At 73.7% G+C, this 112,206-nt stretch carries 106 protein-coding genes, 3 pseudogenes and 1 riboswitch (1 of these 110 only partly in view); of the genes and pseudogenes, 58 read left to right on the forward strand and 51 right to left on the reverse strand.

All coding sequences use genetic code 11. The annotated features are described in order from the left end of the window. Nucleotides 1–774 (reverse strand): annotated as a pseudogene (locus tag HCN51_RS34540) (DNA-directed RNA polymerase subunit beta); the annotation flags it as partial. A 231-nt stretch (nt 775–1,005) separates the two neighbouring features. On the opposite strand from HCN51_RS34540, the gene HCN51_RS34545 reads away from it, so the two are divergent. Genes HCN51_RS34545 through HCN51_RS34565 form a run of 5 tightly spaced genes read left to right on the forward strand, consistent with a single transcriptional unit; the run spans nt 1,006 to nt 5,581 of the window. Next, nucleotides 1,006–2,016, forward strand: a complete 1,011-nt coding sequence (locus tag HCN51_RS34545; protein WP_168015414.1) for an ABC transporter substrate-binding protein — start codon at nt 1,006–1,008, stop codon at nt 2,014–2,016. Continuing rightward, entirely contained in the window at nt 2,013–3,113 is a 1,101-nt protein-coding gene (locus tag HCN51_RS34550) for a FecCD family ABC transporter permease (protein WP_168015417.1), read from the forward strand. Before HCN51_RS34545 ends, HCN51_RS34550 begins: the two co-directional genes overlap by 4 nt. Next, nucleotides 3,110–3,847, forward strand: coding sequence for an ABC transporter ATP-binding protein (locus tag HCN51_RS34555; RefSeq protein ID WP_168015419.1), 738 nt, complete (start codon nt 3,110–3,112; stop codon nt 3,845–3,847). Before HCN51_RS34550 ends, HCN51_RS34555 begins: the two co-directional genes overlap by 4 nt. Before the next feature lie 40 nt (nt 3,848–3,887). After that, a complete protein-coding gene (locus tag HCN51_RS34560; protein WP_168015421.1) occupies nt 3,888–4,595 on the forward strand; it encodes a hypothetical protein in 708 nt (235 codons plus the stop codon). Next, nucleotides 4,592–5,581, forward strand: a complete 990-nt coding sequence (locus tag HCN51_RS34565; RefSeq protein ID WP_168015423.1) for a P1 family peptidase — start codon at nt 4,592–4,594, stop codon at nt 5,579–5,581. Before HCN51_RS34560 ends, HCN51_RS34565 begins: the two co-directional genes overlap by 4 nt. Nucleotides 5,582–5,586: 5 nt before the next feature. Here the strand turns inward: HCN51_RS34565 and HCN51_RS34570 are convergent, their stop codons facing one another. Then, nucleotides 5,587–6,408: a TIGR02452 family protein gene (locus HCN51_RS34570; RefSeq protein WP_346433892.1), complete on the reverse strand. Its 822-nt coding sequence runs from the start codon at nt 6,406–6,408 to the stop codon at nt 5,587–5,589. A gap of 200 nt (nt 6,409–6,608) precedes the next feature. On the opposite strand from HCN51_RS34570, the gene HCN51_RS34575 reads away from it, so the two are divergent. From HCN51_RS34575 to HCN51_RS34590, 4 genes are all read left to right on the forward strand, one after another. Further along, on the forward strand, nt 6,609–7,619 hold the full coding sequence (locus tag HCN51_RS34575; protein ID WP_168015427.1) for a polysaccharide deacetylase family protein: 1,011 nt from the start codon (nt 6,609–6,611) through the stop codon (nt 7,617–7,619). Between the two features lie 62 nt (nt 7,620–7,681). Next, the gene (mqo, locus tag HCN51_RS34580) at nt 7,682–9,154 is read left to right on the forward strand and encodes a malate dehydrogenase (quinone) (protein ID WP_168015429.1); all 1,473 of its coding nucleotides are present in this window, start codon (nt 7,682–7,684) and stop codon (nt 9,152–9,154) included. Next, nucleotides 9,147–9,848, forward strand: a complete 702-nt coding sequence (locus HCN51_RS62525; RefSeq protein ID WP_168015431.1) for an FCD domain-containing protein — start codon at nt 9,147–9,149, stop codon at nt 9,846–9,848. The genes mqo and HCN51_RS62525 overlap by 8 nt, the downstream gene beginning before the upstream one ends. A gap of 22 nt (nt 9,849–9,870) precedes the next feature. Next, entirely contained in the window at nt 9,871–10,392 is a 522-nt protein-coding gene (locus HCN51_RS34590) for a GNAT family N-acetyltransferase (protein ID WP_168015433.1), read from the forward strand. A gap of 121 nt (nt 10,393–10,513) precedes the next feature. Here the strand turns inward: HCN51_RS34590 and HCN51_RS34595 are convergent, their stop codons facing one another. Next, complete coding sequence (locus HCN51_RS34595) at nt 10,514–11,965, reverse strand: Gfo/Idh/MocA family protein (RefSeq protein WP_346433893.1); 1,452 nt, start codon at nt 11,963–11,965, stop codon at nt 10,514–10,516. Nucleotides 11,966–12,183: 218 nt separating this feature from the next. Between HCN51_RS34595 and HCN51_RS34600 the strand changes: the two genes are divergently transcribed. Next, entirely contained in the window at nt 12,184–13,314 is a 1,131-nt protein-coding gene (locus HCN51_RS34600; RefSeq protein ID WP_240973553.1) for a LacI family DNA-binding transcriptional regulator, read from the forward strand. 183 nt (nt 13,315–13,497) lie between these two features. Here HCN51_RS34600 and HCN51_RS34605 read toward each other — a convergent pair whose 3' ends face one another. Then, nucleotides 13,498–13,947, reverse strand: a complete 450-nt coding sequence (locus tag HCN51_RS34605) for a carboxymuconolactone decarboxylase family protein (protein WP_168015435.1) — start codon at nt 13,945–13,947, stop codon at nt 13,498–13,500. Between the two features lie 83 nt (nt 13,948–14,030). Here HCN51_RS34605 and HCN51_RS34610 point away from each other — a divergent pair, with 83 nt between their 5' ends. Beyond that, entirely contained in the window at nt 14,031–14,909 is an 879-nt protein-coding gene (locus tag HCN51_RS34610; RefSeq protein ID WP_168015437.1) for a sigma-70 family RNA polymerase sigma factor, read from the forward strand. Nucleotides 14,910–14,911: 2 nt separating this feature from the next. On the opposite strand, the gene HCN51_RS34615 is transcribed toward HCN51_RS34610, so the two are convergent. The 12 genes from HCN51_RS34615 to HCN51_RS34670 all read right to left on the reverse strand — a co-directional run bounded on the left by HCN51_RS34615 (nt 14,912) and on the right by HCN51_RS34670 (nt 25,531). Continuing rightward, a complete protein-coding gene (locus tag HCN51_RS34615) occupies nt 14,912–15,388 on the reverse strand; it encodes a DoxX family protein (RefSeq protein ID WP_240973554.1) in 477 nt (158 codons plus the stop codon). Between the two features lie 176 nt (nt 15,389–15,564). After that, nucleotides 15,565–16,113, reverse strand: a complete 549-nt coding sequence (locus HCN51_RS34620) for an OsmC family protein (RefSeq protein ID WP_168015440.1) — start codon at nt 16,111–16,113, stop codon at nt 15,565–15,567. Between the two features lie 23 nt (nt 16,114–16,136). Continuing rightward, nucleotides 16,137–16,757, reverse strand: coding sequence for a VOC family protein (locus HCN51_RS34625; RefSeq protein WP_168015442.1), 621 nt, complete (start codon nt 16,755–16,757; stop codon nt 16,137–16,139). Continuing rightward, a complete protein-coding gene (locus HCN51_RS60090; RefSeq protein WP_168015444.1) occupies nt 16,754–17,332 on the reverse strand; it encodes an alkylhydroperoxidase domain protein in 579 nt (192 codons plus the stop codon). Before HCN51_RS60090 ends, HCN51_RS34625 begins: the two co-directional genes overlap by 4 nt. Next, entirely contained in the window at nt 17,329–17,916 is a 588-nt protein-coding gene (locus tag HCN51_RS60095) for a CMD domain protein (RefSeq protein WP_168015446.1), read from the reverse strand. Before HCN51_RS60095 ends, HCN51_RS60090 begins: the two co-directional genes overlap by 4 nt. Continuing rightward, nucleotides 17,913–18,905: a putative FMN-dependent luciferase-like monooxygenase gene (locus HCN51_RS34640; RefSeq protein ID WP_168015448.1), complete on the reverse strand. Its 993-nt coding sequence runs from the start codon at nt 18,903–18,905 to the stop codon at nt 17,913–17,915. The genes HCN51_RS60095 and HCN51_RS34640 overlap by 4 nt, the downstream gene beginning before the upstream one ends. Then, nucleotides 18,902–20,449, reverse strand: coding sequence for a dipeptide ABC transporter ATP-binding protein (locus HCN51_RS34645; protein ID WP_168015450.1), 1,548 nt, complete (start codon nt 20,447–20,449; stop codon nt 18,902–18,904). The genes HCN51_RS34640 and HCN51_RS34645 overlap by 4 nt, the downstream gene beginning before the upstream one ends. Beyond that, nucleotides 20,446–21,324, reverse strand: a complete 879-nt coding sequence (locus HCN51_RS34650) for an ABC transporter permease (RefSeq protein ID WP_168015453.1) — start codon at nt 21,322–21,324, stop codon at nt 20,446–20,448. The genes HCN51_RS34645 and HCN51_RS34650 overlap by 4 nt, the downstream gene beginning before the upstream one ends. After that, a complete protein-coding gene (locus HCN51_RS34655; protein ID WP_168015455.1) occupies nt 21,321–22,253 on the reverse strand; it encodes an ABC transporter permease subunit in 933 nt (310 codons plus the stop codon). The genes HCN51_RS34650 and HCN51_RS34655 overlap by 4 nt, the downstream gene beginning before the upstream one ends. Further along, entirely contained in the window at nt 22,250–23,875 is a 1,626-nt protein-coding gene (locus HCN51_RS34660; RefSeq protein WP_168015457.1) for a TIGR04028 family ABC transporter substrate-binding protein, read from the reverse strand. Before HCN51_RS34660 ends, HCN51_RS34655 begins: the two co-directional genes overlap by 4 nt. Nucleotides 23,876–23,981: 106 nt before the next feature. After that, nucleotides 23,982–24,938 (reverse strand): alpha/beta fold hydrolase, encoded by a 957-nt coding sequence (locus tag HCN51_RS34665; RefSeq protein ID WP_168015459.1) that lies wholly within the window; start codon nt 24,936–24,938, stop codon nt 23,982–23,984. After that, nucleotides 24,935–25,531, reverse strand: a complete 597-nt coding sequence (locus HCN51_RS34670; protein WP_168015461.1) for a TetR/AcrR family transcriptional regulator — start codon at nt 25,529–25,531, stop codon at nt 24,935–24,937. The genes HCN51_RS34665 and HCN51_RS34670 overlap by 4 nt, the downstream gene beginning before the upstream one ends. 294 nt (nt 25,532–25,825) lie before the next feature. Here HCN51_RS34670 and HCN51_RS34675 point away from each other — a divergent pair, with 294 nt between their 5' ends. Then, on the forward strand, nt 25,826–26,824 hold the full coding sequence (locus HCN51_RS34675; RefSeq protein WP_168015463.1) for a glycoside hydrolase family 11 protein: 999 nt from the start codon (nt 25,826–25,828) through the stop codon (nt 26,822–26,824). Nucleotides 26,825–26,942: 118 nt separating this feature from the next. Here HCN51_RS34675 and HCN51_RS34680 read toward each other — a convergent pair whose 3' ends face one another. Next, nucleotides 26,943–28,406, reverse strand: coding sequence for an aldehyde dehydrogenase family protein (locus HCN51_RS34680; protein ID WP_168015465.1), 1,464 nt, complete (start codon nt 28,404–28,406; stop codon nt 26,943–26,945). A 123-nt stretch (nt 28,407–28,529) separates the two neighbouring features. Between HCN51_RS34680 and HCN51_RS34685 the strand changes: the two genes are divergently transcribed. After that, the gene (locus HCN51_RS34685) at nt 28,530–29,357 is read left to right on the forward strand and encodes an IclR family transcriptional regulator (RefSeq protein WP_346433894.1); all 828 of its coding nucleotides are present in this window, start codon (nt 28,530–28,532) and stop codon (nt 29,355–29,357) included. A gap of 131 nt (nt 29,358–29,488) precedes the next feature. Then, entirely contained in the window at nt 29,489–30,952 is a 1,464-nt protein-coding gene (locus tag HCN51_RS34690) for an aldehyde dehydrogenase family protein (protein WP_168015467.1), read from the forward strand. 15 nt (nt 30,953–30,967) lie between these two features. On the opposite strand, the gene HCN51_RS34695 is transcribed toward HCN51_RS34690, so the two are convergent. Beyond that, complete coding sequence (locus HCN51_RS34695; RefSeq protein ID WP_168015469.1) at nt 30,968–31,726, reverse strand: class I SAM-dependent DNA methyltransferase; 759 nt, start codon at nt 31,724–31,726, stop codon at nt 30,968–30,970. Nucleotides 31,727–31,820: 94 nt separating this feature from the next. Here HCN51_RS34695 and HCN51_RS34700 point away from each other — a divergent pair, with 94 nt between their 5' ends. The 3 genes from HCN51_RS34700 (at nt 31,821) to HCN51_RS34710 (ending at nt 33,192) form a co-directional block, all read left to right on the forward strand. After that, nucleotides 31,821–32,249, forward strand: a complete 429-nt coding sequence (locus HCN51_RS34700; protein WP_168015471.1) for a cytochrome P450 family protein — start codon at nt 31,821–31,823, stop codon at nt 32,247–32,249. Nucleotides 32,250–32,311: 62 nt separating this feature from the next. Continuing rightward, complete coding sequence (locus HCN51_RS34705) at nt 32,312–32,689, forward strand: hypothetical protein (protein ID WP_168015473.1); 378 nt, start codon at nt 32,312–32,314, stop codon at nt 32,687–32,689. Between the two features lie 161 nt (nt 32,690–32,850). Beyond that, nucleotides 32,851–33,192 carry a TraR/DksA family transcriptional regulator gene (locus HCN51_RS34710; RefSeq protein ID WP_168015475.1) on the forward strand — a complete coding sequence of 114 codons (342 nt, stop codon included), beginning with the start codon at nt 32,851–32,853 and terminating at the stop codon, nt 33,190–33,192. Nucleotides 33,193–33,218: 26 nt separating this feature from the next. On the opposite strand, the gene HCN51_RS34715 is transcribed toward HCN51_RS34710, so the two are convergent. Next, nucleotides 33,219–34,013: a class I SAM-dependent methyltransferase gene (locus HCN51_RS34715; RefSeq protein WP_346433895.1), complete on the reverse strand. Its 795-nt coding sequence runs from the start codon at nt 34,011–34,013 to the stop codon at nt 33,219–33,221. Nucleotides 34,014–34,200: 187 nt separating this feature from the next. On the opposite strand from HCN51_RS34715, the gene HCN51_RS34720 reads away from it, so the two are divergent. From HCN51_RS34720 to HCN51_RS34730, 3 genes are read left to right on the forward strand one after another with little or no spacing between them, the layout of a single operon-like run. Next, nucleotides 34,201–35,277: a threonine aldolase family protein gene (locus HCN51_RS34720; RefSeq protein WP_168015477.1), complete on the forward strand. Its 1,077-nt coding sequence runs from the start codon at nt 34,201–34,203 to the stop codon at nt 35,275–35,277. 45 nt (nt 35,278–35,322) lie between these two features. Beyond that, nucleotides 35,323–36,201, forward strand: coding sequence for an RNA polymerase sigma factor SigJ (gene sigJ, locus HCN51_RS34725; RefSeq protein ID WP_168015479.1), 879 nt, complete (start codon nt 35,323–35,325; stop codon nt 36,199–36,201). A 57-nt stretch (nt 36,202–36,258) separates the two neighbouring features. After that, nucleotides 36,259–37,422 (forward strand): NAD(P)/FAD-dependent oxidoreductase, encoded by a 1,164-nt coding sequence (locus HCN51_RS34730; protein ID WP_168015482.1) that lies wholly within the window; start codon nt 36,259–36,261, stop codon nt 37,420–37,422. Between the two features lie 3 nt (nt 37,423–37,425). On the opposite strand, the gene HCN51_RS34735 is transcribed toward HCN51_RS34730, so the two are convergent. Continuing rightward, nucleotides 37,426–37,914, reverse strand: coding sequence for an Lrp/AsnC family transcriptional regulator (locus tag HCN51_RS34735; RefSeq protein WP_428981562.1), 489 nt, complete (start codon nt 37,912–37,914; stop codon nt 37,426–37,428). A gap of 197 nt (nt 37,915–38,111) precedes the next feature. On the opposite strand from HCN51_RS34735, the gene pdhA reads away from it, so the two are divergent. Genes pdhA through HCN51_RS34750 form a run of 3 tightly spaced genes read left to right on the forward strand, consistent with a single transcriptional unit; the run spans nt 38,112 to nt 41,630 of the window. After that, a complete protein-coding gene (gene pdhA, locus HCN51_RS34740) occupies nt 38,112–39,218 on the forward strand; it encodes a pyruvate dehydrogenase (acetyl-transferring) E1 component subunit alpha (protein WP_168015487.1) in 1,107 nt (368 codons plus the stop codon). A gap of 1 nt (nt 39,219) precedes the next feature. Next, nucleotides 39,220–40,236, forward strand: a complete 1,017-nt coding sequence (locus HCN51_RS34745) for an alpha-ketoacid dehydrogenase subunit beta (protein ID WP_168015489.1) — start codon at nt 39,220–39,222, stop codon at nt 40,234–40,236. Continuing rightward, on the forward strand, nt 40,233–41,630 hold the full coding sequence (locus HCN51_RS34750; RefSeq protein ID WP_168015491.1) for a 2-oxo acid dehydrogenase subunit E2: 1,398 nt from the start codon (nt 40,233–40,235) through the stop codon (nt 41,628–41,630). Before HCN51_RS34745 ends, HCN51_RS34750 begins: the two co-directional genes overlap by 4 nt. A gap of 29 nt (nt 41,631–41,659) precedes the next feature. Here HCN51_RS34750 and HCN51_RS34755 read toward each other — a convergent pair whose 3' ends face one another. Both HCN51_RS34755 and HCN51_RS34760 read right to left on the reverse strand, forming a co-directional pair. Further along, nucleotides 41,660–42,025, reverse strand: coding sequence for a bleomycin resistance protein (locus HCN51_RS34755; protein WP_222107973.1), 366 nt, complete (start codon nt 42,023–42,025; stop codon nt 41,660–41,662). Nucleotides 42,026–42,098: 73 nt separating this feature from the next. Next, a complete protein-coding gene (locus HCN51_RS34760; protein ID WP_168015493.1) occupies nt 42,099–42,803 on the reverse strand; it encodes an ArsR/SmtB family transcription factor in 705 nt (234 codons plus the stop codon). 65 nt (nt 42,804–42,868) lie between these two features. Here HCN51_RS34760 and HCN51_RS58335 point away from each other — a divergent pair, with 65 nt between their 5' ends. Further along, the gene (locus HCN51_RS58335; RefSeq protein ID WP_206068229.1) at nt 42,869–45,352 is read left to right on the forward strand and encodes a DHA2 family efflux MFS transporter permease subunit; all 2,484 of its coding nucleotides are present in this window, start codon (nt 42,869–42,871) and stop codon (nt 45,350–45,352) included. Nucleotides 45,353–45,379: 27 nt separating this feature from the next. Here the strand turns inward: HCN51_RS58335 and HCN51_RS34775 are convergent, their stop codons facing one another. From HCN51_RS34775 to HCN51_RS34785, 3 genes are all read right to left on the reverse strand, one after another. Next, the gene (locus HCN51_RS34775; RefSeq protein ID WP_168015495.1) at nt 45,380–46,501 is read right to left on the reverse strand and encodes a sensor histidine kinase; all 1,122 of its coding nucleotides are present in this window, start codon (nt 46,499–46,501) and stop codon (nt 45,380–45,382) included. 108 nt (nt 46,502–46,609) lie between these two features. Further along, on the reverse strand, nt 46,610–47,839 hold the full coding sequence (locus HCN51_RS34780) for a chromosomal replication initiator protein DnaA (protein ID WP_168015497.1): 1,230 nt from the start codon (nt 47,837–47,839) through the stop codon (nt 46,610–46,612). 114 nt (nt 47,840–47,953) lie between these two features. Next, a complete protein-coding gene (locus HCN51_RS34785; RefSeq protein ID WP_168015499.1) occupies nt 47,954–48,334 on the reverse strand; it encodes a peroxidase family protein in 381 nt (126 codons plus the stop codon). Nucleotides 48,335–48,623: 289 nt separating this feature from the next. Between HCN51_RS34785 and HCN51_RS34790 the strand changes: the two genes are divergently transcribed. The 3 genes from HCN51_RS34790 to HCN51_RS34800 all read left to right on the forward strand — a co-directional run bounded on the left by HCN51_RS34790 (nt 48,624) and on the right by HCN51_RS34800 (nt 49,789). Continuing rightward, nucleotides 48,624–49,028 (forward strand): S8/S53 family peptidase, encoded by a 405-nt coding sequence (locus HCN51_RS34790; RefSeq protein WP_168015501.1) that lies wholly within the window; start codon nt 48,624–48,626, stop codon nt 49,026–49,028. Nucleotides 49,029–49,089: 61 nt separating this feature from the next. Beyond that, entirely contained in the window at nt 49,090–49,314 is a 225-nt protein-coding gene (locus tag HCN51_RS34795) for a sigma-70 family RNA polymerase sigma factor (protein WP_168015503.1), read from the forward strand. Beyond that, nucleotides 49,307–49,789, forward strand: a complete 483-nt coding sequence (locus HCN51_RS34800) for a PDZ domain-containing protein (RefSeq protein ID WP_168015505.1) — start codon at nt 49,307–49,309, stop codon at nt 49,787–49,789. The genes HCN51_RS34795 and HCN51_RS34800 overlap by 8 nt, the downstream gene beginning before the upstream one ends. Here the strand turns inward: HCN51_RS34800 and HCN51_RS34805 are convergent. Next, nucleotides 49,786–50,481 carry a TetR/AcrR family transcriptional regulator gene (locus HCN51_RS34805; protein ID WP_346433896.1) on the reverse strand — a complete coding sequence of 232 codons (696 nt, stop codon included), beginning with the start codon at nt 50,479–50,481 and terminating at the stop codon, nt 49,786–49,788. The two genes, HCN51_RS34800 and HCN51_RS34805, sit on opposite strands and share 4 nt — an antisense overlap. An 89-nt stretch (nt 50,482–50,570) precedes the next feature. Between HCN51_RS34805 and HCN51_RS34810 the strand changes: the two genes are divergently transcribed. The 7 genes from HCN51_RS34810 (at nt 50,571) to HCN51_RS34840 (ending at nt 58,337) form a co-directional block, all read left to right on the forward strand. Continuing rightward, nucleotides 50,571–51,776 carry a cytochrome P450 gene (locus tag HCN51_RS34810; RefSeq protein WP_230466041.1) on the forward strand — a complete coding sequence of 402 codons (1,206 nt, stop codon included), beginning with the start codon at nt 50,571–50,573 and terminating at the stop codon, nt 51,774–51,776. Between the two features lie 234 nt (nt 51,777–52,010). Continuing rightward, the gene (locus HCN51_RS34815; protein WP_168015507.1) at nt 52,011–52,214 is read left to right on the forward strand and encodes a CbtB domain-containing protein; all 204 of its coding nucleotides are present in this window, start codon (nt 52,011–52,013) and stop codon (nt 52,212–52,214) included. Nucleotides 52,215–52,226: 12 nt separating this feature from the next. Continuing rightward, nucleotides 52,227–53,147 carry a CbtA family protein gene (locus HCN51_RS34820; RefSeq protein WP_168015509.1) on the forward strand — a complete coding sequence of 307 codons (921 nt, stop codon included), beginning with the start codon at nt 52,227–52,229 and terminating at the stop codon, nt 53,145–53,147. 5 nt (nt 53,148–53,152) lie between these two features. Further along, a complete protein-coding gene (locus tag HCN51_RS34825; protein ID WP_168015511.1) occupies nt 53,153–53,845 on the forward strand; it encodes a histidine phosphatase family protein in 693 nt (230 codons plus the stop codon). Between the two features lie 3 nt (nt 53,846–53,848). Continuing rightward, complete coding sequence (locus tag HCN51_RS34830; RefSeq protein ID WP_168015513.1) at nt 53,849–56,212, forward strand: VWA domain-containing protein; 2,364 nt, start codon at nt 53,849–53,851, stop codon at nt 56,210–56,212. A gap of 2 nt (nt 56,213–56,214) precedes the next feature. Beyond that, nucleotides 56,215–56,817 (forward strand): cob(I)yrinic acid a,c-diamide adenosyltransferase, encoded by a 603-nt coding sequence (gene cobO / locus HCN51_RS34835; RefSeq protein WP_080046560.1) that lies wholly within the window; start codon nt 56,215–56,217, stop codon nt 56,815–56,817. After that, nucleotides 56,811–58,337: a cobyrinic acid a,c-diamide synthase CobB gene (locus HCN51_RS34840; protein WP_346433897.1), complete on the forward strand. Its 1,527-nt coding sequence runs from the start codon at nt 56,811–56,813 to the stop codon at nt 58,335–58,337. The genes cobO and HCN51_RS34840 overlap by 7 nt, the downstream gene beginning before the upstream one ends. Here the strand turns inward: HCN51_RS34840 and cobN are convergent. Then, nucleotides 58,292–62,104 (reverse strand): cobaltochelatase subunit CobN, encoded by a 3,813-nt coding sequence (cobN, locus tag HCN51_RS34845; RefSeq protein ID WP_168015515.1) that lies wholly within the window; start codon nt 62,102–62,104, stop codon nt 58,292–58,294. The genes HCN51_RS34840 and cobN overlap by 46 nt on opposite strands. Nucleotides 62,105–62,142: 38 nt before the next feature. Beyond that, nucleotides 62,143–62,333, reverse strand: a riboswitch (cobalamin riboswitch). A 20-nt stretch (nt 62,334–62,353) separates the two neighbouring features. On the opposite strand from cobN, the gene HCN51_RS58340 reads away from it, so the two are divergent. From HCN51_RS58340 to cobJ, 3 genes are all read left to right on the forward strand, one after another. Next, nucleotides 62,354–63,814 (forward strand): hypothetical protein, encoded by a 1,461-nt coding sequence (locus tag HCN51_RS58340; protein WP_206068231.1) that lies wholly within the window; start codon nt 62,354–62,356, stop codon nt 63,812–63,814. A 304-nt stretch (nt 63,815–64,118) separates the two neighbouring features. After that, nucleotides 64,119–64,739 carry a precorrin-8X methylmutase gene (locus HCN51_RS34860; protein ID WP_168015517.1) on the forward strand — a complete coding sequence of 207 codons (621 nt, stop codon included), beginning with the start codon at nt 64,119–64,121 and terminating at the stop codon, nt 64,737–64,739. Nucleotides 64,740–64,744: 5 nt separating this feature from the next. Next, on the forward strand, nt 64,745–66,262 hold the full coding sequence (cobJ, locus tag HCN51_RS34865) for a precorrin-3B C(17)-methyltransferase (RefSeq protein ID WP_168015519.1): 1,518 nt from the start codon (nt 64,745–64,747) through the stop codon (nt 66,260–66,262). Nucleotide 66,263: 1 nt separating this feature from the next. On the opposite strand, the gene HCN51_RS34870 is transcribed toward cobJ, so the two are convergent. The 5 genes from HCN51_RS34870 to HCN51_RS34890 form a co-directional block, all read right to left on the reverse strand. Further along, the gene (locus tag HCN51_RS34870; RefSeq protein ID WP_168015521.1) at nt 66,264–67,001 is read right to left on the reverse strand and encodes a cobalt-precorrin-6A reductase; all 738 of its coding nucleotides are present in this window, start codon (nt 66,999–67,001) and stop codon (nt 66,264–66,266) included. A 112-nt stretch (nt 67,002–67,113) separates the two neighbouring features. Next, the gene (gene cobM / locus HCN51_RS34875) at nt 67,114–67,869 is read right to left on the reverse strand and encodes a precorrin-4 C(11)-methyltransferase (RefSeq protein WP_168015523.1); all 756 of its coding nucleotides are present in this window, start codon (nt 67,867–67,869) and stop codon (nt 67,114–67,116) included. Continuing rightward, complete coding sequence (gene cbiE / locus HCN51_RS34880) at nt 67,866–69,077, reverse strand: precorrin-6y C5,15-methyltransferase (decarboxylating) subunit CbiE (RefSeq protein WP_168015525.1); 1,212 nt, start codon at nt 69,075–69,077, stop codon at nt 67,866–67,868. The genes cobM and cbiE overlap by 4 nt, the downstream gene beginning before the upstream one ends. After that, entirely contained in the window at nt 69,074–69,457 is a 384-nt protein-coding gene (locus HCN51_RS60100) for a TIGR03618 family F420-dependent PPOX class oxidoreductase (RefSeq protein ID WP_168015527.1), read from the reverse strand. Before HCN51_RS60100 ends, cbiE begins: the two co-directional genes overlap by 4 nt. Nucleotides 69,458–69,614: 157 nt before the next feature. Next, nucleotides 69,615–70,556 (reverse strand): ThuA domain-containing protein, encoded by a 942-nt coding sequence (locus HCN51_RS34890; protein ID WP_168015529.1) that lies wholly within the window; start codon nt 70,554–70,556, stop codon nt 69,615–69,617. 174 nt (nt 70,557–70,730) lie between these two features. On the opposite strand from HCN51_RS34890, the gene HCN51_RS34895 reads away from it, so the two are divergent. Further along, a complete protein-coding gene (locus HCN51_RS34895; protein ID WP_168015531.1) occupies nt 70,731–72,869 on the forward strand; it encodes an outer membrane protein assembly factor BamB family protein in 2,139 nt (712 codons plus the stop codon). A 5-nt stretch (nt 72,870–72,874) separates the two neighbouring features. Further along, a complete protein-coding gene (locus HCN51_RS34900) occupies nt 72,875–73,042 on the forward strand; it encodes a hypothetical protein (protein ID WP_240973556.1) in 168 nt (55 codons plus the stop codon). Between the two features lie 23 nt (nt 73,043–73,065). Here the strand turns inward: HCN51_RS34900 and HCN51_RS34905 are convergent, their stop codons facing one another. The 3 genes from HCN51_RS34905 to HCN51_RS34915 are packed head-to-tail and all read right to left on the reverse strand — an operon-like array spanning nt 73,066 to nt 75,396. Further along, nucleotides 73,066–73,812 (reverse strand): citryl-CoA lyase, encoded by a 747-nt coding sequence (locus HCN51_RS34905; RefSeq protein WP_168015533.1) that lies wholly within the window; start codon nt 73,810–73,812, stop codon nt 73,066–73,068. Beyond that, nucleotides 73,809–74,966 carry a CaiB/BaiF CoA transferase family protein gene (locus HCN51_RS34910; RefSeq protein WP_168015535.1) on the reverse strand — a complete coding sequence of 386 codons (1,158 nt, stop codon included), beginning with the start codon at nt 74,964–74,966 and terminating at the stop codon, nt 73,809–73,811. Before HCN51_RS34910 ends, HCN51_RS34905 begins: the two co-directional genes overlap by 4 nt. A gap of 16 nt (nt 74,967–74,982) precedes the next feature. Beyond that, on the reverse strand, nt 74,983–75,396 hold the full coding sequence (locus HCN51_RS34915; RefSeq protein WP_240973557.1) for an IclR family transcriptional regulator domain-containing protein: 414 nt from the start codon (nt 75,394–75,396) through the stop codon (nt 74,983–74,985). A 117-nt stretch (nt 75,397–75,513) separates the two neighbouring features. On the opposite strand from HCN51_RS34915, the gene HCN51_RS34920 reads away from it, so the two are divergent. The 6 genes from HCN51_RS34920 (at nt 75,514) to HCN51_RS34945 (ending at nt 83,298) form a co-directional block, all read left to right on the forward strand. Continuing rightward, on the forward strand, nt 75,514–76,962 hold the full coding sequence (locus tag HCN51_RS34920; protein WP_168015537.1) for an aldehyde dehydrogenase family protein: 1,449 nt from the start codon (nt 75,514–75,516) through the stop codon (nt 76,960–76,962). Further along, the gene (locus HCN51_RS34925; RefSeq protein WP_168015539.1) at nt 76,959–78,674 is read left to right on the forward strand and encodes a thiamine pyrophosphate-binding protein; all 1,716 of its coding nucleotides are present in this window, start codon (nt 76,959–76,961) and stop codon (nt 78,672–78,674) included. The genes HCN51_RS34920 and HCN51_RS34925 overlap by 4 nt, the downstream gene beginning before the upstream one ends. A gap of 110 nt (nt 78,675–78,784) precedes the next feature. Next, complete coding sequence (locus HCN51_RS34930) at nt 78,785–79,927, forward strand: ABC transporter substrate-binding protein (protein ID WP_168015541.1); 1,143 nt, start codon at nt 78,785–78,787, stop codon at nt 79,925–79,927. Between the two features lies 1 nt (nt 79,928). Continuing rightward, nucleotides 79,929–80,798, forward strand: coding sequence for an ABC transporter permease subunit (locus HCN51_RS34935; RefSeq protein WP_168015543.1), 870 nt, complete (start codon nt 79,929–79,931; stop codon nt 80,796–80,798). After that, nucleotides 80,795–82,600: an ABC transporter permease subunit gene (locus HCN51_RS34940; protein WP_168015545.1), complete on the forward strand. Its 1,806-nt coding sequence runs from the start codon at nt 80,795–80,797 to the stop codon at nt 82,598–82,600. Before HCN51_RS34935 ends, HCN51_RS34940 begins: the two co-directional genes overlap by 4 nt. Then, nucleotides 82,597–83,298 carry an ABC transporter ATP-binding protein gene (locus tag HCN51_RS34945; protein ID WP_168015547.1) on the forward strand — a complete coding sequence of 234 codons (702 nt, stop codon included), beginning with the start codon at nt 82,597–82,599 and terminating at the stop codon, nt 83,296–83,298. Before HCN51_RS34940 ends, HCN51_RS34945 begins: the two co-directional genes overlap by 4 nt. 5 nt (nt 83,299–83,303) lie before the next feature. On the opposite strand, the gene HCN51_RS34950 is transcribed toward HCN51_RS34945, so the two are convergent. The 4 genes from HCN51_RS34950 to HCN51_RS34965 form a co-directional block, all read right to left on the reverse strand. Beyond that, entirely contained in the window at nt 83,304–84,083 is a 780-nt protein-coding gene (locus HCN51_RS34950) for an MBL fold metallo-hydrolase (protein WP_168015549.1), read from the reverse strand. Further along, nucleotides 84,080–85,390, reverse strand: a complete 1,311-nt coding sequence (locus tag HCN51_RS34955) for an MFS transporter (protein ID WP_168015551.1) — start codon at nt 85,388–85,390, stop codon at nt 84,080–84,082. The genes HCN51_RS34950 and HCN51_RS34955 overlap by 4 nt, the downstream gene beginning before the upstream one ends. A gap of 89 nt (nt 85,391–85,479) precedes the next feature. Continuing rightward, nucleotides 85,480–87,267, reverse strand: coding sequence for a TIM barrel protein (locus HCN51_RS34960; protein ID WP_168015553.1), 1,788 nt, complete (start codon nt 87,265–87,267; stop codon nt 85,480–85,482). 22 nt (nt 87,268–87,289) lie between these two features. After that, a complete protein-coding gene (locus tag HCN51_RS34965; protein WP_168015555.1) occupies nt 87,290–88,135 on the reverse strand; it encodes a shikimate dehydrogenase in 846 nt (281 codons plus the stop codon). A 492-nt stretch (nt 88,136–88,627) separates the two neighbouring features. Here HCN51_RS34965 and HCN51_RS34970 point away from each other — a divergent pair, with 492 nt between their 5' ends. Further along, the gene (locus tag HCN51_RS34970) at nt 88,628–90,079 is read left to right on the forward strand and encodes an alpha/beta hydrolase domain-containing protein (RefSeq protein ID WP_240973558.1); all 1,452 of its coding nucleotides are present in this window, start codon (nt 88,628–88,630) and stop codon (nt 90,077–90,079) included. A gap of 216 nt (nt 90,080–90,295) precedes the next feature. Here the strand turns inward: HCN51_RS34970 and HCN51_RS34975 are convergent, their stop codons facing one another. The 3 genes from HCN51_RS34975 to HCN51_RS34985 all read right to left on the reverse strand — a co-directional run bounded on the left by HCN51_RS34975 (nt 90,296) and on the right by HCN51_RS34985 (nt 91,827). Next, nucleotides 90,296–90,697 carry a hypothetical protein gene (locus tag HCN51_RS34975; RefSeq protein ID WP_206068233.1) on the reverse strand — a complete coding sequence of 134 codons (402 nt, stop codon included), beginning with the start codon at nt 90,695–90,697 and terminating at the stop codon, nt 90,296–90,298. Then, a complete protein-coding gene (locus tag HCN51_RS34980) occupies nt 90,694–91,077 on the reverse strand; it encodes an SgcJ/EcaC family oxidoreductase (protein WP_168015563.1) in 384 nt (127 codons plus the stop codon). The genes HCN51_RS34975 and HCN51_RS34980 overlap by 4 nt, the downstream gene beginning before the upstream one ends. Before the next feature lie 114 nt (nt 91,078–91,191). Beyond that, on the reverse strand, nt 91,192–91,827 hold the full coding sequence (locus tag HCN51_RS34985) for a PadR family transcriptional regulator (RefSeq protein WP_080037406.1): 636 nt from the start codon (nt 91,825–91,827) through the stop codon (nt 91,192–91,194). Between the two features lie 141 nt (nt 91,828–91,968). Here HCN51_RS34985 and HCN51_RS34990 point away from each other — a divergent pair, with 141 nt between their 5' ends. The 8 genes from HCN51_RS34990 (at nt 91,969) to HCN51_RS35025 (ending at nt 101,278) form a co-directional block, all read left to right on the forward strand. Beyond that, the gene (locus HCN51_RS34990) at nt 91,969–92,847 is read left to right on the forward strand and encodes an ABC transporter ATP-binding protein (RefSeq protein ID WP_168015565.1); all 879 of its coding nucleotides are present in this window, start codon (nt 91,969–91,971) and stop codon (nt 92,845–92,847) included. A 45-nt stretch (nt 92,848–92,892) separates the two neighbouring features. Next, nucleotides 92,893–93,594: an ABC transporter permease gene (locus HCN51_RS34995; protein WP_168015567.1), complete on the forward strand. Its 702-nt coding sequence runs from the start codon at nt 92,893–92,895 to the stop codon at nt 93,592–93,594. A gap of 10 nt (nt 93,595–93,604) precedes the next feature. Beyond that, nucleotides 93,605–94,696 carry a histidine kinase gene (locus HCN51_RS35000; RefSeq protein ID WP_168015569.1) on the forward strand — a complete coding sequence of 364 codons (1,092 nt, stop codon included), beginning with the start codon at nt 93,605–93,607 and terminating at the stop codon, nt 94,694–94,696. Nucleotides 94,697–94,711: 15 nt separating this feature from the next. Next, nucleotides 94,712–95,323, forward strand: coding sequence for a response regulator transcription factor (locus HCN51_RS35005; protein WP_168015571.1), 612 nt, complete (start codon nt 94,712–94,714; stop codon nt 95,321–95,323). An 86-nt stretch (nt 95,324–95,409) separates the two neighbouring features. Next, the gene (locus HCN51_RS35010) at nt 95,410–98,370 is read left to right on the forward strand and encodes an AAA family ATPase (protein WP_206068234.1); all 2,961 of its coding nucleotides are present in this window, start codon (nt 95,410–95,412) and stop codon (nt 98,368–98,370) included. A 93-nt stretch (nt 98,371–98,463) separates the two neighbouring features. Beyond that, complete coding sequence (locus tag HCN51_RS35015; protein WP_168015573.1) at nt 98,464–99,480, forward strand: alpha/beta hydrolase; 1,017 nt, start codon at nt 98,464–98,466, stop codon at nt 99,478–99,480. A gap of 88 nt (nt 99,481–99,568) precedes the next feature. Continuing rightward, the gene (locus HCN51_RS35020; protein WP_080046556.1) at nt 99,569–100,525 is read left to right on the forward strand and encodes an alpha/beta hydrolase; all 957 of its coding nucleotides are present in this window, start codon (nt 99,569–99,571) and stop codon (nt 100,523–100,525) included. 39 nt (nt 100,526–100,564) lie between these two features. Beyond that, entirely contained in the window at nt 100,565–101,278 is a 714-nt protein-coding gene (locus tag HCN51_RS35025) for an alpha/beta fold hydrolase (RefSeq protein ID WP_168015575.1), read from the forward strand. A gap of 183 nt (nt 101,279–101,461) precedes the next feature. On the opposite strand, the gene HCN51_RS58345 is transcribed toward HCN51_RS35025, so the two are convergent. Beyond that, a complete protein-coding gene (locus HCN51_RS58345) occupies nt 101,462–101,713 on the reverse strand; it encodes a hypothetical protein (RefSeq protein WP_206068235.1) in 252 nt (83 codons plus the stop codon). Continuing rightward, nucleotides 101,698–101,973, reverse strand: a complete 276-nt coding sequence (locus HCN51_RS58350; RefSeq protein ID WP_206068236.1) for an SDR family oxidoreductase — start codon at nt 101,971–101,973, stop codon at nt 101,698–101,700. The genes HCN51_RS58345 and HCN51_RS58350 overlap by 16 nt, the downstream gene beginning before the upstream one ends. A 260-nt stretch (nt 101,974–102,233) precedes the next feature. Between HCN51_RS58350 and HCN51_RS35035 the strand changes: the two genes are divergently transcribed. Both HCN51_RS35035 and cobF read left to right on the forward strand, forming a co-directional pair. After that, entirely contained in the window at nt 102,234–103,007 is a 774-nt protein-coding gene (locus tag HCN51_RS35035) for an RNA polymerase sigma factor SigF (protein ID WP_080037397.1), read from the forward strand. A 131-nt stretch (nt 103,008–103,138) separates the two neighbouring features. After that, nucleotides 103,139–103,903 (forward strand): precorrin-6A synthase (deacetylating), encoded by a 765-nt coding sequence (gene cobF / locus HCN51_RS35040; protein WP_168015577.1) that lies wholly within the window; start codon nt 103,139–103,141, stop codon nt 103,901–103,903. Here cobF and HCN51_RS35045 read toward each other — a convergent pair. Continuing rightward, complete coding sequence (locus tag HCN51_RS35045) at nt 103,851–104,798, reverse strand: serine hydrolase domain-containing protein (RefSeq protein ID WP_168015580.1); 948 nt, start codon at nt 104,796–104,798, stop codon at nt 103,851–103,853. The genes cobF and HCN51_RS35045 overlap by 53 nt on opposite strands. Before the next feature lie 101 nt (nt 104,799–104,899). Here HCN51_RS35045 and HCN51_RS35050 point away from each other — a divergent pair, with 101 nt between their 5' ends. Further along, nucleotides 104,900–105,742: a class I SAM-dependent methyltransferase gene (locus tag HCN51_RS35050; protein ID WP_206068238.1), complete on the forward strand. Its 843-nt coding sequence runs from the start codon at nt 104,900–104,902 to the stop codon at nt 105,740–105,742. Between the two features lie 336 nt (nt 105,743–106,078). On the opposite strand, the pseudogene HCN51_RS63095 reads toward HCN51_RS35050, so the two are convergent. The 3 genes and pseudogenes from HCN51_RS63095 to HCN51_RS35060 form a co-directional block, all read right to left on the reverse strand. Continuing rightward, nucleotides 106,079–106,180: pseudogene (locus HCN51_RS63095) on the reverse strand (class I SAM-dependent methyltransferase); the annotation flags it as partial. After that, nucleotides 106,150–106,644: pseudogene (locus tag HCN51_RS58355) on the reverse strand (LLM class flavin-dependent oxidoreductase); the annotation flags it as partial. The pseudogenes HCN51_RS63095 and HCN51_RS58355, both read right to left, overlap by 31 nt. Further along, the gene (locus HCN51_RS35060) at nt 106,641–106,829 is read right to left on the reverse strand and encodes a hypothetical protein (protein WP_206068240.1); all 189 of its coding nucleotides are present in this window, start codon (nt 106,827–106,829) and stop codon (nt 106,641–106,643) included. The pseudogene HCN51_RS58355 and the gene HCN51_RS35060, both read right to left, overlap by 4 nt. A gap of 134 nt (nt 106,830–106,963) precedes the next feature. On the opposite strand from HCN51_RS35060, the gene HCN51_RS35065 reads away from it, so the two are divergent. Further along, nucleotides 106,964–107,764, forward strand: coding sequence for a hypothetical protein (locus HCN51_RS35065; RefSeq protein ID WP_168015582.1), 801 nt, complete (start codon nt 106,964–106,966; stop codon nt 107,762–107,764). Nucleotides 107,765–107,768: 4 nt separating this feature from the next. Here the strand turns inward: HCN51_RS35065 and HCN51_RS35070 are convergent, their stop codons facing one another. The 3 genes from HCN51_RS35070 to HCN51_RS35080 form a co-directional block, all read right to left on the reverse strand. Continuing rightward, on the reverse strand, nt 107,769–109,502 hold the full coding sequence (locus tag HCN51_RS35070) for an N-acyl-D-amino-acid deacylase family protein (RefSeq protein WP_168015584.1): 1,734 nt from the start codon (nt 109,500–109,502) through the stop codon (nt 107,769–107,771). Between the two features lie 98 nt (nt 109,503–109,600). Beyond that, entirely contained in the window at nt 109,601–111,556 is a 1,956-nt protein-coding gene (locus HCN51_RS35075) for an ABC transporter ATP-binding protein (protein WP_080037390.1), read from the reverse strand. Continuing rightward, nucleotides 111,553–112,206: the 3' portion of an ABC transporter ATP-binding protein gene (locus HCN51_RS35080; RefSeq protein WP_168015586.1), read on the reverse strand. Its footprint extends 1,083 nt past the window's final position; only the last 654 of its 1,737 coding nucleotides appear in the window; the start codon falls outside the window, past its right edge; the stop codon is at nt 111,553–111,555. The genes HCN51_RS35075 and HCN51_RS35080 overlap by 4 nt, the downstream gene beginning before the upstream one ends.

Genomic DNA, 112,206 nt, shown 5'->3' on the forward strand with positions numbered 1-112,206 from the left:
GTCCTGGCCGGCGGTGTGGTCCTTCTCCAGGGTGGCCCGCATCGACTCGAAACGGCCGAAGCGCTCAAGGATCCGCTCGGCCGTCCAGCCGAACGCCTTGAGCAGCACGGTGACGGGCTGCTTGCGCTTGCGGTCGATGCGCACACCGACGCTGTCGCGCTTGTCGATCTCGAACTCCAGCCAGGCGCCCCTGGACGGGATGACCTTGCAGCCGTACAGGTCCTTGTCGGAGGTCTTGTCGGTGGTGCGCTCGTAGTAGACGCCGGGCGAGCGGATGAGCTGCGAGGTGACGACCCGCTCGGTGCCGTTGACGATGAAACTGCCCTTCGGCGTCATGAGCGGGAAGTCGCCCATGAACACCGTCTGGCTCTTGATCTCGCCGGTGGTGTTGTTCATGAACTCCGCCGTCACGAACATCGGGGCGGAGTAGGTCATGTCCTTCTCTTTGCACTCATCTACGGAGTACTTCGGCGGCTCGAACCGGTGGTCGCGGAACGACAGCGACATGGTCCCCGAGAAGTCCTCGATCGGACTGATCTCTTCGAAGATCTCCTGGAGACCCGACTGGGTCGGGACGTTCCTGCGCCCGGCCTGGCGAGCCGCCTCGACCCGGGCCTTCCACCTGTCGTTTCCGAGCAGCCAGTCGAAAGACTCGGTCTGCAGAGCGAGAAGGTCGGGAACTTCGAGCGGCTCCTGGATGCGCGCGAAGGAGACACGGCGTGGACCGGCGGGTACGGCGGAGGCGTGCGGAGAAGCGTTGGGAGAGGCTGCCAACAGATGTCCTTCCGGAGGATACGAAGGCGAAGGACGGCAGCATAACGCAATAGGCAAACGGAAATCCACACCTAATTAGTGTGTCAACTCCATCTGCCGCCATCAATATCCCACACCCCCCATGCCTGAGTCAAACCGGCGACCGGCGAGCCGCCTAGTTGCAACTTGCTGGCAATTGCGGATTATGTGCACAATGGGCCCCGATCGTCCCACCTTCACCACCGGAGAACCATGAGAAGGCTGCTCGCCCTGATGGCGGCCCTGACGCTGACCGCCTGCGGTCAGGCCCCCGCCACGCGGCAGGAGAGCGCGACCGGCGCGGCACCGCGGGCCGGCTTCCCCGTCACGATCACCAACTGCGGGCGCACCCTCACCTTCGACGAGCCGCCCTCCAAGGTCGTGACCGGCTACCACCCCGCCCTGGAGACCCTGCTCGCCCTCGGCCTCGGCGACCGGGTCGCCGGGCGCACGAACTTCTCCGAGAGCGCGTTCCTGCCCGGCCAGAAGGAGCAGTACGACAAGATCCCCGAGATCTCGCCGACGATCATGCTGCCGCAGAAGGAGGTCATGCTCGCCCAGGGCGCCGACTTCGTCCTGGACAACGCGATGGCCGGCTTCGACGCCGGCGGCGGCTACGCCACCGTGGAGGAGCTGGACGCGGCCGGCTCCCCCGTCTACATCCTGGGCGGCTGGTGCAGCCCCGAGGAGACGCTCCAGTACACCCTGGACAAGACCTTCACCGACATCCAGAACCTCGGCCGGATCTTCGGCGTCCCCGACCGCGCCGAGAAGCTGGTCGCCGACCTGCGCGGCAAGCTCGACGACGTCCGCGCCCGCGTCAGCGGCCGGCCGCCCGTCAAGGTGCTGGCCACCGACGGCGGCAAGGGCCCCGTCAACGCCTACGGCGGCTCCGGCATCACCCACCAGATGATCACCGCCGCCGGCGGGCAGAACGTGCTGGCCGCCGTCAAGGGCGACTACACCGAGGTCAGCGTGGAGCAGGTCAGCGCCGCGCAGCCGGAGGCCATCCTGGTCAGCGAGTACGCCACCCTGCGCGGCGAGACGATGCCCAGCGTGGCGGCCAAGACCGCCGACGCCCTGTCCATCGCCAGGAACAGCCCCGCCGCCAGGGACAGGCGGGTGCTGCCGCTGCCGGTCTCGGCCCAGCACCCCGGCTACCGCAACCTCCTGGCCGTCGCCGACATCGCCCGCTTCCTGCACCCGGACGCGTTCACCGGATGACCGGCGACACCCTCGCACCGGCCGCCCGCTTCGCGCGCACCACGCCTTCCGGTCGGCGCCGCCGCCGCTACATCCTGCTCGTCGCCGCGCTGGCGGTGGCCGCGGTCGCCTCGACGTGGCTGGCGGTGAGCATCGGCGCGGTCCACGTGGCGCTGCCGCAGGCGTGGGCCATCGTCGCCGACCACCTCGCCCCCGGCGTGGTCGCGCGCACCTGGACGCCGGTGCAGGAGCAGATCGTCTGGGAGTACCGGCTGCCGCGCGCGTTGCTGGCGCTGCTCGTCGGGGCCGGGCTGTCGGTGGTCGGCGCGGTGCTGCAGGCGCTCGTCCGCAACCCGCTCGCCGACCCGTTCCTGCTCGGCATCTCCTCCGGCGCGTCCTGCGGCGCGGTGCTCGTGCTGGTGCTCGGCTACTCGACGCTGGGCGGCCTGTCCCTGTCGGGCGCCGCCTTCGCCGGCTCCCTCCTGGCGCTCGGCCTGGTGTACGTGCTGGCGCAGCGGGCCGGCCGGATCACGCCGTCCCGGCTGGTGCTGGCCGGCGTGGCGCTGGCGTACCTGTTCCAGTCGCTCTACAGCTTCGTGCTGCAGCAGGCGCAGAGCGGGCGGGCGGCCCAGCAGGTGCTGTTCTGGCTGATGGGCAGCCTGGGCGGGGCCCGATGGGAGATGCTGCCGCTGCCGTCCGCCGTCCTCGCCGCGGGGCTGGTGTACCTGCTGCTGCAACACCGGCAGCTCAACGCGCTGACCGCCGGCGAGGAGACCGCCGTCTCCCTCGGCGTCAACGTGCACCGCCTGCGCCTGACGCTGTTCGTGCTCACCTCCCTCCTGGTCGGCGTGCTGGTGGCCACCAGCGGCGCGATCGCGTTCGTCGGGCTGATCGTGCCGCACGCGGCCCGCCTGCTCGTCGGCGCCGACCACCGCCGGGTGCTGCCCGTCACGGCGCTGCTCGGCGCGGCGTTCCTGCAGCTCGTGGACGTCGCCGCGCGCACCGTCAACGCGCCGCAGGAGCTGGCGCTGAGCATCGTCACCGCGTTGTTCGGCGTGCCGTTCTTCCTGTGGCTGCTGCGCCGCCGCTCGGTGGACCGGGCGGTGACGGTCGGATGAGGCTCGACCTGAGCGGCGTCTCCGTGCGGCTCGACGGGCGGCCCATCGTGCACGAGGCCGACCTCGTGGTGGACGACGGCGAGTTCGTCGCCCTCGTCGGGCCGAACGGCTGCGGCAAGTCCACCCTGATGCGCACCATCTACCGGGCGCTGCGGCCCTCCGCCGGGCTCATCACCGTGGACGGCGACGACGTGCACCGCCTGTCCTGGCGGGAGTCGGCCCGGCGCACCGCCGTCGTCGCCCAGGAGACGCCCGCCGAGCTCGACTTCACGGTGGGCGAGGTCGTGCTGATGGGGCGAACGCCGTACGAGCGGGCCGCCGCCGACGACGAGGAACGCTGCGCCAGGGCCCTCGACCGCGTCGGCCTGGGCGGCGGGGAGGAGCGCGGCTACGCCACGCTGTCCGGCGGCGAGAAGCAGCGCGCGCTCATCGCCCGCGCCCTGGTGCAGGAGACGCGCCTGCTCCTGCTCGACGAGCCCACCTCCCACCTCGACATCCGGCACCAGCTGGAGATCCTGCACCTGGTGCGCGAGCTGGGCGTCGCGACGCTGGCCGTCCTGCACGACCTCAACCAGGCCGCCGCGTTCTGCGACCGCCTGTACGTCATGAGCGCCGGCCGCGTGCTCGCCGGCGGCCCGCCCGAACAGGTGCTCACGCCCGAGCTGATCTCCCAGGTGTACGGCGTGCGCGCGGTGCGGCGCACCCAGCTCGTCTTCGAATGGCTCGCCCCCTAGGATCTCGCCTACGGCAGGAAGATCATCGAGGAGGACGGCCGTGACGTGGGACCCCGATGAGACGCCGCGCCGCGCCCTGTGGATCGGCGGCGGGCAGTGGGCCGGCAAGTCGACCGTGGCCCGGCTGCTCGCCCACCGGTACGGGCTGACCGCCTACCACTACGACTACCACGACGCCCGCGGCCACGACGACCGCCGCATCGCCCGCCGCGTCCTGCTCGGCGAGCCGCCCGGCGGCCCGGACCCCGACACGATGTGGGTGCGCTCCACGCCGGCCGACATGGCGGCGCAGACGCTGGCCGGCTTCCCCGTCCGGTTCGGGTGGGCGCTCGACGACCTGCGCGGCCTGGTGTCCGGGCGGCCGATCCTCGCCGAGGGCTGGGGGCTGCGGCCCGAGCTGGTCGCGCCGATCATCGGCTCTGCCCGGCAGATGGTCGTCATGGTGCCCACCGCGGAGTTCCGCGCGCGGCAGGTACGCGAGCTGCCCCGCGCCGCCGCCGCGCCCGCCGGGGTCAGCGACCCGGACCGGGCGCAGCGCAACCGGCTCGAACGTGACCGGCTCGTCGCCGAGGACGCCGTGCGCTCGGCCCGGCGGCTCGGCATCCGCGTGATCGAGGTCGACGGCACCCTCGGCGCCGGCGCCGTCGCGGACCTCGTGGCCGAGCACTTCCGCCCATACCTGCCACCGCCTGAGCCGTCGCCTCCGCGCGAGCAGTCGCCTCCGCCGTCGCCCGAGCGGGCGTCATGAGCGGGCGATCGCGGGCGCGCCCGCTCGGCGTCGTCGTCGGCGCGCTGCCGCCCGGGCCGCTGAACGCGATCACCGACGTCGAGGGCGTCCTGGTGGGGCACACCACGATCGACGACGGCGCCGATCTGCACACTGGGGTCACCGCCGTCGTCCCCCGGCCGCCGCGCCCCCTGCCGGCCGCCGTCCACACCGGCAACGGGTACGGCAAGCTGGTCGGCTCGACCCAGGTGGACGAGCTGGGCGTGCTGGAGTCGCCCATCGTGCTGACCGGCACGCTGTCGGTGTTCCGGGCCGCCGACGCGGTGCTCACGTACCTGATGCGGGCACATCCCCGCGGGCTGTCCTTCAACCCGCTCGTCGGCGAGACGAACGACGGCTTCCTGTCCGACATCCGGCGCCGCCCGATCACCGAGCGGCACGTCCTCGACGCGCTGGAGGGGGCGTCCGGCGGACTGCCCGCGGAGGGCTGCGTGGGGGCGGGCACGGGGACGACGGCCCTGGGGTTCAAGGCGGGCATCGGCACCTCGTCCCGGCAGGTCGAAGCGGGGATGCCGGTGACCGTCGGGGCGCTCGTGCAGGCCAACTTCGGCGGGGTGCTGACCGTGCGGGGCGTCCCGATGCCGGTCGAGGAGCTCGTCCCCGGCGCGGCCCGGGTGGAGCCGCCGGGCAACTCCTGCGTGATCGTGCTGGCCACGGACGCGCCGCTCGACGCCCGGCAGCTCGGCCGCCTCGCCCGCCGGGCGATCTTCGCGATGGGGCGGGTGGGGGCGTCGTACGCGCACGGCAGCGGCGACTACGCGATCGCCTTCAGCACCGCGCCGCAGCGGCCGGTCCTGCCTGACGCGGCGCTGGACCCGGTGTTCGCGGCGGTCATGGACGCCGTCGAGGAGGCCCTGCTGAACTCGTTGTTCATGGCGACGACCACGACCGGGGTGCACGGGCACACGAGCCACGCGGTGCCGTACGACCGGCTGCGGGCGGGCTGACGGCCCTACCCTGCCGGGAACCGCTCGGCGAAGGCGGCCCGGTTCGCCGACTCCGGGTTCCTGTCCCACACGGCGAACACCACCCGCTCGAACACCCCCGCGAAACCCTCCGTCAGGTGGGTGTGGAAGGCTCCGGCGACCTGGCGGGGGTCGTTGCGGAACACGCCGCACCCCCACGCCCCGAGCACCAGCGCGCGGGCGCCGTGATGCGCGGCCACCTCCAGGACGCGCCCCGCCCGCTCGTCCAGCGCCCGCCGGACCCGCTCCCCCGCGCCGGGGTCGCGGCGCAGCACCTGCCCCGCGTTGGGCGCGGGCGAGGTGAGGAACGAGACGAGGTACGGCTCGGCCAGCAGCCGCCCGTCCTCGCCCCGGTGCACCGGCACGCCGGGCGACCAGATGACGCGGTGGCTGTAGAGCAGGTCGGCCGAGGCGCGGTGAAAGGCGTAGTAGTCGGGCGCCCGCAGCAGGCACGGGTACAGCAGGGCGTGCCGGCACAGGTCCTCCTCCTGCGCCTTCGCGCCGTTGAGGTATCCGCCTCCGGGGTTGCGGGCGGAGGCGAAGTTGAGCACCGCGATGCCGGTCGCGCCGTCGAGGTGCAGCCGCCGCGCCGCTCCCAGGCTGCCCTCGCCGGTGACCTCGGACACCGTCCGGTACGTGCCCGCGCCCGCCCTTTCCAGGGGGCCGTCGGGCGGATGGCTGACGGTGCCGGCCATCGCGGCGCGCAGCGCGGGGCCCACCTCGACGATGGTGCCGTCGGCGGCCTGGTAGCGGCCCTCGGCGGCGATCCGCTCGTTGTCGGCCGCGACCTGGCGCAATCTTCCACTCACGCGTCCCCATCGTAGGTGGTGATCGCTTCGTGAAAGAAGCGCTTTTCTTTCACCACCTTCCCGAAACGTTTCGGCTTCTGTAGCTGCGAATATCCGCGCCATGAGCGTCTGATTGCCGAAACATTTCCAATGTCCGTTGACACCTTTCGGAGGCGTCCCCACAATGTCCGCAAGCCACCCCCACGATCAAGGGATCAGCGATGATCGATCGGAAACGCGGTTCAGCCTTGGCCGCCGGGCTCCTGGGCGCCCTCCTCGCCCTCTGCCTGGCCGTCACCGCCACCTCGGCCCTGGCCGCCGACCGCCTGCGCGCCGCCGCCGACTGCAGCGCCGGGTACGTCGGGCTGACGTTCGACGACGGCCCGAACGCCGGCAACACCGCCAACCTCCTCAACGCCCTGACCTCGAACGGCCTGCGCGCCACGATGTTCAACATCGGACAGAACGCCCAGAACAACCAGGGCCTGGTCAGGGCGCAGCGCGACGCGGGCATGTGGATCGGCAACCACAGCTGGTCGCACCCGCACCTGACGCAGCTCGGCAGCTCGCAGATGCTGTCGGAGCTGCAGCGCACCCAGCAGGTCATCCAGCAGGCCACGGGCACCGCGCCGAAGCTGTTCCGCCCGCCGTACGGGGAGACGAACGGCACCCTGCGGTCGGTGGAGCAGCAGCTCGGCCTGACCGAGGTGATCTGGGACGTCGACTCGCAGGACTGGAACGGCGCGAGCACCGCGCAGATCGTCCAGGCGGCGGGCCGGCTGCAGAACGGCCAGGTCATCCTCATGCACGACCAGTACGCCACGACGCTGGCCGCCATCCCGCAGATCGCCGCGAACCTGCGCAGCCGCAACCTGTGCGCCGGCATGATCTCCCCCGCCACCGGCCGGGCCGTCGCCCCCGACGGCGGCTCGAACCCGCCGACCTCCCCGCCGCCCGGCGGCGGCACCTGCACCGCGACCATCTCGCAGGGCCAGCAGTGGAGCGACCGCTTCAACCTGTCGGTGACGGTCTCGGGCACGAGCTCCTGGGTCGTCACGGTCACCCTGAACCGGCCGCAGAAGGTCATCGCGACCTGGAACGGCACCCCGTCGTGGGACTCCAGTGGCTACGTCATGACGATGCGGCCGAACGGCAGCGGCAACACCTTCGGCTTCACCATCCAGCACAACGGCGTCTGGACCTGGCCCTCGGTCTCCTGCAGCACCGCCTGAACCCTCCGCGACCTGTTATACAGGAGTGTCTCTTGTATGACAGGTCGCGAGGAGGAGATCAGGTGAGCGGCTACGACGTGGTGCTGGTGGGTGGCGGCATCATGAGCGCCACCCTCGGCGTGCTGCTGCGCCAGGTGCGGCCCGACTGGTCGATCCTCGTGCTCGACCGGCTGGACGGCCTCGGCCTGGAGAGCTCGTCCCCCTGGAACAACGCGGGCACCGGCCACGCCGGGCTCTGCGAGTTCAACTACACCCCCCTGACCGGGGCCGGCTCGATCGACGTGAGCGGCGCCGTCGCGGTCAGCGAGCAGTTCCAGCTGTCCCGGCAGCTCTGGGCGCGGCTGGTCGAGGAGGGCACGCTCGGCGACCCCGCCGGCTTCATCCGGCCGGTCCCCCACTACTCCTTCGCCCACGGCGCCGCCGGCGTCGCGCACCTGCGGCTGCGGTACGCGGCGTTGCGCGATCACCCGCTGTTCGAGGGCATGGAGCTGACCACCGATCGGGACGTCATGGCGCGGTGGCTCCCGCTCATGTTCGCCGGCCGCTCCTCCTCAGAGCGCGCGCCGATGGCCGTCTGCCGCACCCGCGGCGGCACCGACGTCGACTACGGGGTGCTCACGCGGCGGCTGTTCGCCGCCCTGGACGTGGAGGTGCGCACCGGGCACGAGGTGCGGGCACTGCGCCGCGACGGGCGGTCCTGGCTGCTGCGGGTACGCGACCTGCACGGCGCCCGCGAGCACGTCGTCCGCGCCCCGTTCGTGTTCCTCGGCGCCGGCGGCGGGACACTGCCGCTGCTCCAGAGCGCGAACCTGCCCGAGATCCGGGGCTACGGCGGCTTCCCCATCAGCGGCCGGTTCCTGCGCACGGACAACCCCGAGCTGCTGGCCCGCCACCACGCCAAGGTCTACAGCCACGCCGAGCGCGGGGCGCCGCCGCTGTCGGTGCCGCACCTCGACACCCGCGTCGTCGACGGCCGCACGTACCTCATGTTCGGGCCGTTCGCCGCCTTCTCCCCGCGCTTCCTCAAGCGCGGCCGGCTGTCCGACCTGCCACGCTCGATCACCCCGCGCAACGCCGGCACCCTCCTCGGCGCCGCCCGCCACCACCACGACCTCCTGCGCTACCTCGTCGGCCAGCTCGCCCAGACCCCCGGCGGCCGGCTGCGGGCGCTGCGCCGGTTCGTCCCGGACGCGCGGGCGCGCGACTGGGAGCTCGTCACCGCCGGGCAGCGGGTGCAGGTCGTCAAGCGGGTGAACGGGCGGGGGTCGATCGCCGGGTTCGGCACCGAGGTCGTCACCTCCGCCCACGGCGGCCTCGCCGCCCTGCTCGGCGCCTCCCCGGGCGCGTCCGCCTCGGTGGCGATCATGCTGGACGTGCTCAAACGCGCCTTCCCCGACCACGTACGGGACTGGCGGCCCGCCCTGCGCGACCTCCTCCCCTCCTACGGCCTCCCCCTGGCGAACCACCCCGACCTGCTCCGCGCCATCACTTCGCGCACCACCGAAGCCCTGGGCCTGGGGGCGGACCGTGACTGACGATCGCGCCCCGAACCTCGTCGGTCATGGGGCGAGTCTCGCGGATCGGGTGGAGGGCGAGCTGCGGCGCGGCATCGGGAGCGGTGAGTGGCGGCCCGGGGAGCTGCTGCCGTCCGAAGCGGAGCTGGCCGTCCGGTTCGACGTCAGCCGCACCGTCGTACGCGAGGCCATCTCGCGGCTGCGCGCGGCGGGGCTGGTCGAGACGCGGCGCGGGCGCGGCTCCTCCGTCCTGGCCAGGCCGCCGGCGCAGGACCTCACGCACTCGCTCGGCACGGTACGCAACCGGCAGGACCGGCTGCACCTCCTGGAGCTGCGGCGCGGCATCGAGGTGGAGGCCGCCGCCCTCGCCGCCACCCGCCGCACGCCCGCCGCGCTCACCGCCATCGACGCCGCACTCCGCCGCACGGCCACCGTCAGGGGCGGCGCCAGCGACGCCGTCGAGGCCGACTTCGCCTTCCACCGCGCCGTCGCCGCCGCCACCGCCAACCGCTTCTACCTCGACCTCCTCGACACGCTCGGCCCCGGCGCCATCACCCGCCCGTACGCCGGCCCCGACCCCGACCCCGCCCACCTCGGCCAGGTGCTCGGCGAGCACCGCCGCATCCGCGACGCCATCGCCTCGGGGGACGCCCTGGGCGCGGCGGCCGCCATGCGCACCCACCTCGACGCGTCCATGGCCCGGCTCCAGGGCTGATCGGGCTGGCATGCTTCAGGCCATGACCACCCAGCGCCCAAATGTCCAGATCCGTCCCGCCCGGCCCGAGGACCGGGACGCCGTCATGCGGCTCGTCTCCCGGCTCGCCGGCGGGGTGGCGGAGTGGCGCGACCCCGAAGCCGTCGTGGAGGCGGCCCGGCAGTGGCTCGCGGGCTACTTCGTCCCGGAGCGGAAGCAGCCGGGCGCCGTGTTCGTGGCCGTCACCGCCGCTCAGGCCCGCGACGGCGAGGTCTCTGGCGGAGAGTTCTCTGATGGAGAGGTCGTCGGCGTCGTCTCCGTCAACACGCACCGCCACTTCACCGGCCCGATGGAGGCCTACGTCGGCGAGCTGGCCGTGGCCCCGCACGCCGTCCGCATGGGGTTGGGGCGGCGGCTCCTGAGCGCGGCGGAGGACTGGGCGCGCGGGCAGGGCGTGCGCCACCTCACGCTGGAAACGGCGGCGGGCAACACGACCGCCCGCCGCTTCTACACCGCGATGGGGTACGGCGAGGAGGCCGTCCGCTTCACCCGCGTCCTCGACTGACGTCCCACCCACCCGCCACCCACCACCCGCCGACCCCGTGCCCGAACCCGGCACGGATTCGCTGCCCACGTCCGTGCCCGAGCGTGGGCGGCGGGTCAGCGGCGGGGGGAAGTGGGTGGGGTCAGAGATCCGTGCCGAGGCCGAGGTCGTCGACGGTCACGGGGTGGCCGGTCAGAAGGGACTCGTTGGCGGCGATGCCGACGGCGACGGCGCGCAGGCCGTCGCGGTAGTCGGCCGCCCGGCCGAGGGGGTCGTCGCCGATGCGGAGGTCGCGGCGGAAGACGTCCATGAGGAGGATGGCGTCGCCGCCGCCGTGGCCGCCGATCCCGGCGGGGATGGGCACCTCCTCGGGACGCTGCCAGTGCCGCTGGACGACGAGCCGCTCGCCCTCCGGACGCAGCGGGTCGTGTGCTCCGAGCGGGGTGGCGGAGGGGTCGAGGACGGCGTTGCCGTCGGCGTCGAGCTCGATGAAGCCGCGTTCGACGACCTCCAGCTCGGCCCGGCCGGCGGTGCCGTTGACGGTGACGCGGTAGCCCTCCCAGGGGCTGTGCGCGTTGAGCGAGTAGCTGAGCCGGGCGCCCCTGCGGTAGTCGACGAGGACGGCCATGTTGTCCTCGATCGTGACGCCGGGCGCGAACGGGTCCTGGTCGCGGCGGTAGCCGTCGTGCTGCTCGGCCTGGAGGTAGAGGGCGTCCAGGCGGGGGTCGGCGCGCAGGTCCAGGGAGAACGGGTCGCCGTGGGTGCCGGTGCCGCGCTCGGGCCGCTCGCCCATGCCGCGCGCGGCGGCGTTCCGGTCGCCGTAGAAGCGCAGCGCGCCGGACGCGTACACCTTGGCGGGGGTGTCGGCGAGCCACCAGTTGACGAGGTCGAAGTGGTGGCTGGCCTTGTGGATGAGCAGGCCGCCCGAGTTGGCCTTGTCGCGGTGCCAGCGGCGGAAGTAGTCGGCGCCGTGGACGGTGTCGAGGGCCCACTCGAAGTGCACGCTGGTGACCTCGCCGATCGCGCCCGACGCGATGACCTGGCGCAGCGTGGAGTTGCGGGGCGCGTACCGGTAGTTGAAGGTCATGACGACGTCGCGGCCGGTGTCGGCGACGGCCTTGGTGATGCGCCGGCAACCGTCGGCGTCGATGGTCAGCGGCTTCTCCACGACGACGTCCGCGCCGGCCCGCAGCGCCTCGTCGACCAGCTCGGCGTGGGTGCGGTCGAGGCTGGTGACGATCACGACGTCCACGCGCTGCTCGGCGACCATCTTCGCCGGCTCGCCCGGGACGTATCGCGGCAGCCCGGCCGGGCCGTCGAGGCCCAGCTCGGCGCCCACCTGGGCGTCGTAGTAGTCGATGCGGGCCGGGTTCGGGTCCAGCCAGGCGACGAGCTCGCCCACGTCGGCGTGGTCGCCGGTCAGCGCGGCGACGTACATGCCGGCCCGGTGCCCGGTGCCGGCCACGGCGTAGCGGCGGCGGGCTCGCGACGGCGGCGGGGCGGCGAACTGCGGCACCACGCCGGCGCCCGGCTCGGTGCTGATGTGGGAGGCGGGGGCGGGGGCGGTGGGGTTCTGATCCACGGGGTGGGTCACGGGGGTCCTTCTCGGTGGTGCCTGAACGGCTTAAAGTGAACGTTCATCCACGCACGCTAGTGACCGGTCATCTGGAGGTCAAGGAGGGTTGGGCTGCTTCATAGTGAACGTTCACCTCCACCGGCGAAGACGTCTCCCGCCACCGATACCCTGAAGCTGCGTACCGGACGGGCGGATCACGGCCGAGCGAGGAGTACCGGGTGAGTGAGGGCGCGGCCATGAAGCGACCGACCATCAAGAAGGGCCCGGCGTCGAAACGGGCGACCATCATGGACGACGTGGCCCCGCAGCGGGCGGACAGCGGGGAAGGCTCGGCGGTGGGGCGGGCGGTCGTCGTGGGGGGTGTGGTGGCGAAGCGGCCGACCATCATGGAGGTGGCGAGGCTTGCCGGGGTGTCGCATCAGACCGTGTCGCGGTACCTCAAGTTCGGCGGCGCGGGGATGAAGGCGGAGACCAGCGAGCGCATCAAGACGGCGATCGAGCAGCTCGACTACCGGCCCAACCTCGTCGCCCGCGCCATGCGCAACCGCCGCACCGGGCGGCTGGCGATGCTCCTGCCCGCCGGCACCGCCGTCAGCGCGCTGGAGCTGCTCGCCGGTGCCACCACGGCGGCCCACGAGGCGGGGTACGTGGTCGAGGTCGTGACGCTCGGCGGCTCCCCGCAGACGTGGGCGCAGCGGGCGCTTGAGCTGTCCGACTCCGGGTTGTTCGAGGGGATCGTGTCGCTGACGCGGATGTCGCTTCCCACGCAGCGGCCGGGCAGCGTGCCGGTCGTCGTGTCACCCGACTACGACGACCGCATGCGCGGGGTCGGGGAGCTCGCCGACGCCTCCCACATGGCCGAGATCGTCGAGGGGCTGGCCGCGTACGGGCACCGGCGGTTCCTGCACCTGGCGGGCGACTACGCGCACGCCTCCGCCCGCGAGCGCCGGCAGGTCTACCTCGACACGCTCGACCGGCTGGGGCTGGAGTCGTACGGGGTGATCGACTGCCGGTGGTCGGCGGCGGCGGCCCGGCAGGCGGTGCTGGACCTGCCGGCCGGCAGCGGCGTCACCGCCGTCATCGCCGCCAACGACCTGGTGGCGGCGGGGGCGATCCGGGGGGCCTGGGAGCGCGGGCTGCGGGTGCCCGCCGACCTGAGCGTCACGGGCTGGGACGACAACCCCGTGGGCGCGTTCCTGCCGCCCTCGCTCACCACCGTCCGCGTCGATCACGAACGGCTGGGGCGGCGGGTGCTGGCCCGGCTGCTGGGCGTGCTGCGTGGCGAGCCGACCACCGAGGACGACGAACCGCTCACCCAGGTCATCTGGCGCGAGTCAACCGGCCCCGCCCCCGCCCAGGCACGCTGACCCCGCCCCGCCGCATCCGAGCGCAGCTCCCAGCGGCCGCCCCATCGAGGGCGTCTTGCCGGACCGCTGGGCCCCAGCGCCCGGCAGGGCCGAGCCGCCCGAGTGTCCCAGCGGTTGGGTGTCGCGGCCTGTCCGGCGGGTGGGTGTCCGGGCGTGCCCGGCGCACCCACCCGGAGGGGCAGGTCACCAGGTTTTGCCGGCCTGTTCGCCGATGGCGCGGTTGATGCGGTTGAAGAAGTTGGTGAGGGCGACCTCCGTCAGGATCGAGGAGAGCTGGTCCTCGGAGAAGTGGGCGGCGGCGGCGTCCCAGATCTCGTCCGTCACGCCCGGTGCGCCGTCCTGGATGCGGGTGGCGGCCTCGGCCAGCGCGAGGGCGGCCCGTTCCGCGTCCGTGAAGAACGGGGTCTCGCGCCAGGCGGCCACGCTGTGGAGGCGTTCGTCGTTCTCCCCGCGTCGCTTCGCCGAGGCCACCGCGGCGTACACGCAGGGGCTGCAGCTGTTGACCTGGCTGACGCGCAGGTGGATGAGGTCGAGCAGGAGGGGGTCGGTGCCGGCCGAGTGGATCGCCTTGTAGAGGCGCTGGATGGCGGTGGTGATGTCGGCGTTCTGGCGGCTCTGCAGGCGTGCTTGCATCGGTGGTGCTCCTTCGTCGGTTACGTGTGCCCGTCCGGGCTCGTCATGGGTGATGACGGAGGAGTTCGGAGAAAGGTAACGACATGTCCGACAGCGGTGCGCTGGGGCCGGTGGCCGAGGCGTTTCAGGGGCAGCGGGAGCGGCTGCACGCGGTGGCGTACCGGATGCTCGGCTCGCACGCCGACGCGGAGGACGTGGTGCAGGAGGCGTGGCTGCGGCTGTCCCGCCAGGACGCGGCGGCCATCGGCAACCTCGCCGGCTGGCTGACCACCGTGGTCGGCCGGATCAGTCTGGACGTCCTGCGCTCGCGCCAGGCCCGGCCGGAGGCGTCGTACGACGACCGGCTGCCCGAGCTGGAGGGGACGGCCGGCGGCGGCGCCGCGCCGGAGGACGACGTGGCGCTCGCGGACTCGGTGGGGCTCGCGCTGCTCGTCGTGCTGGAGTCGCTGGGGCCGAGCGAGCGGCTGGCGTTCGTGCTGCACGACCTGTTCGGGGTGCCGTTCGACGAGATCGGGCAGATCCTGGGCCGTTCCGCGGACGCCGCCAAGATGCTGGCCAGCCGCGCCCGCAGGAAGGTGCGGGCGAGCGAGCGGCCGGCGGCGTCGGGGCGGGAGCACCGGGAGGTGGTGCAGGCGTTCCTGGCCGCTGCTCGTCTCGGCGATTTCGAGGGGTTGTTGCGGGTGCTCGATCCGGACGTCCGGCTGACCGTCGACACTCCCGGCGGGCTGGTCGTCACGCTCGGCGCCACCGAGGTCGCCTCCAGCGCGCGGATGGCGGCCGGCGCGGCCACGCGGGGCGGTTGGGTGCTCGTCGACGGGCTGCCGGCGGTCGCGTCGTGGCGCGAGGACGGCAGCCCGCTGTCGGTCATGTCGTTCACCGTGGTGGCGGGCAGGGTCGCCCGGATCTCCGTCGTGGTGGACCCGGTGAAGCTCGCGGCGATGAACCTGCCGGGATCGGGGTGAGGTCACACCGCGCGGTCGCGGGACGGCACCAGGCGGGCGCCGAGGGCGCGGGCGCCGATCACCATGGCGGCCGCGGCCAGGACGATGTCCTTGAAGATGTACTGCGCCTCAAGGGTGGGGGCGCCGGGGAACAGGTTCGTGAAGAAGAGCACGTACGGGGCGAAGAACCCGACCAGCGCGCCCGTCATCACGACCAGCCCCGTCTTGAGCAGCTTGCCGGTCACGAGCGTGAGCCCGATGAAGACCTCCATGGCGGCGATGACCGCCTGCGCCGCGTAGCCGGACAGCAGGCCCAGGGACAGCTTCTCCAGCGTGGCCACCGACAGCGCCTCGGCCGGGCTCACGCCGGGGAAGAACTTGAGCGTGCCGAAGGCCACGAAGACCAGCCCGAGGCTGACCCGGAGGACGTCGATGCTGTGCCGGGCCAGCCAGCCGGACAGCTTGGCGATCATGGTGTCGGCGGTGGTGATCATGGTCATGGTGTGCTCCCTGCCTGTCGGTGTGGTGTTCCGTCGTGCTTCAGGTTCGCGGAACCGACCGGCGGGGAGCGTCGGGCTGGGGGAGACACCTGGGGTACGCCGTCGCACGTACGCGGGGGGTGCGGCGTACTGCCACAGGTCTCAGGGGTTCGCCCTAGGGGGTGGCGGCGGCCAGGTCAGGCGTACTGCTGAGGTGGTATCGCCACCGCTTGCGGGTCGGTGCGCACCAGCGTGCCGGTCACCGGCTGCGGGTTGCGGATGAGGTTGAGGATCGGGCAGACCCGCTCCACCTCCGCCTGCAGGTGCTTCAGCTCCTCGTCGGACGCGGGCGAGGCGATCCGCACCTCGTACCGGAACCCGTACGGGTGGACGGGGACGTCACCGTCCGGCCCCTGGGCGCGGGGGTCGTACTCGGCGTGCACGTCCACCTCCAGCGAGTCGAGCGGCACGTCGAGCTCGGCCGCCTTGATCAGGAAGATGTGGGTGACGCAACTGCCCAGCACGCCGGTCTGCAGCTCGGGCGAGGTGGGGCCGAGGTCGTAGCCGGCGAAGTCGGGGCCGCTGTCGCTGATGAGCTGGAAGTCCCTGATCCTGATCCGCCGAATGCCGCTGCGGCCCTCGGCGGTGACGTGGGCGCGCAGCGGGACCGGGCCGGTGGCGGGGGCTTCCCGGCGGGCGAGCAGGGCGGCGCGCTTGTGGGACAGGTATTCGCGCAGGGTGGTCATGAAGAACGCTCCTCGGAGAAGTGTCAGCGCAGGGTGACGTGGCCGCGCGGGGTGCCGATGACGGCGCGCAGCGACGGCTCGGGCCCGGCGGCGACGTCGAGCCGGACGCCGAGAGCGGCCAGGTCCCGCTGGAGCGCGTCCGGGTCGGGGTGGGCGGCGGAGAAGGAGATCAGGCCGGCCAGTGGCAGGTCGGAGTCGGCGGGGTGGCGGGTGCCACCCCAGTCGATGAGGAACGGCACCGGCCGCACCTCCGCCGGGTCCTCGCGCCGGGTGAGCCGCCATTCCAGCAGCTCGCCGGCGGGAGTGCGCCGCGACAGGGGCTGCACGTCGCCGGGGTCGTAGCCGCGCTCGCGGGCCAGCCGCACGGCCTTGTCGATGTCGCCGGGCCGCACGGCCCAGGCGGCCAGGCGCGGCTCGGTCAGCGTCTCCAGCCCGAACGCCCGGGGCCGGACGCCGGCCTCCGGGTCCGGGCCGATGATCTCCAGGTAGGAGGAGGGCCCGAAGCGGATGAGGTGGTTGGCCGTGCCTCCGGGATGGCTGCCGCCGCGCACCGGCGTGATCCCGGTGCGCTCGGCGAACTCGGCGACCCCCGCGGCGAGGTCGGGCACCGCGTAGACGAGGTGGTCGAGCTGAGGTTCGGTCACTTCTCCTCCTGGGTGGGCTCGTGAGTGGGCTCGCCGAGGGAGAGCATGAGCCGGTTGGCCCAGCCGAAGAACGCTCCCGCGTGGACGAGGTCGCTGATGGCCAGGTCGTCGAGCCCGGCCGCGCGCAGCGCCGCCAGGTGCTCGGGGCCGAGCGTGGACGGGGTGGAGGCCAGCGCCACGGCGGCGTCGATGATGGCCCGCCAGCGGGCGTCCTGCCGCGCGTCCACCCCCTCGTCGAGCAGCCGCCGCACGTCGCCGGGCCGCTTGGAGTAGTGGCCGGCGAAGCGCGCGTGCACGGAGGCGCAGAAGACGCACCCGTTGTGGCGGGAGGTGGCGGTGGCGGCCAGCTCGCGCTCGGCGCGCGGCAGCCCGCCGTCGGGGTTGTAGAAGATGTCCTGGTCGGTCTTGGTGCGGGCGTGCAGGACGTCGGGGTCGCGGGCGAGCAGCCGGAAGTACGGGGAGGCGGCGCGGGCCCGGTCGACCAGGGCCTCGTGGTGGGCGTCGGTCAGCTCGTCCTCGGTCAGGGGTTCCAGCCAGGGCCGCCAGCCGAGCCGTTCCGTGGTGAACCCGGTCATGCGGTGACCCCTTCCTGGTTGAGCAGGCGCAGGCCGGTGACGACCCGTACCTGGAAGCTGAGGAACGCGACGAGCTGCGACAGCGTGACGATGCCGGTCTCGCTCCAGCCGGCGGCGCGCAGGTCGCGCAGCGCGTCGGCGCGGGCCTCGCGGGGGCGGAAGACGAGCAGGTGGGCGTGCTCGAACGCGGCGGCCAGCCGGACCCCGAGCGCGGCCGGATCGTTGACCCGGTAGCGCGGGCCCTCGCGGCTCTCGGCCGCCAGGGCGCCCTCGTAGACGCCGTAGGGGCCGGTGGCGCGGCCCGCCTCGATCTCGGTCTCGACGGCTTTGAGCAGGCCGGGTGACAGCTCGGCGAGGCGGTCGGCGTAGAAGCGGGCGACGGTGAGGTCCTGGTGCAGGCCGGTGACGAAGGCGGCGACGCCGTCGCGCTCGACGAGCGTCACCTCGCCCTCGTCGTCGGGGGTGAAGAGCGCGTCGTAGCCGCGCTGGGCGTGCTCGCGGGCGTCGGGGCGCCGGTCGCGCAGCCGGTCGAGGGAGGAGCCGGGGGCGATCCCGGCCAGGTGGTCGATGACGTCAGTGATCATTTCTTGCTCAATTCGACGGTGGGCCGCCAGCCGAACGCGGGGGCGACCTCGGTGGCCAGCAGTTCGATGGAGCGCAGGACCAGAGGGTGCGGCGGGTCGACGGAGTGGACCTGGAAGACCAGGTCGGTCGCCTGCCGCAGGGTGGGGTCGGCGCGCAGGCTGTCGATGACGTCCTGCGGGGTGCCGAGGTGCACGTCGAAGGCGGTGATGCGGCTGTCGAGGTCGCTGCCGGGCAGCTCGAACGGCAGCCGCCGCCGGCCGAGCCCGATCTCGGCGTAGCGCAGCGCGTCGGCGCGGCTGTCGGCGACGAACGCGGTGCGCGACGCCATGATCCGCGGGGTGGCGCCGGCCGGCAGGCTCTCGTGGTACGCCTCGACGATGGGGAGCTGCAGGTCGGCCAGCGTGGCCTGGGGCCGCTCGGCGGGCCGTGGCTGGGTGCGGGAGAGCATCAGCCCGTGGCCGGCCCGCCCCGCCCTGGCCCCGCCGGCGACGGAGAACGTGGCCTCCCACACGGCGCCGAGCAGGCGGGGCGCGGGCGGGTAGAGCCGGTTGCCGCCGCCGAGGTCCTCGCCGGCCCAGGCGCGGCGCAGCGCCCACAGGTGCTCGGCGTACAGGGCGGCGCGGTCGGCGGCGTCGTGCCCGAACGGCCCGAACGCCGACGGGGTGCCGCCCCCGCCGACGCCCACCTCCAGCCGCCCGCCGGTGAGCAGGTCGAGCACGGCGGTGTCCTCGGCGACGCGCAGCGGGTGTTCGAGCGGCAGCGTGATGATGCCGGTGCCGAGCCTGATGTGCCGGGTCGTGGCGGCGACGTGGGCCAGGAACACCAGCGGCGCGGGCAGCCCGCCCTCCTCTCCGTCGAAGTGGTGCTGCGCCACCCACGCGGTGTCGAACCCGTGCGCCTCGGCGTGCCGGATCTGCTCGGCGGCCAGCCGGTAGCGCTCGCCGGGCGGCGCGTCGTCGAGGAGCCGCGTGAAGAAGCCCAGCCTCATCGGACGCGCTCCGGGATCGCGGCCAGCAGCTCTCGGGTGTAGTCGTGCCGGGGGTCGCTGAAGACCTGGCGGGTGGTTCCGGTTTCCACGATGCGTCCTTTGCTCATGACGGAGACGGTGTGGGAGATCTGGCGCACCACGGCCAGATCGTGCGAGATGAACAGGTAGGTCAGGCCCAGCTCGCGCTGGAGCCGTTCGAGCAGGGCGAGGATCTGGGCCTGCACGGTGACGTCGAGCGCGGAGACCGCCTCGTCGAGCACCAGCACCTCGGGCTCGGCGGCCAGCGCGCGGGCGATGGCCACCCGCTGCCGCTGCCCGCCGGACAGCTCGCGCGGCCGGCGCGCGGCCAGCTCGCCCGGCAGCGCCACCCGCTCCAGCAGGTCGGCGACGCGGGCGCGCCGGGCGGGGCGGTCGCCGAGCCCGAAGTTGCGCAGCGGCTCCTCGATGATCTCTCCGATGGTCTGGCGAGGGTCGAGCGACCCGTACGGGTTCTGGTAGACGAGCTGCACGTGCCGGCGGAAGCGGCGGCCGTCCGGCGCCCCTGCGATGCTGACCGTTCCCGAGGTGGGCGTGGCGAACCGCGCGACCATCCTGGCCGTGGTCGTCTTGCCGGAGCCGGACTCCCCCACCAGCGCGTGCGTGGTGCCGCGCGTGACCTCGAAGGAGACGCCGTCCACGGCGCGGAACGGGCGCCGCCCGACGCGGAACTCCTTGACCAGGTCGCGCACCACGATCGCGGGCGGCCCGCCGGGATGGTCGGGGAACGGCCGCGCCGACAGGGCCGGGGCGTCGTCCAGCAGCCGCTTGGTGTAGCCCTCCTGCGGGGCGGCCAGCACCGAGGACGTCGGGCCGCGCTCCACGACGCGGCCGTCCTTCATCACGACCAGCCGGTCCGAGCGGCCCGCCGCCACGCCGAGGTCGTGGGTCACCAGCAGGACGGCGGTGCCGTACTCGGCGCGCAGGTCGTCGATGAGGTCGAGGATGCGCCGCTGCACGGTGACGTCGAGGGCGCTGGTCGGCTCGTCGGCGATGATCAGGCTCGGCCGCAGGGCGATCGCGGCGGCGATGAGGACGCGCTGCCGCATGCCGCCGGACAGCTCATGCGGGTACTGCCGGGCGCACGTCTCCGGGTCGGGCAGGCCGACGCGGGCGAGCAGGTCGAGGACGCGGGCGCGGATCTTGCGGCGGTCGCGCTCGCCGTGCACGCGCAGCACCTCGCCGATCTGGGCGCCGACGGTCTTGACGGGGTCGAGGGAGTTCGCGGGGTCCTGCGGGACGAGGCCGATCCTGCTGCCGCGGACGGACCGCAGGCGGCGCTGCGACCAGCCGGCCAGGTCGGCCTCGCCGAACAGGATCCGGCCCGCGTCCAGGGTGGCGTTGGACGGCAGCAGCCCGATGAGGGCGTGGGCCGTGGTGGACTTGCCGGACCCCGACTCGCCGACGACGGCCACGACCTCGCCCGGCTCGACCGACAGGGACACGCCGTGCACCGCCGGTCGGCCGTCGTAGGAGACCTTGAGGTCGTGCACCTCCAGCAGGCTCATCCGCGTTCCCTTCCGATCGAGCGGCTGATGCGCCCGGCGGCCAGCACCACGGCCACCACGACGGCGCCGGGCAAGGTGGTCAGCCACCACGAGGTGGCCAGGTAGTTGCGCCCCTCCGCGATGAGCAGCCCCCACTCGGGGGTGGGCGGCTCGGCGCCGTAGCCGAGGAAGCCGAGCGTCGAGATGGCCAGGATGGCGGCGCCGAACTGCAGGGCGGCCAGCGCGACGACGGGGCCGAGCGAGTTGGGCAGCACGTGCCGCCACAACACCGCGCCGAACCTGCCGCCGCTGCCGAACGCGGCCTCCACGTAGTCGGTGCGCCGCACCCGGACGACCTCGGCGCGGGCCAGCCGGGCGAAGGCCGCCACGGAGCCGATGCCGACGGCGATCGCCACGTTCACCGTGCCCGGGCCGAGCAGGATGATCACGGTCAGGGCCAGGAGCAGGCCGGGCACCGACAGCAGCACGTCCACGACCCGCATGACCGCCGCGTCCGCCACGCCGCCGGCGGCGCCGGCCAGCAGGCCGAGCAGCGTGCCGAGCAGCAGGCCCACCCCGACGGCGACGAGCGCCCCCGACAGGGAGTGCACCGAGCCGTGCACCACCCGGGCGAAGACGTCCCGCCCGACCGCGTCGGTGCCGAACAGGTGGCCGGCGCCCGGCGGGCGCAGCTTCTCCGCCGGTACGCCGGCGATCGGGTCGTACGCGGTGAACAGGCCGGGCACGACCGCCCAGAGCAGCACGAGCCCGACCATCAGCCACGCCACCACCAGCCCGACGGCCACGCGGCCCCGCGGGCGCCTCGCCGCCCGCGCCGGGACCGGCACGCCGCCGCTGCCCACGCCGCCCGCGCCCGGGACAGACGCGCCCGTCATGCCGCCGCTCCCTTCAGCCGGGGGTCGAGGATCGGGAACAGCACGTCCACCAGCAGGTTGACCAGCACGAACACGGCGGCGGCGAGCACCACGACGGCGAGCATCACCGGCGTGTCCTGCGCGTTGACGGCCTGCTCGGTCAGCCGGCCGATCCCGGCCCGGCCGAAGACGGTCTCGGTCACGACCGAGCCCGCGATCAGCTCGCCGAGCGTCAGGCCGGCCACGGTGAGCGTCGGCAGCACGGCGTTGCGGGCCACGTGCCGCCACAGGATCCACCAGCGCGAGGCGCCCTTGGCCGCGATCACCGGCACGAACGGCTGCGCGTACACCTGGTCGATGGCGCGCGCCAGCACCTGCGCGATCGGCGCCGAGATCGGCACGGCCAGCGTCAGCACCGGCAGGACGAGCTGCTGCACCTCGCTGCCGCCGATCACCGGCACCAGCCGCAGCCGGAACGAGAAGATCTGGATCAGCAGGATGCCCAGCCAGAACGCCGGCACCGAGATGAACAGCGACGGCACCGACAGCAGCGCCCCGCGCAGCCAGGAGGCCGGGCTGTAGCTCGCCGCGAACGCGATGACCACGGCGATCACCACGGCCAGCAGGAACGCCGCCGACGCCAGCCGGGCCGTCTCGGGCAGCGCCTCGGCCAGCCGCTCGACCACGGGCGTGCCGGTGTCGATCGAGTAGCCGAAGCTGCCGGTCAGGAAACCGAGCAGGGTGTGGGCGTAGTCGGCCAGCGGCGAGGCGCCGGCGTAGTACGCCCGGATCTCGGCGATCTGCTGCGGCGACAGGCCGAGCTCCGGGTTCTGGAACTTGATCAGGATCGAGTCGCCGGGCAGGAGCTGCAGGAGCACGTAGCTCGCGGTGAAGGCGGCCCACAGCACGAGAGCGGCCTGCCCGGCACGCGACAGCAGGTAGCGGGTCACTGCCGCGCCTTCCACACGGAGTAGAACCACGGCCGGGCGACCGCCTCGAAGGCCACGCCGCGCACGTACGGGGCGGCGCCGTACACCTGGGGCTCCTCGAACAGCGGGATCGCGTAGCCCTGCTCGATCACGTACCGCTGGATCTCGGCGACCTTGGCGTTGCGCCGGCTCACGTCGGGCTCGGCGGACTCCTCCTCCAGCAGCCGGTCCAGCTTCTTGTCGTCGGACAGGATGACGTCGCGGTTCTTGCTGTGGAGGTGACTCTTGATCACGTCCTGGTCGGCGCGGCCGACCATGCCGTGCTGGATGGCGGTCTTCTCAGCGTCCTTGATGTCGACGGCCTGGGTGCCGGCGTCGGCGGGGCGGATCTCCAGCTTGACGCCGAGCTTCGTCCACTGCTGGGCGACCAGCTCCAGGGTCTGCTTGGACAGCGGCTGCGGGCCGGAGACGAACACGCCGAGCTGCAGCCGCTTGCCGTCCTTGACGCGGACGCCGTCGGCGCCCTTGACCCAGCCCGCCTGGTCGAGCAGCGCGTTCGCCTTGGCCGGGTCGTAGACGAGCTCCTTGGACAGGTCCACGTAGCCCTGCGCGAGGTGGCTGAGCACGGACGTGGCGACCGGGTAGCTGGCGGTGAAGAGGGTGTCGACGATCTCCTTGGCGTTCGTGCCGAGCCGCAGCGCCGTGCGGACGTTCACGTCCTTGATGAGGCTGTTGCCGGGCCGCAGGTAGAGGCCGTTGTTCACGCCCCGCGTGGGCTCGGCGTAGATGGTGAAGCCGGCGTCCTTGACGGTCTGCTCGTCGTACGCCTGCACGTACCGCACCATGTCGGCCTGGCCGGAGGTGAGCGCGCCGACGCGCACGTTGTCCTCCGGCGTGACGATGATCTTGATTTCGTCGAGGTACGCGCGGCCCTGGTGCTTCGACGACGGCGGCGCCCAGTTGTAGTCCTTCCTGGCGACCAGGTCGACCTCCTTGTCGACGATCTGGTTCTTCAGGGTGAACGGGCCGGAGCCGACGATGTTCTTGAGCTGGCACTGCTGCTCGTACGGCAGCGAGATCGTCCTCTTCGACACCAGGCCCGCGCCGATCACGGAGGTGCCCTGGAGGAAGCCGGGCGACGGCTTGTCGAAGTGGAAGCGCACGGTGAGCGGGTCGATCACCTCGCTGCGCTCGTAGTTGTTGACGAACTCGGCGACGGGCAGCTTGAGCTTGTCGTCGCCGAGGCCGTACACGTCGAAGTTGGCGGCGACGGCGTCGGCGTCCAGCTTGGTGCCGTCGCTGAACGTCACGCCGTCGCGCAGGTGGAAGGTGTACTCGGTGGCGTCCTCGTTGATCTCCCACTTGGTGGCGATCCACGGCTCGATCTCGAGCGTCTCCGGGTTCTGCCAGGTGAGCTTGTCGGTGATCTGGTTGAGGATGCCGCCGTTGGGATAGAAGCCGGCGGCGGGCAGGTAGAGGCACGTGGGCGGCTGATGCTCCAGGTAGGTGAGCGTGCCGCCCTGGACGGGCGTGCCGTCGCCGCCGGGCGCCGGGCCGGCGGCTCCCCCGGCGCCGCCACAGGCGCCGAGGAGGCCCACGAGGGTGAGCGTGACGACGGTGCGCAGCGGTCTGGATGGAGACATGGGGGTACTGCCCTTCATGAACGTCTGGAAGCTAAACCAGCTTAACCTACCTAAATAGTAGAAAATCAAGTCGGGGGTCTTGGTCGCGGGGTCGCGGATGGCGTGGCTAGGCGCTCAGCACCTTGCGCAGCAGCGCGCCGAACTCGGCGGGATGCGTGGTCAGGCCCACGTGTCCGCCCGGGAAGAGCACGAACTCCGTGCCCAGCCGCTCGGCCAGGCAGGCGGCGGTGCGGTGGGGCAGCTCACCGCGCGAGTCCTCGCCGGCCGCGAGCACCAGCCGGTCCGACAGGGTACGCAGCCGGTCCAGGTCGGGGGCGTAGGCCATGAAGCTGGGAACGATCCGGCCGAGGAAGTACGGCAGGTCGGCCAGCGTCCGCTCGGCCCGCGCCGCCGCCTGAGGCGGCAACTCGACGGGGGCGGCGCTCGGGGGTGCATCGCTCCTGGAGGTGCCGCCTGTCGGAGTGCCGCCTGCCGGGGCGGCGCTTGCCGGGGCGCCGCCTGCCGGAGTGCCGCCCGCCGGGGCGGCGCTCGCGGGAGCGGAGTCCTTGCTCGCCTCTGCGGCGAGGCCGGCCGCGAACATGGCCGCCGCCGGCATCAGGCCCTCGCGGTGGAGGGTGTCGGCGACGCGGGCGAGCATCGCGCGGTGCACGGCGGCGTCCGGCAGCACCTCCACCACCGGCGGCTCGTGCGCCACGACGCGCTCGATCCGCTCCGGGTGGGTGGCGAGCAGGTGCAGGGCGGCGATCGCGCCCGAGCTGCAGCCGGCCACGCGGGCGGGCGCCCCCGGGGCCAGCAGCTCCAGCAGCCGGAACGCGTCATCGGCCTGCTGCGCGACCGTCTGCGGGGCCTCCGGGTCGTCGAGGGGGCTGCGGGACAGGCCGCGCGGGTCGTACGAGACGACCGTGTGCGCGCCGGCCAGGTCGTCCGCGACCCCGTCGAACGCGGCGGCGCCGCCCGTGCCGCCGGGGATCAGCAGCAGGAGCGGGCCGCTGCCGCGCACCTCGTAACGGATGGTCGCGCCGTCCACGCGCAGGTGGCCGACGGTTGGACTGGTGCCGGTCATGTCGAATCTCCTTCAGTCGGATGTGCGGGCCAGTTCTCCAGGAGGGTGTGCAGGGCGTCGAGGCTGCGCGCCCAGGTGGCCTCCGCCGGCCGGACGTGCGCGAACCCGCCCGCCGCCTCCAGGCTGACGAAGCCGTGCAGCGTGCTGCGCAGCAGCCGGACCGCGTCGGTCAGGTCGGGCTCCTCCAGCTCGTACGCCCGCAGCATGCGGTACGTCAGCTCGATCGCCCGCCGGGGCCCGGTGGCCCTGGCCACGAGCTCGGGGTCGATCTCCATGGGCGTCTGCGTCGCGGTGTAGCGGCCGGGGCGCTCGTGGGCATACGCCCGCCACGCGTTCGCGTACGCCACGAGGGCGTCCCTGCCCGCCCGGCCGGCGGTGGCCTCCGCGATGCGGACGGTCTTCTCGTCGGCCGCCAGCAGCGCGATCCGTCCGCGCAGGTCGTCGAGGTTGCGGACGTGCGCGTACAAGCTGGCGTCCTTCACCCCGAGCCGGCGCGCCACCGCCGACATCGTCACGCGCTCGAGCCCGACCTCGTCCGCCAGCTCGGCCCCGACGAGCGTCACCCGCTCGGCCGTCAGCCCCATCCGCGCCAATGCACGTCACCCCTTTCCTAGAGTCCTTAGGTTATACCTAATCATCCTAGGAAACCGCATCTCCTTTTCCAGACATCCCAGCAATTTTCGGCGAGCTGCTGAAAGTTTCACCGCCGCCAGCCACCTCATCTGAGCCCTCTGACCAGGCCGTTCGACCAACTCGCCACTCCCCACCCACCCGACCCCTCACACTCTGACCAGAAACATTGACAACTTCACACAACGCGCCCGATACTTTCGCCACCGTTCCGATAGTTTCGAAGATGCCCACCTTCACGAGAAGGAAGCACTCAGATGAACGACGCCCCCCACCCCCCACCGAGCCGCCGGCGCGGACGCATGAGGCGGCTCGCCGGCCGGGCCCTCGCCGTGGTCGCCGCGCTGGCCGTGGCCATGCTGCCGAGCGTCGCACACGCGGCCATCACCACCAACCAGACCGGCACCAACAACGGGTACTTCTACTCGTTCTGGACCGACAGCCAGGGCACGGTCTCCATGGAGCTGGGCTCCGGCGGCAACTACAGCACCTCGTGGCGCAACACCGGCAACTTCGTGGCCGGCAAGGGCTGGAACCCCGGCGGCCGCAGGACGGTCAGCTACTCCGGCAGCTTCAACCCGTCGGGCAACGCCTACCTGACGCTGTACGGGTGGACGAGGAACCCGCTCGTCGAGTACTACATCGTCGACAACTGGGGCACCTACCGGCCCACCGGCACGTACAAGGGCACGGTCACCAGCGACGGCGGCACGTACGACATCTACCAGACCACCCGCTACAACGCGCCGTCCATCGAGGGCACCCGCACCTTCAACCAGTACTGGAGCGTGCGCCAGCAGAAGAAGACCGGCGGCACCATCACGGCCGGCAACCACTTCGACGCCTGGGCCCGCTACGGCATGAACCTGGGCACCCATGACTACCAGATCCTCGCCACCGAGGGTTACCAGAGCAGCGGCAGCTCCAACATCACGATCGGCGGCTCCTCCGGCGGCGGCGGCGGTGGTGGTGGCGGCGGTGGCGGTGGCGGCGGTTGCACCGCCACGCTCTCCGCGGGCCAGCAGTGGAGCGACCGCTACAACCTCAACGTGTCGGTCAGCGGCTCCAGCAGCTGGACCGTCACGATGAACGTGCCCTCCCCCGCGAAGATCCTGTCCACCTGGAACATCAACGCCAGCTATCCCAGCTCCCAGGTCCTGACCGCCACGCCGAACGGCAGCGGCAACAACTGGGGCGTGACCATCCAGCACAACGGCAACTACACCTGGCCGACGGTCTCCTGCAGCGCGGGCTGACCCGGCCGGGAAACCCGCGGGAAGAACCCGTGGCGCGGCGGTACCTCCTGGCCGCCGCGCCACCCCGCTGCCCGCGTCCCGGCCCCGCGTCCCAGCCCCGCGTCCCAGCAGGAGGGTCTCAGAACGGGAAGGCGCGCCCCTGGTCGCGTACCGTCACCCACTGCGTCTCGCAGAACTCCTCGGCCGCGAACCCCAGCCCGAACCGCCCCCACCCGCTGCCCTTGACCCCGCCGAACGGCATGTGCGGCTCGTCGTTGACCGGCTGGTCGTTGACGTGCACGATGCCGGCGTCCAGGGCGGCGGCCAGGCGCAGGCCGCGGCGGCTGTCGCCGGTGATGACGGAGGCGACGAGGCCGAGGTCGGCACGGTTGGCGCGGGCGACGGCCCGCTCGGCCGACTCGACCGTCTCCAGCACCACCACCGGCCCGAACGTCTCCCCCTGCGCGATCTCCGCCTCGTCCGGGACGTCGGTGAGCACCGTGGCGGGGTAGCACGGCGGCGCGGGGACGCCGCCGGCCAGGACGCGGGCGCCGAGCCCCACCGCCTCCTTCACCCGGCGGTCGAGCAGGGCCAGCGCCCACTCGTTGATCACCGGGCCGACGACGGTGGCGGGATCGGCCGGATCGCCCATGGGCAGGGCCGCCGCCCTGGCCGCGAACCGCTCGGCGAACGCCTCGGCCAGCGGGCGCTCGACGTAGATGCGCCGGGCGCACATGCACACCTGCCCCTGGTGCACGAACGCGCCGAACGTCGCGGCGTCCACCGCGTAGCCGAGGTCGGCGTCGGCCGCCACGATGAGCGGGTTCTGGCCGCTGAGCTGCAGCAGGACCCGCTTGAGGTGGCGGCCGGCCCGCTCGGCCAGCCGCCTGCCGGTGGGCGTCGAGCCGGTGAAGCTGACCCGCTTGACGAGCGGGCTCGCCAGCAGCGCGTCGGCGACCGCGCCGGCCTCGCCGGGCGCGTGGGTGACGACGTTGAGCACCCCTGGGGGCAGGCCCGCCTCCGCCATGATCTGCGCCCAGAGCACGCCCCCGGTGTAGGGGGACTCCTCGGACGGTTTCAGCACCACCGTGTTGCCGAGCGCGAGCGGACCGGCGATGGCCCGGCCCGACAGGGTGAGCGAGGCGTTCCACGGCGCGATGGCCGCCACCACGCCGGCCGGGCGGCGTACGGCCATCGCCTGGGTGCCCGCCACGTCGGACGGCAGCAGCTCGCCGGACGGCCGGTAGGGCAGGTGGGCGGCCTGGCGCAGCAGCTTGACCGTGAGGTCGAGCTGGATCTCGCCGAAGTGGCGGCCGCAGCCGGTCTCGGCGGCCAGCGCGGCCAGCACCTCGCCGCCGCGCCGCTCCAGGATGGCGGCGGCGCGCAGGAAGACCTGCTGGCGCTGCTCCGGCAGCGCCCGTGACCAGCCGTCGAACGCCTCGTGCGCGGCGGTGACGGCCCGCCCGGCGTCCTCGCCGTCGCCGGCGGCGACCTCGCCGAGCGTCTGGCCCGACCATGGTGACCGGTTCGGATAGGAACGCCCGGAAACGGCCGTGCACCACTCCCCGCCGATGAAGTGCCCGACGCGCCACCCCTCGGACATCACGCTCGTCTCTCCTCGCGCGCTCGTCGTCACACCTCCGGCTTGTAAGAGTGCCACCCCGCGGGCGACGCCCCCCAACCGGGGTTCGAACCTGCGGAACGGTCGGCCTCTATTCTGACCCTCGTGACCGCCGACGACAGCCCTCACCCGCGCGGCCGCCCGGCCGCCGGCGCCGCGTTCTCCGTCTCGCTGGAGCGCGGCCTGCGCATCCTGTCCGCCTTCACCGGCAACCGCTCCGTGCTGGGCATCGCCGACCTCGCGCGGACGGTCGGGCTCAACAAGAGCACGACGCACCGCTACGTCGCCACGCTCACCAAGCTCGGCTACATCCAGCAGGACCCCGAGACCAGGAAGTACTTCCTCGGCCCCCGGGCCGCCGACCTGGGTTTCGCCGCGATCGACTCCATGGAGCTGGGCAAGGTGGCGGGCCCGCTGCTGCAGGCGCTGGCCGACGAGACGGGCTGCACCGTGAGCATGGGGCTGTGCGACGGCCCCGACGTCGTCTACGTCGACCGCCGCCGCAGCGCCCGGCGCAACGCCGCGGCCATGGACCTCAACCTGCACGTGGGCTCGCGGCTGCCGGCGTACTGCACGTCGATGGGCAAGGTGCTGCTGGCCTTCAAGGACGCGGCGGCGCTGCGGCAGATCCTCGACCACACCGACATGGCCCGCAGGGGCCCCAAGACGATCACGAACCGCGAGCAGCTCACGGCGGCGCTGGCCAAGGTGCGCCAGAGCGGGGTGGCGGTCAACGACGAGGAGCTGGCGCCGGGGCTGCGCTCGTTCGCGGCGCCGGTGCGCGACCGCTCCGGCGAGGTGGTCGCGGCGGTGAACGTCGCCGTGCACCTCACCGTGGCGCCCACGGCGGTCGAGGCGCTGGCGGCCCGCATCGAGCCGCCGCTGCGCCGCACCACCGCCGAGATCTCCCGCCGCCTCGGCCACCGCCCCTGACTCACTGTTCCGGTGGGGGAAATCGCGTTCCAGCCCTCCGAACGTTCTGTTGCCCTGATGGGGTCCCCTCCGTAGCGTCACCTCAACTTCCGCCGGCCCGGCCGTGACGCCCGTACAAGGAGGAACCGCCCATGGGACTGCTCGACAGCGTCGACTGGCAGGCGAACATCTACAAGAACGGCGCGTGGTCGGCCGCCCGCGGCGGCGACTACGCGGTCGTCGAGCCCGCCACCGGCGGCGAGCTCGGCCGGATGGGGCGGGCGACGCCCGAGGACGTGGCGGAGGCCGCGGCGAGCGCCGCCGCCGCGCAGCGGGAGTGGGCCGCGCTGCCGCACACCGCCCGCGCCGCCGTCCTGCGCAGGGCCGGCGACCTGTGGCAGCGGCACGCCGAGGAGATCAGCGGCTGGAACGTGCGCGAGGTCGGCGCGGTCCCCGGCATGGCGGGGTTCGCGCTGCACGTGGCCGCCGAGGAGTGCTACCAGGCGGCGGCGCTGCCCGCGCGGGCGATCGGCGAGGTGCTGCCGTCGGAGCAGCCGCGCCTGTCGCTGGCGCGGCGGGTCCCGGCCGGGGTGGTGGCGGTGATCTCGCCGTTCAACGTGCCGATCATCCTGGGTGTCCGGTCGGTCGCCCCGGCGCTCGCGCTCGGCAACGCGGTTCTGCTCAAGCCCGACCCCCGGACGGCGGTCACCGGCGGCACGCTGCTGGCCCGCGTCTTCGAGGAGGCGGGCCTGCCGCCGGGCGTGCTGCAGATGCTGCCGGGCGGCCCCGACGTGGGCGAGGCGCTGATCACGGACCCGCACGTGCGGGTCGTCTCCTTCACCGGCTCCACCGCCGTCGGCCGGCGCATCGGCGAGCTGGCCGGCAAGCACCTGAAGCGGGCTCATCTGGAGCTCGGCGGCAACTCGGCGCTGCTCGTGCTGGACGACGCCGACGTGGACGCCGCCGTGAACCTCGCGGCCTGGGGCTCGTTCTTCCACCAGGGCCAGATCTGCATGACGACCGGCCGCCACCTGGTCGCCGACCGGCTGTACGACGCGTTCGTGGAGGGGCTGGCCGCCAAGGCCGACGCGCTGCCCGTCGGTGACCCGGCCGCCGGGGAGGTCGCGCTCGGGCCCGTCATCGACGCCGGCCAGCGCGACAAGATCCACCGCCTGGTGACCGCGAGCGTCGAGCAGGGCGCGCGGGCCGCGTCCGGCGGCACGTACGACGGGCTCTTCTACCGGCCGACGGTGCTGGCGGACGTGCCGCTGACCGCGCCCGCGTTCGCCGAGGAGGTCTTCGGCCCGGTCGCGCCGGTCACCCGCGTCTCCTCCGCCGAGGAGGCCGCCGAGCTGGCCGCCGCCGGCGAGTACGGCCTGTCGCTCGGCATCGTGACCCGGGACGTGATGCGCGGCCTGGCCGTGGCCGAGCGGATCCCGACGGGGATCGTGCACATCAACGACCAGACGGTCAACGACGAGGCCAACGCGCCGTTCGGCGGCGTGCGCGCCTCCGGCACCGGCTCCCGGTTCGGCGGGGCGGCGGCCAACGTCGAGGCGTTCACGGAGACCCGCTGGATCACGCTGCGCGGCGAGCCGCCCCGCTACCCGTTCTGACGCGCGCCCGGCGCATCACCCGCCGGCCTGACGCGCGCCCCGGCTCGCGGGCTTGTGCCAGACGGAGACGTGGCTCCTGCTGTCGCCGGTGAACGGCTCGCGCCGCCAGCCGGCCCAGCGCTCGCGCAGCGTCATGCCGGCCAGGCGGGCCATCAGGTCCAGCTCGGCCGGCCACACGTAGCGGTGGGTCGAGGAGTACGTCTCCACCTGCCCGTCCACGGTCCAGTAGTGGTGGGAGACGGCGAGCTGCGCGGCCACGTCGTACTCCTCGAACCCCAGGTGCTCCGGGGTCACGGCGAACGGGTGGACGGTCTGGCCGGGCGGGAGGCGCCGCAGCTCGGGGACGTACACCTCGATGACGAAGCAGCCGCCCGGCTCCAGGTGCGCCGCCACGTTGCGGAAGCACGCGACCTGCTCGTCCTGCGTGGTCAGGTTCGTGATCGTGTTGCGGGCGAGGTAGGCGAGGGCGAAGGTGCCGGGCACCCGCGTGGCGGCGAAGTCGCCGACGGTCACGCCGACGTCCTGCCCGCCGGGTTTGGACCGGAGCTGGGCGATCATCGCGGCCGACAGGTCGATGCCGTGCACGGGGACGCCGCGCCGGCGCAGGGGCAGGGCGAGGCGTCCGGTGCCGACGCCGAGCTCCAGTGCGGCGCCCGGCCCCGCGAGCGCGGCGAGGAAGTCGACGGCCGGCTCTACCACGGCGGGGTCGAACAGCTCGGGCCATTTCGCCTCGTAGGTCTCGGCCAGGCGGGCGTCGAAAGTGTTCTGCGGCATACGGCCACTGTGAGCGCGACCGCCTTTTCGCGACAGAGGCGCACATCGTGTCTTCCTTGCGTACAGTGTTCCTGGGCACGCCCTGGCCCGCGCCGTGCCGGGCGACCAGCGGTTCAGCTCGCGGCCCGAGCTGATGCACTACCCGCTGCCGGGCGTGGCGTTCGACGAGATGCCGCCCGGGGCGGTCGGCGACCTCACCGCGATCGACGCCCCCGAGCACACCCGCTTCCGCAAGCTGCTGATCGGCACGTTCACCGTCCGCCGCATGAGCCTGCTCGCCGAGCGCGTCGAGCAGATCACCGCCGCGCAGCTCGACGTCCTGGCCGAGCACGGCCCGCCCGCCGACCTGGTGCGCCTGTTCGCCCAGCCGGTGCCCGCGCAGGTGATCTGCGAGCTGCTCGGCGTCCCGCTGATCGGGCGCTTCCCCACGCTGCGCCTGGCCGTGCCCGCCGCGGACGTGCCGCTGCGCGGCGGCCTGGACATCTACGGCGCCGAACGGCTCCTCGCTACCTGGGACGACTGATCACCAGGGCTGCGCCGTTTAACTACATGCCCTTTTGCGACGTCTGGGCTATGGTCGCCCGTATGACGGGACCGTGGGGCACCGCACCACGAAGGTCCATCGCGTTCACCGGCGTGATGGGCCTGGTCCTGCTGTCCCTGCTCGTCGTCGGCGCCTCCTGGACCTCCGGCACCGGCTTCGGCCCGCCGTCCGGCACGGCGTACGAGCAGGTGTGGAGCCTGGGCGATCCGGGCGCCGAGCCGGCCGGGCTGCCGCCCCAGGCCACCAGCGTGCGCGAGCACCACGTGCTGTCGCTGTGGCCGCCGCTGCGCGGCGAGCGGCAGGCCGAGGCCGCCCAGCCGGCGCTGCTGCCGTCGCCCGGCCACGACGAGGCCGCGCTCCGCGACCCGCAGCAGCTCGCCCACCTGCCCACCGGGTCACGCAGCCCGCCGCTGATTTAGCCGCCCCACCCCCTGGAGCCCTGCGGACGTCCGCGGGGCCTTGCCGCGCGTGCCCGTCTCACGGCGGCCCGCGCGAAGCGGCGGCTCCCCACGACGGCCGGCCCGGTGTGTGCCGGCCGCCTCATCAGCGTGCCCACCTCCGACGAAGGACCTTCGCGACCATGGCCGACACCAACGCCAACGCACACCTCAGCACCGTCCAGCTCCAGGCGCTGCGCCAGGACATCGAGGAGCAGCTCGAACGGCGCAGCCGCCACCTGCTCGGCCTGCGGGCCGAGGCGCAGGACAGCACCGGCGCCGACGACACATGGCAGGAGCTGCTCGTCTCCCTGACCACCGCCGACCGCGCGATCGCCGAGCTGACGCAGGCGCTCGACCGGCTGGCCGCCGGCGCCTACGGCCGCTGCGGGGAATGCGGGGCGGGCATCCCGTTCGAGCGGCTCAAGATCCGCCCGCTGGCCCGCTACTGCATCGGCTGCCAGCGCCGGGCCGAGACGGCGTAGCCCTCCGGGCCGCGCGGGGGCGGGGATCACCCCCGCGCGGTCACCGCGTACACGCGGGTCGTGCCGAACACGCCCGCCTCCCCGCGCCGCCGCCACGGCGCGAGCGTGCGGGCCACCGTGCGGAGGTGGCGGAAGCGGCCCGTGCTCAGCAGGTGCGCCTCCTCGACGGGGTTGAAGTAGATGAGGGTGATCGGGCGCGGGTTCCTGTCGGCCGAGTGCAGCAGCCGCTCCATGGCGGCGGCGAACGTGCGGCCGCGGAACGGGTTGTTGAGGAACACCACGCTGACGTCGTCGGGGATGTCGTAGTCGAGCACGTCCGAGCTGACGAACTCGACCTCGCGGGCGCGCAGCCGCAGCCTGGTCCTGGCCAGGTTCGCCCTGGCCACCTCGGTCAGCTCCGGCGACAGCTCGACCCCGATCACCCGCCGGAACGGGTACCTGCCCGCCGCCTCCAGCACCATGCGGCCCTTGCCCGCGCCCAGGTCGAGGAACACGTCCCGGTGGCTGACGTCGCCGGCGGGCAGCGCCCGGCGCAGCGTGCCCCAGTGGGCCGGCGAGTAGTAGACGCGCTCGGGGTGGTCGAGGCCGAAGTCGGCGAGGTCGGCGAAGTCCGCGGTGTTCACGCCGTAGCGCTGGTCGTACATGAGCCTGGCCAGGCGGCGGCGCAGCGGGCGCAGCCGTACGGGCAGGCCGGCGCCCATCATGAGCACCTCCGCCCCGGACGGCTCCAGGCCCAGGGCGAGCGGCGCGCTCGTCGCGAGGGCGCCGAGGAGCAGCGGCACGGCCGTACGCGGGGCGGGCAGGTCGTCGATCACAGTCACAGGCGTCTCCTCGAAGGGGCGGCCGGCGCCGGCGATGGCCGGCTACGGCCCCGAGTCTGACAAGCGGGGGCCCGCCAGGACACCCCCTTGGCCGCTCCTCGCCACAAGGCCGGAGCGGGACACCGCGTCCGGCCCTGCCTCAGGAGCGATCGGTATGCTCGGGCGAACGACTTGCTGGGAGCCGGACATGGCCGATGACCCTACGCCCGTACGACGGGCGTTGTTCCTGCACGCGCCGCTGCGGCGCAGGCCGCGCGCGGTGCTGGAGCGGATGCTGGAGCTGGTGGACGACGACACCCCGCCCGACGGCCCGGACGGCCCGGTCGCGGTGCTGGAGCGGCGGCTGGCCGGGCTGCTCGGCAAGGAGCGCGCGCTGTTCTTCCCGAGCGGGACGATGGCGCAGCAGGCCGTGCTGCGCGTGCACGCCGACCGCAGCGGGCGCCGCACCTTCGCCGGGCACCCGTGCAGCCACCTCGACGTGTGGGAGGAGCAGGGCTACAACGCGGTCCACGGGCTGCGCTTCCGCCGGGCCGGCGACCCGTACGAGCTGATGACCGCGCACGACCTGACCGCCATCGGCGAGCCGCTGGCGGCGGTGGTGTGGGAGCTGCCGCAACGCGACCTCGGCGGCCTGCTCCCCGAGTGGGACGAGCTGGGCGAGCAGGTCGGGCTGGTCCGGGCCACCGGCGCCGCCGCGCACCTCGACGGGGCCCGGCTGTGGGAGGCCCAGACGTACTACCGTCGGCCGCTGGACGAGATCGCCGGCCTGTTCGACTCCGTGTACGTCTCCCTCTACAAGAGCCTCCAAGGCGTCCGGGGCGCCGTGCTCGCCGCGGACGCGGCCACGGTGGCCGCCGCCGGGGTGTGGCGGCAGCGGCTCGGCGGCGGCATCGCCGACGCGTGGCCGCTCGCCCTGGCCGCCCTGACGGGCCTCGACACCGTGGCCGAGCGCATGCCCGCCTACCGGGAGCACGCGATCGCGATCGCCGCCGCCGTCAACGCCGACGGCGCCGCCCGCACCCGGCCCGACGTGCCGCAGACGCCGCTGTTCCACGTGCACCTGCCGGCGCCCAGGCGGGCCGTCGAGCGGGCCGGGCGGGAGCTGCTGGAGGAGCAGGGGGTCCAGCTCTGGGGGCGGGTGCGCGGCGGGCCCGACCCGTACCGCTGCAGCTTCGAGGTCACCGTCGGCGAGAACGCGATGGACTTCACCCCCGAGGAGGTGGCCGCCCTCATCCGCGACGTGCTGGCCCGCGCCGCCAAGTGAACCACCCTTCGGGGGCCGGACACGCGCGTGCCTAGAATGCGCGGGATGGAGCTGAGTCCGCGTCTGCGGGAGGAGTGGGAGTCGCACCGGCCCGCCGTGTTCGGTGCCGCGTACCGGCTGCTCGGGAGCGTGGCCGAGGCCGAGGACGTCGTGCAGGACGTCTGGCTGCGGGCGGCGGCGGCCTCGGACGACCTGGAGCGGGTGGTGGACCTGCGGGCGTGGCTGATCACGGTGGCGGCGCGGACGTCGTACAACGTGCTGAGGTCGGCCCGGGTGCGGCGCGAGGACTACGTCGGGCCGTGGCTGCCGGAGCCGCTGCTGACCGGGCCCGACGCGGCCGGCCCGGTGCTCGTGGACGAGTCGGTGGGCACCGCCATGATGGTGGTGATGCGGGAGCTGGCGCCGCCGGAGCGGGTGGCGTTCGTGCTGCACGACGTGTTCGGGCTGCCGTTCGAGCAGATCGCCGAGGTGCTCGGCAAGTCGGTGCCGGCCACCCGCAAGCTGGCCTCGCGGGCGCGCGCCCGGGTGGCGGCGGCGCGCGAGCGCGAGCCGGCGGCCGCGCGCGGCGAGCGGGAGCGGGTGGTCGCCGCCTTCCGCGCCGCCTCCCAGGCCGGCGACCTGGCCCGGCTGGTGGCGGTGCTGCATCCGGACGTCGTGTACGTCGCCGACGGCGGCGGCAGGACCACGGCGGCCCGCGTGCCGGTGCGCGGCCGTGACCGGCTGGCCTCGATGCTGGCCTGGATCGAGGGGCGGCGCCCGGCCGAGCGGATCGAGCCGGTCGAGGTCGGCGGGCAGCCGGCGCTGGTCACCTACCGGGACGGCGTGCCGGTGTGGGTGGACACGTTCGAGATCCGCGACGGGCGGATCGTCACCATCTGGCGGGTGGTGAATCCCGACAAGCTCCGGCATCTCAGTCACCTTTGAGCGGGCTGTGTTGTCTCCCTGGCGACCACCAGGACGTCACTGACGAAGGAGACACACATGCCGCACATCGTGATCCTCGGTGCCGGGTTCGCCGGAGTGTGGGCGGCGGCCGCGGCCGCGCGCGTGCGCGACGGCGCCGACCTGGACATCACGCTGGTAGCGCCGGACGACGAGCTCGTGCTGCGCCCGCGCATGTACGAGGCCGAGCCCGACCGGGCGACCGTCCCGCTGGCCGGGCTGCTCAAGCCCATCGACGTCCGGCACCGGCGGGCCTGGGGGGAGCGCATCGACGTGGAGCGCCGCGAGGTGCACGCCGGCGGGGACGTCCTCGGCTACGACCGGCTGGTGCTGGCGACGGGCAGCCGGCTGGTGCGGCCGGAGCTGCCGGGGGCCGGGCTGCTGTTCGACGTGGACACGCTGCGCGGTGCCCGGCGGCTGGCCGGCCACCTGCGGGGCCGCGAGGGCTTCACGGCCGTGGTCGTCGGGGCCGGGTTCACGGGGCTGGAGGTGGCGACCGAGCTGGCCGGGCGCGGGCGGGTGGTGCTCGTCGAGCGGGCGGACGTCGTGGGGCCCGACCTGGGGCCGGCGCCGCGGCCGTGCATCGAGGACGCCCTCGACCGGCTCGGCATCGAGGTCCGCCTGCGCACCTCCCTGCACGCCGTCGAGCCGGGCGCCGGGACGAGGCCGGGTGGCGGGGCGCACGGCGCCGTCGAGGCGGTCCTGTCCGACGGGACGCGGGTGGCCGCCGACGCGGTCATCTGGACGGCGGGGATGCGGGCCGACGCGCTCACCGAGCAGGTCCCGGCGCGCCGCGACCGGCTCGGCCGCGTGGCCGTCGACCGGTGGATGCGGGTCGAGGAGCCGTCGGGCGCGGTGTTCGCGGCCGGGGACGTGGCGGCGGCCCGCTTCGACGACTCCCACGACGTCATGCAGAGCTGCCAGCACGCGACCCCGATGGGCAAGACGGCCGGCCACAACGCCGCCGCCGACCTGCTCGGCCTGGAGCCGATCGACTTCGCGCCCGCGCCGTACGTGACCTGCCTGGACCTGGGGGCCGCCGGCGGCCTCTACACGAAGGGCTGGGACCGGCAGGTCGCGCTCAGCGGGGAGCGCGGCAAGGAGGTCAAGCAGTGGATCATGCGCCGGATCCAGCCGCCGGTGGACGACGCCGAGCAGCTTCTCGCCCTGGCCGGCATGGTCCGCCTGCCGATCCCGTTCTGACCGTCACGCCTGGTCCGGCGCCTTGGCCCGGCGCTCCGGTCCGCCGCTCTGGTCCGGCGCCCTCCAGTGGGCGCCGCTGCCCCGCGCCTCGTCGAACACCAGCCACGTCCGCGTCGACAGCACGCCCGGCACGTCCTGGATGCGCTCCAGCACCACGTGCCGCAGCGTCTCGTTGTCCGGGGTCCTGACCAGGACCAGGATGTCGTAGTCGCCGCCGACCATGGCGAAGTGCTCGACGAAGGGGATCTCCTTGAGCTGGGCCAGCACCGCGCGCCAGGAGTTCTGCTCGATGGTCACCGACACGTACGCGCTCGTGCCGAGGCCGGCCTTGTGCGGCGCGAGCTCGACGGTGAACCCCGTGATCACGCCGTCGTCCATCAGGCGGGTGAGCCGGGCGTAGGCGTTGGCGCGCGAGATGTGCACGCGCTCGGCCAGCGTGCGCACCGACATCCGGCCGTCGCGCAGGAGCTCGGCGATGATCGCCCGATCCACCGCGTCCAGCCCGGCGGCCGAATGTCCTGGCCAGCCGCTTCCGTGGGCCCCTTCCGACGACAATCGGCCTCCCGAAGATGGGTTGCGAACCATTTGTCGCTCATTATCCGCCAAGTCTTGAACGGATGGCCAGGCAGGCGGACGCTTTCTGTGACAAACGTCCTCAGGAAGGATCTCGGCAGAAAGCGAGCTTTCCCATGTCCACGAAGACGTCGGCGAAAGCCGTGCGGGAGCTGCTGCCCTCGCCGGCGCCCATCCGGTTCGTCGATGAGAGCGGCACCGCGGTGAAGGCACCCGCCGGGTACGCCGTGCCGCCGGACGAGCTGCTGCGCGAGGCGTACCGGTGGATGGTCGTGGGGCGGCGCTTCGACACCCAGGCGACCGCCCTGACCAAGCAGGGCCGGCTCGCCGTCTACCCCTCCAGCCGCGGCCAGGAGGCCTGCCAGGTCGGCGGCGTGCTCGCGCTGCGCGAGCGGGACTGGCTGTTCCCCACCTACCGCGACTCCGTCGCGCTCGTCGCGCGCGGCCTCGACCCCGTCGAGGTGCTGACGCTGCTGCGCGGCGACTGGCACTGCGGCTACGACCCCGCCGCCACCCGTGTCGCCCCCCAGTGCACGCCGCTGGCCACGCAGGTGCTGCACGCCACCGGCATGGCCGAGGCGCTGCGCCGCAAGGGCGAGGACGGCGTCGCCATGGCCTTCGTCGGCGACGGCGGCACCAGCGAGGGCGACTTCCACGAGGCGCTCAACTTCGCCGCCGTGCTCAAGGCCCCCGTGGTCTTCTTCGTGCAGAACAACAAGTACGCCATCTCCGTGCCGCTGGCCAAGCAGAGCGCGGCGCCGGCGCTGGCGTACAAGGGCGTCGGGTACGGCGTGCCCGCCGAGCAGGTGGACGGCAACGACCTCGTGGCCGTGCTGTCCGTGCTGAGCGCCGCCGTCGAGCACGCCCGTAGCGGACGGGGGCCGTTCCTCGTCGAGGCGCACACGTACCGGATGGACGCGCACACCAATGCCGACGACGCCGGCCGCTACCGCGACGACGACGAGGTGCGCCGCTGGGCCGAGGCCGACCCGGTGCGGCGGCTGGAGACGTACCTGCGCGGGCGGGGCCTGCTCACCGACGACGACGTCGAGTCCGCCCGCACGCAGGGCGAGACGTTCGCGGCCGGGCTGCGCGCCCGCATGAACGCCGACACCGAGCCCGACCTCCTCGAGATCTTCGACCACGTCTACGCCGAGCCCACCCCCCAGCTCCTCGAACAGCGCGAGCAGCTGCGGGCCGAGCTGAACGCACAGGAGAGCTGACATGCCCACCGTCTCGATGGCGCAGGCACTGAACACCGCCCTGCGCGACGCGCTGCGCGACGACGAACGCGTGCTCGTCTTCGGCGAGGACGTCGGCCCCCTCGGCGGCGTCTTCCGCATCACCGACGGGCTGACCAGGGACTTCGGCGAGGAGCGATGCTTCGACACGCCGCTGGCCGAATCCGGCATCGTCGGGCTCGCGGTCGGCATGGCCATGGGCGGCTTCCGCCCGGTCGTGGAGATGCAGTTCGACGCGTTCGCCTACCCGGCGTTCGAGCAGATCGCCTCGCACGTCGCCAAGCTGCGCAACCGCACGCGCGGGCGGCTGGCGCTGCCGATGGTGATCCGGGTCCCGTACGCGGGCGGCATCGGCGGGGTCGAGCACCACTGCGACTCCAGCGAGGCGTACTACGCGCACACGCCCGGCCTGAAGGTCGTCACCCCCGCCACCCCCGAGGACGCCTACTGGCTGCTGCGGGACGCCATCGCCGACCCGGACCCCGTCGTGTTCCTGGAGCCGAAGAAGCTGTACTGGGCCAAGGCCGAGGCGGCGCTGGAGCGGCGCGCGGCGGCCCCGTTCGGGCGGGCCGTGGTGCGGCGGCCCGGCCGCGACGCCACCCTCGTCGCCTACGGCCCCTCCGTGCCCGTCGCCCTGGAGGCCGCCTCCGCCGCCGCCGAGGACGGCCTGGACCTGGAGGTCGTCGACCTGCGCACGATCGTGCCGTTCGACGACGAGACCGTGGTCGCCTCGGTGCGGCGCACCGGGCGGTGCGTGGTCGTGCAGGAGGCGCAGGGGTTCGCGGGGGTGGGGGCCGAGATCGCGGCCCGGGTGCAGGAGCGGTGCTTCCACTCGCTGGCCGCGCCCGTGCTGCGGGTCGCCGGGTTCGACATCCCCTACCCGCCGCCGAAGCTGGAGCACGTCCACCTGCCCGGGGTCGACCGGATCCTGGACGCGGTGGACCGGCTCCAGTTCGACGACCGGCCCGACGTCCGGCACCTGTCGAGGGGGGCGGCGTGAACACCCTTGAGGCACAGCTCTTCCGGCTGCCCGACCTCGGCGAGGGGCTGACGGAGGCCGAGGTTCTCGTCTGGAAGGTCGCCGTGGGGGACACGGTCGCGGTCGACCAGATCGTGGTGGAGGTCGAGACGGCCAAGGCCGCCGTCGAGGTGCCCGTGCCCTACGCGGGCACGGTGCTGGAGCTGCACGCACCCGCTGGGACGACCCTCTCGGTGGGTGATCCGCTCATCTCCATCAGCCCGGACGGCGGGGCCGACCCGGCGGCGGAGCGGTACCGCGAGGAGGAACAGGCCGGATCCGGAAATGTCCTGATCGGCTACGGCACCGGCCACCTGGCCGGGCGCCGACGCCGGCGCAGGGGCCGCACCGGCGCCGGCGCCGGCGCCGGCGTCGCGCACGCCGCCGAGCTGGCCGCGGTCCCGCACGCCGACGCGCAGCCCGCGGGGCTGGCCGCCGTCCCGCGCGCCGGCGCGGAACCGGGCGGGGCGCCGCGCGTGATCTCGCCGCTGGTGCGTAGGCTGGCGCAGGAGAACGGTCTCGACCTGGCGCGGATCACGCCCAGCGGCCCGAACCGGGTCATCCTGCGCAAGGACGTCGAGCGGGCCATCACGGAGGCCGGCGCACGCGTCCCGGAACCACGCCCGAACACACCCACCGCCGCCCCTGCCGCGCCTCAGGGTGCGCCCGCCTCCTCACTCCAGGAGCCGGAGCGCATCCCGCTGCGCGGGCTGCGCCGGGCGGTGGCGGAGAAGCTGTCACGGAGCAGGCGCGAGATCCCCGACGCCACGACCTGGGTGGACGTGGACGCGACCGGCCTGCTGGAGATCAAGGACGCGCTGCGGGCGGCCGTCCCGGACCGGCGGATCGGCCTGCTGGCGCTCCTGGCCCGCATCTGCGTCGCCGGCCTGCGCCGCTACCCGGAGCTGAACGCGACGGTGGACCTCGAACGCGCCGAGATCGTCCGCTATCCCGAGATCCACCTGGGCTTCGCCGCCCAGACGGAGCGCGGCCTGGTCGTCCCGGTCGTCCACGACGCCCACCGGATGACGCTCACGGAGCTGGCGGCGGAGCTGGCCCGCCTGACCGCCCTGGCCCGCGAGGGCACGCTGCCGCCGAAGGCGCTGACGGGGGGCACGTTCACGCTGAACAACTACGGCGTGTTCGGCGTGGACGGCTCCACGCCGATCATCAACCATCCGGAGGCGGCGCTCCTGGGCGTCGGCCGCATCATCGACCGGCCGTGGGCGGTGGACGGCACCCTCGCCGTCCGCAAGGTCACGCAGTTGTCGTTCACGTTCGACCATCGCGTGTGCGACGGCGGCGTTGCCGGAGGGTTCCTCCGTTATGTCGCCGACTGCGTGGAACGCCCGGCGACCCTGCTGGCCGACCTCTGACCGGCTGCCTCAGCAGGGCTCAGAGGGGCTCAAAGGGGTGAGCCGGCGCGGTGCAGGGTTCCGTCCGGGTCGACGTAGGCGAGCTCGCGCAGCCCGTACTCGGTGTCCTGGGGCTGCCCGAGCCGCCCCGGGACGCCGGCCGCCGCCCACTCGGCGTGCAGGGCGTCCACGTCGGACACGTACAGGTAGACAGCGGCGCCGCTGCGCTTGGGGTCGTGCTCGGCCCATTCGGTCAGGTGCAGCGACACCCCGCCGCGCTCGACGAAGGCGTAACGGGCGCCGCCCTCGTAGGCGCGCACGCCGAAGCCGAGCCGCCGGTACCGCTCCATCGCCGCGTCCAGGTCCCGCACCGGCACCACCGGCGCCACGCTCTCGAACACCACTCCATCGGCCACCGCGAACCTCCTCGCTCCCCATTGTGCCCCGGGTAGGCCCCCTTTCCTGATGATCGGGAGTCCCGCCCGCCGCTCAGGCGTCCCAGTCGAGGGGGACGCCGAACGTCCGGTGCAGGCCGGTGCGGCCGGCGTCGGTGAGGTGCACGACCCGCCTGGCCCGCCCCTTGCGCAGCCACTCCAGCTCGAACAGCCGCCGCGTCACCGCCGCGCCCAGCGCCCCGGCCAGGTGGTGGCGGCCCTCGCCCCAGTCGACGCAGTAGCGGATCGCGGGCCGCCGCCGGGAGAACTCGCCGGTGTCGATGCCGAAGTCGCCCAGCACGCCGAGCCCGGCCGGGGTGATCCGGTAGCCGCCGCCGCTGACGTCGAGCACCCCGCCGTCCACCAGCGCGGCGAGCAGCGCGACACCGAGCTGCCCGGCCAGGTGGTCGTAGCACAGCCGGGCCTGCATCAGCGCGTGCGCGCGCACGCTGTCGCTCAGCGAGCGGACCGGCAGCGGCCGGGCGATCCTGGCCAGCTCCTCCAGCGCGCGGGCCACGTCGGTGCTGGCCAGGCGGTAGTAGCGGCGCCGGCCGTCATGCTCGACGGTGAGCAGCTTGGCCTCACGCAGCCGGGCCAGGTGGCCGCTGATCGTGGACAGGCTGACGCCGGCCTCGGCCGCGAGCGCGCCGGCCGGCAGGGCGCCGCCGTCGGCGAGCGCGCGCAGCACCTTGGCGCGCGAGGGATCGCCGATGGCCGCCGCGACCTCGGCGATGTCGGTCTCCGTCGCGGTCTTCCACATGACGTCCAGGCTATGCCGGGGACACTTCGGCGAGCACCGTAGTCATCCCGTACGAGGCTGGGGTCATGGCTGTTCCCGAACGTCACCGCCCCTCCGCCGGCAGGTGGCCGCTGGTCGCGCTCTGCCTCGGCTACTTCCTCGTCATCCTGGACGTCACCGTGGTCGCCGTCGCCGTCCCCGTGATCGGCGCCGGCCTGCGTGCCGATCTGACCGTCCTGCAGTGGGTGGTGGACGGTTACACGCTCGCGTTCGCCGGGCTGCTGCTGATGGGCGGCGGGCTCGGTGACCGGGTCGGCGGCCGGCGGGTGTTCCTGGCGGGGCTGGCGGTGTTCACGGGGGCGTCGGCGGCGTGCGGGCTGGCGCCGAGCGCCGGCGTGCTGGTCGGCGCCCGGCTGGCGCAGGGGGCGGGCGCCGCGATGATGGTGCCGGCCTCGCTCGCGCTGCTCCGCGCCGCCTACCCGGGCAGCGAGGCGCGGACGCGGGCGTTCGGGGTGTGGGGCATGGTCGCGGGGCTCGCCGCCGCCGCGGGGCCGGTGCTCGGCGGGGTGCTGGTGGTCGCCGCCGGGTGGCGCTCGGTGTTCTTCGTCAACCTGCCGTTCGGGCTGCTGGGCTTCCACCTGACCAGGAGGTACGTCCCCGCGCCTGCCCCGTCCGGCCGCCGCGCCGGGCTCGACGCGCCCGCCCAGGTGACGGGGGCCCTGTGCCTGGGCGGGCTGACCTGGGCGTTGATCGAGGCGGGCGGGCACGGATGGGGGTCGCCGCTGACGCTGGGCGGGTTCGTCCTGTTCGGGCTGGCGCTGCCGGCCTTCCTGCTGCTCGAACGGCGGGCGCGGGCGCCGATGGTGCCGCTGGAGCTGTTCGGCGAGCGGCGGTTCTCCGCGTCGGCGGTCGTGGGCGTGCTGCTCAACCTCGGGTTCTACGGGCTGCTGTTCGCCGTGCCGCTGTACTTCCAGCAGGTACGGGGGCTCGGCGCGCTGCCGACCGGGCTGGCCATGCTGCCCATGGCGCTGATGCCCATGATCGCCTCTCCCCTGGGCGGGCGGCTCGCCGGGCGGCGCGGCCCCCACGTGCCGATGGCGTGCGGGCTGGTGCTCGGCGCGGCCGGGCTGCTCGGCTGGCTGGTCGCCGGCCGGGACACCGCGTACTGGGCGCTGGTGGCGCCGATGGTGCTCACCGGGTTCGGCACCGGGTTCACGATGCCCGCCGCCACCGCCGCCGTCATGGAGGCGGCGCCCGCCGAGCGGGGCGGGGCCGCGTCGGCCGTCTTCAACGCCGCCCGGCAGACGGGCAGCGCCATCGGCGTCGCCCTGGTCGGCACGCTGGTCGCGCACGGCGGCGGGCTGGTGGCGGGGCTGCGGGCGCAGGCGGTGGCGGGCGGCGCCGCCTTCCTGCTCGCCGCCACCCTGACCGTCCTCGCCGTCCGCCCGCCGCGCGGGGGATTCGCCGGCGGCCGGATCGGGCGGCCGGATCGGGCGGCCGGATCGGGCGGCCGGTGCGCGAGGCCGGTGACGACGGCCCGTGCGGGCGAGTTGTCCGCGTACGCGACAATACCGAGTGTGATTGTGGACCAGGCGATCTACCGCGACGGCGTGCGTGAGACCATCACCGGCGACATCAGCGACGCCTTCAACGCCGCACGGGCCAGGGGCGACTCCTTCCTGTGGATCGGCCTGCACGACCCCTCGCAGGAGGAGTTCGACCTGATCACCCGCGAGGTGAAGTTGCACCCCCTCGCGGTCGAGGACGCCATCCACGCCCACCAGCGCGCCAAGCTCGAACGCTACGACGACACCCTGTTCGTGGTGCTCAAGCCGCTGCTCTACGCCGACGAGACCTCCGACATCGAGGTCGGCGAGATCAACCTCTTCCTCGGCCACGACTTCGTCATCAGCGTCCGGCACGGCCAGGCGGCGCCGCTCGGCGCGGTGCGCCGCCGCCTCGAATCCGACCCCGCCCTGCTCGCCGCCGGCCCCTCCGGGGTGCTGTACGCGATCTGCGACCAGGTCGTGGACGACTACGGCCGCATCACGCACGAGATCGAGGGCGACCTGATCGCGCTCGAACGCCGCGTCTTCAGCGGCGAGTACGCCGACGCCACCGAGGACATCTACTCGCTCAAACGCGAGGTCCTCGAATTCCGCACCGCGCAGGATCCCCTGATCCCGGTGCTGGAGGAGATCGTCAAGGGCCGGGTGGAGCTGTGCTCGGCCACCCGCGAGCAGTTCCGCGACGTGCTCGACCACCTGCTGCGCGTGGACGCCCAGGTGGACGAGCACAACGAGCTCCTCACCAGCGCCCTGACCGCCCACCTGGCGCTGACGGGGCGCGAGCAGAACAAGGTCGCCATGCAGCAGAACGCCGACATGCGCAAGATCTCCTCGTGGGCGGCGCTCATCGCCGTGCCCACGATGATCGCCGGCATCTACGGCATGAACTTCGACCACATGCCCGAGCTGCACTGGGCGTTCGGCTATCCCCTCGCGCTGATCCTCATGGCCGTCGCCGTGGTCGTCGTCTTCCGGCTCCTGCGCAGGAGCGGCTGGCTCTGACGCCCCGGGTGCGGGAGCGGGAAGTCTTCACCAGGTGCGCGGGAGCGGGAAGCGGGCGCGTACCGTGAAACCGCCGTCCGGCTCCGGGCCGGTGTGCAGGCTGCCCTGCACCATCGCGAGCCGTTCCCGCATGCCCACCAGCCCGTGCCCGGCGTGCCCGCTCGCACCCGCCAGGACGGGCGTGCCGGTCGCGGCCGACGGGGCGTTGCGGACCTCCAGGGTGAGGGCCTGCTCGTTGTAGCCGATGGCGACCGCCGTCGGGGCGGCGTCGGCGTGCCGCAGCACGTTCGTCAGGGCCTCCTGCAACACGCGGTACGCCGTGACATCCAGGACGGGCGGCAGCCGGGGCAGGTCGGCGGGGGCGTCCAGCGTCACGGCGAGGCCGGCCTCCCGGACGTCTTCGATCAGCTCGTCCAGCCGCACCAGCGTCGGCATCGGCGCCACGCCGTCGCCGTCCCCCTGCTCGCCGTCCCCACGCTCGCGCAGGAGGCCGACGAGGCCGCGCATCTCCTCCACGGTCTGCCGCCCGAGCCGCTCCAGCCCGGCCACGACCTCCCGCTCGGCCGGCCGGTCACCGAGAAGCCGCCGCAACGCCCCCAGTTGCAGGGTCATCACGCTCACCGAGTGGGCGACCGCGTCGTGCACCTCCCGTGCGATGCGCGTGCGTTCCAACGCCACCGCCACCTGCCCGCTCACCTCCCGCTCCCCCTCCAGCGCCGCCACCGCCCGAGCAGCGGCCTCCCGCTCCCCCTCCAGCGCCGCCACCGCCCGGGCGCTCGCCTGCCGTTCCTCGTCGAGCGCCGCCGTCAGGGCGGCGAGGTGGGTCGCGTGTTCGCTGGAGCGCCGGGCCGCGCGCCCGGCGCTCCAGCCCGTCCAGAGGAGCGTGCCGATCATGCCGGTCACCGTCGCGGCCGAGCTGCCCGGCGTGCCGAGGACGAGCGGGCCGGCGAGCAGGCAGAGCGCCGCGACGAGGGCGCCGGCCAGCGGACGCCAGGCGGCGAGCACCAGGGCCGCGCCCATCCCGACCCCGGGCAGCCACGCGCCGCCGGGCGGGGCTCCGAGCCAGGCTTCGGCCACGGCCAGCACGGCGGCCAAAGGTCCGAACACCACGGGAATGAGGCGTACGTCCCTCAGCCGCGTCCACGTCATGGCCCCCGATCGTAGGGTCGGCGCCCCCGCCCGCGACTCCGCCTAACGGGTGATCCTGACAGCACACCGCCTCCCCCTGACAGCGGACCCGGGTGCCGCACGGCGGGGTCAGCTCGTGATGGTCACGTCCCGCAGCAGGAAGTAGCTCATGGCGTCCGCCTGGAGGTACAGGTGGAACTTGGCCGCCTTGGGCTTGGCCGTCCGGTCGGCGGTGACGATGGTGGCGATCACGTACTTCTTGGCGACGTTGGCGCGGATCTGCCCGTACGCGAACGTGTCGAGGGTCATGTCGCTGCGGATGTTCACCGCGCTGGCGTCGAGCTTGGCCAGCCGCGTGGCGGCGGCCTTGGCCGCCTTGTCCGTCGGGAACGCCATCGTCACTTGCACCGCCCGCAGGTGCCCCCGGTACGCCGAGTAGGCGACCTGGATGGCCCGCTCGCACGTGTTCCTGGCCAGCACGCCCTGGCCGTCGACCGGGTCGCACGTGTCGTACGACCAGCCCCCGACCTTGTTCGCCTCGAACTTGACCCCCTCGAAGCGGAACTTCCAGTCGTCGAACTCGGTGTGCTCGATCGGCGAGCCGGGCGCGGCCTGCGCCGTGCCGCGCGTGGTGCCCGAAGACCCGTCGGACGCCTCCTCGGACGGCTCTCCGGACGGCTCGTCGGACGGCCCGGCCGCCGGCGGGTCGGATCGCAGGGGTGCCGTCGTGGGGCCGGACGTCCCGGTGCCGGACAGGCCCGAGGTCTGGGCGCGGGTGGTGTTGAAGTAGGCGACCGCGCCGGCCGTGCCGCCCAGGAGGAGGACGATGCCCAGGCCGGCGGACAGGCCGATGAGCAGGGTGTTGTGCCGCTTGACCGGCAGGCCGCCGTAGTCGTACTGGTTCTGGGCCAGGTCGTAGGGGTGGGCGGCGTAGGTGGTCTGGGGGTTCGCATGAGGAGAAGGCCCGTAGGGTCCGGGCTCCGGCGACAGCCCGTAAGGCTCGGGCGGCGGCCCGTACGCGTCGTGAGGCGGCCCGTACGCGTCGTGAGGCGGCCCGTAGGACCCCGGATCGGGCGGCGGTCCATAAGCGTCGCGGGGCGGCCCGTAAGGTCCCGCGTCTGGAGGCGCGCCGTAGGCGTCGCGAGGCGGTCCGCCCTGGCGGGGCTGGGGGCCGGGCTCCGAGCGGCCGGGGCCGTGGCGCGGCCCGCCGCCGGCGTCGCCCCACCCCCCGCACTCCGGAGGCGGGGCGGCGGGCGCCCCGTGCCGGGGAGGCGGCGCGACCGGGCCGGGGTGGTCGTAGGGCTGGGGTGCGGGCCGGCCCCAGGGATCGTCGGGGTGGGGCTCCATAGGGTAGGTCATTGGCTCATTGTGGGGCGGTTCGGGCCGGTCGCCGGGGGTGCACCGCCAAGGGGTATGGGAGTGAACCCGGGCCGCGCGCCCGTACGTACTAGACGAAGGCCCGAGCGGAGGGCGTCACCCGACCGGGTTCAGCAGGCGCGGGTCGTGGTCGTACGCGTGCAGCACCAGATGCGCCATCGTGAACCGGCCGGAAGGCGAGCACAGGTCCGGCTGCCAGGCGGGCCGGCGGACGATCGAGTACCGGCTGCCCTCCATGGCGCGGTGCAGCACCTCGGCGACGATGCGGCCGCCGACGCCGGTGAGCACCCCGTCGTTGAGCTCCGCCTCGCGCAGGACGTAGAACCACAGCGGCGTGCGCGTGACGATCCGGTGCCGGTCGTTGGCAGCGAGCGTGGTGAGGTCGGCGCCCTGGTGGCCGGCGAGGATCTGGTCGGCGCCGAGCGGGGTGAGCGTCATGAACTCGGCCGCCTGCTGGCCGCCGGCGAGGCCGACCATGTCGGCGCGGACGAGGTTGCGGAAGGCGAGGTTGCGCTCGATGGCGGGGACGTGCTGCGCGCAGCCGCCGAACGAGGCGGGCGGGAGCTGCCCGAGGAAGCGGCCCGAGGAAGCGGCCCGAGGAAGCGGCCCAGCAGCGTGTCGATGCGTTTGGCCCGGTTGACGCGGCTGCCGGGCGGGGCGCAGGCGGGGCCGGCGGCTCGGGCTCGACCTGTTCGAGCTCGACGGGCTGGCGCAGGGCGCCGGCAAGCTCGACCCCGGGCTCAGGGAGCGGGTCAAGGCGGCGGCCGTGGGCGCGTACGAGGGCGGCGAGGAGCCTTCCGACCTGGACCTGCTGCTGTTCCACCTGCGGGAGAAGTCCGCCGCCGAGCACGCCGGCTACCGGCCGGTCGTGGCGAAGAACCGGGTGTACGAGAACATCGAGGGCTCGCCGTACAGCGGCGGCAGCGTCGGCGACGACGCGCTGCTCGACGACCGGCCGGAATGGGTGTCGTTCAGCGGGCACGCGATCTTCGTCGCCTCGGTGGCGGCGCAGCAGGCGCCGGACGCCGAGTTCGTCGTCTACCCGGTGCTGGACGAGGAGCGGCTGACCACGAACTCCTGGAAGCTGGCCACCGCGATGGCCGGCGCCCTCGACGACGACCTCGACATGATGATCATCGCGCTGGGCGGCGCCACCGCCGACGGCCGGTAGCCGGTGGCGCTGGCCCGCGCGTGCGAGCGCGCGGGCGCTGGAGGAGGCCGAGCGCAACGCCGTGCTCCGCGCCGCCTTTGCCGAGCTGTCGCCCGGCTGTCGGCGCCTGCTGTCGCTCCTCGTGCGGGAGGTCCCCTACAACGAGATCTCCGCGCGGCCGGGCATGGCGGTCGGCGGCATCGGCCCCACCCGTTCGCGCTGCCTGGCACGGCTGCGCGCCGACGCGGCGCTGTCCGCGCTGATGAGCGCGGACGCCGAAGTGCGGGAAGGTGAAAGCCATGTCTGAGGCGTGGGACGATGACGAGCTCCTCTCCCGGCTGCGCGCGGCCATGACGGCCGCCGAGGCCGTCCCGCGCGAGATCGTCGAGGCGGGCCGGGCGGCGTTCGCCTGGCGGGAGGTCGACCTCGACATGGAGCTGGCGGAGCTGACCTACGACTCCGCCGTGCACGCCGAGGCCGTGCCGGCCCTGCGCGCCGATTCGGCCGTGCTGCGGGCGCTCACGTTCGCCGCCAGCCGGCTCACGATCGAGCTGGAGATCACCGACAGCTCCCTGCTCGGGCAGGTGGTGCCGCCGCAGGCGGGGGAGGTCCGGGTGCAGGGGCGGGCGGGCAGCGGGGGGCCGCTGGAGATCGACGACATGGGGGTGTTCGTCATCCGCGGCAAGCCGGACGGGCCGTTCCGGCTCCACTGCCGCACCCGGACAGGGCTCGACGTGTCGACGAGCTGGTTCACGCTTTCGGCGGTGTCGTCCTCGCTTTAGGCGGTGTCGTCCTCGCCTTGTGCGGTGTCGTCCTCGCGGTAGAGGGTCAGGAGCAGCGGCAGGGTCTGGGCGGCCATCTCGGCGGGCGAGCAGGGGCAGCCGCGCCGCAGCCAGTCGGTGGCGACGCTGAGCAGGGCGCCCGCCGTGAAGGCGGCCCGCACGTCGTGCGGGGTGTCGGCGGGGCCGGGTGGCGGGGTGCCGGTGCGGTGCGCGTAGACGGCCACGGTGGCGCGGTGGCGCAGGTGGTCCATGACGCGGGCGCTGCCCTGCGGGCCCAGGACGCTGCGGTAGAGGCTGGCGTGCTCGGCGAGGTGCGCGAAGAAGGTGAGCAGCGTGTCGGGCGGGACCTCGGAGCCTGGCTGCTCCGCCTCGGCCGGGCCACACGGATCCGTCGGTGCGGCGGGCGCGGGCGCGTGCCCGGCAGGCGCCTCGGGGGTGCGGCCGGGGATGGCCTCGATCAGCTCGTCGATCATGGCGGTGCAGGCCGCCGCGGCCAGCTCGTGCACGTCGCGGTAGTGGTCGTAGAACGTGGAGCGGCTCACCCCGGCCCGCTCGGCGACGTCGGCCACGCTGATCCTGGACAGGTCACGGTGCTGGACGAGCTCGATGAGAGTCGCCCGCAGCGCCGCCTGAGTGCGACGCACCCGCGGGTCGACCTGCTCCTCGCCGCGGTCTCTGGTGGTCGTCGTCACGCACGTCAGTGTAGTCTCCCGAACAATTGAAGGTTAGGCTACAGGTGTAGGGAAGTTGTGCTGTCGGACACCATGTTGATGGGAGAGCCTTGACCACCGACTCCACCGAAACGCTCCAGACCGCCCGCGGTTGCCCGTTCGCCCCCGCCGAGCAGCATCTGCGGTTCCTGCGCGAGCAGCCCGTCACCAAGGTCATGCTCGCCACCGGGCGCGAGGCGTGGGCGGCCACGCGTTACGAGGACATCCGCACGATCCTGAGCGACCCGCGCTTCAGCGCCGACCGCCGCCACCCCAACGCGCCCCGGCTGAGCAAGGCCGACGGGCAGATGGCCGACTCGCCGCTGCCGAAGATGCTGCTGGAGATGGACCCGCCCGAGCACACCCAGGCCCGCCGCCAGGTGATCGGCGAGTTCACCGTCCGGCGCATGGCGGCGCTGCGGCCGCGCATCCAGCAGATCGTGGACGAGCACCTCGACGCCATGCTCGACGGCCCGCGCCCCGCCGACCTGGTCAAGGCGCTGGCGCTGCCGGTGCCGTCGCTGGTGATCTGCGAGCTGCTCGGCGTGCCGTACTCCGACCACGACTTCTTCCAGGTCCACTCGGCGCAGCTGCTCAACCGCGCGGCCACCGAGCAGGAGCGGCAGCACGCCGTGCTGGAGCTGGTCATCTACCTCGACAAGCTGATCACGGCCAAGGAGCAGGAGCCCACCGACGATCTGCTCGGGCGCCAGATCGTCAAGCAGCGCGAGAGCGGCGAGGCCGACCACACGGCGCTGCTCAGCCTGGCGTTCCTGCTGCTCATCGCCGGGCACGAGACCACGGCGAACATGATCTCCCTGGGCACGTACATGCTGCTCCAGCACCCCGAGTCGATGGAGGCGCTGCGCGCCGACCCCGACAAGATCGGGAACGCGGTGGAAGAGATGCTGCGCTACTTCACCATCGCCGAGCTGGCGATGGCGCGGGTCGCGCGGGAGGACGTCGAGCTCAGCGGCACCGTCATCCCCGCCGGGTCCGGCGTCGTCATGCTGGCCAACGCCGGCGACCGCGACCCCGAGGCGTTCGAGGACCCCGACCGGTTCGACATCGACCGCGACGCCCGCAGCCACCTCGCCTTCGGCTACGGCCCCCACCAGTGCCTCGGCCAGAACCTGGCCCGGGTCGAGCTGGAGATCGTCTTCAACACGCTGCTGCGGCGCGTGCCCGGCCTGCGGCTCGCGGTGCCCGCCGAGGAACTGTCGTTCAAGGACGACTCCACCGTGTACGGCATGCACGAGCTGCCCGTCACCTGGTAGGAGCCCTCTTCCCGGTCGCCCGCCCGCCATCCGGCGGGTCGGGCGACCGGCCATGATGTTGACGCGAACCGGATAGAAGGATACGTTCCGGTAGATTTCACGGTTGTCCAAGGGAAATCCGGTGAGATGCCGGTGCGGACGCGCCACTGTATCCGGGACCTAGATCCCGGGAGCCAGGTCGCTTGGCGGCCGTGACCTCGCTGTATGGGACGCGTCAACCCTGAGGAGGATCAGATGAGTGGCACCTCCACTCCTTCCGCCGCCACCACCGCCATTCCCTTCCCCCGCCTGCGCCCCTGGCTGGTGCTGGCCGTGCCCGTGTTGCTGCTCGTCGCGTACCTCGTCCTGATGGACAACGGCGCCGTCTCCCAGACAGGGGCGTTCCTGCACGAGCTGATGCACGACGGGCGCCACCTGCTCGGCGTGCCCTGCCACTAGGCGGCGCGCGCGATGGTACGCACCCTGCTGGTCAGGGGCCTGCTGACAGGCCTGCTGGCCGGACTGATCGCGGGCGGCTTCGCCTTCGTCCTGGGCGAGCCGCACGTGGACAGCGCGATCGCCCTCGAAGAGGCGGCCGCCGCAAAGGCCGGAACCGGCGCCGGGACCGGCACCGGCACCGGGACCGGCTCCGGCAGCAGTACCGGCACCGGCGAGTCGGCCAGCCATGACCATCAGGCCGGGCACGACCAGGCGGCCGGACACGACGACACGGCTCGCTCCGGCGAGGCGGGCGGGCACGATCACGGGGATGAGGCCACGGTCTCCAGGCCCGTGCAGAAGGCCGGGCTCTTCCTCGCCACCGGCCTGTACGGGCTCGCCGTGGGCGGCGTCTTCGCGCTCGTGTTCGCCGGGCTGCGGGGCCGGGTCGGCCCGCGTTCGGACGGACGGCTGGCGCTGGCCGCCGCCGGAACCGCCTTCACCGCCGTCGTGCTCGTCCCGTTCCTGAAATATCCCGCCAACCCACCCGCAGTGGGCGACCCCGAGACGATCAACGGCCGCACGCTCCTGTACGTGGTGATCGTCCTGGTCGGGCTCGCCGCCACGGCCATCGCCGTCGCCACGGCCCGGCGCGTCACATCACCGGACCCCTGGGTCCGGTGGGTCGCCGCCACGGGCGCCTTCCTCGTCCCGGTGGTCGCGGCCTGGGTGTTGCTGCCAGGTGTCAACGAGGTGCCCGACGGGTTTCCCGCGGCGCTGCTGTGGGAGTTCCGCATCGCCTCGCTCGGCACGCAGCTCGTGTTCTGGGCGGCGTTCGGCGTGCTGTTCGGCTGGGCCGGCGACCGGGCAGCGGCCCGCCACCCGCTGACCACGCCCGGGTCGCCGGCCTCCTCACCCCTGTCCCCGTCCTCGTCTCCGGGATCGTCGAGCTGATCCGGATGTTGTTCATCCGGCACGCGACGACACCCGGCATGCGCGCCGCCTGCTTCCCCGCCGACGAGGACGCCGACCCGGCCGCCCTCAGCCGCGCCGCCACCCTCCGGCCGCTGGTGGCGGGCCGGGTGGCGTGGGTCTCCCCTGGCCGCGCGGCATGGCAGACCGCCCTCGCCATGGGCCTGGAGCCCCGTGTCTGCGATGCCCTGGGGGAGGCGGACTGCGGGCGGTGGCGCGGCCTGCCGTACGAGCGGGTCGCGAGGGAGGAGCCCGAGGCCCTGGCCCGCTGGCTCTCGGACCCGCACGCCACCCCCCACGGCGGCGAAAGCCTTGCCGCCCTCGCCCAGCGGGTGGCCACCTGGCTCGACACAACCCGAGCCCCGACACCGACCCCACAGCCCGCACCGGCCGGGCCGCCCCCATCACCCGACCAGCACGCACCGGGTGGGCGGCGCACACCCCATGCACCGCGCACGTCCACCGAGCAGCGAGCATCCGCCGGGCGGCCGGAGGTCGGCGGGGCGTGGGCGGGTGGGGTGGTGGTCTGTGAGGCCGGGGTCATCAGGGCGGCGATCGGGCATGCGCTGGGGCTGGGCCCCATGGGTGCCGCCCGGTTCGATCTCGCGCCCCTGTCCGCCACCGAACTGGTCGCCGCGCAGGGCGGCTGGCGGGTGGCGTACGTCAACCGAAAGGTCTGAGCTTTGATCGTCACCTATCCGTTCAGTGCCGTGGTCGGCCTCGACGACCTGAAGCTGGCGCTGGTGCTCAACGCCGTCGCGCCCCGGGTCGGCGGGGTGCTGGTGCGCGGCGAGAAGGGCACTGCCAAGTCCACGATCGTGCGGGCACTGGCGGCGCAGTTGCCGGCCGTGGAGGTGGTGCCGGGGTGCAGGTTCGCCTGCGATCCGGCGGCGCCGGCGCCCGAGTGCCCGGATGGGCCGCATGATCCGGGCGCCGAGGGAGTCGGTCGTCCGGCCGCGCTGGTGGAGCTGCCGGTGGGCGCGTCGGAGGACCGGCTGGTCGGCTCCCTGGACGTGGAGCGGGCGCTGACGGAGGGGGTGAAGGCGTTCGAGCCGGGCCTGCTGGCCGCCGCCCACCGCGGCGTCCTGTACGTGGACGAGGTGAACCTCCTCCACGACCACCTCGTCGACCTGCTCCTCGACGCCGCCGCCCTGGGCACGTGCTACGTCGAGCGCGAGTCCGTGTCCGTCCGCCACGCCGCCCGCTTCCTGCTCGTCGGCACCATGAACCCGGAGGAGGGCGAGCTGCGCCCCCAGCTCCTCGACCGGTTCGGGCTGACGGTCGAGGTGAAGGCGTCCCGCGACCCCGCCGAACGCGCCGAGGTGGTGCGGCGGCGGCTCGCCTTCGACGCCGACGCCGACGCGTTCGCGGCGCGGTGGGCCGGTGAGGAGGCGGTGCTGGCCCGCCGGATCGCCGCCGCCAGAGCCCGGGTGGCGCAGGTGCGGCTGCCGGACGCGCGGCTGCGGCAGATCGCGACGGTGTGCGCGGCGTTCGAGGTGGACGGGCTGCGCGCCGACCTCGTCACCGCGAACGCCGCCGTCGCCCACGCCGCCTGGCAGGGCCGCGACAGGGTCACCACCGAGGACGTCCGCGCCGCCGCCCGGCTGTCCTTGCCGCATCGCAGGCGGCGGGATCCGTTCGACGCGCCGGGCTTGGACGAGGCGCTGCTGGAGGAGCTGCTGGAACGGACGTCCGGCGACGACGATGACGACCCCGACGGGCCTGACGGCTCTGGCGGACCGGATGGGTCTGACGGGCCTGCGGGATCCGATGGGTTCGGCGGCGGCTCGGACCGGCCCTCCGGCACCGGCTCCAACTCCGGCACCAGCGGCACCGCGCCCGGCCATCCGGGCGACGGCCACCTGTCCGGTGACGGCCAGGACGACCAGGCGGGAGGTGGGTGGCGAGGACATTCGGGCGATCGCCGCCGGCCGCCGCCCGGATCCGGGGCCGCGACGGAGGGTTGGCGCGATGGCGCAACCCCCGGCGCCGACCACCCGTCCTCGGCCGATGATGAGGCAGAGCGGGCGTCCCACCGCAACCAGCGCGGGACCGGCCCGGCGGACCTCGGGCTGGACGGCGACGGCTCGGCAGGAGCCGGGGTGGATGGCGGGGCCGGGGTGTTGCGGGTGGCCGGGGTGGCGCGGCCGTACCGGGTGCCGTTGCTGGAGGTGCCGGGCGTCGGTGAGGGGGCGGCCGGGCGGCGGTCCAGGGCGCGGGGCTCGCAGGGGCGGGGCACCGGGGCGCGCCGGCCGTCCGGCCGGGTGCGTGACCTGCACGTGGCGGCGACCCTGCGGGCCGCGGCGCCGTACCAGCGGGAGCGGGGGCGCGGCGGCCCCGGGCTGGTGCTGCGCGGGGACGACCTGCGCGAGGTGGTGCGCGAGGGCAGGGAGGGGAACCTCGTGCTGTTCGTGGTGGACGCGAGCGGCTCGATGGCGGCGCGCAAGCGGATGACGGCGGTCAAGACGGCCGTGCTGAGCCTGCTGCTCGACGCCTACCAGCGGCGCGACAAGGTGGGGCTGGTGACGTTCAGGGGCGTGGGGGCCGAGGTGACGCTGCCGCCGACGTCGTCGGTGGAGGCGGGGGCGGCGCGGCTGCGTACGCTGGCGACCGGCGGGCGCACGCCCCTGGCGGCGGGGCTGGCGCGGGCGGCGGAGGTGCTGCGCGTCGAACGGCTGCGCGACCCCGCCAGGCGTCCGCTGCTCGTCCTGGTGACCGACGGGCGCGCCACGGCCGGCGGCGACGTGGAACGCGCGGCGGCCCTGCTGGCCGGCACGGCCGCGGTCGTCGTGGACTGCGAGAGCGGCCCGGTGCGGCTCGGGTTGGCGGTACGGCTGGCGGCCCGGCTGCGGGCGCGGCTCGTCCCGCTCGACTCGCTGACCGATCTCGGCTCGGTCGTCCACGATCACAGGACGCGCACTTCGAGACACGACCGCAGGACCCGCGCGCCTGAGCACGACCACAGGGCGCCCGTTCTTGAGCAGGACCGCAAGGCCCGCGCGCCCGAGCACGGCGACAGAGCGGGCGTTTCCAGGAAGGCGGGTTGATCGTGCCGCAGGGGAAGCCGGCCGTCGTGCCGGACGACGGTCTCACCACCCGGCAGCGCCGCACCAGGCCGCTGCTGATCGTGCACACCGGGCCCGGCAAGGGCAAGTCGACGGCGGCGTTCGGCATGGCGTTGCGGGCGTGGAACCAGGGGTGGCCGGTCGGGGTGTTCCAGTTCGTGAAGTCGGCGAAGTGGCGCATCGGCGAGGAGCGGGCGCTCAAGGTGCTCGGGGACAGCGGCGAGGGCGGCCCCGTCACCTGGCACAAGATGGGCGAGGGCTGGTCGTGGATCCAGCGGCCGGGCAGCGAGGAGGACCATGCGGCCGACGCCCGGGAGGGCTGGGAGCAGATCAAAAGGGACCTGGCGGCCGAGACGTACCGGTTCTACGTGCTGGACGAGTTCACGTACCCGCTGAAGTGGGGCTGGCTCGACCTGGACGACGTGCTGGCGGCGCTCACCGCGCGGCCGGGCAACCAGCACGTCGTGATCACCGGGCGGGACGCGCCGGAGCGGCTGGTCGAGGTGGCGGATCTGGTGACGGAGATGGGCAAGGTTCGGCATCCCATGGATGCCGGGCAGAAGGGGCAGAAGGGCATCGAGTGGTGACGATCCCGCGGCTGGTCGTCGCCGCGCCGGCGTCCGGGAGCGGGAAGACGACGGTGGCCACCGGGCTCATGGCGGCGCTGCGGGCGCGCGGCCTGCGGGTCTCGCCGCACAAGGTGGGCCCCGACTACATCGACCCCGGCTATCACGCGCTGGCCACCGGGCGGCCCGGCCGGAACCTGGACCCGTGGCTCCAGGGTGAGGAGCGGGTGGTACCGCTGTTCCTGCACGGGGCGGCCGGATGCGACGTGGCGGTGGTCGAGGGGGTGATGGGGCTGTTCGACGGCAAGGGGGACACGGACTTCGCCTCCACCGCGCACGTCGCCCGGCTGCTGGACGCCCCGGTGGTGCTGGTCGTGGACGCGGCGCGGCAGAGCCGGTCGGTGGCGGCGGTGGTGCACGGGTTCGCCACGTTCGACACGCGGGTGCGGGTGGGCGGGGTCGTGCTCAACCGGGTCGGGTCCGCCCGGCACGAGGAGCTGTGCCGCGCCGCGCTGGCCGGGATCGGGGTGCCGGTGCTGGGGGCGGTGCGGCGGGACGATGCCGTGTTCACGCCGTCGCGCCACCTGGGGCTGGTGCCCGCGGCCGAACGGCGGGGCGAGGCGGTGGCCGCGGTGGACCGGCTCGCCGCCCTGGTGGCCCGGTCGTGCGACCTCGACGCGCTCCTGCGTCTGGCCGGCTCGGCGCCCGCACTGAACGCGTCCCCCTGGGATCCGGATCCCGCGGCCGGTCGCGGCGTGGTCGCCGTGCCGGCGCTGGACGCCTCCCCCAGGGATCCGGACCACGCGGCCGGTCGCGAGGTGGTCGCCGTGCCGGCGCTGGACGCCTCCCCCAGGGCCCCAGGTGGCGGGCGGGCGCGGCCTGTGGTGGCCGTCGCCGGTGGGGCGGCGTTCACGTTCGGGTACGCCGAGCACGTGGAGCTGCTGCGGGCGGCGGGCGCGGACGTCGTGACGTTCGACCCGCTGCGCGACGAGCGCCTGCCCGACGGCGCCGGCGCGCTGGTGATCGGCGGCGGCTTCCCCGAGGTGTACGCCGCCGAGCTGGCCGCCAACGAGCCCCTGCGCGACCAGGTGGCGGCCTTCGGCGGGCCGATCGCGGCCGAGTGCGCGGGGCTGCTGTACCTGTGCGAGGAACTGGACGGGCGGCGCATGTGCGGCCGGGTGCCCGGCCGGGCCTCGATGACGTCCCGGCTCACGCTCGGCTACCGGGAGGCCGTCGCGCTCGCCCGCACCCCGCTCACGAGGCCGGGTGAGCGGTTTCGCGGGCACGAGTTCCATCGGACGGCGGTCGCTCACGCGTCCGGGCCGCTGTTCCGCTGGGCGGACCCTCATCACGAGGGCGGCACCGATCGGAGCGGCACCGACATCGGCGCCGGCCGCGCCGGTGCCGGCGTCCGGAGCGGCGTCGACGGGTACGGCGATGCTCTGGTGACGGCCTCCTACCTGCACCTGCACTGGGCGGGCAGCCCGGCGGTGGCTCAGCGGCTGGTGTCGTCCTCCAGGTCGCCCTCCGTCTTGAGGTAGACCTCCTGCAGCCCGCGCAGCACGTCGGGGTCCGGGTGCTCCCACATGCCGCGCTCGGCCGCCTCCAGGAGGCGCTCGGCGATGCCGTGCAGGGCCCACGGGTTCGACTCGGCCAGGAACGCCTGGTTGTCCGGGTCGAGCACGTACGTCTCGGTCAGCTTGTCGTACATCCAGTCGGCGACCACGCCGGTGGTGGCGTCGTAGCCGAACAGGTAGTCGACGGTCGCGGCCAGCTCGAACGCGCCCTTGTAGCCGTGCCGGCGCATCGCGGCCAGCCAGCGCGGGTTGACGACCCGGGCGCGGAAGATGCGGGCGGTCTCCTCCGAGAGCGTCCTCGTGCGGACGGCGTCAGGGCGGGTGCTGTCGCCGACGTACGCGGCCGGGGCCCTGCCGGTGAGGGCGCGGACGGTGGCGACCATGCCGCCGTGGTACTGGAAGTAGTCGTCGGAGTCGGCGATGTCGTGCTCCTGGCTGTCGACGTTCTTGGCGGCCACGGCGATCCGGCGGTAGGCGTCCTCCATCTGCGGGCGGGCGGCGACGCCGTCGAGGTCACGGCCGTAGGCGTAGCCGCCCCAGACGGCGTACACCTCGGCGAGGTCGGCGTCGTCGCGCCAGTTGCGGCTGTCGATGAGCGGCAGCAGCCCGGCCCCGTACGCGCCGGGCGCGGAGCCGAAGATCCGCATGGTGGCCCGCCGCTCGTCACTCCCCGCCGCTGAGCCCGCCGAAGGGCCGGCCGGCGTGCCGGCCAGCGTTTCCGCCACGTGGGCGCGTACGTAGTTGTGCTCGTGCGGCTCGTCCAGGCCGGCGACGAGGCGTACGGCATCGTCGAGCATGCTCACCACGTGCGGGAACGCGTCCCGGAAGAACCCGCTGATCCGCACCGTCACATCGATCCTGGGCCGGCCCAGCTCGGCGAGCGGGATCGGCTCCAGGCGGGTCACGCGGCGGGAGGCCTCGTCCCACTCGGGCCGGACGCCGAGCAACGCGAGCACTTCGGCCACGTCGTCGCCCGCCGTCCGCATGGCGCTGGTGCCCCACACGGACAGGCCCACCGAGCGCGGCCACTCCCCCGTGTCGGTGCGGTAGCGCTCCAGCAGCGACTCGGCCATCGCCTGGCCGGTCTCCCAGGCCAGCCTGCTGGGCACGGCGCGGGGGTCGACGGAGTAGAAGTTGCGGCCGGTCGGCAGCACGTTGACCAGGCCGCGCAGCGGCGACCCGCTGGGCCCGGCCGGGACGTATCCGCCGTCCAGGGCGTGCAGGACGTGGTCGAGCTCGTCGGTGGTGCGTGCCAGCCGGGGCACGATCTCGGTGGCGGCGAAGGTGAGGATGCGCGTGACGAGGCCGGTGTCGGGCCCCGGGGACACGTCCACGTCATCGGGCGCGCTCCGATCGGCGTCCGGCTTCCGGTGAGGAAGCAGCGCCCGGTCAGCGGGCGGCGTCCCTTCAGCGGGCGGCGTCCCTCCAGCGGGCGGCGTCCCTTCAGCGGGCGGCGTCCGGTCGGCGCGCGGCGTCCGAACGGCGTCCGGTAGGGCGTCGGCGAGGACCGCGCGGACGACCTCGGGTGCCGCCTCGGGCGTCCAGCCCCGCTCCTCCATCCCCTCCACCAGCGCACGGGCCACCGCCTCGGCCCGATCCACGGCCGCCAGCCCCGCCGTCCCGTCCTCCGCCAGGCCGAGCGCTTCGCGCAGCCCCGGCAGGCTCTCGCGGCCCGCCCAGAGCTGCCGCGCCCGCAGCATGGCCAGCACGAGATCGACCCGCACCGGCCCGGCCGGCGCCTGGCCGAGCACGTGCAGCCCGTCGCGGATCTGCGCGTCCTTCACCTCGCACAGCCACCCGTCCACGTGCAGGAGGAAGTCGTCGAACTCGCTGTCGTGCGGCCGGTCCGCCAGCCCCAGGTCGTGGTCGAGCCGGGCGGCCTGGATGAGCGTCCAGATCTGGGCCCGGATCGCGGGCAGCTTGGCCGGGTCCATGGCGGCGATGGTGGCGTGCTCGTCGAGGAGTTGTTCGAGCCGCGCGATGTCCCCGTACGTGTCGGCCCTGGCCATCGGCGGCACCATGTGGTCGACCAGCACGGCGTGCGCCCGCCGCTTGGCCTGGGTGCCCTCGCCGGGGTCGTTCACCAGGAACGGGTAGACGAGCGGCAGGTCGCCGATCGCCGCGTCGGTGGCGCACGCGGCGGACATGCCGGCCGACTTGCCGGGCAGCCACTCCAGGTTGCCGTGCTTGCCGACGTGCACCATCGCGTGCGCCCCGAACTCGGCCGACAGCCAGCGGTACGCGGCCAGGTAGTGGTGGCTGGGCGGCAGGTCGGGGTCGTGGTAGATGGCGATCGGGTTCTCGCCGAAGCCGCGCGGCGGCTGGACCATGACGACGACGTTCCCGGCGCGCAGCGCGGCGAGCACGATGTCCCCGTCGTGCACGAACAGCTCGCCCGGCGGCGGGCCCCAGTGGCGTTCCATCGCCGACCGCAGGTCGTCGGGCAGCGTGCGGTACCACTGCTCGTACGAGGCGGCGGAGATCCGTACCGGATTGCCCGCCAGATGTTCCTCGGTCAGCCAGTCCGGGTCCTGGCCGCCGGCGGCGATGAGGGCGTGGATGAGCGCGTCTCCGTCCTGCTCGGCGACGCCGGGGAAGCCGTCGCCCAGGTCGTAGCCGGCCTCGGCGAGCCTGGCCAGCAGCCGTACGGTGCTGGCGGGGGTGTCGAGGCCGACGGCGTTGCCGACGCGGGAGTGCTTGGTCGGGTACGCCGACAGCATGACGACCAGGCGCCGCCCGGCGGGCGGGACGTGGCGCAGCAGCCCGTGCCGCACCGCGATGCCGGCCACCCGGGCGGCCCGCTCGGGGTCGGCCTCGTAGACGGTCAGCCCGTCCTCGTCGATCTCCTTGAACGAGAACGGCACCGTGATGATCCGCCCGTCGAACTCGGGGATCGCCACCTGCGAGGCGGCGTCCAGCGGCGACAGGCCGTCGTCGTTCTCCTCCCACGCCTGCCTGCCGGTGGTCAGGCAGAGCCCTTGCAGGATCGGCACGTCGAGCGCGGCCAGCGCGCCGACGTCCCACGCCTCGTCGTCGCCGCCCGCGCCCGCGGTGGCGGGGCGCGTGCCGCCCGCCGCCAGCACCGTCACGACGAGCGCGTCGGTGGCGCGCAGGGCGTCGAGCAGGTCGGGCCCGGCGGTGCGCAGGGACGAGCAGAAGATCGGCCTGGCCTGGCCGCCCGCGTCCTCGACGGCGTCGCACAACGCCGCCACGAACGCGGTGTTGCCGGCCAGGTGGTGCGCCCGGTAGTAGAGCACCCCGATCACCGGTCCGGTGTGCGACCTGGCCGTCCGTTCCAGCCTCCCCCAGGACGGGGTCGGCGCGGGCGGCGCGAACCCGCGCCCGGTCAGCAGCACCGTGTCGGACAGGAACGCGTGCAGCTCGCCCAGGTTCGCGGGCCCGCCATGCGCCAGGTACGCGTGCGCCTCCGCGCACACGCCGCCGCTCACCGTGGACAGCTCCATCAGCTCCGCGTCCGGCGCCTGCTCCCCGCCCAGCACCACCACCGGCCGGGGGCCGGCCAGCAGCGCGTCGAGGCCCTCCGCCCAGGCGCGCCGGCCGCCGAGCAGCCGCACGACGACCAGATCCACACCCTCCAGCAGCGCCGGCAGGTCGTCGGGGGTGAGCCTCGCGGGGTTGCCCAGCCGGTAGGGGGCGGCGCTCGCGCGGGCGCTCAGCAGGTCGGTGTCCGATGTCGAGAGCAGCAGGACGGTACGGCTGTCGCCAGGCACGGCGCATTCCTCCCTCGGGGTCCTCGCCCCGGTCGCGGGTGACGCGACGGCAGGAGTCTCCTGGCTCCCGGATCCGCGCTCACCCCGGCCTTCCCACCCGTCGCCGGGCAGTGGCCTGCGGTGGGGCTCGCTCCCCGGTCACAGTGGCGGGACCGCGCCGGTTTCACACCGGCTTCCTCCCTTGCCGTCGCCTACGAGGAGACTACGGCAAGACCGGCCTCCACCAGAACTGGCGTTACCATCCTCTTCGTGTCCATAGCCGACTTTTCCGGACGGACCCGTCCTGACGCCTGTCCGGGCGCGCTACAGGTACACGAGGCCGCCGACGGCCCGCTGGCCCGAGTCCGCCTGCCCGGCGGGGCCGCGTCCCGCGCCCAGCTCCACACGCTCGCCGACTGCGCCGAGAAGTTCGGCTCGGGCGTCCTCGAGCTCACCTCACGAGCGAACGTCCAGGTCCGCGGCCTCCACTCCCCCGCCGCCTTCGCCGACCGCCTCGCGGCGGCGGGCCTGCTCCCATCCCCGGCACACGAACGCGTCCGCAACATCATCGCCTCCCCCCTCAGCGGCCGGAGCACCGGCGGATCACTGGACACCACCTCCCTGGTCCACGCCCTCGACCAGGCCCTGTGCTCCCACCCTCGGCTGGCGGGGCTGCCTGGGCGGTTCCTGTTCGCGGTGGACGACGGCACGGGGGACGTGGCGGGGCTCGGGGCGGACGTGACGTACGCGGCAAGCCCTGCTGCCGACACGCCGCGCGCCACGCGCTCCGATGAAGCGCCGACCACCCCGCCTGGCGGCAACACACCCTCCAGCGCCGCACTCCCGGACGCACGCTCGGGCGAGGCGCACACGGACGCACGCATGGGAACGGCGCACACGAGCGGACGCTCCAGCGGGGCGCACGCGGACGGACGCTCCGGCGACGCGCATATGGGCGGATGCTCCAGCGGCGGGCACGCCAGCGAGGGGCGGTTGCTGCTGGCGGGCTGTGACACGGGGCTGACCTGCGGACCTGAGGCCGCCGTGCCGTTGATGATCGCCGCCGCGGAGGCGTTCCTCGACGAACGCCCCGACGGCGCCCCGCTCGCCTGGCGCGTCCAGGAGCTGGAGAACGGCCCGGCCCGCATCACCACCCGCCTGACCACCAACCCAGACGTTCGCGCACTGACGAGCGCGCCACTCACCGGACCAACGATCCAGTGCCCGACCAGCGATCCGGCCACCGGATCGGTGATCCAGGCAGCGACCAACGACCCAGCCCACGGGCTGCGAAGGGCTGGGCGGGTGGTGCAGCGGGATGGGCGGGTGGCGTTGGAGGCGCTGGTGCCGCTCGGGAGGCTGACGCCCGCTCAACTCCGGGTTCTCGCCGGCAGCGGCCCCGCCGTGCGGTTCACTCCGTGGCGGACCGCCGTGTTGCTCGACCTCTCCCCCGCCGAGGCGGACCGTGCGGAGCGGGCGCTCGCGGACACGGGGCTCGTCACCGACCCGGCCTCTCCCTGGGCGGGAGTCACCGCGTGCACCGGCCGTCCCGGCTGCGGGAAGGCGCTGGCGGACGTGCAGGCGGACGCGCGGCGCTGGGTGGAGGGCCTGGACCGCGCCCCCGAGACGCCCGTCCACTGGGCCGGTTGCGAACGGCGCTGCGGCCTGCCACGCGGCCAGGTCGTCGAGGTGATCGCCACCGGCGACGGCTACCGCCGGCAGCCCCAGTGACGCCCGCCGCCGACGGTCGGCTCCCGTCATTCCGCACGATATCGGCGAGCGTCCCAGCCAACGACCAGCGCCACCTGCACGACCAGGCGGCTGCGCTACCAGCACGACCAGCCGACCTGCACGACCAACCGCCCTGCACGACCAGCCGCACAACCTGCGCGACCTACCGACCCGCGCGGCCAGCGCGGCCGTCGGCGGTCGAGCGCGAGCACGAGCGGCGGTGCCGAAGGCGGGCGTCGCCATCGCCCGGCGGCGGCTCCAAGCGAGGCGACCGTGATGACACAGCCACCGGAAAAGAGCACCCGTGACCGACTACATCCGTGACGGCGCCGAGATCTACCGGCGTTCGTTCGCGACCATCCGCGCCGAGACCGACCTCACCGGCCTGCCGCCCGAGGTGGCTCAGGTGGCGGTGCGGATGATTCACGCCTGCGGCATGACCGACCTCGTCCGCGACCTGGCCTGGTCGCCGGGGGTGGTGGTGCGGGCGCGGGAGGCGTTGCGGGCGGGCGCGCCCGTGCTGTGCGACGCCATGATGGTCGCCTCCGGCGTGACGAGGCGCAGGCTGCCTGCCGGGAACCAGGTGCTGTGCACGCTGCCGGACCCGCGCGTGCCGGAGCTGGCGGAGCGGCTGGGGACCACGCGCAGTGCCGCCGCGCTGGAGTTGTGGCGGGATCGGCTAGACGGCGCGGTGGTGGCGATCGGGAACGCGCCGACCGCGCTGTTCCGGCTGCTGGAGCTGGTGGCGGAGGGCGCGGGACGGCCGGCGGCGGTGCTGGGCGTGCCGGTGGGGTTCATCGGCGCGGCGGAGTCCAAGCAGGCGCTGGCCGCCAGCGACCTGGAACACCTGGTGGTGCACGGCCGTCGCGGCGGCAGTGCGATGACGGCGGCGGCGGTCAACGCCATCGCGGACGAGACGGAATGAGGACGATGAAGGGACGCCTGTACGGGGTCGGCCTGGGCCCCGGTGACCCGGAGCTGGTCACGGTGAAGACGGCCAGGTTGATCGGCGAGGCCGACGTGATCGCGTATCACGCCGCCAGGCACGGCCGCAGCATCGCCCGTTCGATCGCGTTGCCGTACATGAGCGGGGACCAGATCGAGGAGTTGCTGCTGTACCCGCTGACGACGGAGACCACCGACCACCCCGGCGGCTACCAGGGCGCGCTCGACGACTTCTACGCCGACTGCGCCGAGCGGCTGGCCGCGCACCTGGACGCCGGGCGGACCGTGGTGGTGCTGGCCGAGGGCGATCCGCTGTTCTACGGCTCGTACATGCACATGCACAAGCGGCTCGCGCACCGCTACGAGACCGAGGTGGTGCCGGGCGTGACGTCCGTCAGCGCCGCGTCCGCCGTGCTCGGCCGGCCGCTGGTGGAGCGGGACGAGGTGCTGACCGTGCTGCCCGGCACGCTGCCGGCCGAGGTGCTGGCGAAGCGGCTGCGGGAGACGGACTCGGCGGCGGTGCTCAAGCTGGGCCGCACGTTCGGGAAGGTACGCGACGCGCTGGCGGAGGCCGGGCGGCTCGACGACGCCTGGTACGTGGAGCGCGCCACGATGGGGGCCGAGCGGGTCGCGCCGTTGAAGGACGTGGATGCCGACGGCGTGCCGTACTTCTCGCTGGCGCTGCTCACCAGCCCTGCCGAGCGCGCGTTCGTGCCCGAAGCGGTGGCGGCCGATACCCCACGTGAGGAGCTGCCTGGCGCGGCGCACGGCGAAGGGCCGGGGGAGGTGCTCGTGGTGGGGCTGGGGCCGGCCGGGCGGCCGTGGCTCACACCTGAGGCGCAGGGGGCGCTGGCCGCCGCCACCGACATCGTCGGGTACGGCCCGTACGTGGACCGGGTGCCGCCGAACCCGCGCCAGCGCCGCCACCGTACCGACAACCGGGTGGAGGCCGAGCGCGCCAGGCACGCGCTGGAGCTGGCCCGCGACGGCGCCCGGGTGGCGGTGGTGTCGTCGGGGGATCCCGGGGTGTTCGCCATGGCGAGCGCGATCATGGAGGCGGCGGAGGACTTCCCCGACGTGCCGGTGCGGATCGTGCCCGGGCTGACGGCCGCGCAGGCGGTGGCCAGCCGGGTCGGGGCGCCGCTGGGGCACGACTACTGCGTGGTGTCGCTGTCCGACCTGCTCAAGCCGTGGGAGGTGGTGGCGGAGCGGCTGACGGCGGCGGCGCGGGCGGATCTCGTGCTGGCGCTGTACAACCCGGCGTCGCGCAGCCGGACGTGGCAGCTCGCGGCGGCCCGTGACCTGCTCCTGGAGCACCGGGACGCGGCCACGCCCGTGGTGATCGGGCGGAACGTGGGGGGTGAGCAGGAGAGCGTGACCGTCACGACGCTGGGTGAGCTGGATCCGGGGCAGGTGGACATGCGCTGCCTGCTCATCGTCGGCTCCTCCACGACGCGGGTCACCGATCGGGGGCTGGTCTACACGCCTCGCCGTTATCCGTGAGTCAGGCCGGGGCCGCCGCCCAGGTCGCCGCCGCCGCCACGGTGTCCACGAGGTGGACGCCGGGTGGGAGGGGCGGGCGGTTCACCATGATGACGGGCAGGCCGAGCTCGCGGGCGGCCGTGAGCTTGGCGGCGGTCAGGGTGCCGCCGCTGTCCTTGGTGACGAGCACGGTGAGCGCGTGCTCGCGGATGAGGGCGCGCTCGCCTTCGACGGTGTACGGGCCCCGGTCGAGCAGGACGTGCACGTCGGGCGGGACGGGCGGCTCCGGCGGGTCCACGGATCGGGCCAGCAGCCACACCCCGGGGAGGCCGGTGAAGAGCGAGAGGCTGCGGCGGCCCGTCGTGAGGAACACCCTCGCGCCGGGCCGGAGCAGCGCGGCGGCGGCTTGGAGGGAGTCCACCCGCTGCCAGGTGTCGCCCGCGCTCTCCTGCCAGCCGGGCCGGCGCAGGACCAGGAGCGGCACGCCGGTGGCGGCCGAGGCGGCGGCGGCCGATGCCGTCATGCGCTGGGCGAACGGGTGCGTGGCGTCCACGAGCGCGTCGACGCGCTCGTCGGCGAGGTAGGCGGCCAGCCCGTCCGGGCCGCCGAAGCCGCCCTCGCGCACCTCGCCCACGGGCAGGCGCGGGTTGTTCACCCGTCCGGCCAGCGACGACACCACGTGCAGGCCGGGAAGGGCGGTGAGCTCGGCCGCGAGCGCACGCGCCTCGGCCGTGCCCCCAAGGATCAGGACCCGCCGCACGCCGGCTCCCCGTCGTGTGCTGACTCCCGGCCACGCGCCAGATCCCAGTCGCGCGGCATCCGCATCCCGCGCGCCCGTGCCGAGCCCCGCGCCGCGTTCCGTCCGTACGGCATCAGGATCCCCCGAGCGCCCGGTCGCGGGCCGCGCTGTAGAGGTGGCTGTCGGGGAAGTGGGTGGCGGACAGGACGCGGCCGACGACGATGACGGCCGTGCGGCGGATGCCGGCCGCGTGGACCTGGTTCGCGATGTCCGCCAGCGTCCCCCGCAGGACGATCTCGTCGGCCCGGCTGGCCCGGGCGACGACGGCGGCGGGGCAGTCGGCGCCGTACGAGGGCAGCAGCTCGGCGACGACCTGGTCGATGCGTTGCACGGCCAGGTGCAGCACCATGGTGGCGCCGCTCGCCCCCAGGGTGGCCAGGTCCTCGCCCTCGGGCATGGGGGTGGCTCGGGCGGAGGTGCGGGTGAGGATGACAGTTTGGCCGACGCCGGGCACGGTCAGCTCCCTGCCGAGCGCGGCGGCCGCCGCCGCGAACGCCGGCACGCCCGGCACCACCTCGTACGGCACGCCGAGCGTGTCGAGCCGCCGCATCTGCTCGGCGACGGCGCTGAAGACGGACGGGTCGCCGGAGTGCAGCCGGGCGACGTCGTGCCCGGCGCGGTGGGCGGCGACCAGCTCGGCGATGATCTCGTCGAGGTTCAGGTCGGCGGTGTCGACGAGCCGGGTGCCGGGCGGGCAGGAGTCGAGCAGTTCGCGGGGCACGAGCGAGCCCGCGTACAGGCACACGGGAGCCGTCTGCAGCCGGCGCAGCCCGCGCAGGGTGATCAGGTCGGCGGCGCCGGGGCCGGCACCGATGAAGTACACGGTCACGTGTCGTCCTTCCTGGTCAGGGACCAGATGGTCACCGGCATGGCGGGCCGCCATCCGGTGAAGCCGCCCACCGGCGAGGCTCGTTGCACGGCCAGGCGTACGAGGTCGCCGCCGAGGCGCCCGTACCACTGGCCGATGAGGGCTTCGGATTCGAGGGTGACGGCGTTCACGACGAGCCTGCCGCCGGGGCGCAGCCACGACCAGCAGCGTTCCAGGAGGCCGGGGGCGGTGACGCCGCCGCCGACGAACACGGCGTCGGGCGCGGGCAGCCCGTCCAGCGCGGCCGGGGCCGTGCCTTCGACGACGCGCAGGGACGGGACGCCGAGGCGGCCGGCGTTGCGGCGGATGGCGGCGGCGCGGTCGGGCCTGCTCTCGACGGCGACGGCGGCGCACGTGGGGTGGCTGCGCATCCATTCGACGGCGATGCTGCCGGCGCCGGCGCCGACGTCCCACAGCAGCTCGCCGGGGAGCGGGGCGAGCCGTGACAGGGTGACGGCGCGGACCTCCCGCTTGGTGAGCTGCCCGTCATGCTCGTACGCGGTGTCGGGCAGCCCCGGCACCAGGGCCATGGGCTCGGTGTCCGGGCCGGCGACGCATGCGACGGCGATCACGTGGAGCGGGGACGCGGCGGGCCCGGCCCAGGCGCCGGCGGTGCCGTGCTGGATCGTCTCGGTGGCCGCGCCCAGGTCCGACAGCACCGTCATGGCGCTCGGGCCGTACCCGTGAGCGGTGAGCAGCGCGGCGACCTGGGACGGAGTGCCGGGCCCGGCCCCGAGCACGACGATGCGGCGGCCGGGCAGCGCGACGGCGTTGAGCGTCTCCAGCGGTCGGCCGACGAGGCTGACGGTCTCGACCTGCTCGACCGGCCAGCCGAGGCGGGCGCAGGCGAGCGACAGCGACGACACGTGCGGCAGCACCCGGACGCCCGCCGCGCCCACGAGCCGGACCAGGGTGGAGCCGATGCCGTAGAACATGGGGTCGCCGCTGGCCAGCACGCACACCTCGCGCCCCGCGTGCCGCTCGATGAGGCCGGGCAGCGCCGGGAGCAACGGGGACGGCCACGCCACCCGCTCCGCCCGCACGGACGCGGGCAGGAGATCCAACTGCCGGAGACCACCCATGACGACCTCGGCGGACTCCAGGGCGCGCCGCGACGCCTCGGGCAGCCCGTCCCAGCCGTCGGCGCCGATGCCGGCGACGGTGATCACACGTTGCCCAGGACGCGGGTCACCCGGATCTCGATGACGACCCGGGCGGGGTTGGGGCGGGGCGGCTTGTACCGGGCCGTGTAGCGGCGCTCGGCGTCGGCCACCTCCGCCGGCTCGGTACGGACGACGGCCCGGCCCTCCAGGGTGGACCAGCGGCGGCCGTCCACCTGGCACAGGGCGACGGAGGCGCCGTCGGCGATGAGCCTGGCCTTCGCGGAGGTGCCCGACGTGATCACCCGGGCGACGCCGGCCTCCAGGTCCAGCGTCGCGCCCACCGGCACCACGTGCGGCGGCCCGCCGGGGCGCGCGGTGGACAGCGTGCACAGGTGCCGCTCCTGCCAGAACGCGGCGAACGCGCTGCCCTGCTCGGCCAGGTTCACGATCCTCCTCGGGTGATCTCAGCGAGGCACATCGTATAGGCCCGGCGTTCACGGGGCGGCAGGCGCCCCGAGCGGCTCAACGGCCCTCGGGGGCGCGCGCCCGCCAACAGCTCGCCAACAGCTCGGCGGCCGCTCGACGGCCGCTCGACGGCCGTCGTCAGCGGCAGAAGGGCGCCAGGCCGAGCACGGACTTGACGCCGCCGAGGAGGTGCTGGACGAAGTACCGGTCGCCTTCCATGGGCTCGTCGGTCCACGCCTTGACGTCGTGGCCGAGGGTGGTCAGCCAGGCTTTGCCGCCGTCGTAGTACTGGCACCAGCTCACCGGGTGGTGCTCGCCGTGCCCGGGGTGGCCGAGGTTGCCGCGCACGCCCTGGGCGAGGGTGCTCTCGTCCACCTCGGCGAGCACGCGGACGCGGGTGGGTGCGGGGATGAGGTTGTACCACTCGTCGGAGAAGGCCCAGGTGCGGGGCAGGCCCTGGGTGGAGGCGTCGCGGCGGTTCACGGTGACGACGGTGCCGGGCTGGTTGGCGCCGTGGTCGTAGAAGTTGGCGTTGCCGAGCAGCCCTTCGTACCAGGGCCAGTTGTACTCGGTGCCGAAGGCGTTGTGCACGCCGATGAAGCCGCCGCCGGCGCGGACGTACTGGCGCAGCGCGGTCTGGGCGGCGTCGTCGAGGGCGTCGCGGGTGGTGCTGAGGAACATGACGGCGTTGTAGTTCAGCAGGCGGCCGGCCGAGGAGAGCTGGGTGACGTCCTCGGTGTAGTCGACGGTGAAGCCGTTCTCCTGGCCGAGTTTGATCATGGCTTTGACGGCGACGTTGTCGGCGTTGAGCGGCGGGTTGAGTCCGGGGCCGAGCGGGGTGCCGAGGTGGGCGTGGCGGGGGCCGGCGGTGCGGCTGTAGACGAGCAGCTTGTAGCCCTTGGCCGGGTCGAAGTTGCCCCAGTCGTGGTAGCAGCGGGGGTCGGTGCCGCGGCAGACGCCGTAGTCGGGGTCTCCGAGGTCGCGCGCCGGTTCCGGGGAGGCGGCGGAGCCGGGTGCGGTGGCGGTGAGCAGCAGGAGCGCTGCCCCGGTCGCGGCGGCGATGGAGACTTTGCTGCGCATGGGCACCTCGCATGACGATCCACTAGATGGATCAAATGGTCCACTCGGGGGCTTGAGCGTAACTGCGGATCTTTCCGCCGACAAGCTCTTGCCTTCACTGCCGGGCCGGACTTATGGTGCGTCCGTCGTACGGATCTAGCGGTCCGTCAGATGGACCATGAAGGTTTGGTGCCCGTGGAACGACGAAACTTCCTCCTCGGCGCGGCGGCCACCCTGACCGCCTCCGCGGCCGTCACGGAGCCCGCCCAAGCAGAACCGGCCCGCGCAGAGCCCTTGGAACGGCAGCCCGCCGCACTCGGCGTGACCGGCAAGGACTTCCCTAAGGTCTGCGGCAACCTGGGCAACCACAACTACTCCCCGCTGAGGCGGATCACGCCGCGCACGGTGCGGCGCCTCGGCGGCGCCTGGCACGTCAACCTGGAGGGCGGCAGCACGTCGGCCGCCCAGCAGAGCACCTGCGTCGTGCAGAACGGCGTCCTGTACGTCCAGACGACCCAGCAGAACGTCTTCGCCGTGGACGGCAGGACCGGCGCCATCAAGTGGAAGACGAACCTGGGCACCAAGCAGACGAACATGCGCGGCGTCGCGCTGGGCGAGGGCCTGGTCTTCTCCACCTCCGGCGCGAACATCGTCTACGCGCTGAAGCAGGACACCGGCGAGATCGCCTGGCAGCGCCAGCTCATCACCGACGGCGAGGGCGGCGGCGACACGGGCGGCTGCGACCCGCAGAACGGTCAGTGCGGTGGTCTCACCGGGACGCTGGCCGGCGCGGTCGTCTACTGGGACGGGCTCATCTACGTCGGCATGCAGGGCAGCACCGGCGGCGCGCGCGGCCGGGCGTACGCGCTGAAGGCCGCCACCGGCGAGGTCGCCTGGACGTTCTGGTCGTGCCCCGGCGAGGGCCAGTTCGGCAACGACACCTGGGAGGGCGAGTCGTGGAAGACCGGCGGCGCCGTCCCGTGGATCCACCCCGCCGTGGACCCCGACCTCGGGCTGGTCTACTGGACGTTCGGCGGCTCCTACCCGCGCCTGGACGGCTCCACCAGGGGCGGCGACAACCTGTTCGCCAACTCGATCGTGGCCATCGACGCCAAGACCGGCAGGCGCAGGTGGCACTTCCAGTCGGTGCACCACGACATCTGGGACCTCGACAACGTCATGGCGCCGGTGCTGATCGACATCAAGGTCAAGGGCCGCCTGCGCAAGGCCGTCGTGTACGGCAGCAAGGTCGGCATGTTCTACATCCTCGACCGGGAGAGCGGCGAGCCGCTGCACGGCATGGAGGAGCGGCCCGTCCCGCAGCACCCGAAGCAGAAGACGGCGGCCACGCAGCCGTTCCCCGGCGGGAAGCCGTTCATCACGCAGGCGCCCGAGTTCGGCAAGGCGACGCGGCCGGTGCCGTTCTACGCCTGGGGCGGCCTCTACACGCCGCACTGGGACCGGGCCACGATCATCTTCCCCGGCGCGGGCGGCGGCGCCGACTGGGCGCACCTGTCGTACAACCCGCACACGGGCTGGATCTACGTCGGCTACGGGCTGATCAACTCCGGCTTCTCCAACAGCCGCGACGGGCGCGTCAACACCTCCCGCCCGCTCGGCGAGTACTTCGCCGGCGGCATCGCGGCCGTGGACCCGCGCACCAACACCCCCGTCTGGACGCTGGACCGCGAGTGGTCGCTCGCCCACGGCAACGGCATCCTGACGACGGCGGGGCGGGTGATGTTCCAGGGCGGCCCGGACGGGGTGCTGCACGCGATGGACGACACCGACGGCAGCATCCTGTGGAGCTTCCAGTGCGGCGCCGGGGTGCACACGAGCCCGATCAGCTACGAGATCGACGGCGAGCAGTACGTCGCGGTGCTGGCGGGCGGCAACGGACTGCCGTACCCGGACATCCCCAGGGGCGACCACCTGTGGGCGTTCAAGCTGGGCGGCAAGGTGCCGCCGGCCGCCACGCCGGCGCCGCCGAAGCGGCGCAACGACATCAGGGCGGCGGCCGTCACCGGCACCACGGTCACGCTGGGCCGGGTCTGGGACGCGGCGAACCAGCGGCCGGGCTCGACCGAGAACACCGTGGCCCAGAACGCCATGGCGCCACAGCACCTGCGGGTGCCCAAGGGCACCACCGTCACGTTCGTCAACCCGGCCGACAACGCCTTCGCGCACGCCGCCGTCTCGTTCTTCGAGTACGAGTTCGACACCGGCGTCCTGATGCCCGGCCAGTCGTTCACCCACACCTTCGACACGCCGGGCGAGTTCTTCTACAACGACGCGATCTTCCCGCAGAACACCGGCAAGATCGTCGTCTACTGAGCTCGGTGGGCGGTGAAGCCGCCGTCCACGAGAGCCTGGAGACGGCCGCCGAGCCCGGCCTCACCCTGACGATCTTCACCGCCGAGCCCGGATCGCCCTCCGAGGAGCAGCCGCGGCTGCTCGCCTCGTGGGCCGCCGCCACCCCTCGGACGCGCTCACCCGCCGGCGGCTGACCCCGCCCTGTCCTGAGCGCCGCTCACAGCCAGGCCGGCAGGATGGACGGCGGGATCGGCCCCTTGTTGCGCCGCCCCTGCCCGCTCTCCTCCCAGGCGTGGGCCAGGATCCCGACGGAGCGGCTGAGCACGAACAGGCCGCGCGCCAGGGGCGCGGGGAAGCCCAGCTCGGCGTAGACGACGGCGGTCGCGCCGTCGATGTTCATGGGCACGGGCGCGATCAGCCGTTCGACGTCGAGCGCGGCCCGCAGGTGCGCGCCCGCCACCACCCCGTCGGCGACGGCCCGCTCCACGAGGCCGAGCAGCGGGTCGCGGCGCGGGTCGCGGGTGTGGAAGCGGTGCCCGAAGCCGGGCAGGTACTTGTCGCGGGCCCGCCACCGCGCGACCACGGCCGCGGCGTCGCCGTCCGCGACGATCTCCTCCAGCAGCCCGACGCACTGCTCGCCGGCCCCGCCGTGCACGTCGCCGAGCAGGTTGACCCCGGTGGCGACGGCGTTGTTGAGGCCGACCCCGCAGGTGACGGCCATCCGGGCGACGGCGATGGACGGCGCGTGCGGGCCGTGGTCGACGGACGAGACCAGCGCCGCCTCCAGCAGGGCCGCCTGCCGGGGCTCGGGGCGCTCGCCGCGCAGCATGAGCCAGATCAGCTCGGCGAACCCGATCCGCCCGATGAGGTCCTGGACGGGCTGCCCACGCAGCTCGATGACGTCGGGCTCGATCCGGGAGACGGCGGTGCCCCACCAGTCGGCGGCGGCGTCGCGCGTGCTCATGAGACCGCCTCGACCTCGGCGTTGTGCTCGCCGAGCAGCGGGGCGGGCCCGCGCGGGCGCAGCGGGACGCCGTCCACGACGACGCCGTTGCCGGTGACGGTGACCTGCCGCTCCCCCGCTCCGGGGAAGGGCACCTCGGTCAGGAAGCCGCGGTGGCGTACCTGGTCGAGGGCGAGGGCCTGCGGGACGGTGAGGATGCGGGCGGCGGGCACGCCTTCCGCGGCGAGCAGTTCCTCCCACTCCAGTGCGGTCTTGGCCCGCAGCGCCTGGTTGAGCTCCTGGTTGAGCTGCGAGCGGTGGGCCTTGCGGGCCTCGCGGCCGGCGAAGCGCGGGTCGGCGGGCAGGTCGGGCCGTCCGACGAGCCGGCACAGCGTCTCGAACTGGGCCTGCTGGTTGGCGGCAATGTTGAGCGGCCCGTCGGCGGTCTCGAACGTGCCGGACGGGGCGGCGGTGGCGTTCTGGTCGCCCATCGGCTCCGGCTCGACGCCGCTGACGAGGTAGTTGGAGACGGTCCAGCCCATCGCGGAGATGGACGCCTCCAGCATGGACAGGTCGAGGAAGCAGCCGCGCCCGGTGCGGTGCCGCCCGGCGAGCGCGGCGCAGACGGCCAGGGCGGCCATGAGGCCGCCGACGGTGTCGCAGATGGGGAAGCCGACGCGCAGCGGGGCGGTGCCGGGGGTGCCGGTGACGCTCATCATGCCGGACAGCCCCTGGATGATCTGGTCGTAGGCGGGCGCGGCGCTCATCGGGCCGCTCTGCCCGAAGCCGGAGATGGCGCAGTAGACGAGGCGGGGGTTGAGCTCGCGCAGGCGCTCCCAGCCGTAGCCGAGCCTGGCCAGCACGCCGGCCCTGAAGTTCTCCAGCAGGACGTCGGCGCCGGCGAGCAGCGACTCGAACGCGGCCCGCCCGGCGGGGCTCTTCAGGTCGAGCTCGACGGACTTCTTGCCGGCGTTCTGGGCCAGGAAGGACGCGCCGGTGCCGGCCTGGTTGAGCTCGGGGTCGGGGCCGAGGCGCCGGGCGAGGTCCCCGGTGCCGGGCAGCTCCACCTTGACCACCTCCGCGCCGAACAACATCAGCTGGTAACTGCAGTACGGCCCGGCCAGCACGTTGGTCAGGTCCACGACCTTGACGCCGTCCAGTGGCAACTGCTGCATGCACGCTCCATGTGAGTCAATTCAGAGGATGGTCGAACCCGCGCCGCGACATCCGCTCGGCCGCCTCGCGCAGATCCGCGGCGAACTCCCGCACCCGGTCCTGGCCGAAGCGGACGGTGGGGCCGCTCAGCGTCAGGGCCGCGGCGCCCGCCGGTCCGCCGCCGTGCACCAGGACGGCGACGGCCGACAGGCCGGGCTCGCGCTCGCCGTGGCTGACCGCGTAGCCGTCGCTCGTCGCCGACCCGCACCACGTGGCGCAGCGGCTGCGGGCTCTCCTGCCGGGCGACGCAGACGCGGCGCACGTGCGCGCCAGGTGCGCCCAGCGCCACAACGCGGGGCCGGCCGTGAACCCCTTGGGCGTGCTGTGCGCACACCCCCGTTGTTGGAAGGCATGGCCGTACGCTAACACCGAGTCCGCACAGCGGTCCATATGCTCCATCAAGCGGATTACGCGGCACTCTTGCCATAACGTTCACCGGGCTCATACCGTGAGGCAATCCACAGTGCGGATTATCAGAACCGCTGAGCGGATTCAGTGGGAGTCATCATGAACACCATCCACGAAGCCGGATCCTTGGTGGCCGGGCAGTGGCTCACCGACGGCCCGCAGGCCGAACGCATCGGCCCGTACGTACGCGAGCCCGTCAGCCGGGCCCGCGCCGCGCGGCCCGAGGACGTCACCGCCGCCCTGGCCTACGCCCGGCGCTCCGCCCGGCGGATCACCCGGCTGGCGCCCGCCACCCGGGCCGCGATCCTGGAGCGGGCCGCCGCCCTGGTCACCGAGCGGGGCGAGCGCCTGGCCCGGCTGCTGGCGCTGGAGCTGGGCAAGCCGCTCAAGGACGGGCGCGGCGAGGTGCTGCGCGTCGCCGACACCCTGGCCGTCGCCGCCGCCGAGGCCCGGGCGATCGGCGGCGAGGTGCTGCCGGTGGCGGGCTGGGGCCGGGGGGTCGGCAACACGGCGCTCACGCAGCGCGCCCCGGCCGGGCCGGTGCTGGCGATCACGCCGTTCAACGCGCCGGCGAACCTGCTCGCCCACAAGCTGGCCGCCTCCTTCGCGGCCGGGAACACCACGATCGTCAAGCCGCCGCCGCAGGCGCCCGCGGTCTCCACCGCGCTGGTGGAGCTGCTGCTGGAGGCCGGGATGCCGGTCGAGGCGGTGCAGGTGCTGCACGGCGGCGCCGACGTGGGCGCGCGGCTGTGCGCGGCGCCGGAGATCGCCGTGGTCAGCTTCACCGGCGGGGTGACGGCCGGGCACGCGGTCGCGCACGCGGCCGGGCCGAAGCGGGTCATGCTGGAGCTCGGCGGGAACGCCGCGACCATCGTGTGCGAGGACGCCGACGTCGCCGAGGCGGCGCTGGCGTGCGCCCGCACCGGCTACAGCAACTCCGGCCAGAGCTGCATCTCCGTGCAGCGCGTCTACGTGCAGCGGGCCCGGTTCGAGGAGTTCGCCGACGCGCTGACCACGCAGGTGAAGGCGCTGGCCGTGGGCGACCCCCTGGACCCGGGCACGGACGTCGGCTCCATGGTGGACGACGACGCGGCCGAGCGGGTGGTGCGCTGGACGGCCGAGGCCGCCGGGCAGGGCGCCCGCGTGACCGCCGGCGGCACCCGCGACGGCGCGGTGATGGCGCCGACCGTGGTGGTCGCCCCGCCCGCCGAGGCGAGGGTGGTGCGCGAGGAGGTGTTCGGCGCGCTGGTGGCCGTGCTCCCCTACGACGGGTTCGACGAGGTGCTGGAGGAGTGCAACCGCAGCTCGTACGGGCTGCAGGCCGGGCTGTTCACCCACGACGTGCGCCGCGTCGTCACCGCCTGGCGGGAGCTGGAGGTCGGCGGCCTGGTCGTGAACGGCTCGTCGAACTTCCGCCTCGACCACGTGCCGTTCGGTGGCGTGAAGGACTCGGGCATCGGCCGCGAGTCGCCGCGCTGGATGATCGAGGACTTCACCGTGACCAAGACCCTGATGCTCAAGGGCCTGTCCATCTGGGGGGACGAGTGACCGACACAGCAGCCCACGCGCTGGTCCGGCAGTTGGAGGCGCTCGGCGTCGAGTACGTCTTCGGCACCTGCGGCCACACCAACATCGCGGTCCTGGACGCGCTGGCCGACAGCCCGATCCGATTCGTCATCGCCCGCCACGAGCAGGCCGCCGCGCACGCCGCCGACGGCTACGCCCGCGCCTCGGGCCGGCCCGGGGTGCTGCTCGTGCACGTGGGGCCCGGCCTGACCAACGCCGCGACGGGCGTGATGACGGCCGCGCTGGACTCGGTACCGCTGGTGGTGATCTCCGGCGACATCCCGTCGTACTATCACGGCCGGCATCCGCACCAGGAGATCAACCTGCACGCCGACGCCGACCAGGCGAGCGTGTTCCGGCCGTTCGTCAAGCGGGCCTGGAACGTGCACCGGGCGCAGGACCTGGGCCGGTCCGTCGAGCGGGCGTTCTGGACGGCCACGTCGGGGCGGCCGGGCGCGGTGCTGGTCAACGTGCCGATGGACGTCTTCTCGCGGCCCGCCGCGCGGTTCCCGCCGGTCAGCCACGCGGCCCCGCCGGCGTTGCCGCAGGAGACGGCCGAGCTGATCGCCGCGCGCCTGGCCGGCGCCGAGCGCCCGCTGATCTACGTGGGCGGCGGCCTGCGCGAGGACGCCGGGCCGCTGGTGCGGCTGGCCGAGCACCTCGACATCCCCATCGCGCACTCGCTCATGGCCAAGGGCACGGTGCCGGACGCGCATCCGCTGGTCATCGGCATGCCGGGCTTCTGGGGGCTGGAGCTGACCAACAGCTACGCGCGTGAGGCGGACGTGGTGCTGGCGCTGGCCACCCGGTTCGCCGAGACCGACGCCAGCTCCTGGGACCCCCGCTTCACCTGGGACTTCTCCGGCAGCACGCTGATCCAGATCGACATCGACCCGGCCGAGATCGGCCGCAACTACCCGGCGGAGCTCGGCGCCGTGGCCGACGTGCGGCTCGCGGCGGAGGCGATCGCGGAAGCCGCGCTAGCGCATCCGGCGCGCGAGCGGGCGGAGCTGCGCAAGCAGATCATGCGGGCGCGCACGGAGCTGTTCGCGGCCAGCAGGGAGCGGGGCGCGAGCGCGGACTTCCCGCTGCGGCCCGAGCGCATCCTGCGCGACCTGCGGGACGCGCTGCCGCCGGAGACGATCCTGGTGACGGACGTGGGCTGGAACAAGAACGGCGTCGCCCAGTGCTACGAGCTGCCCGCCGAAGGCCGTTTCATCACGCCGGGCGGGGCCTCCACCATGGGGTTCGGGCCGGCCGCCGCCGTCGGCGTGCAGCTCGCACAGCCGCGCAGGACGGTGGTGGCGCTGATCGGCGACGGCGGCATGAGCGCGCAGCTGCCGGCCGTGCCGCTGGCGGTCGAGCAGGGCGCGCCGGTGATCTTCGTGGTGATGAACAACCGCGCCCACGGCACGATCTCGGACCTGCAGTCGGCGCACTTCGGCCGCAGCCATGGCTGCGACTTCACCGACCCGTCGGGGCGGCCGTACAGCCCGGACTTCGCCGCGCTGGCCAGGGCGTGCGGCGCCGACGGCCACACCGTCGCCGCGCCCGGCGATCTCGGGGCGGCGCTGCGCGCGGCGGCGGCGAGCCGGCGCCCGGCCGTGATCGACGTGCCGATGGTGAACGAGCCGGTGCCGACGCCGGGTCACTGGAACATCAAGGACATCTACCAGGGGCTGTTCACCGACTGATCGGGCCCGCAAACCGTTGCACGTTCGAGATTCCCTCCGCTTGCCTCGTCGCTTATAACGAACGTACTAGTCCGTGAATTAACTCTCACCCACCCCCCTAGAGGTGAACCGTGCGTTTCACGAGATCCACCATCGCGGCCGCCGCCCTGCTGGCGCTCGCCGCCTGCGCCCCGCCCGGTCAGCAGGCCGGGTCCGGCGCCACCGCCACCGGCCCCATCAAGGTCGCGAACGTCAACGCGCAGAGCGGCCAGCTCAGCTCGCTCGGCCAGTGGGAGCACAAGGGCGTCAAGCTCGCCATCGACGAGGCCAACAAGGCCGGCGGCGTGCACGGCCGGCAGATCCAGCTCGACCTCTTCGACAGCCAGGGCGACCCCACGGTGGGCACCAACGTGGCCAGGAAGATCGCCGCCGAGGGGTACGTCGCGATGCTCGGCACCGCAGAGAGCGCGGTCACCCTCGCCATGGCCCCCATACTCAAGGACGCCAAGATCCCGAACATCACCTCCGGCCAGTCGCCCAAGCTGGCCGAGCTGAAGAGCCCGTTCCTCTTCCTCAACGCGCCGACCAGCGTCACCTTCGACGAGACGCTCGCCAAGTACCTCGTCGACGACAAGGGCATGAAGAAGATCGCGCTGATCAGCAACAACGGCGCCTACGGGGCCGGCGAGCACGACGCGTTCCTCAACTCCCTCAAGACCAGGAACGTCACCCCCGCCGCCGACGAGGTCGTCACCCCCGACCAGAAGGACTTCAACGCCAACCTCGCCAAGATCCGCGAGCAGGACCCCGAGGTGCTGTTCATCGGCGCCGAGGAGGTCCAGTCGGGGCTGATCGCCAAGCAGGCCCGCGAGCTGGGCATCAAGGCCGTCTTCGCCGGCGGCGCCCCCGTCGGCACCGACGTGTACGCCACCACCGCCGGCCTGAAGAACGCCGAGGGCACGATCGTCAGCTCCCCCTACCTGAGCAACGAGGCCACCCCGGAGATCAAGGAGTTCGCCGCCAGGTACAAGGCCGCCTACAACGAGGAGGCCCGCATGCACGTCGCCAAGGCCTACGACGGGGCCTCGATCCTCGTCGAGGCGCTCAAGCAGACCAAGGGCGAGGGCGGCCAGAAGCTGGCCGACGCCATCCGCGGCGTCAAGCGCGCCGGGCTGCTCGGCACCTACACCTACGACGCCAACGGCGTCGGCATCCACGAGACCAAGATCGGCCTGGTCAAGGACGGCAAGGTCGTGCCCGAGGCCGCGAGCTGACGTGCAGGTCCTCCTTCAGACCCTGATCGGCGGGGTCACGTTCGGGGCGGTGTACGCGCTGGTGGCGATGGGCTTCTCGATCGTCTACCGCACCATGGGCCTGGTCAACTTCGCCCACGGCAGCGTCGTCATGATCGGCGCGTACGCCGCCTCCACCTTCTACCTGGCCACGCGGCTGCCGTTCGCGGTCGCGATCGTGGTCGCCATCGCGGTGACAGCCCTGATCGGCCTGGTCATCGAGCGTTTCCTGCGCCCGCTGGAGAACAAGGACTTCACGCTCATGCTGATCGGCACCATCGGCTTCGGCGCGGTGCTGGAGGCGGGCGCGGTCCTCGTCTGGGGCGCGACCGGGCACGCCGTGCCGTCGCCGGTCGCGACGGGGCCGATCGACGTGGCCGGGATCCGCATCCCCACCTACAGCCTGCTGGTGATCGCCGTGGCCGCCGCCGCGACCGGGCTGCTGGCGTTGTTCCTGCAGCGCACGAAGCGGGGCGCGGCCATGCAGGCGGTCGCCATGGACCACCAGGCGGCCACCGCCGTCGGCATCCACGTCGGCCGCAGCAACGCCATGGCCTTCGCCATCGGGGCCGGCCTGGCCGCGCTGGCGGGCAGCCTCATCGGCCCCATGCTGTACGTGAACCCCACCATGGGCGCCACCCTGGGCATCAAGGGCTTCGCCGCGGCCATGCTCGGCGGCTTCGGCAGCATGCCCGGCGCGATCGTCGGCGGCCTGGCCTTCGGCCTGCTCGACGCGTTCGCCGCGGGCAACTTCCAGGAGTACTCCGAGCTGGTCACGTTCCTGGTGTTCGCCGTCATCGTCATGATCCGCCCCACCGGGATCTTCGGAGAGGCCACGGTGAATCGCGCGTGAGACGCATCCTGTTCATCATCCTCGCCGCGCTCGCGGCCTGGCTGCTGCCGTACGGCCTGGGCGGGTACGCCATCCACGTCGCCGACGTCGCGATCATCTTCGCGATCCTGGCCGTCGGGCTCGGCCTGACCATGGGGGTGGCCGGGCAGATCAACCTGGCCCAGGTCGCCTTCTTCGGCGTCGGCGCGTACACCGTCGCCATCCTGACCACGCGGGCGGGCCTCGGCTTCTGGACGGCGGCGCTGCTCGCCCTGGTCACGGCCGTCGTGGCCGGCCTGCTGGTCGGCATCCCCGCGCTGCGCATGCAGTCGCACTACCTGGGCATCGTCACGCTCGGCCTGGCGCTGGCGTTCACCAACTGGGTCACCAACGCGCACGTCGCCGGGCGCGCCGAGGGCATCAGCGACCTGCCGGTGCCGCCGATGTTCGGCGTCGACCTGTCCAGCGGCTACCTGTTCTACTACGTCGAGCTGGTCGTCTTCGCGGTCGCGCTGGCGTTCGCGCTGCTCGTCGTCCGCTCGCCGCTGGGCCGCCGCCTGCGCGCGATGCGGGACGACGACCTGGCCGCCGGGGCGCTGGGCGCGGAGATCCCGCTGCTGCGGATGACCGCGTTCGTGCTGTCCGGCCTGTACGGCGGCCTGGCCGGCATCCTGTACGCCGGGCTGATCCGCTTCGTCGCCCCCGAGTCCTTCACCATCGCGAACATGTTCCTGCTGCTCGCCATGGTGATCATCGGCGGGCGGAGCAGCATCCTCGGCTGCGTCGTCGGCGCGGTCGCGCTGTCGCTGGTCAGGGAGGCGCTGCTGGACGCCTCCGGCTACGCCCAGCTCGGCTACGGCCTCGTGGTGGTGCTGGTGGTGGTGTTCGCGCCCAAGGGCCTGGCGGGCCTGCCGGACCAGCTCCGGTCACTGCTGCGCCGGCGCGGCGGCGGCTCGCGGGCCCAGCTCGGGCCGTTCCAGCCGTACGAGGCGGCGGCCCGCGCCGGCGGGGCGGACGTGCTGGAGATCCGCGGCGTCACCATGCGCTTCAAGGGCCTGGTCGCGCTCGACGGGGTGTCGCTGACCGTGCCGGAAGGGCAGATCCGCGGCATCGTCGGGCCGAACGGGTCGGGCAAGACGACGCTGTTCAACGTGATCAGCGGCTTCTACACGCCCGGCCAGGGGGCGGTGCTGCTGCGCGGGCGCGAGGTGACCGGGATGGCGCCGTACCGGCTCGCCCAGCGCCGGGTCGCGCGCACCTTCCAGAACCTGCGCCTGTTCGAGGACCTCAGCGTGCGCGAGAACCTGCTGCTCGGCCTGGACCGCACCCGCACCTGGTGGATCTGGCGCTACCCGAGCCTGCCGTGGAAGGTGCTGGGCTACGAGCGGGTGCTGCGCCGGCGGGCCGGCGAGCTGATCGAGCGGTTCGGGCTGGCGGAGGTGGCCGACGCCGAGCCGCGCTCGCTGCCGTACGGTATCCAGCGCCGCATCGAGCTGGCCCGCGCCATGGCCATGGCACCGGACCTGCTGCTGCTGGACGAGCCCGCCGCCGGGCTCAACGGCGAGGAGGTGCGGCAGCTCGCCGAGATCGTCCGGTCCATCAGGGACGCGGGCGTCACCGTGATCATCATCGAGCACAACATGGGGCTGGTCATGTCGCTGTGCGACCAGGTCACCGTCCTGTCCAGCGGCAGGGTGATCGCCGACGGCCCGCCCGCGGAGGTGGCCGTGCACCCGGACGTCGTCGCCGCCTACCTCGGCGACTCGATGGCCGCGCCGACCGAGGAGAGCGCGGAAGCCGCCGTCGAGGAGGCCACCAGATGAGCACACTCACCGTGGACGGGCTGTCGGTGCACTACGGCGGCGTCCGCGCCGCCCACGACGTGTCGTTCACCGTCGAGCCGGGCCAGTCGCTCGGCATCATCGGCGCGAACGGCGCCGGCAAGTCCTCCACCCTCAAGGCCATCATGGGCCTCGCGCCCCGCCGGGCCAGGGTCATCCGGTTCGGCGCGCACGACCTGCTGCGCGCCCCCGCCCACACGCTGGTGCGGCACGGCATCGGCTACGTCCCCGAGGGCCGGCACGTCTTCCCCGGGCTCACGGTCGAGAAGAACCTGCTGCTCGGCGCGTACACCAGCAGCTGGAAGCGCACCCCGATCGACGAGGTGTACGAGCTGTTCCCGGTGCTGGGCGAGATGCGCGGCCGGCTGGCCGGCGCGCTGTCGGGCGGGCAGCAGCAGATGCTGGCCGTCGGCCGGGCCATGATGTGCCGGCCGAAGGTGATGCTGCTCGACGAGCCGTCGATGGGGCTGTCGCCGAAGCTCGTCGGCGACATCGCCGGCGTGCTGAAGCAGCTCAACGCCGGTGGCCTGGCGATCCTGCTCGTCGAGCAGAACGCCAAGCTCACCTTCGACGTCACCACCACCTGCCTCGTCATGGAGAACGGCGAGATCGCCGCGAGCGGCACCTCGGCCGAGCTGAGCGACGACCCGCAGGTCCGGCGCATCTACCTCGGCCTCTGATCCTTCTACGGGCTGATCACCGCGACGTCGGGGGTGCGCAGCGGGAAACGTTCGAGCACAAGGGGGTCATGGCCGGCGACCACGAGCCCGGGGCCGCCGGCCAGCTCCTTGATGCGGTCGAAGGCGCCGTACATGCCGGGCATGCTGTGCAGGATCGGGAACGGGCGGTCGGTCTCGATGTTCTCGTAGAAGTGGCTGGCGTCGGAGGCCAGCACGACGGGGCCGCGGGCGGTGGCGACCCGCACCACCTGCATGCCCGCCGTGTGCCCGCCGACCAGGTGCACGCTCAGGCCGGGCGCCACCTCGGCGTCGCCGTGCACCACGTCCACCCGGCCGTCCTTCCCGGCGGAGGTCAGGTGGGCGAGGTCGGCGTCGTCGAGCAGCCAGCGCTCGCGGGTGATCCGCTCGGCCCACGGGCCGCTCCAGTAGTCCAGCTCGGCCCGCTGCACCACGTAGCGGGCCCGGGGGAAGTCGCGGGCGGTGCCGGTGTGGTCGTAGTGCAAATGGGTCAGCACGACGTGATCCACCGAGGCGGCGTCGATGCCGAGCTCGGCCAGGGCCTCGACGGGTGAGCAGCGGTAGTCGAGGCCCTGGACGCGAGCCGCCCGCTCCGGCGCGATGCCGGTGTCGACGACGACCGTGTGCTCGGCGGAGACGGCCGCCCAGACGTAGTAGGAGGTCGGGTGGGGGCTGTCGCCGCCGGGCTCGTGGCCGTGGAAGTGCTCGCCGCGCCGCGCGTCGCGCTGCGCGTAACGCACGGCGTGGACGGTGTACCGCGCGCTCACACTTTCACCTGTCCGGCCGGAAGCTTGAGCCCGAGCTGCGCGGTCGGCACCTTGTACGTCTCCCGCGCCGTCGCGACGGCGGCCACGTTGACCAGGCACACCACGGCCGTGATGACCGAGACGCCGAGCCAGCTCTCCGGCCCGGTGCCGGCCACGGCCGTGGCGACCGTGGGCGCGAAGCCGGCGATGGCGAAGCCGATCTGGGTGCCGATCGCCATGCCCGACAGGCGGACCCGGGTGGTGAACATCTCGCCGTAGAAGGAGGGCCACACGGCGCTGGTGGCGCTGTGCACGACGCCGAACATCAGGATGCCGGCCAGGAAGATCAGCAGATAGTCGCCGGCGGAGATCGACCACAGGTAGGCGAACATCAGCACCGCGCAGCCGAGCGAGCCGCCGACGAAGACCGGCTTGCGGCCGACCCGGTCCGACAGCCTGCCCCACAGCGGGATCGTGATCACCGCGGCGACGTTGGCCAGCACGCCGACCCAGAGCATCGGGCCGCGCTCCAGGCCCATCGTGTTGACCGCGTACGACAGGGCGTGCACGGTGAAGATCGTGCTGACCGAGGCGATGACCGCGGCGACGACGACGCGCAGCACGTCCCGCCACTGCTCGCGGAAGAGCACGGCCAGCGGCATCCTCGCCACCGTGTTGGTGGCGACCTCCTGCTCGAAGGCGGGCGTCTCCTCCAGCGTACGGCGGATGACGACGCCGACCACGGCCACGATCACGCTCAGCCAGAACGGCACCCGCCAGCCCCAGCTCAGCAGCTGCTCCTCGGGCAGGGCGGCGATGGGCAGGAAGATCGCGGTGGCGATGATCTGGCCGGCCTGGGTGCCGTTGAGGGTGAAGCTGGTGTAGTACGCGCGGCGGTGCTCGGGGGCGTGCTCCAGCGTCATGGAGTTGGCGCCCGCCTGCTCGCCGGAGACGGAGAAGCCCTGCAGCAGGCGGAGCAGCACGAGCATGATCGGCGCGGCCAGCCCGACCTGGTCGTAGGTGGGCAGGCAGCCGACCAGGAACGTGGAGCCGCCCATCATGAGCAGCGTGGTGACCAGCACCCGCTTGCGCCCGAACTTGTCACCGATGTGCCCGAGGACGAACGCGCCCACCGGCCTGGCCAGGTAGCCGACGCCGAAGGTGGCCAGGGCGAGCAGCGTGCCCGTGGCGGGCGAGGAGGACGGGAAGAAGATCTTGTTGAAGACCAGCGCCGCGGCGGTGCCATAGATGAAGAAGTCGTAGTACTCCAAGGCACTGCCGATCCAGGCTGCAATGGCCGCTTTGCGGGGTTTGCCCTGCACCGTCACAATATGCTCCTCAGGGTGACGTCGGGGGGTAGTGCGGTTACAGGAAACTAACTCACTGGTTCGTACATTACAAGGGTGTTGCCGCGGGATTACGCGCCCGCGTGCTGCACGGCCAGCCGGATGGGGGCGTTGCCGGCGCCGTACCCCTGGTAGCCGCCGACCCGCTGGACGAGCTCGAAGAAGACCCGGCCGACGGTCACCGTGTACAGGTGCAGGAACTCGCCGCCGTCCCCGTCGCGGTCGTAGAGCACGCCGAGCCGGCGCAGCTCCGGATCCACCTCGTAGCGGGCCTCCAGGTCGTCGTAGTAGTTGCCCGGGATGGGCAGCAGCAGGCCCGGCTGCTCCGCCCGCAGCCTGCGCGCCACAGCCACGACGTCGTCGCAGGCCAGCGCGATGTGCTGCCACGGCAGGTGGCCGGCGCCGACCTGGGCGATGTTCACCACCATGCGGACCGCGCCGTCCGGGGCCGACATGGCCTTGCTGCGCAGCAGGCCGTACGGGTCCGGCAGCTCCAGGCTCTCCTGCGGGCGCAGGCCGAGCACGCTGCGGTAGAAGAGCGCCGCCTCGTCGAAGTAGTGCAGCGGCTGGGTGAGCGCCACGTGGTCGATGCCCGTGATGGGACCCGTGATGGGGCCCGCAACGGGCGTGCCAGGGGTGAGGTCGGCGAGCCGGGCGGGTGCGGCCGGGGCGAAGTCGGCCAGCCAGGCGGTGTCGCAGAAGAAGATCTCGGTGCCGTCCGGGGCGGCGACCGCGTCCAGCGGGACGTCCTCGGGGGCGCGCTCGCGGGGCAGCACGGGCGACAGCAACGATCCGGCGTGCTTGACCGCGCCACCCGGATCCGGGCTGTCCAGGCCGATCGCCACCAGGGCCGGCTCCCCCGCGTCCGCGCCGGCGTTCAGCAGGAGGCGGGCCTCGCCCTGCGACCACAGCTCGACCGGCTTGCTCGCGTGCACCCCCGTCCGCACGAAGCCGAGCGCGCTCAGCAACCCGCCCAGGGTGCCGCCGCCGGGATCCGGGTCGGCCAGCTCCGCGAAGGCGAACCCGGCGGGCACGGCCGGATGCGTCACCCCGTCCAGATTCTGCTCCAGCGCGATGAGCGAGCGCATGCCGTCCAGCGCGGTCCGCTCGGCGGACGCCTGCCGGAACACGTCGTTGAACACCTCCAGCGACAGCGGCCCCGCATACCCGGCACGCAGCACGCTGGCGGTCAGCCCCGCCAGGTCGAAGTTGCCCTGCCCCGGGAAGCAGCGGTAGTGGCGGCTCCACTGCAGCACGTCCATGGCCAGCAGCGGCGCGTCGGCGAGCTGCAGGAAGAAGATCTTCTCGCCCGGGATGGCCTCGATGCCGATCGGGTCGGAGCCGCGCGACAGGATGTGGAAGCTGTCCAGGCACGTGCCGAGATTCGGGTGGTCGGCCATGCGGACGATCCGCCAGGCGTGCAGGTACGCGTTGACGTGCCGGCCCCAGGCCAGCGCCTCATACGCGATGCGCACGCCGTGCTCGGCGGCCCGCTCGGCCAGCAGCCGCAGCTGCTCGGCGGCCAGCTCGTCGTCGCCGATCGCGGCGGGCGAGACGTTCGAGCAGACCAGCAGCAGGTCCGCCCCCAGCCGCTCCATCACCTGGAACTTGCGCTCGGCCCGGCGCAGGTTCCCCGCCAGCACCTCAGGCGGCACCGCCTCGAAGTCGCGGAAGGGCTGGTAGAGGTCGATGCCGAGCCCCAGGTCGGCGGCCCTCGCCCGGACCTCCTCGGGGGAGAGGGGGCAGGCCAGCAGGTCGTTCTCGAAGATCTCCACCCCGTCGAAGCCGGCGGCGGCGATCGCCTCCAGCTTCTCCGTGAGAGTGCCGCTCACCGACACGGTGGCGATGGACTTACGCACACTTCCTCCTTTGGCTGGGCCGTCAGACGGCGATGAGGTCGGTCAGGTGGGCGAACATCCGCTCGGCGTCCGGCTCCCGGCCGGTGAACAGCCGGAACGCGTGCACGGCCTGGAAGACGACCATGCCGCCGCCGTCGAGCGTCCGGCAGCCGGCCGCGCGCGCGTGCTTGAGCAGCTCGGTCTCCAGCGGCCGGTAGACGATGTCGGCCACCCACAGGCCGGGATGCAGCAGCTCGGCGGGCAGCGGCAGCCCCGGATGGTGTGCCATGCCGGTGGGGGTGGCGTGCACCAGCCCGTCGGCGTGCCCCAGCAGCTCCGGCAGCTCGGCCGCGCCCGCCGGGCGGGCCCGCCCCGCGCCGAAGCGGCCGGCCAGCTCGCCGGCGAGCGCGTCGGCCCGCGCCGGGTCCGCGTCGACCAGGGTGATCCGGTCGGCGCCCATGGTCAGCAACGCGTGCGCGACCGCCGCTCCCGCGCCACCGGCCCCGAGCTGCACGACCCTGCGGGTGGGCGCGTCGGGCAGACCCCGCGCGAACGACTCCGCGAAGCCCGTCCAGTCCGTGTTGTGACCGATGGCGCGGTCGCCGTCGAACACGACCGTGTTGACGGCGCCGAGCATGCGGGCGTCCGGCGACAGCTCATCCAGGTGCGGGATGACGGCCTGCTTGCAGGGGTGGGTGATGTTGAGCCCGTCGTAGCCGAACCGGCGGGCCGTGCGGACCAGCTCGCCCACGTCCCCGCCCAGCCGGTCGGTGTCCAGGAGCCGGTAGACGTAGTGCAGCCCGTGGTGCACGGCCTCCTGCTCGTGCAGCGGCGGGCTCCAGGAGGGGCCGATGCCCGCGCCGATCAACCCGACCAGGAATGAGTCCATTCACGTGTTCCTCTCCAGCAGGTGGTGCGGTTTCCCTAATGTACGTACTAGTGAGTTAGCTGGCTAGACACGGCCCTTGACTTCCCCGGACACGCATCGGAGGCTTACGGACTATCCAGTACGTACCTTGCGAACGGAGCACCGTTGGCCCTGGAGGGTGCGCCCGAGGCGCCGGCGCCCGTGGCGAGCGCTCGCCAGTCGGCCGTGGGCCGCCCCCCGCGGTTAGGTCCCGCGCTCCTGCGCAACCGGTTCGTCGCGGCACCACGGCGTCGTCCCGCGTGCGGACCCGCGTGCGGCGTGCGAGGAGCGGCGGCCCCGGCTCGGCGTGCACGTGATCGGGGACGCGGGCGGTCGCGGCGGCTCGCTCCACGGGTGTCTCGTGCGGGTGCGACCAGCACTGGTGATTTCCCCGATGCCGGTGCGGGGACCGGCGGCGGACACTGTCGTGGTCCCGCCGTCCGCGCGCGTGGACCTCCGAGGAGGAACGTCACCATGTCCCACCCCTTACGTCCCCGGTTCGGTGCCGTGTGGAGGATGCCGGCGCTGGCCGTACTCGCACCGGCCGCACTCTCACTGCCCGCCGCCCCCGCACAAGCCGCCCCCGCACACACCACCACCGCGCAGGTCGTGGCGGCGCCCGTCGTCTCCGAGATCCCGCCCGGGGCGGGCCATGGCCGGCCCGTCGGGGCGGCGGTGGTGGACCTGGGCGCGCGTGGCTATCAGGAGCGGGAGTTCCTGATGAGCGGGCGCGCCGACACGTTCCAGAAGGTCGGCGTCTGGACCAGCGGCGGCCAGTGGGGCGCCCGCGCCACCGGCACCGTCCAGGACTACACGACCCGGCTGCTGGTCGAGCGGCCCGCCGACCCGGCGAGGTTCAACGGCACGGTGGTCGTGGAGTGGCTGAACGTCAGCTTCGGCGTGGACATCGGCGTCGAGTGGTCGCAGTCGTACGAGCACTTCGCCCGCGCCGGGTACGCCTACGTCGGCGTCACCACCCAGAAGGTCGGCGCCGACAAGCTCAGGAGCCTCGATCCGGCCCGCTACGGCCAGGTGTCGCTGGCGTCGGACGCGCTGTCGTACTCGATCTTCGCGCAGGCGGCGGAGGCGGTGCGGGCGGACGCGGCGGCGCTGCTCGGCACGGACGGCCCCGTGAAGGTGCTGGCCGCGGGGCACTCCCAGTCGGCGGGGCGGCTGGCCACGTTCGCCAACGCGATCCAGCCGATCGTGCCCGCCTACGACGGCATCCTGATCCACGGGCGGGGCGCCGGGGCCGCGCCCATCGGTGAAGGGGTGATCGCGCTGCCGCTCACGGCGCGGATCCGCACCGACAGCGCCGTGCCGGTCTTCCAGATCGAGTCCGAGACCGACGTCAGGACGTTCGCGGACGCCCGCCAGGCCGACGGCCCCCGCGTCCGGACGTGGGAGGTGGCCGGGACGTCGCACGCGGACGCGTACGGGCTGGCGCAGTACAACGCCCAGAACGCCCGCGATCGCGCCATCAACGACGGCCGGCCGATCTCCTGCGACCGGCCCGTCAACGCCATGACCTGGCGGTACGCCTCCAACGCCGCCTACCATCACCTCGACCGCTGGGTCCGCGGCCTCGGCGCGCCGCCCTCTGGGCCGCCGATCAGCCTGCTGCTCGGCAACATCCGCCGTGACGTGGACGGGAACGCGCTGGGCGGGGTCCGGCTGCCGGACCTGGACGCGCCGCTGGCCGCCTACGCGCCGACCAACTCCGGCGGCGAGGTCACGGGGGCGTGCCTGCTGCTGGGCGCGACCACCCCGTTGAGCAGCGCCCGGATCCGGCAGCTCTATCCCACCCAGCAGGATTACGTCACCGCGTTCACCCGGGCGGCCGACCGGGCGCTGGCGGCGGGCCACCTCCTGCCCGCCGACCACGCGGAGGCCGTCGCCCGCGCCCGCACCACCCCGCTCCCCTGACCCGCTCCCCTGACCCGCGCCCCGAACCCGATCTCCCGGCCCCCTCACCAGGGGCTCGCACCACGCCACCCGGTCGCCGCCCCTCTCCGTGTTCCAGGAGGGACGGCGGCCTTCCGAGAAGGACTGCGGCATTCCGGGAGGGGCGGCGTTCCGGAAAAGCCGCGTTCCGAGAAGGAACGGCAGAGCGGCCCCGAGCGAGCCGGACCCGCAGGAAGGTCAAGCCGGCCGGACCGCTCCTCCCGCCCGCCGCCCGATCTTCGCGAGCCCGTCCAGGAACCCGGCGCGCGTGCTCTCGGCGAACCCGATGAAGAGCCGGTTCGCCAGCGGCACCCCCCACCGCAGCCGCTGCGCCACGTTGAACACGCGGTGCACGACCAGCGCCCCCTGGGGGTGCGGTTCGACGCTCCACTCGCCCCGGTACCACCAGCCGCCCTGGAAGGCGATGGTGTGCCCGGTCACTTCGACGGTGGAGGTGTGCCCCGGGACGTCCTCGACGGTGAAGCGGCCGGAGCGGCGGCCGTCGGGCAGCAGTTCGGCGGCCAGGGCGTCCCAGACGCGGGCGGCGGGCGCCTCGACGATCCCGGCTGCCTGCGCGAGCAGCTTCTTCCTCGTGGTCATGACGCCACCCGCGTGTTCTGGAAGGAGGCGAAGCGCCAGCCTTCGGGCGTGCGGACGGCGGTGAAGGAGACGGTGGAGGGCCGATGGAGGCCGTCCACGGCGGTGCCGCCGGCCGCGATCACGAGGACGGCGCCGTCGGCCAGGGGTTTGACGGTGACGTTGCCGACGCCGGCCATGGTGGAGCCCTTGAGCGGGCCGTCGAAGAGCCGGCGGTGGGTGGACTCGATGGCCGCGCGGCCCCGGGTGTGGGTGCCGTCGAAGGTGATGTAGTCGGCGTCCTCGGTGAAGAGGGCGGCGTAGGCGGTGGCGTCGCCGGCGTTCCAGGCGTCGGCGAGGCCGGACAGCAACGCGGCGATCTCGGGGTGGGGGATATCGGACATGACGCAACTCCTCGTGGTCGCGGCGCCTATCCTGAGGGTGCGACTCCAGGCAGGGCAGGCGCCTTGTTCTCGGATGTCCGGCCGCCGGGGTGTTGGCGCACCCCGGCGGCCGCCTTACGGCCCCGGCTCGCCGGGCTCGCCGGGTTTCTCCGGGGAGCCGAGCACGTCCTCCAGGAACTCGCGTTTGAGGGTGCTCGGCCAGTCGAGCTCGCCCGACTCCAGCCGGGCGATGAGCTTGCGCAGCCAGGCCAGCTCGGTCTCGCTGAGCGCCCGCTCGTAGTCGATCTCGATCGTCAGCACGTCGGGCAGGCCACTGTCCTTGAGCGCCTTGAGGTGGGCGTTCATGGAGGCCAGCGACCCTTCGATGGACGCCGCCCGCGTCCGCAGCGCCCGCAGCGCCTCGGGCACGGGCAGGACGCCCATCAGGGAGACGGCGGCGGTGAACGTGCGGCGCTCGGCCCCCGGGTTCTCCAGCAGCGCGCGGAGCCGGGTGGCGAGCTCGCGGCGGCCTTCGTCGGTGATCTCGTAGACCGTGCGCTCGGGGCGGCGGCCTTCCCTGCTGGTCTCGACGGGCACGATCAGCTCGTCGCCGGCCAGCCGCTCGACCGCGTGGTAGAGGCTTCTGGGCAGCCCCGTCACGTAGTCCTTGTGGGTGTCGACGATGAAGCGGTGCAGCTCGTACGGGTGGCCGGCGCGTACCGACAGCATGGCCAGCACGGTCAGGCCGACCAGATCAGGACGCCGCGCCATTGGTTCTCCCTTCTATATTGCAATTCGCACTATAGCGCAGAGCGGCCCCGCGCACGCAGCCGTACCCATGACGATCGTCACGGGTGGAGTCACGACGGCGGGCACTTATCCCCGAGCCGCCACGAACCTAGCGTTTCACCCATGAAGAACACCGTGAGCTTCACCGCCGTCAGCAAGAGCTACGGCCGGGTGCGCGCCCTCGACGACGTCACCTTCCACGTGGCGCCCGGCGAGACCGTGGCGCTGCTCGGGCCCAACGGAGCCGGCAAGTCCACCGCCGTGGACCTGATGCTCGGCCTGGCCAGGCCCGACGCGGGCGAGATCACCGTACTCGGGACCGCGCCGCACCGCGCGGTCGCGCAGGGCCGGGTGGGGGCGATGCTGCAGTCGGGCGGCTTGCCCGCCGACAGCACGGTGGCCGAGGTGGTGCGGCTGGCGGTCCGCCTGTACGGCGGGCGGCGCTCGGTGGCCGACGTGCTGGAGCTGGCCGACCTGACCGGCCTGGCCGGGCGGCGCTGCGACGCGCTGTCGGGCGGGCAGGCGCAGCGGGTGCGGTTCGCGGTGGCCATGGCGGGGCGGCCCGAGCTGCTCTTCCTCGACGAGCCGACGGTGGCGATGGACGTCGAGTCGCGGCGCGCCTTCTGGGCGGCCGTGCGCGCGGGCGGCACGGCCACCGTGTTCGCCACCCACTACCTGGACGAGGCCGACGCCTACGCCGACCGCGTCATCGTCCTCGGCGGCGGCGCCGTCGTGGCGACCGGCAGCCCCTCCACGATCAAGGCGATGGCCGGCGGCAGGACGGTGCGGTTCGTGCTCGACTCGCCCGACACCGCGCGGCTGCTGGCCCTGCCCGGCGTGACGAAGGTGTCGGTGCACGGCGGCGCCGTGACGCTCATGACCGACGACGCCGACCGCGCGGTGGCCGCGCTGTACTCCTCGATCGGCGGGGTCCGGGACCTGGAGGTCTCGGGCGCGGGCCTGGAAGAGGCCCTGCTCCAGCTCACCTCGGCCCAGCGCTGACCCTTCGTCACCGTCCACCCTTACGTTCGCCTGAAGGAGTGCGTAATGTTCAGCTTCGTGCGGTTTGAGATCTTCCGGTCCCTCCGGAACGTCCGATACCTGCTCCTGCTCGTGATCATGCCCGTCGGGCTCTACCTCATCTACGGCAGGACCTCGAACTCCGTGCCCGCCATGGTCGCCATGGCCGTCTACGCGGCGGCCGGCGGCGGGCTCATCGGCTCCGGCGGCGGCGTCGCGGAAGACCGGCTGCGCGGCTGGCTGCGGCAGCTCAGGGTCACGCCGCTGGCCGACGCGCACTGGCTCGCCGGGAAGATCGTCCAGGGGATGCTCATGATCCTGCCGGGCGTGGCGGGCGTCTGCCTCGCCGCCGTCACCACCGGCGGCGTCCGCCTCGGCGCCGGGCAGTGGGCGGGGCTGGCCGCGCTGCTCCTGCTCGGCTCGCTGCCCTTCGCGCTCCTCGGCCTCACCCTCGCCCTCACCCTCAAGGGCAAGACGGCCCAGATCGGCCTGGTGGTGATCTTCTTCGCGCTGGCGGCACTGGGCGGGATCATCGGCTCCGGCACCCTGCCCGGCGTGCTCGCCACGATCCAGCCGTACCTGCCCACCTACAGCCTGGCGCAGGCCGGCTACGCGATCGCCGGCGGGCACGGGCCGCAGGCGAGCGGCCTGGCGGTACTGGCCGGATGGGCGCTCGCCGCCGCCGCGTCCGCGCTGGTCCTGTGGCGGCGCGAGGCCGGTGCCCGGTGAGCGTGCCCCCGTGCCCCCGCTGAAGTGGCGGGCGCTCGGTGCGGCGTTCGACGTGCGGTCGCTGCTCATGCTCGCCGCCACGGCCTGGGCGCTGATCTATCACTTCACCTCCCAGCCCCCGCTCTGGAGCCGCGTGCTCGCCGTCCCCTGGGCGCTCGCCGTCGTCGCCCTGGCCGGGCTCGCCAAGGTACGGCCCGGCCGGGCCCGCTACCTCTGGCTCGTCGCCGCCTGCCTCGGGCTGGAGGCGTGGGCGGGCTGGCACTGGATCGTCGTGTCCACCTGGGCCACCCGCCAGGCGGGCTGGGAGCTGCGGACCAGGGACATGGGCGCGATCAGCGGCGCGGCCGTCGCCCTGGCGCTCCTGCACGGCGCCGACCCGGGCGCGGCCGTCGTGCTCGGCGGGTTCGTGCTGCTGCCCGGCGTCTTCGCCCGCCAGAGCAGGCGCACCGCCGACCTCATCGGCGAGCTTCAGGAGACCAGGCGCGAGCTGGCCAGGCTGGCCGTCGTCGAGGAGCGCAACCGCATCGCCCGAGACCTGCACGACCTGGTCGGCCACAGCCTCTCGGTGGTGGCCGTGAAGACCGAGCTGGCCAGGAGGCTCGTCCCGCGCGACCCGGAACGCGCCGGCGCCGAGCTGGCCGACATCGACACCGTCGTCCGCCGCGCCCTGGCCGAGGTGCGCCAGGCCGTCACGAACTACCGCCAGCCCGCCCTGGCCGCCGAAGTGGCGGGCGCGGTCTCGGCGGCGCGGTCGGCGGGGATCGCGTGCGCGGTGTCCCTGCCCGACGACTGGGACCTGCCCGTGCCCGTCGAGGGGCTGCTCGCCTGGACCGTACGGGAAGGCGTCACGAACGTGCTGCGGCACAGCCGGGCGCGGTCCTGCTCGATCACGGTGGAGCTGGCGCCGCGCCGGGCCGCCGTCGAGATCTGCGACGACGGCGTGGGCGCGGGTGATGACGAAAGGCCCGAGGCGGCCGTCTCGGGCAACGGGCTCACCGGCCTGTCGGAGCGCGCGTCCGCCCTCCGGGGCGAGATCAGCGTGGGCCGGCGGCCGGAAGGCGGCTTCCGGCTCAGCGTCGCCGTCCCTCTCGACCCGAGCTGACCTCAGGGAGACACGATGACGATCAGAGTCCTGCTGGCCGAGGACCAGACGATGTTCCGAGGTGCGATGGCGACGCTGCTGGGCCTGGAGCCGGACATCGAGGTGGTGGCCGACGTCGGGCGCGGTGACGAGGTGGTGAGCGCGTGCGAGGCGTTCCGTCCCGATCTCGCGCTGCTCGACATCGAGATGCCGGGCATCGACGGGCTGGAGGCGGCGCGCCGGCTCGCGAAGGCCGTGCCGGGCACCAGGGTCGTCATCGTCACCACGTTCGGGCGTACCGGCTACCTGCACGCGGCCATGGCGGCGGGCGCGGCCGGGTTCCTGCTGAAGGACGCGCCGGTCACCGAGCTGGCCGACGCCATCCGCAAGGTCGCGGCCGGGCAGCGGGTGATCGATCCGTCGCTGGCGATCGCCGCGCTGAGCGAGGGCGCCTCGCCGCTCACGCCCCGGGAGACGGACGTCCTGGCCGCCGCCCGCGGCCACGGCACCATCGCCGACATCGCGCGCCAGCTCTACCTGTCGCCCGGCACCGTGCGCAACCACCTGTCGGCCGCGATCCAGAAGCTCGGCGCCCGGACCAGGACGGAGGCGGTGGAGATCGCCGAGCAGAAGGGCTGGCTGGTCTGACGACCGGGACATCCAGCCCTAAACACCGCAAACACCCCCGAGCTGGCACAATGCCCTAGAAACTTCAACGAACCGGGGGGCGCAGCATGGACGAGCCGACCGCCGTCGCAGGTCGAGGTCCACTCCGGCAGCCGGCCCCGCCCGGCCGGCGACCCGCCCTCGACGGCGCCGCCGCCTCCCTGTTCGGCCGCCGCGCGGAGATCGAGCGCCTCCTCGACGCCGTCGACGCGGGGCGGGACGCACTCGACGCGGGACGGGACGCGCTCAGCGCCGAACGGGACAGGCATGCGGTAGGGCGGGACGCGCTGAGCGCCGGGCGGGACGTGGCCCGTACCGCCCTGTTGCTCGGCGAGGCGGGCAGCGGCAAGACCGCGCTGCTGGAGGCCGCGGCCGAGTACGCCCGGCAGGTCGGCACCCGGGTCCTGCTCTCCCGGGGCTGCGAGGTGGAGGCGGAGCAGTCGTTCGCCGGCCTGCACCAGCTCGTGCGGCCGCTGCTGCCCGAGGCCGGCGCGCTGCCCGCGCACCAGCGGGCGGCGGTGGAGGCCGCGTTCGGCATCGCGGCGGCGGCGGAGCCGCACGACCCGGCACCACTGAGGATCGGCGTGCTCAACCTGCTCGCCGAAGCGGCCCGGCGCCGGCCCCTTCTCCTGATCGTGGACGACGTCCAGCATTTCGACCGGGACTCGCGCGACGTGCTCGGGTTCGTCACCCGCCGCCTGGCCGGCGAGGCCGTCACCGTGCTGATCGCCGCGCGCGGGCAGACGCCTCCGGCCGGGCTCGTCCCGGACCTGCCGCTCGTACCCCTGGGGCCGCTGGACCCGGCCGCGGCGGCGCGGCTGCTCGACGCCCAGCCCCACCCGCCCGCCGGACGCGCCCGCATCGACCTGCTCGCCCAGGCCGCCGGGAACCCGCTGGCCATCATCGAGCTGGCCCGCGCCCGCCGCGCCGGCGAGCCGCTGCCGGGCTCGCCGGGCGCGGGCCGCAACCTGTCCGGCGAGCCCTCCGGCGGGGCGCTGCCGCAGACCTTGCGCATCCAGGAGATGTTCGCCGCCCGCCTGTGCGCCCTCCCGCCCGCCACCCGCCGGCTGGTCCTGTACGCGGCGGCCGCCTCGGAGTACGAAAGCCTCGAAACCATCATGGCCGCCGCCGGCGCCACAACCGATCCGGAGGCCGCCGGTGCCGTGGGCGGGCTGGACGGGTGGGCGCCTGCTGAGGAGGCCGGGCTCGTCAGGATCGCGGAGGGGCGGATCGCGTTCCGTCATCCGCTGATGCGGGCCGCCGCCTACCACGCGGCCACGGCGCACCAGCGGCAGCGGGCGCACGCCGACCTCGCGGCCGTGCTCGGCGACGACCCGGCCCGGCGCGCCTGGCACCTGGCCGCCGCCTGCCTCGGGCAGGACGAGTCCGTGGCGGCGGCGCTGGAGGACACGGCCGAGCTCGCCCTGCGGCGCGGCGGCTTCTTCGCGGCGGCCCGGGCGCTGGAGCGGGCCGCCGAGTGCAGCCCCGAGCCCGTGGACCGGGCGCGGCGCTACACGAAGGCGCTGCGGGCGGCCGGCGACGCCGGTGACCCCTGCTGGGTGGCCGAGCTCTACGCCAAGGTCACCGCGTTGACCGAGGACCGCGAGCTGCTGGCGGACGCGGCGGTCGGGGCGGGCCTGTCCCTGTCGCTGTTCGGCCGGCAGCGGCAGGGCTTCGCGGTGCTGACCAGCGTCCTGACGCCGCGCCCGCCCGAGAGCGGCGGCACCGTGCTCGCGCTGGCCTCCGCGCTGCAGGCGGTCGCGTTCCAGTCGGGGCTGCCCGAGTTCAGGCGCCCGATCGGGGCCCTGCTCGCCCACGTGGGAGCGGGTGAGAACGATCCGGCGGCCGTGGCGGTGCGGGCCGCCGCCCTGGCCGGGGCGGAGCCGGCGCGGGCGCCCGAGTTGCTGCGCTCACTGCGGCGGCCCGGGGTGCCGCAGGCGGCGCCTGGTATGCCGGAGATCACCCGGTTGCAGGCGATCGGCGCGACCGCCTGGTACGCCGACGAGTCCGACGTCTGCGTGGAGGTCTTCCGCCGGACGTACACGCTGCTGGCCGCGTACGGCTCCATGGGCCCGGCCGCGCCCTCGCTGGCCGCCATGGGCGCGGCGCTGATCGACACCGGGCGGTGGGCCGAGGCGGACGAGCACCTGGAGACGGTCGCCACGCTGGCGGCGGTGCACAAGCTGCGCCACCTGGAGATCGACGCGGAGGCGTTGCGCGTCACGTTGCGGGCGCTGCGCGGCGAGCCGGCCGCGATGCCGCAGGACCCCGCCTGGACGGCGGTGGCGCTGGAGGAGAACCGGGCGACCCACGCCCGCCTGCTGCGCGCCGCGGGCACGGCAGCGGCGGCGGCCGGCGACTTCGACGCGGCCTTCCGCCATCTCAGGCCGCTGTTCGGGGAGGACGACGAGCCGCTGCACTACTTCCTGGCGCACCGCGCGATCGCCGACCTCGCCGCCGCCGCGCAGCGCACCGGCCGCCAGGAGGAGGCCGCCGCGGTCCTGCGGGACGTACGGGAGGCATCAGGCCCGCGGCCGACGACCCGCATGACCCTGCTGATGCACCACGCAGCGGCCCTGATCGGCGACCTCAAGGACGCCGAGCACCATTTCCGCCTGGCCACCGTGAACCCGGCCGGCGACCAGTGGCCGCTGGCCCGCGCGCAGGCGCGCCTGCACTACGCGCAGTGGTTGCGCCGCCGGCGCCGCCCCCTGGATGCCCGGCCGCTGCTGGCGACGGCGCTGGAGACGTTCGTCCGGCTGGGGGCGGCCGGACTGGCCGGGGAGGCGCGCGGGGAGCTGCGCGCGAGCGGCGCGGCGCTCTCCCCCGCCGCCGCCGACCCGCTGTCGGAGCTGACGGCGCAGCAGCGGCAGATCGTCCGGCTGGCGGCGCAGGGCCTGCGTAACCGGGAGATCGCCGAGCAGCTCATGCTGTCGGTGCGCACGGTCAGCTCGCACCTCTACAACGTGTACCCGAAGCTGGGCGTCAGCAGCCGCCACCAGCTGCGGGCGCTCTTCGACGATCTGTGACCCGGGAACGCGCCGGTCAGCCACGTGCCCGACACTAGAGGGTGCGAGCGATCGGCGGTCCCGGGCCGTCACGACGAACGGAAAGGTGAGCGCATGGCATCCGAGCCCGTCACGGGCGGAGGGGGCGTCCCTCGGGAGCCCGCCGTCGTTCTCGACCCCGTGATCCAGCGGCTGGTCGACGCCTCGGCAGCGCCGCCCTACCTGCACCAGCTCGGCCCGGTCGACGGCCGGCAGGCGTTGCTGGAGACGCAGGGTCACCTGCTCGACGACTGCGGCGTGACGACCGAGTACCACGTCGCGCCGGTGGGGCCGGCGGGGCTGACGGGCTTCTGGGTGTTCCGGCCCGCCGGGGTCTCCGCCGCGCTGCCGGTGGTCGTGTACGTGCACGGCGGCCGGTGGATGCTCGGCGACGCGCGTACGCACGCCCGCATGATCGGCGAGCTGAGCGCGACGAGTCAGGCGGCGTTCGTGGTGCCGGAGTACACCCGCACCCCGGAGGCCCGCTACCCGGTCGCGGTCGAGGAGTCGTACGCGGTGCTGACGTGGGTCGCCGAGCACGCCGCCGACCTGGCGCTCGACGGCCGCAGGATGGCCGTGGCGGGCGACTGCGCGGGCGCGACCATGGCGACGGCGCTCACCATGATGGCCAAGCGGCGCGGCGGCCCCCGCCTGCGCGCGCAGCTCCTGTACTACCCGATGACCGATCCGGGCTGCGACACCGACTCGCAGCGCCGCTTCGCCTCCGGCTACCTGCTCACCAGGGCGGCGATGGAGTGGTACTGGGAGCAGTACACCGACGACGAGCACGAGCTGGACGAGCCGACCGCGGCCCCGCTGCGCGCCTCGGACGAGGACCTGAAGGGCCTGCCCCCTGCACTGGTCATCTCGGCGGAGGCGGACGTGGTGCGCGACGAGGGCGAGCAGTACGCGCGCCGGCTGCTGCGCGCGGGCGTGCCGGTGACGTGCGTGCGCTATCTCGGCACGGTGCACGACTTCGCCTCGCTCAACCCGCTGCGCGACAGCCCGCCGACGAGCGCCGCCGTCCGTCAGGGCGGCCGGTTTCTCCGGGACGCGCTGGCCCCCAGGTCATCCCGCCAGTCAACTTACTGATGCGTGGTCGGTCGGCGATGGGCAGGCTGAGCGGGTAAGGGCCGCCGGCGGGCGGCCACGTACCGCACCCATGGAGGGGTCGCTCAGCATGCCCGACACCAAGCCAGTCCTCGAGCCGGCCGCGCAGGAGTTCGTGGAGGCGACGAAGAACCCGCCGTTCCTCTACGACCTCGGCCCGGTCGAGGGGCGCAAGACCGTCGATTCCGTCCAGGACGGCGACGTCCCCGTGCCGGACGCCGACGTGCGCGACCTGGAGATCCCCGGCGGTCCGTCGGGCAAGGTCTCGATCCGCGTCTTCCGGCCCGCCGGCGCCCAGGGGGCGCTGCCGGTGGTGCTGTACGTCCACGGCGCCGGCTGGGTGTTCGGCAACGCCCACACGCACGACCGGCTGGTCCGCGAGCTGACCGTACGGGCTCAGGCCGCGACCGTCTTCGTCAACTACAGCCTCTCCCCCGAGGCGAAGTACCCGACCGCCATCGAGGAGATCTACGCCGCGCTGCAGTGGATCGCCGAGCACGGCGCCGAGCACGACCTCGACCCGTCCCGCATCGCGGTGGCCGGCGACTCCGTCGGCGGCAACATGACCGCGGCGACGACCATCCTGGCCAAGCGGCGTGGCGGCCCGAGGCTGGCGGCGCAGCTGCTGTTCTACCCGGTCACGGACGCGTCCTTCGACACCGGCTCCTACGAGCAGTTCGAGAGCGGCTACTTCCTCAGCCGCGAGGGCATGAAGTGGTTCTGGGACCAGTACACGACCGACCCGGCCCAGCGGGCGGAGATCACGGCGTCGCCGCTGCGCGCCACGACGGACGACCTGGCGGGGCTGCCGCCGGCGCTGGTGATCGTGGCCGAGGCCGACGTGCTGCGCGACGAGGGCGAGGCGTACGCGGCCAAGCTGCGCGCCGCCGGCGTGCCCGTCACCGCCGTGCGCTACCAGGGCATCATCCACGACTTCGTCATGCTCAACGCGCTGCGCGACACGTACGCGGCCAGGGCGGCCACCCAGCAGGGCGGCGAGTTCCTGCACGACGCCCTGCACGCCTGAGCCTTTCCTTCCCTTCACGTCCCGAGGAGACAAGAGATCATGACGGCAACCGTCGTGCTGGTGCACGGTGCCTTCGCTGACGCCGCGAGCTGGTCGGGCGTCATCGCCGACCTCCAGGAGCACGGTGTCCCGGTGGTCGCGCCGCCCAACCCGCTGCGCGGCCTGGCCGCCGACGCCGCCTACATCGCCTCCGTGGTGGCCCAGATCGACGGGCCCGTGGTGCTGGCCGGCCACTCGTACGGCGGCGCGGTCATCACCGTCGCGGGCACCGACGAGAAGGTCAAGGGGCTGGTGTACGTGGCCGCGTACGCGCTGGAGGAGGGCGAGAGCCTGGCCGAGCTCCAGGGCCGCTTCCCCGAGCCGCTGCTCGGACGGAACCTGAAGCAGTCCACGTATCCGGTGGAGGGCGGCGAGCCGGCGGCCGAGTTCACGATCGCGCAGGAGGCGTTCCCCGAGGTGTTCGCCGCGGACGTGCCGCGCGAGGTCACCCAGGTCCTCGCGGTGGCGCAGCGGCCGCTGGCCGCCGCGGCGTTCACCGAGGCGGCGAGCGCGGCGGCGTGGAAGGGTACGCCGTCCTGGGCGCTCGTCGCGACCGGCGACCAGGCCATCAACCCCGACGTGCAGCGCTTCGGGGCGCGGCGGGCGGGCGCGAGCGTCGTCGAGGTGGAGGGGGCCTCGCACGCCGTCGCGGTGTCCCGCCCCAAGGAGGTGGCCGCCCTGATCCGGGAGGCCGTCCAGGCGGCATCCGCCTGACCTCCGCGTGCGCGGCCCCGGGCCCGGGGGGCGTCCGGGGCCGCTCTCACTCGGCGGTACAGCCGCAGCAGCATCTCCACCAGGTCCGCCTGGCCGGCGCCGTCCGCCTCGGTGAACGCGCGGAACAGCGACAGGTCCGGCCGGCGACCCTCCGCCACCCACTCCGGCACACCTGGTCGGGGGTCAGCTCGTCGAAGCGTTAGGTCGCGGCCGGTGGCCTCGGCGAGGATCGCGACCATCGCGCGGGCCATGAGCTACCTCGGGGCCGGTGAGGTGGTAGGAGCGGCCGGCGTGCCCGTCCTGCGTGAGCACGGTGGCGGCGACGGCGCCGATGTCGTGCTCGTCGATCGGCGGGCTCTCGCGGTCGCCGTACGGCTCGCGCACCCGGCCGGTGGCGCGCAGCGGCCCGGCCCTGTCGGTCAGGGCGTTGGCCATGAACTGCACCGGCTGCAGGAACGTCCACTCCAGGCGGCTCGCCCTGAGCGCGGGCTCCAGCGTGCCCTCCCGCCACCGTCGAAGGCCGCCTCCAGGCCGGCGGCACTGGTCAGGTCGCCCTCGGCCACCTCGACGCCCGCCGGCAGGGCGGCGCAGGCGGGGTGGCGGGTCAGGGCGCGTACCGGCTGCCTGTGGTCGAGCAGGTGCCGGACGACGTGGCGGCCGACGGTGCCGGTCGCTCCGGTGACGAGGATCGTCATGATGTGCCTCCCTGGGTCATGACTCCTGAGAGACCCTGCGGGCACCCGGACGTGACGCGCGGCCGGCGGATGTGGCTCACATCTCACCGGACCTTTGTAACCGTTTTGTGATGCAAACGGGGTGTTTGCTCCGCATGTGTGGGCATTCTTGATCTCGAAGTCCAGCAGAGGGCTTCGTCTCACGCGAATCACCTGAGCGTGCCTCTGCCTGGGCTTTTTGTGTTCCCAGGCAGGGACGCTGGCACTTTTTGGAGCAGCACATGCCTGTCCTGAACATCGCATTCGAGCAGCTCACCGCCGAGGAACTGCTGGCCGAGCTGGCCGACCCGCAGATCTCCGAGCTGCACGCCGTCCGCATTCGCGAGCGCCTGGTGGAGATGCACGAAGGACTGGTGACCGAGGTCACCCGCCGCTACCGCTACCGAGGCGAGCCCATGGAGGACCTGCGTCAGGCCGCGTACGTCGGGCTGATGAAGGCCGTCAACGGCTACGACCCCGAGCTCGGCCACGAGTTCAGGGGCTACGCCATGATCACCATGATGGGCGAAGTGAAGCGGCACTTCCGCGACCGCACCTGGGCCATCCGCGTGCCGCGCGTCTACCAGGAGCGGCGCATCGAGCTGAACAAGGCCACCGCCGAGCTCACCCAGACGCTGGGCCACTCCCCCACCGTGGCCGAGCTGGCGGCGAAGATGGGCATCTCCGAGGAGGAGGTCCTGCTCGCCCTCGAGGCCTCCACCGCCTACAGCACGCTGTCGCTGGACGCCCCCGTCAGCAGCGGCGACGACGACGCGGCCGAGCTGAGCGACTTCGTCGCCGACACCGACGCCTCCCTCGACACGCTGGTGGACCGGCACGCGGTCAAGCCCCTCATCGACGCCCTGCCGCCGCGCGAGAAGAACATCCTGCTCATGCGGTTCTACGGGAACATGACCCAGTCGGAGATCGCCCAGGAGTTCGGCATCTCGCAGATGCACGTCTCCCGCATCCTGCGCGCCGTCCTCACCAAGCTGCGCACCGCCCTGTCGGAGTGAGCGCGGGGGGCGCGGGCGTCCCGTCCCGCTCCGGCGGGATGAGTGACGCCGGCGCAGGCGTTCCGTCCCGCTCCGGCGGGATGAGTGACGCCGACGCGGGCGTTCCGTCCCGCTCTGGCACACTTTCACGGGTGAAGCGGCTACTCCTCATCGGCATCGGTGCCGGACACCCCGACCACCTCACCCTCCAGGCGGTCAAGGCGATCGGCGCCACGGACGTGTTCTTCATCGTGGACAAGGGCGAGGTCAAGCACGAGCTGGTCCAGCTCCGGCTGGACATGATCGCCGAGCACGGGCGGGCGCCGTACCGGATCGCCGAGGCGCGCGACCCCGAGCGGGACCGCGACGCCGCCGCGTACACGGCCGCCGTGGACGACTGGCGCTCGCGGCGGGCGCGCGCCGTCGAAGCGCTCGTCCGCGACGAGCTCGCCGACGGCGAGACCGGGGCGTTCCTCGTGTGGGGCGACCCCGGCGTGTACGACAGCACGCTGGCCATCGTCGAGGAGATCCTCCAGCGGGGGGAGGTCGTCTTCGACTACGAGGTCGTCCCCGGCATCAGCAGCGTCGCCGCGCTCACCGCCGCCCACCGCACCAGCCTCACCCAGGTCGGGCGGCCCGTCCACCTGACGACGGGCCGCCGCCTGGCCTCCGACGGGCCGACCGCCGACGACGTGGTCGTGATGCTGGACGCCCACTGCTCGTTCGCCGGGCTCGACGACTACGCCATCCACTGGGGCGCCTACCTGGGCACCGAGGACGAGCTGCTGGTGTCGGGGCCGGTGGCCGAGGTGGGTGAGCGCATCAAGGAGGTACGGGCCGAGGCGCGGGCCCGCAAGGGCTGGATCATGGACACGTACCTGCTGCGGCGCCTGTCACCTCGTCCAGAACAAGCCTGACCAGCTCCGAACGCCGCTCGGTGCCGTCGCCGGGAGCCAGCAGCACGATGCTCCAGCCCAGATCCGGCAGCCGGACGTGCGCCGCGCGCAGGCCCGGCCAGCCGCCACCATGCAGGTGGACGCGGTGGCCCGCGTGCGCGCGCAGGCCGACGCCCCATCCGTAGTCCGTGGGGGTGCCGTCGGCGAGGCGGCCCGGGGCGTGCAGGAGCGCCGAGACGCCCAGCTCGTCGGCGTTCAGCGCCTGCCCCCAGCGCAGCAGGTCGGCGGCCGTGCTCCACACGCCGCCGTCGCCCAGCGACAGCGGCGCCGGATGGCCCGGGCTCACGGGGATCGCGCCGGGAGGGGCGGGAGCGGGGCCCGCCCAGCAGCGGGTGCGGGTCATGCGCAGCGGAGCGAAGAGACGGTCCCGGGCCAGCTCCGGCAGCGGGCGCCCGGCGGCCCGCTCGGCGGCGGTGGCCAGGCAGACGTAGCCCGCGTTGGAGTAGGCGAACGCGGCGCCCGGCGTCCCGGGGAGCGCGTCGCAGGCCGTGAGGGCGCGGATCACACCCCGGCTCGTACGGTCGCCGGGCGGCGCGGCGGCATCGAGGTCGGCGTCGGCGGGCAGGGCGGCGGTGTGGTGGAGGAGGTGCCGCAGGCGCACGCCGCCGGCCCAGGGCGGCAGCTCGGGCAACCAGCCGGACAGGGCGCCGTCCACGTCGAGGACGCCGTCCCGGGCGAGGAGCGCCACCAAGGCGGCGGTCATCTGCTTGGCGAGCGAGGCGGCGTAGACGACGGTCGTGGGCGTCAGGCCCTGCGCGTGGAAGAGCGGCGGCTCGCGGTGCCGGCGGAGGCCCACGATGATCGGCTCGGCGGGCTCGTAGCCGGCCTGCCGCACCAGGCCGGGCAGCGCTCTCATGCTTCCCCCGCCACCGGGCGCCGGTGAGCCGGCCCCGCCGTCCTCGCCGACCGCCGCGGTGCCGACCTTTCACGAACTTGCGAGAAGCGTATCGTCGGGATGTGGACCGCGAGAAGATCGAGCTCACCACCGTTCAGCGAACGATGCTCGCCACCCTGTACGCCAGAGCGCTGGACAGCAGGTCCTCCTCCCCCGTCCTCGGCGACCGCACCGCCGACGAGGTGGTCCGCCGCCTCGACCACGACTGGCGCAAGACCGGCACGCGGGCCCCGTGGGACGCCGCGCTCCTGGCGCTGCGCGGCCGGGAGCTCGACCGGTGGACCACCGAGTTCCTGTACGCCCACCCCGGCGAGGTGACCGTGCTGCACCTGGCGTGCGGCCTCGACAGCCGCGTGCACCGGCTGGCGCCGCCGCCGTCGGTGCGATGGATGGACGTCGACTACCCCGACGTCATCGACCTGCGGCGGCGGCTGCTGCCCGAGCCCGGCGGCGACTACCGGATGATCGGGGCGTCGGTGACCGAGGAGGGGTGGCTGGAGCGGGTGCCCGCCGATCGGCCGACCGTGGTCGTGGCCGAGGGGCTGACGATGTACCTGCACGAGGAGGAGGCGCGGCGGCTCATCCAGCGGATCTGCGGGCACTTCCCGGCCGGGCAGCTGCTGTTCGACTGCTTCAGCAAGCGGCTCCTGCGGCTGGCCGGGAAGATGAGCAGGATGCGGCTGGGCATCGTGCCGCGGGCCGTGCTGGAGAGCTGGCACTGGGGGATCGATGACCCTCGGGAGCTGGAGGGGTGGCAGGACGGGCTCGAGTTCGTGGACGATCTGTACGTCGTGGACCTGCCCGATCTGGACAGGCTGCCGGCGGTGGCGCGGATCGGGCTGCGACTGGGGGCGCATCTGCCTGGCGGACGGGACTCGGGACGGTTGCTGCGCTACCGCTTCTGACCGGTTCATCGGGGCCAGGTTCGTCGGGCGATGCCGAGCCCGGCTCCCGGCCAGGTGCGTCGGGTGTTGACGCGCAGGCTCGGGGTCAGGTTCGGCGGGCGGTGACCAGCCAGGCACGGGAGTCCAACCACACGCCCTCCCCGGTGTCATGGGCGTCCAGGACGGCCAGCAGCCGGTCGAGAGCGCGGGCCGTCCCGGCGGCGTCCGGCCGCCGGCCAGCGCCTGCCGGACGGCGCGGAACCACTCCTGGCGCTCGCCGGCCTGCCACACGAGCCGCACCAGCCGCGCCCCCGGCCGCAACGCCCGCCCGACGTCGGCGAACGCCGCGACCGGGCCGGCGAAGAACATCGTGCCGAACCGGCTGACCCCCAAGGTGAAACGTCCCGGCGGGAAGGGGTGGACCTGGGCGTCGGCCCGTTCGAAGGCGATGTTGCGCAGGCTCGCTCGCCGCGGTGCCGCACGGGCTCGCCGGACCAGGCGGCGGCCAGGATCGTCAGGGACTCGTCGAGCATCCGCCCCCGCCGCCGGTCGTCGAGCTGCTCGCCCGTCCTGGACAGCTCGCCCCCGAACCGGTCGCTGCCGAGACCGACGCCGAGGACGAGGCGGCCGCCGCTGAGCCGGTCCAGCGTCGCGGTCTCCCGCGCCACCTTGGCCGGCCGGCGGCGGGCGAGCGGCGAGACCATCGGGCCGAGCCGCAACCGCTCGGTCGCGGTCGCGATCGCCGCCAGCGCGATCCACGGGTCGGCGACCTGCCGGACCGGCGCCCGCCAGTGCAGGTGGTCCCAGACGAAGCAGCCGTCCCAACCGGCCTCCTCCGCGTCGGCCGCGAGGCGCGCCACCGTCAGCGGGTCGGCGAGGTCGTCGAACAGCGGCAGCCAGAGCCCCGACCGCAACCGGCTCACGGCCGGACCTCCCGCCGCACGCCGACGTCGCCCGCCCCCTGGCGGGTCGTCCCGGACGGGGACGGGCGGGGGCCGGAGATCGCCAGGATCTCCGCGATTACGGTGTCCCAGACCTCGGGCGGCGGCATCTGGTACCCCATCCCGTCGAGCGGGACGAGCCGGGCTCCCGGGATCTCCCGTGCCACTGCCTGCGGCGTCGCCGGCCCGGCCGCGATCGGAGTCGCGCCCGGCACCCGCTCGCGGCCGGGCTCACCCTCGGCACCCCCTCCTTCGCTAGGGTGAGGCGTCGAATCCGATCTTGACCCCCGGGAAGTGACCCGTGCGCCACCGATTAAGCGTCCCCGCCCTGATCATCGCCGCTCTCTACGCCGCCGCCCTCGTGACCACCGCCGTGCTCGCGCTGACCACCGGCGACGTCGCCCCGCTGTGGCGGCTGACGGTGTTCGGGGACGTGCGGGAGCTCGTCGAGGCCACCCCGGCGAACGTCGCCACGATGCTCCTGATCGGCCTGCCCTGGACGTGCGCGCTGTGGCTCGGCCTGCGCGGCCCCCGCGTGGGGCAGCCGCCCGAGCTGACCGTCCAGGAGCAGCGGCTGCGCCTCGCCCTGTACGCGGCCGCCGCCACCTGGCTGATCCACCCCTTCACGCAGGGCTGGCCGTGGTGGGCCGTGGTGCTCGACTCCGTGCTGATGCTGGCGGTCGTGGTGCTGATCCGGCCGGTGCTGGGCGACAGCCTGGAGTACGCGAGCTGGTCGGTGGTCGCCGGGGTGCTGGCGTTCGGCGGCGGCGCCGTCGTCGCGGTGTCCGACGAGTTCGCCCTGGGCCTGTCGGGCGGGGCCGGCCTCGCCTTGCTGCTGGCCCAGCTCGTGTGGATGGTGCTGGTGCTGCGGGCTCAGCGGTGGGACGGCCGCTGGCGGTTCGTCACCTACCTGTACGGCATCACGTCCCTGGTGCTGCCGATGCTGGTGCTGGCGGCGGGCTGGCTGGTCGTGGAGGCGGGCAGCCTGCTCTACAGCCTGTCGGCGGCGGCCGGCGTGCTGATGGCGATCTGGCTGGTGGACACCGCCAACGACCTCGCCGACCCGCGCAACAGGAAGACCGTCGCGCCGGCGGCGCCTTGACAGGTCAGGCGCACCGCCGGTCCGCGCCCAGGAACGTGCCGGTGCGCCGCGTGCTCCCGTAACCGGCGGCGAACACGCCCCTCTCGAACACCGGCTCCCCCGCCACGCACACCGCCCTGACGGCCGCGTCGCTGCGGTTGACCATGCGCCGCACGCCGCCGAAGTCCGGCATCGGCGCCTCGTGGTAGGCGGCCAGCCGGTCGTCGAGCCCGGCCGGGTCCACCACGACCAGGTCGGCCCGGTCGCCCGCGCGCAAGGTGCCCGCCCGCAGCCCGAACCAGTCGGCCGGCTCGCCGGTGAGCCGGTGCACCGCCCGTTCGACCGTCATGAACGGCCGGCCGGCCGCCTGGGCGGCCACGACCCGCTGGAGCAGCCGCAGCGGGGCGTTGTAGTGGGCCATGTTCCGCAGGTGCGCGCCCGACTCGGCGAACCCCATCTGCACCGCCGGATGGCCGGCCAGCCGGTCGAGCACGTGCGGCCGGTCGTTGGCGATCGTCGTGCGCCAGCGCAGCCGCGACCCGTGCGCCACCACGAGGTCGAGGAACGTCTCGGCCGGGTGCCGCCGGCGCGCGCCCGCCACCTCGCCGAACGACCGGCCGACCAGCCCCTCGTCGGGGCAGGCGACGATGCCGGCGTCGTACAGGTGGCGGAAGCGGCGGTCGTAGTCGCGGCGGAACCACCGCCGGTAGGCCCGCCGCGACAGCAGCCGCGCCCGCTCGGCCTCCTGCCGCAGGTGCAGCGCGGCCGCCGTGGCGCCGAACTCCTCGAAGATGCCCAGGTCGATGCCGTCGGCGTACAGCTCGTACGGAACCGGCAGGTGCTGCCAGCGCACCTCGGCCCCCAGCAGCCGGTTGGCCAGCGCGGTCACGCGCGTCAGCATGCCCGCCGGCACGGGCGCCGTCTTGGAGTCGAGCGCGGCCAGCAGCGACGTCTTCAGCCGCGGCCGCGCCCACAGGCCGGCGCCGGCGAGCAGGAACAGCAACGTGTTCCACGGGCGGGCGCTGCCGGGCGCGCTCTGCAGGACCCGGCCGCGGGCCCGCAGCACCCGGTGCAGCGCGCGGTACTCGTGCCAGCCCGCGAACGTGGACGGCAGCCGCGCCGACCGGAACCGGTCACCGTCGAGCCGGCAGTGCGTGCTGGCCACCGTGGACAGGCCGAGGAAACCGGCGTCGAGGGCCCGGTCGAGCAGCGCCGCCATCCGGTCGAGGTCCTGCCCGGTGGCGGGGTCCGCGCCGACCGCGCGCCCCAGCCCCATCACGTACGCCCGCAGGTCGGAGTGGCCGAGGAAGGCGGCCACGTTCGGGCCCAGCGGCCGGGCCAGCAGCGCCCGCACGTACTCGTCGGCCCCGGACCAGCTCCGGTGCCGCTTCAGCGCGTCGAGCACGGCGGCGTGCGGCAGCGCCTCGACCCGGCTGAACAGGTCGGCCGCGTCGTCGGGGGAGCAGTAGACGCCCGACAGGGAGCAGTTGCCGAGCACGACGGTGGTGACGCCGTGCCGCACGGACTCGGGCAGCCCCGGAGACAGCAGCACCTCGATGTCGTAGTGCGTGTGCACGTCGAGGAAGCCCGGCAGCACCCAGCAGCCGGCCGCGTCGAGCACCCGCCGGCACCCCGCCTGCGGCAGCGGCTCGGCCGACACGGCCGCCACCCGGCCGCCCCGCACCCCGAGGTCGCGGATCGCGGACGGGCTCCCCGCGCCGTCGAACCAGCGGCCCCCCTTGATGATCAAGTCGAACATCGCCGTCCCCCGACTGTGAGCGATCGCCCGATCACCCTACGGCATCAGGCGGCGGCCGGAGCGCGTACGTGACGCGTGTCCGCCCGCCGCCCGTCCCGTCAGTCCACCTCCACCACCGGCTGGGCGAACTGGGCGGAGTACAGCCGGGCGTACGCCCCGCCGGCCGCGAGCAGCGACTCGTGCGTGCCCTGCTCGACGATCCGCCCGCCCTCCATCACCAGGATCAGGCTGGCGTCGCGGATCGTGGACAGCCGGTGCGCGATCACGAAGCTCGTCCGGCCCTCGCGCAGCGAGCTCATCGCCCGCTGGATCAGCACCTCGGTCCGCGTGTCGACCGAGCTGGTCGCCTCGTCGAGGATCAGGATCGCCGGGTCCGACAGGAACGCCCGCGCGATCGTGATGAGCTGCTTCTCGCCCGCGCTGACCGCGCCGCCCTCCTCGTCGATCACCGTGTCGTAGCCGTCGGGCAGCGTGTGCGCGATGCGGTCCACGTGCGCGGCCCGCGCCGCGGCCTCGATGCGCTCGCGGGTGGCGCCCTCCGCGCCGTAACCGATGTTCTCCGCGATCGTGCCGCCGAACAGCCACGCGTCCTGCAGCACCATGCCGATGTTGGCGCGCAGCTCCTCCCGCGACATCCGGGCGATGTCGACCCCGTCGAGCGTGATGCGGCCGCCCGTCACCTCGTAGAAGCGCATGATGAGGTTGACCAGCGTCGTCTTGCCCGCACCCGTGGGGCCCACGATGGCCACCGTCTGGCCGGGCTCCACGGTCAGCGACAGGTCCTCGATCAGCGGCCGGTCCTCGGCGTAGCGGAACGACACGTGCTCGAACGCCACCCGCCCCCTGACCTTCTCCGGGCGTACCGGCTCGGCCGGCTCGGCCGACTGCTCCGGCGCCTCCAGCAGCTCGAAGACCCGCTCGGCCGAGGCGACGCCCGACTGCACGAGGCTCGCCATGCCGGCCACCTGCGTCAGCGGCTGGCTGAACTGCCGCGAGTACTGGACGAACGCCTGCACGTCGCCCAGCGAGATCGACCCCGACGCCACCTTGAGCCCGCCCACCACGGCGACCAGCACGTAGTTGAGGTTGCCGATGAACATCATGGCCGGCTGGATGACGCCGGAGATGAACTGGGCGCGGAAGCTGGAGGCGAACAGCGCCTGGTTGTGCTCCTCGAACGTCTCGGCCGCCTCCTTCTGCCGGCCGAACACCTTGACCAGCGTGTGCCCGCCGTACATCTCCTCGATGTGGCCGTTCAGCTTGCCCGTCGAGGACCACTGCTTGATGAACTGCGGCTGCGCCCGCTTGCCGATGACCGTCGTCACGTACACCGACACCGGCACCGTCACCAGCGCGATCAGCGCCAGCACCGGCGAGATCCAGAACATCACCACCAGCACCGCCACGACCGTCAGCACCGAGGAGATGAGCTGGCTCATCGTCTGCTGCAACGTCTGCGCGATGTTGTCGGTGTCGTTCGTGGCCCGGCTGAGGATCTCGCCGCGCGGCTGGCCGTCGAAGTAGCTCAGCGGCAGCCGTCCCAGCTTGCCCTCGATGCGCTCGCGCAGCCGCGCCGCCGCCCGCTGCACCACCGTGGTCGTCAGTCGGAACTGCACGATCCCCAGCAGCGCCGCCACCAGGTAGATCACCAGCACCCAGCCCAGCACCTGCGCCAGGGCGGTGAAGTCGATGCCGCGGCCCGGCACCACGCTCATCGAGGCCACCATGTCGGCGAAGGTGCCCTGGCCGCGGGCCCGCAGCCCCGCCACCGCCTGCTCCTTCGTCGCCCCCGCCGGAAGCTGGGCGCCGATGATGCCCGTGAAGATCAGGTCCGTGGCGTGGCCGAGGATCTTGGGGCCCGTCACCGTCAACGCCACGCTGGACGCGCCGAGCACCAGGATCACGATCAGCAGCGCCCGTTCCGGACGCAGCAACGCCATCAGCTTGCGCAGCGTCCCGCCGAAGTCGAGCGCCTTCTCGGCCGGCGGCCCCGCCATCATCCGGCCCGGCCCGAAGCCGGGCTGCGGGCGCCGCGCCGGCGCCTGCGTCGTCATGCCGCCGCCTCCTGTTCCGTGAGCTGCGACAGGACGATCTCCCTGTACGTCGGGCAGCCGTCCATCAGCTCGCCATGGGTACCGCTGCCGACCACCCGCCCGTCCTCCAGGACGATGATGCGGTCGGCGTCGCGGATCGTGCTCACCCGCTGCGCCACGATCACGATCGTCGCGTCGGCGATCTCCTCGGCCAGCGCGGCACGCAACCGCGCGTCCGTCGCGTAGTCCAGCGCGGAGAAGGAGTCGTCGAACAGGTAGATCTCGGGCCGGTGCACCAGCGTCCGCGCGATCGCCAGCCGCTGCCGCTGCCCGCCGGACACGTTCGTGCCGCCCTGCGAGATCGGCTCGTCCAGCCCGCCCGGCATCGCCTCCACGAAGTCGCGCGCCTGCGCCACCTCCAGCGCCCGCCACAGCTCCTCGTCGGTCGCGTCCGGCCTGCCGTAGCGCAGGTTCGAGGCGACCGTGCCGGAGAACAGGTAGGGCGACTGCGGCACCAGGCCCACCGCCCGCGACAGCGCGCCCGGGTCGAGGTCGCGCACGTTCACGCCGTCCACCAGCACCTCGCCCGCCGACGCGTCGAACAGCCGCGGAATCAGGTTGAGCAGCGTCGTCTTGCCGCTGCCGGTGCTCCCGATGATCGCCGTCGTACG

It is taken from the genome of Nonomuraea composti (assembly GCF_012034275.1).
GTDB classification, from domain to species: domain Bacteria; phylum Actinomycetota; class Actinomycetes; order Streptosporangiales; family Streptosporangiaceae; genus Nonomuraea; species Nonomuraea composti.

What these genes read in the sequence shown, in the direction of transcription:
- HCN51_RS34545 (WP_168015414.1), top strand. Translation starts at nt 1,006, where the DNA reads ATGAGAAGGCTGCTCGCCCTGATGGCGGCCCTGACGCTGACCGCCTGC.
- HCN51_RS34550 (WP_168015417.1), top strand. Translation starts at nt 2,013, where the DNA reads ATGACCGGCGACACCCTCGCACCGGCCGCCCGCTTCGCGCGCACCACG.
- HCN51_RS34555 (WP_168015419.1), top strand. Translation starts at nt 3,110, where the DNA reads ATGAGGCTCGACCTGAGCGGCGTCTCCGTGCGGCTCGACGGGCGGCCC.
- HCN51_RS34565 (WP_168015423.1), top strand. Translation starts at nt 4,592, where the DNA reads ATGAGCGGGCGATCGCGGGCGCGCCCGCTCGGCGTCGTCGTCGGCGCG.
- HCN51_RS34575 (WP_168015427.1), top strand. Translation starts at nt 6,609, where the DNA reads ATGATCGATCGGAAACGCGGTTCAGCCTTGGCCGCCGGGCTCCTGGGC.
- HCN51_RS34590 (WP_168015433.1), top strand. Translation starts at nt 9,871, where the DNA reads ATGACCACCCAGCGCCCAAATGTCCAGATCCGTCCCGCCCGGCCCGAG.
- HCN51_RS34600 (WP_240973553.1), top strand. Translation starts at nt 12,184, where the DNA reads ATGAAGCGACCGACCATCAAGAAGGGCCCGGCGTCGAAACGGGCGACC.
- HCN51_RS34605 (WP_168015435.1), bottom strand. Translation starts at nt 13,947, where the DNA reads ATGCAAGCACGCCTGCAGAGCCGCCAGAACGCCGACATCACCACCGCC.
- HCN51_RS34610 (WP_168015437.1), top strand. Translation starts at nt 14,031, where the DNA reads ATGTCCGACAGCGGTGCGCTGGGGCCGGTGGCCGAGGCGTTTCAGGGG.
- HCN51_RS34615 (WP_240973554.1), bottom strand. Translation starts at nt 15,388, where the DNA reads ATGACCATGATCACCACCGCCGACACCATGATCGCCAAGCTGTCCGGC.
- HCN51_RS34620 (WP_168015440.1), bottom strand. Translation starts at nt 16,113, where the DNA reads ATGACCACCCTGCGCGAATACCTGTCCCACAAGCGCGCCGCCCTGCTC.
- HCN51_RS60090 (WP_168015444.1), bottom strand. Translation starts at nt 17,332, where the DNA reads ATGACCGGGTTCACCACGGAACGGCTCGGCTGGCGGCCCTGGCTGGAA.
- HCN51_RS60095 (WP_168015446.1), bottom strand. Translation starts at nt 17,916, where the DNA reads ATGATCACTGACGTCATCGACCACCTGGCCGGGATCGCCCCCGGCTCC.
- HCN51_RS34640 (WP_168015448.1), bottom strand. Translation starts at nt 18,905, where the DNA reads ATGAGGCTGGGCTTCTTCACGCGGCTCCTCGACGACGCGCCGCCCGGC.
- HCN51_RS34645 (WP_168015450.1), bottom strand. Translation starts at nt 20,449, where the DNA reads ATGAGCCTGCTGGAGGTGCACGACCTCAAGGTCTCCTACGACGGCCGA.
- HCN51_RS34650 (WP_168015453.1), bottom strand. Translation starts at nt 21,324, where the DNA reads ATGACGGGCGCGTCTGTCCCGGGCGCGGGCGGCGTGGGCAGCGGCGGC.
- HCN51_RS34660 (WP_168015457.1), bottom strand. Translation starts at nt 23,875, where the DNA reads ATGTCTCCATCCAGACCGCTGCGCACCGTCGTCACGCTCACCCTCGTG.
- HCN51_RS34665 (WP_168015459.1), bottom strand. Translation starts at nt 24,938, where the DNA reads ATGACCGGCACCAGTCCAACCGTCGGCCACCTGCGCGTGGACGGCGCG.
- HCN51_RS34675 (WP_168015463.1), top strand. Translation starts at nt 25,826, where the DNA reads ATGAACGACGCCCCCCACCCCCCACCGAGCCGCCGGCGCGGACGCATG.
- HCN51_RS34680 (WP_168015465.1), bottom strand. Translation starts at nt 28,406, where the DNA reads ATGTCCGAGGGGTGGCGCGTCGGGCACTTCATCGGCGGGGAGTGGTGC.
- HCN51_RS34690 (WP_168015467.1), top strand. Translation starts at nt 29,489, where the DNA reads ATGGGACTGCTCGACAGCGTCGACTGGCAGGCGAACATCTACAAGAAC.
- HCN51_RS34695 (WP_168015469.1), bottom strand. Translation starts at nt 31,726, where the DNA reads ATGCCGCAGAACACTTTCGACGCCCGCCTGGCCGAGACCTACGAGGCG.
- HCN51_RS34705 (WP_168015473.1), top strand. Translation starts at nt 32,312, where the DNA reads ATGACGGGACCGTGGGGCACCGCACCACGAAGGTCCATCGCGTTCACC.
- HCN51_RS34710 (WP_168015475.1), top strand. Translation starts at nt 32,851, where the DNA reads ATGGCCGACACCAACGCCAACGCACACCTCAGCACCGTCCAGCTCCAG.
- HCN51_RS34720 (WP_168015477.1), top strand. Translation starts at nt 34,201, where the DNA reads ATGGCCGATGACCCTACGCCCGTACGACGGGCGTTGTTCCTGCACGCG.
- sigJ (WP_168015479.1), top strand. Translation starts at nt 35,323, where the DNA reads ATGGAGCTGAGTCCGCGTCTGCGGGAGGAGTGGGAGTCGCACCGGCCC.
- HCN51_RS34730 (WP_168015482.1), top strand. Translation starts at nt 36,259, where the DNA reads ATGCCGCACATCGTGATCCTCGGTGCCGGGTTCGCCGGAGTGTGGGCG.
- pdhA (WP_168015487.1), top strand. Translation starts at nt 38,112, where the DNA reads ATGTCCACGAAGACGTCGGCGAAAGCCGTGCGGGAGCTGCTGCCCTCG.
- HCN51_RS34745 (WP_168015489.1), top strand. Translation starts at nt 39,220, where the DNA reads ATGCCCACCGTCTCGATGGCGCAGGCACTGAACACCGCCCTGCGCGAC.
- HCN51_RS34760 (WP_168015493.1), bottom strand. Translation starts at nt 42,803, where the DNA reads ATGTGGAAGACCGCGACGGAGACCGACATCGCCGAGGTCGCGGCGGCC.
- HCN51_RS58335 (WP_206068229.1), top strand. Translation starts at nt 42,869, where the DNA reads ATGGCTGTTCCCGAACGTCACCGCCCCTCCGCCGGCAGGTGGCCGCTG.
- HCN51_RS34775 (WP_168015495.1), bottom strand. Translation starts at nt 46,501, where the DNA reads ATGACGTGGACGCGGCTGAGGGACGTACGCCTCATTCCCGTGGTGTTC.
- HCN51_RS34780 (WP_168015497.1), bottom strand. Translation starts at nt 47,839, where the DNA reads ATGACCTACCCTATGGAGCCCCACCCCGACGATCCCTGGGGCCGGCCC.
- HCN51_RS34785 (WP_168015499.1), bottom strand. Translation starts at nt 48,334, where the DNA reads ATGGTCGGCCTCGCCGGCGGCCAGCAGGCGGCCGAGTTCATGACGCTC.
- HCN51_RS34800 (WP_168015505.1), top strand. Translation starts at nt 49,307, where the DNA reads ATGTCTGAGGCGTGGGACGATGACGAGCTCCTCTCCCGGCTGCGCGCG.
- HCN51_RS34815 (WP_168015507.1), top strand. Translation starts at nt 52,011, where the DNA reads ATGAGTGGCACCTCCACTCCTTCCGCCGCCACCACCGCCATTCCCTTC.
- HCN51_RS34820 (WP_168015509.1), top strand. Translation starts at nt 52,227, where the DNA reads ATGGTACGCACCCTGCTGGTCAGGGGCCTGCTGACAGGCCTGCTGGCC.
- HCN51_RS34825 (WP_168015511.1), top strand. Translation starts at nt 53,153, where the DNA reads ATGTTGTTCATCCGGCACGCGACGACACCCGGCATGCGCGCCGCCTGC.
- cobJ (WP_168015519.1), top strand. Translation starts at nt 64,745, where the DNA reads ATGAAGGGACGCCTGTACGGGGTCGGCCTGGGCCCCGGTGACCCGGAG.
- HCN51_RS34890 (WP_168015529.1), bottom strand. Translation starts at nt 70,556, where the DNA reads ATGCGCAGCAAAGTCTCCATCGCCGCCGCGACCGGGGCAGCGCTCCTG.
- HCN51_RS34905 (WP_168015533.1), bottom strand. Translation starts at nt 73,812, where the DNA reads ATGAGCACGCGCGACGCCGCCGCCGACTGGTGGGGCACCGCCGTCTCC.
- HCN51_RS34910 (WP_168015535.1), bottom strand. Translation starts at nt 74,966, where the DNA reads ATGCAGCAGTTGCCACTGGACGGCGTCAAGGTCGTGGACCTGACCAAC.
- HCN51_RS34915 (WP_240973557.1), bottom strand. Translation starts at nt 75,396, where the DNA reads ATGGACCGCTGTGCGGACTCGGTGTTAGCGTACGGCCATGCCTTCCAA.
- HCN51_RS34920 (WP_168015537.1), top strand. Translation starts at nt 75,514, where the DNA reads ATGAACACCATCCACGAAGCCGGATCCTTGGTGGCCGGGCAGTGGCTC.
- HCN51_RS34945 (WP_168015547.1), top strand. Translation starts at nt 82,597, where the DNA reads ATGAGCACACTCACCGTGGACGGGCTGTCGGTGCACTACGGCGGCGTC.
- HCN51_RS34965 (WP_168015555.1), bottom strand. Translation starts at nt 88,135, where the DNA reads ATGGACTCATTCCTGGTCGGGTTGATCGGCGCGGGCATCGGCCCCTCC.
- HCN51_RS34970 (WP_240973558.1), top strand. Translation starts at nt 88,628, where the DNA reads ATGTCCCACCCCTTACGTCCCCGGTTCGGTGCCGTGTGGAGGATGCCG.
- HCN51_RS34975 (WP_206068233.1), bottom strand. Translation starts at nt 90,697, where the DNA reads ATGACCACGAGGAAGAAGCTGCTCGCGCAGGCAGCCGGGATCGTCGAG.
- HCN51_RS34980 (WP_168015563.1), bottom strand. Translation starts at nt 91,077, where the DNA reads ATGTCCGATATCCCCCACCCCGAGATCGCCGCGTTGCTGTCCGGCCTC.
- HCN51_RS34985 (WP_080037406.1), bottom strand. Translation starts at nt 91,827, where the DNA reads ATGGCGCGGCGTCCTGATCTGGTCGGCCTGACCGTGCTGGCCATGCTG.
- HCN51_RS34990 (WP_168015565.1), top strand. Translation starts at nt 91,969, where the DNA reads ATGAAGAACACCGTGAGCTTCACCGCCGTCAGCAAGAGCTACGGCCGG.
- HCN51_RS34995 (WP_168015567.1), top strand. Translation starts at nt 92,893, where the DNA reads ATGTTCAGCTTCGTGCGGTTTGAGATCTTCCGGTCCCTCCGGAACGTC.
- HCN51_RS35005 (WP_168015571.1), top strand. Translation starts at nt 94,712, where the DNA reads ATGACGATCAGAGTCCTGCTGGCCGAGGACCAGACGATGTTCCGAGGT.
- HCN51_RS35010 (WP_206068234.1), top strand. Translation starts at nt 95,410, where the DNA reads ATGGACGAGCCGACCGCCGTCGCAGGTCGAGGTCCACTCCGGCAGCCG.
- HCN51_RS35015 (WP_168015573.1), top strand. Translation starts at nt 98,464, where the DNA reads ATGGCATCCGAGCCCGTCACGGGCGGAGGGGGCGTCCCTCGGGAGCCC.
- HCN51_RS35020 (WP_080046556.1), top strand. Translation starts at nt 99,569, where the DNA reads ATGCCCGACACCAAGCCAGTCCTCGAGCCGGCCGCGCAGGAGTTCGTG.
- HCN51_RS35025 (WP_168015575.1), top strand. Translation starts at nt 100,565, where the DNA reads ATGACGGCAACCGTCGTGCTGGTGCACGGTGCCTTCGCTGACGCCGCG.
- HCN51_RS58345 (WP_206068235.1), bottom strand. Translation starts at nt 101,713, where the DNA reads ATGGCCAACGCCCTGACCGACAGGGCCGGGCCGCTGCGCGCCACCGGC.
- HCN51_RS58350 (WP_206068236.1), bottom strand. Translation starts at nt 101,973, where the DNA reads ATGACGATCCTCGTCACCGGAGCGACCGGCACCGTCGGCCGCCACGTC.
- HCN51_RS35035 (WP_080037397.1), top strand. Translation starts at nt 102,234, where the DNA reads ATGCCTGTCCTGAACATCGCATTCGAGCAGCTCACCGCCGAGGAACTG.
- HCN51_RS35045 (WP_168015580.1), bottom strand. Translation starts at nt 104,798, where the DNA reads ATGAGAGCGCTGCCCGGCCTGGTGCGGCAGGCCGGCTACGAGCCCGCC.
- HCN51_RS35070 (WP_168015584.1), bottom strand. Translation starts at nt 109,502, where the DNA reads ATGTTCGACTTGATCATCAAGGGGGGCCGCTGGTTCGACGGCGCGGGG.
- HCN51_RS35075 (WP_080037390.1), bottom strand. Translation starts at nt 111,556, where the DNA reads ATGACGACGCAGGCGCCGGCGCGGCGCCCGCAGCCCGGCTTCGGGCCG.